Source organism: Thermoanaerobacter siderophilus SR4 (assembly GCF_000262445.1).
In the GTDB taxonomy this organism is placed as follows: Bacteria; Bacillota; Thermoanaerobacteria; order Thermoanaerobacterales; family Thermoanaerobacteraceae; genus Thermoanaerobacter; species Thermoanaerobacter ethanolicus.
In genome coordinates this window covers 1,092,144-1,207,486 of record NZ_CM001486.1, presented here as the reverse complement: position 1 = coordinate 1,207,486, position 115,343 = coordinate 1,092,144, and the positions used below count along the sequence as shown (strand labels likewise).

Here is a 115,343-nt window from a genome sequence, read left to right as displayed (position 1 = left end):
TGAATAACATTGTAAATCCGATGATAGGAATTATAGAAAAAGTAAATGCTTTAAAAGGAACAGAGTCAATACAGCAGAAAATAATAGATATTATGCAGGACAAGAAAGACGGAAAAGAGGAATTTGTTTCAAAGGAAGACTTTAATGATGCAATAGTGTTTGACAATGTTAGTTTTTCTTATGATAGCAGAAAAGAACCAGTTTTAAAGAATGTATCTTTTACAGTAAAAAGAGGAGAAAAATGTGCAATTATTGGTCCAAGTGGCAGCGGAAAATCTACAATACTAAAACTTCTTTTGAAATACTATAACAATTTTGAGGGTAAAATCTTAATTGACGGTATAGATATAAGGAAGATAATAACAGAAGATTTGTACAATAATTTAATATCTGTAATACATCAAAATGTGTTTATGTTTGATACTAGTATAAAAAACAATATAACTCTTTTTAAAGAGTATGATGAAAAAATTATAGAGAGAGCAATTTCTCTCTCTGGTTTAAAGGAATTTATAGAGAAACTACCTGAAAAAGAAAACACTGAAGTAGGAGAGAAAGGAAGCAATTTATCAGGTGGAGAAAGGCAGAGAATAAGTATTGCGAGGGCACTAATTAAGGGCACACCTATTTTGGTTTCAGATGAACCTACTTCTTCACTGGATAAAAAGACAGCCTCCAGCATAGAAGATTCTATTTTAAGCATAGAAGGTTTGACAGCATTGGTAATTACTCATAATACTTCTGAAGAGGTGTTGAGAAAATATGACAAGATAATTTTTGTAGAGGATGGAGAAGTAATAAAAATAGGTACTTTTGATGAGATTTTCACACCTGCGAGTGTAGTTTTATCAGTGGTAAGCTAGTTTAAATAACCCCTTTTATGTGGGCTTATTTTTTTATGCGCATATCCATTTTTTTACATCCAACCCCGATTTAAATCGGGTTAAAATTGTTTTCTTTATTTTTTATAATATAGGAAATAGAATAAGTAAAAAAGAAAATTTAGAAGAAAATAAAATGTGTGTTTTGAAATTTAATGGGGGATATACTATCTTTACATATTTGAAGGTTTCTATTCGACAAAGATGGCCAATATTTCTCTTTATTTTGGGTGTAGGATATGCTGGATTACAAAGGCTAACAGAAGTTGTTACTATCAAAGTAAACGCTCCATGAGAGGTGTATTTTTTTAATCCATTTTTCATGAGTAAAAAAACAATGAAACCAAGTATTAACACCCAAACTAATAAAATAAACAATCCTTTATTTACTATTTCAATGTCAAAATTAGCATCACATATAAGCTTTGACGGGATGTATGTCATATAAGGGAAAGGTATAATACAATTAACACGTAAAACAATGGAATATCCAGGGAAAGAATTGGTATATTGGCTGATGAAATTATCAAGTAATTTCCCTATTGATAAAGAGAGTAGAGTTGATAGAATAAAATCATAAGATTCATGAAACTATCCATTTAATGGGGGTAATGATAAATGAAAATGGAAGACTTACTAAAAATAGAAAGTGAAGAAGAGAGAATTTCAGCTCTTTATGAAATCTTTGATGAAGATTTCAGGTTATCTTCAAAAGCTTCAAGAATTGAATTTTTAACTACAGTAAGACAAATTGAAAAATATTTGAAACCGGGAATGAAAATTTTAGACTTAGGAGCAGGCACTGGAGAATATTCTTTGTATTTTGCAGAAAAGGGTTATCAAGTGACTGCGGTAGATTTGGTTGAAAAACATGTAAAACGTATTAAAGAAAAGAAAAAGCCATATATGAAACTTGACATATTTCAAGGTAATGCTTTAGATCTTTCTAGATTCGAAAATAATAGCTATGATATTGTGTTATGTCTTGGCCCATTGTATCATTTAGAAGATATAGGGAATCGATTGAAATGTATAGAGGAAGTAAAACGGGTATGTAAAGATGATGGAATGATGCTTTTTGCGTTTATTAATAATGATATGGTTATTGTTACAGAAACCATGTGTTATCAACCTGATTATTTAAGGAAAGGTAATTATGACCGCAAGACTTTTAAGGTAAGAGATTTTCCTTTTGTATTTATAACAGTCCAACAAGCAAGAGAATTACTTAAAAACTCCGGATTGACAATTGTGGCTGAAATTGCAACCGATGGTTTAAGTGAATTATTAGCGGATAAAATAAACAACATGGATGATGAGAGTTATCAATTGTGGCTTAATTTCCATTTTTATTATAGCGAAAAGCCAGAGTTTTTCGGAGCAAGTAATCATTTATTATTTGTTGCACAAAAATGTAAATAAGAAAACAAAACTAAATACAAAAAAAGGAAATCAATGCAGAATCAATTCGGGTTGATTTTATTTTTTGAGGGGGTATCATATAATTACCAAAAATTAAAGGGGGGTATTTTTTTGAGTACACATTTGTTGGATAGAAAGGATGTTGATGAAAGGCTGACTTGGGATTTGTCGGGTATTTTCAAGACAGAAGAAGAGTATGAAGCGACAGTTAAAAAAACGGAAGAGCTTACAAAAGAGCTTGAAGAAGAATTTAAAGGTAAGCTCACAACTCCGGAAAATATTAATAAGTGCCTGGACAAGTTAAGAAGTATAGCAGAGCTTCTTACACTGGCAGGTAGCTATGCTTATCTAGCTGTGGCAGTTGACCAGACCAATACAGAAAATCTTCAGAGGCAGATGAAGTTTAGAAATGTCGCATCAAATATTGAGAGCCGCATAAGTTTTGTGGAATCTGAGATTATACAGCAGGAAGAAGAGGTGATAAATAAAGCGATAGAAGGGTCGAAGGAAAATGCAAATTATCTGAAAGAAATTTTAAGGAAGAAAAACATGCCCTTCATCCCGAAGTTGAAAGGGCTTTGTCTGCTTTATCTCCTGTTTTAGAAATTTTTGAAGATATTTACAATATGGCAAAATTGGCAGATATGGATTTTGGAACTTTTAAGGTTGAAGACAAGGAATACCCTTTGAGCTTTTCACTATTTGAGACTAAATGGGAGTATGAGAAAGATGCGAAAGTCAGAAGAGCTGCCTTTGAAGCTTTTTACAGAAAATTAAAGGAATATCAGCACACTATAGCAGCTGTTTACCAGGCACAGGTGCAGAAAGAGAAGATTATAGCCACTTTGAGGGGGTTTGATTCTGTCATTGATAGCTTGCTTTTCCCTCAGAAAGTGGAAAGGGATATGTACGAGAGGCAGATTGACCTTATAATGGAAAATCTTGCACCTCATATAAGAAAATTTGCTAAACTTCTTCAAAGAATACACGGGTTAGATGAGATGACTTTTGCCGATTTGAAGCTGGAAGTAGACCCTGATTTTGAGCCAGAAGTGACAATTGAAGAGGCAAAAAGGTACATAGAAGAGGGGCTTTCAGTTTTCGGCGAAGATTACAGGGAGATGATAAGAAGAGCTTTTAGCGAGAGATGGATAGATTTTGCGGAAAATAGAGGAAAGGCTACAGGTGCTTTTTGTGCCACACCTTACGGTGCTCACCCGTACGTTTTGATAAACTGGGCGGATAAAATGAGAGAAGTGTTTGTCCTAGCGCATGAGCTGGGGCATGCTTGGCATTTTTACTTGGCACATCAGCATCAAAATATTTTTGATTCAAGGCCATCCCTTTACTTTATAGAAGCGCCATCCACAATGAATGAGCTTCTCATGGCTAATTATTTGATGCAGAAAAATAGCAATGATAAGAGAATGAAGAGATGGGTGCTCTCTACTTTGATTTCCAGGACATATTACCACAATTTTGTGACGCACCTTTTAGAAGCAGCTTATCAAAGAGAAGTGTACAGGATAATTGATGAGGGAGGGTCTGTTACTGCTCCCACTTTGAATAAGATTAAAAGAGAAGTTCTGGAAAAGTTCTGGGGAGATGCTGTTAAAATAAACGAAGGAGCAGAACTCACTTGGATGAGACAGCCTCATTATTATATGGGACTTTACCCTTACACTTACAGTGCAGGGCTTACTATAGCCACCCAAGTGAACAAGAGATATTTAGAGGAAGGGCAAAAGGCATTGGAAGATTGGAAAGAGGTATTAAAAGCTGGCGGTACAAAGACACCAGTAGAACTGGCGAAAATGGCGGGAGTAGATATAACAACAGAAAAGCCGTTATTGGATACAATCCAGTATATTGGCAGTATAATAGATGAGATAATTAAATTAACAGAGGAATTAGAAAAATAAATTTACAAAACTTGACATTTTCGCTGATACTCAGCTTTGAGTATCAGTTTTTTTATAAATTGTAGACAATAAAATTTAAATTGGTTAAAATAGAAGTACAAAAAATAGGTAGTAGGAAAGGCGTGGATGAGATGGAGAAGGAAACAATGGAGAGGTATCAAGCATGGTTAAATGACCCTTCAATTTCAGAGAAGGATAAAGAAGTTTTAAGGAAAATGAATGAATCTGAAATACAGGATGCTTTTTTTAAAGACCTGGAATTTGGCACAGCAGGTATGCGGGGTGTTATAGGGCTTGGAGCAAATAGGATGAATTTTTACACTGTAGGTAGAGCAACACAAGCTTTTGCTAATTACATAAATAAGACGGTACGAGGAGAAAAAAGTGTTGCTATTTCTTATGATACAAGGAATTTTTCTAAGGATTTTGCAATTGAATCGGCAGAAATTCTTGCTGCAAATGGCATAAAGGTGTATTTGTTTGACGACTTTAGACCAACTCCTCTTTTGTCATTTGCTGTTAGGTATTTAAAGACAACAGCAGGTATAATGATTACTGCAAGTCATAATCCTCTAGAGTACAATGGTTACAAGGTATATTGGTCAAATGGAGCGCAGGTGATACCGCCTCATGATGAGGGGATTATAAAAGAATATGAGGGAATAAAATCTTTTGGTGAAATAAAGAGGATACCTTTTGAAAAGGCAAAGAAAAAAGGGCTTGTTGTAATGGTGGGTCAGGAAATTGATTTGGCATATTTTGAAAGAGCACTTTCTTATTCTTTTGGAATTTCTTCAAAAGATTTAAATATTGTCTATACACCGCTTCACGGAACAGGCATAAAGATAGTGCCACCACTGCTTGAGAAAGTGGGTTTTGATATTTACATTCAAAAAGAGCAGCAAGTACCTGATGGAAATTTTCCTACAGTAAATTATCCTAATCCCGAATTTGATGACGCCTTTAAGTTAGCTTTAGATGATGCGAAAAGGCTTGATGCAGATATAGTTGTAGCTTCTGACCCTGACGCAGACAGGATGGGAGTATTAGTGAAGCATAAGGGAGATTATGTGAGAATAGATGGCAATCAAATGGGGATACTTTTTTTGAATTTCTTGTTGGAGATGTATTCAAAAAAGGGCATGCCTAAAAATCCAGCAGTTATAGAGTCCATTGTTTCTTCAAAGTTGTTTGCTAAAATTGCAAAGGCTCATGGGGTTGAGGTTTCTGAAGTGTTGACTGGATTTAAGTGGATTTGCAATGAGGCTGACAGATTGAGAGCAGAAGGCAAGACAGTGTTTTTTGCTTATGAGGAAAGCTATGGATACAATATAGGTGATTTTGTTTACGATAAAGATTCTGGGACTCCAATAATGGTGACTTGTGAAATGGCAGCTTATTACAAGCAAAAGGGCATGACTTTGGTGGACGCTTTAGAAGAGATTTATAAAAAATACGGGTATTATCTTGAAGGGCAGCTTTCTCCTGTGTATGAAGGGGGAGCAGGAGTAGAAAAGATAAAGAGAATAATGAAAAGGTTGAGGGAAAATCCTATTGAAAATCTTGCGGGACATAAACTGACAGGGATGATAGATTATTTAAAAGGATATGGACAAATTCCGCCTTCAGATGTTTTGAGAATGGAGTTTGGAGATAAGCTTTTGGTCTATGCAAGGCCTTCAGGGACAGAGCCAAAAGTGAAGTTTTACTTTATGGTTATGAATATGGAAACTTTTGAAGAAGCTAAATCTCTATTAGAAAAGGCAAAAGAAGAGTTTACAAAAGTTTTAGGTTTAGAAGATTAGTTATTTCAAAGGAGACCACAATAAGTGGTTTCCTTTTTATATTGATTTATTTTGTATGAATGTGTAAAATTGTTACAGAATGTTAAGAAGAGGGCAGTGGATATGAAAGGAAAAACGGTGACTAAAATTTTAGTTTTTGTTTTTCTCATAATGGCAATAATTGCTATTCCATTGAAGGCAGTAAATCTGGGGATTTCGGAAACTCTTTTAAAGGAATTTATTGTGGAAGAAAAGCCACAAAGCCTTCCTCAAGAAGATGATCATAAGGAAGATAATTATACAAAAATAGTCATAAGTGCAGTAGGGGATTGCGTTTTAGGTTCAGATGAGTCTTATGGGAAATATGGCACTTTTGATGAAGAATTTAAAAAACATAATTATGACTATGGATATTTTTTTGAAAATGTAAAGAGTGTATTAGAAAAGGATGATTTGACCATTGCCAATTTAGAGACAACTCTTACTAATGCAACCAAGCGGGCTGAAAAGGAGTATGCTTTTAAAGGGGACCCTTCCTATGCCAAGATTTTGAAAGAAGGAAGCATTGAAGTTGTGAATTTGGCTAATAATCACACTTTTGATTATTTGAAAGAAGGCTTTGAAGACACTGTAAAAGCCTTAAAGAAAGAAGGAATTGGGTATTTTGGATATGGGTATCAGTATATTATGACTGTAAAAGGGATAAAAATTGGAATATTAGGGTATACAGGTTTTGACAATAGCAAATGGACTAAAAATCAAATTAAAAAAGATATTGAGAAGTTGAGGCCCAGTGTAGATATTTTGATTGTCAGTTTTCACTGGGGGGAAGAAAATAGATACTATCCAAATAAGATTCAAAGGGATTTAGGGCATTTTGTAATAGATGAAGGGGCAGACTTAGTAATTGGTCATCATCCCCATGTGTTACAGGGAATAGAGAAGTATAAAGATAGGTATATTGCATATTCTCTTGGGAATTTTTCTTTCGGAGGTAATAGAAATCCAAAAGATAAAGATTCTATAATTTTACAACAAATTTTTCTTTTTAATGACAAAAGAGAAATAGCAAAAGTAGAGATGAACATAATACCTGTTTCTATTTCTTCACAAAAAGATAGGAATGACTATAAACCGGTTATTTTAGAAGGAGAAGAAAAAGAGAGGGTATTAAAAAAATTAAAATGTTATCAAAGTGGGTAAATTAAACTTCAAGAAGCTTTTGGTTTGAAAAAATAAGCAGGTAAGAGTATAATGGAAATATGGACATAAGTGCAAAAAAGGAGGAGAAAAAATGGCCAAGCGTTATGTAATTGTTGGTGGCGATGCTGCTGGAATGAGTGCAGCTTCTCAAATTAGAAGACAGGACCCTGAAGGAGAAGTTCTTGTCTTTGAAAAAGAGGGGGTCATTTCTTATGCTCAATGTGGCCTTCCCTACTGGATAGGGGGAGTAGTAGCTGAAAGGAAAAAGCTTATTGCGCGAACAGCTGAAGAGTTTTACACTCGCTATAATATCGATGTAAAGCTTTATCATGAGGTTACACAGATTATACCTCAAAAGAAGCAGATTCGCGTATATCGCCGGGAAGAAAAAGATGAAATTACAGTGCCTTATGATGTGCTTTTAATTGGGACAGGAAGTGCAGCGATTGTACCGCCATGGGAAGGTAGAAATTTGCCTGGAGTTTTTACTTTGAAGACAATGGGAGATGCAGAAAAGCTCTTGTCTTGGCTTGAAACTCATACTCCTAATAAAGCAGTGGTAATTGGTGGGGGATATATTGGTTTAGAAACAGCAGAAGCCTTACATAATAGAGGTTTCAAAGTAACTGTTTTAGATCTAGCACCCCAACTTATACCAACTTTTGATTCAGTTATTGCTGAAATTGCACAGGATGTTCTTAAAAGGCATGGGGTAGAAATTCATTTAAATGAAGAAGTTGTGGGGTTAGAAGGAGATGAAAAAGGCGTACGGGCTGTTGTGACAAAAAATGATTCTTTCCCAGCCGATTTAGTCATTATTTCTATAGGAGTTCGCCCAGTTAGTGAGCTTGCCAGAGGAGCTGGTATAGAGTTAGGCCCTCGAAATGCGATTCTTGTAAATGAACGCCTACAAACAAATATTCCAGATATTTTTGCCGCGGGGGATTGCGCTACTCATTTTCATCGCATAAAAAATGCGCCAGATTATGTGCCATTAGGGACAACGGCTAATAAACAAGGGCGAATTGCTGGAATTAACATGGCGGGCGGAGATGCAAAATTTGCAGGTATTGTCGGTACAGCGATTGTGAAGGTTTTTGATAGGACGATTGCAAGAAGCGGTTTAGGGGAAAGGGAATGCCAAGCTTTAGGTCTTCCATATCAGACTGTTTCTATTAAGGCAAGACCTATAAGTCATTATTATCCCTGGGAAGATGAAGTTTTGACTATTCGTCTCCACTTTAATAAAGACAACCGCAAGCTTTTAGGAGGACAAATTGCAGGAGGTGCTGGGGTAGACAAGCGAATTGATGTTCTTGCTACAGCGCTTTTCCATGGTATGACAATTGATGACCTTCAGGCCTTGGACCTTGCCTATGCACCTCCATATAACTCAGTGTGGGATCCTCTCCAACAAGCAGCGACAGTAGCACAAAGAGAAAAATAACGATCAAAAAGGTCTTACCTATATTCATGGTAGGACCTTTTTATATGTTTTAAAAATCTCGACTTAACCAGGCATTTGGAATTAAGCTATTTAACAAAATTGCCTCTTGGAGCTTTTATTTTTCTATTAAATATTCCCTTCTTAGTTTTTGGTTATAAACAAATAGGTAAGAGTTTTGTAATTTCTACTTTTTTTGCTGTTACGATTCTTTCTATATGGGTCACTTTTTTAGAGAAACTCCCTTCTCTTACAAGTGATACTTTGCTGGCTTCTGTTTTTGGAGGTATCATTTTGGGAATTGGAGTAGGGCTTGTAATAAGGTATGGAGGTTCAATGGATGGAACAGAAATTGTGGCAGTGGTAATTTCAGAATGGAGTGGTTTTTTTGTAGGAGAAATTGTATTATTTTTTAATATTTTTATTCTTGGAAGTGCTGGAATAGTTTTTACTTGGGATAGAGCCATGTATTCTCTCATCACTTATTTTATTGCTTTTAAGGTTATTGATTTGACTATAGAAGGTTTAGATGAAGCGAAAGCTGTTATGATAGTTACAGAGAAAGCAGATGAGATTGCAGAAACTATAATAGCCCGTTTAGGACGAAGTGTTACGCTTTGGGAAGGGAAGGGTGGTTATACTAAAGGAACAAAAGTTAGCCGTTTGGAGATTGCTAAGTTAAAAATGATTGTGAAGGAACATGACGAAAGAGCCTTTGTTACCATACATGATGTCTACGATGTTTTAGGAGGTAAATTGCAAAAGAGGTCGATTCATTAATACTGTACACATCTTATTTTTCTGAAAAGTGATTAGACGTCTGACAAATAACAAAAAATTGTGATATAATATAAAATTGGTTAAAGTAAATAATAAAAATACCGATAAAAATAAAGTGAGGTGTTAATGTGAAAGAGACATTGTTAGCATTAGTTACTGGAATGATTGTAGGATTAATTTTTTCATCTTTAAAATTGCCACTCCCTGCTCCGAATGTATTACCAGGAATAGCTGGCATTATAGGAATTTACCTTGGGGGAGTATTGTTTGAATACATCCTTAAATTGATTGGTAGGTGAAGTCTTAAAGTAGCAGGGTGGTGGAGTGAAAACATAATCTATAAAAGGGGGGAACACATATGAGAAGCATATTTTGGCGACTCATTATTTCATTTCTTATAGTAGCAGCCATACCGGTGGGGGCTATTTATTATTTTGCGGTTGACGATAAAGTAATGCATCTCTTTGTTACAGTAGCAAGTGTTAGTTTTGCTTTGTCATTAATTTTATCAGTAATTATTTCATTAAATATTACAAGACCTATTAAAAAATTAATTGAAGAACTTAAAAAAGCACAAGAAGGAGATTTTACAGCTAAGGTAGATTTAAAGAGAAAAGATGAGATTGGTACATTAATAACGACTTTTAATACGATGATGGAAAATGTTAGAGCAATTTTACAAGATGTCTCTACTTTTGCTCAAAACACTAAAGATACGGCAAATGCTCTTTTTAAATCTATTGAACAAGGGAATATGACTTTTGAACAAATTTCTAAGGCAGTGGAAGAGATTGCAAATGGAGCTTCTGAACAAGCAAAAGATACTTCTAATGCAGCCGATATGGTGCAGAATATTGGGAATAGTATTGATGATTCCGCTAAATTTTTCAAAGCCGTAGAAGAGTCTACTATAAATGCTGATAAACTTAGTCAAAATGGCATGCACACAGTAAATTCTTTAAAAGAAAAAACTGATGTTACAAAAGAGTCAATTGACGAAGTTGTTAGTGCGATAAATGAGTTGCAAGCAAATTCTCATCATATTGAAAAGATTATAGAGGTGATAACGGGAATTGCAGACCAGACCAATTTGCTTGCCTTAAATGCTGCTATTGAGGCAGCAAGAGCCGGCGAGGCTGGTCGTGGATTTGCAGTTGTTGCAGAAGAAGTTCGAAATTTAGCAGAGCAATCGAGACAAGCTGCCAGTGAAATAGCCAAGATTATAAGCGAAATAGAGCAAAAAACAGACAAGACAGTTGAAAAAGCAAATGTGGTAAAGGAAATTGCGGAAGACCAAGCGCATCAAGTGGAAACTACATATGCTGCCTTTAATGAGATCAAGAGTTCAATAGATACTATTACTGAAAATATACATATGTTGAATAATGCGATGATGGAACTTGCAAGGTATAAAGATGAAATAATAGGATCTATAGCAAATATTACAGCAGTGTCAGAAGAGACTGCTGCATCCACTGAAGAAGTTGCCGCATCTACAGAAGAGCACATGAAATTTATTGAGGAAATAAAAGAAAGTTCGGAAAATCTGCTAAAATCAGCTACACAACTAGAAAATGTATTATCGAAATTGGTTGTATCTTTATAAAAATTAATGAGTAATGAAAGACAGAGCGTAATAGCCTGTCTTTTTATTTTTATAGGAATTGTTTTGAAAAGATTTTAATAAATATAGTTGGGCGATAGCCATTATAAAATACGAACATTTAATAGAATTATTCAAATAAAATTCGCATTTTTATTGATTTGTAATTCTTTTTTTGGTAATATATATTACGGGTTTTGTAGTTTACTACATCAAAGAGAAGGGGTCATATTTTTATGAAAATATACGATGTTATTATTGTAGGAGGCGGACCTGCAGGCCTTTTTACGGCTTTAGAGCTTGTAGACAAAAATGAAAGTTTAGACATACTTTTGTTTGAAAAAGGAAAAGATATACAAAAGAGAATTTGCCCTCTTAATGCTTATGGTTCAAAGTGCCTTAATTGCAAACCTTGTTCTATTACTTCAGGCATAGGTGGTGCAGGGGCATTTAGTGATGGAAAGTTAACATTAACCTCAGAGTTTGGTGGTGTTTTAGACGAGTACATGCCGAAGTCTCAGCTTAATCATCTCATAAGTTATGTAGACAGCATATATGTAAAGTTTGGTGGGACGACAGAAGTTCATGGAACGGATAGAGCAAAGATTAGAGAAATTGAAAAGAGAGCTCAAGCAGCAGATTTAAAATTGATTCCTGCTGTTATTAAACACTTGGGGACAGATAAAAGTTTCGATATCATAAAAAATATGAGAGAATACCTTGGCGAAAAAGTGGAGATTAAAACAGAGACAATGGTAACTGAGATAATTGTAGAAAATGGGAAGGCGAAAGGTGTAGTTACAGAAAAAGGAGAAGAATATTACGGCAAATATATAGTGGTTGTGCCTGGAAGAGAAGGGGCAGAGTGGTTTAAGAAAGAAGCTGATAGACTTGGGCTAGAGACAAAGAATAATGCGGTAGATATAGGTGTGAGAGTAGAAATCCCTGCTGTTGTTATGGAGGATATTACAAAGGAGGTTTATGAATCTAAATTTATATATTATTCTAAGTCTTTTGATGACAGAGTAAGGACCTTTTGCATGAACCCTTATGGCAAGGTGGTTGTTGAAAACAATAATGGCATAAAAACTGTAAATGGGCATAGTTACAAAGATATAAAAACGGAGAATACAAATTTTGCAATACTGGTAAGTAAAGAGTTTACTCATCCTTTCAATAGGCCAATAGAATATGGTCGTTATATTGCAGAGCTTGCTAATATGTTAGGAGATGGAGTGATTGTCCAAAGGTTAGGAGATTTGTTGGCAGGAAGGCGCTCTACTCCGGAAAGGATTAAAAGAGGACTTGTAGAGCCCACTTTAAAAGATGCAACACCAGGGGATTTAAGCTTGGTGTTACCTTATAGATTTTTGCAGTCAATAATTGAGATGTTGCAAGCTTTGGACAAAGTATCTCCAGGGGTATATTCTAAACATACACTTTTATACGGTGTTGAGGTAAAGTTTTATTCCTCACGAGTAAAGCTTACTGACAAATTTGAAACGCAAATTCAAAATCTATTTGCGGCGGGAGATGGAGCAGGCATTACACGGGGACTGGCACAAGCCTCTGTATCTGGCGTTGTAGTTGCAAGAGAAATTCTAACGAGAGTTAAATAGGGAAGGAGAACAATTATGTCAACATTAGTTATAGTTGGTACCCAATGGGGAGATGAAGGGAAAGGGAAAATTACTGATTATCTTGCGGAAAAGGCAGATGTAGTCGTAAGATACCAAGGAGGAAATAATGCTGGTCATACAGTTGAAAAAGGAGGAGTGCAGTATAAACTTCATTTAATTCCCTCTGGGATATTATATCCTGATAAAATTTGTATAATAGGAAATGGAGTGGTAATTGACCCAGCTTCTTTGATTGAGGAAATAGAAAATTTAGAAAAACAAGGGGTTAGTATAGAGAATTTAAAAATAAGCGATAGAGCCCATATTGTATTTCCTTATCATATAAGACAAGACGAACTTGAAGAACTAGCAAAAGGAAAAAATGACTTGGGTACTACGAGAAAAGGCATAGGTCCTTGCTATATGGATAAGTCAGAAAGGATAGGAATAAGAGTATGCGACCTTATAAAGCCAAAGGTTTTAGAGGAAAAGCTTAAAAGAAATATAGAAAAGAAAAATAAACTTTTTAGAGATTTGTATGGTGTAGAAGGCTTTGATTTTGATGAAATGTATAAAAAATATTTAGAGTATGCTGAAAAAATAAAACCCTTTGTTACTGATACAACAGTGCTTTTATACGATTTAATTAAAAGTGGCAAAAAAGTTTTATTTGAAGGAGCACAGGGGACACTTCTTGATTTAGATTTGGGTACCTATCCTTATGTTACTGCGTCTCATCCCATAGCAGGAGGAGTGACAGTAGGAGCAGGAATAGGACCTACAATGATTGATGAAGTAATAGGTGTAGTAAAAGCATATACTACAAGGGTTGGTAAAGGGCCTTTTCCCACAGAGCTTTTTGATGAAAATGGAGATTTCTTAAGAGAAAAAGGTCATGAATATGGGACTACTACAGGAAGACCGAGACGATGTGGTTGGCTGGATGCTGTTATTCTTAAATACTCTGTAAGAGTGTCTGGTATAACTCATTTTGCTCTTACCAAATTAGATACTTTGACAGGGCTTAAAAAAATAAAAATATGCACAGGTTATAGATTTAAGGGAGAAATAATAACAGATTTTCCTGCAAGCCTTGAGGATTTGGCTCAATGTGAACCTGTATATGAAGAATTTGACGGGTGGGAAGAAGATATACAAGGAGCAAAAACTTTTGACGACTTACCTTATAATGCTCAAAAATATATAAAAAGAATTGAAGAATTGATAGGTATTAAAGCAGCAATAATCTCTGTAGGACCTGAAAGAAATCAGACTATTGTTTTAAGGGATTTTTGATAAAGTGATTAAGGCTCTTTTACAAAAAATTTTATAAAAAAGCTTGACATATACTGTTGCTCTAAGTATAATATATAAATGTCAGGACAATTGGATAGCTAATAAAGGTGCTGGCGTAGCTCAATAGGCAGAGCAGCTGACTTGTAATCAGCAGGTTGAAGGTTCAAGTCCTTTCGCCAGCTCCATTTTTTTTGTCAAAAAGTCAAGGTTTTTAAGTACCTTGCTTTTTTATTTTAGTGTTGGTGACAACAAAATGACAACATCTTATCTTTACCGTTTATAAATAACTTACTTAGTTTTTCAGCTGCTTCTTTCTGCATTTCGGGAAGTACATGCGAATAATGTATTAAGAGTCATTTTTACGTCTGAATGCCCAAGACCTTTGCCAGTTCATGAAGAAAAACGTACTTTTATATTTATTTTCTCTTCATATTTTCTTCAAAAGTAAGTTTTAAAATAAAGGTAAAGCAAGTTAACAATTTTTCGATAAATAGAAAGGAGTTGAAAAGTATGTGTCTTATATTAATCTTGGCAATTGGCTTTTATTTGTACAAAACAGGTGACCTGCAAAGAATGATTAATAATTTACATGAAAACAAAAATTACCAAACAAACGAAGCAAAAAGAATACTCGATATACGCTTGGCTAAAGGCGAAATTACAGAAGAAGAATATAATAAATTAAAAAGTATTTTGTAAAATTTAAATATTTAGAGAGGAGGAGAAAACAATGTTTGGAGGATATATACCGGGTGGTTTAGGTCATTGTTTTGGAGGATATTATCCGTACGGTTATGGAACTTGGTTCGGTGGTGGACTTACCAATATATTGTTCTTAATTTTAATAGGTGTAGTAATTTACTTGCTAGTAAAACAGATTAGAAATGTTAACTTTTTTAAAAAACACGATACAGATCCTAATAATGAAGCATTAGAAATTGCCAAGTTAAGATACGTTCGAGGTGAAATTACTTCAGACGAATATACAGAAATAGTAAAAATGTTAAAAAAATAAGCTAAATAATTTGACATTATTTTTGCTTACATTGCTCCTATTGACATTTTATGACCTTAAAAGACGAGACCTTTACATAATATGTTTTATATATTATGTAAAGGTCCTAATTTATTTAGGTTGTTTGTCAAAAGTTAGGGTAAAGTATGTCCGTGTTAAGATTTTGTATGTAAGTTTTTAAAATATTTTAATTTGAATTGGCTTACCATCGGTTACATACTTTGCTTGTTCAGTTGTGGAATACATTTTATTTATATAAAATCATTACTTATATGAGAAAACGGTAGAGTTTTAGACTCTTTACCAGCTTAATAAATGAAAATTAATGGTATTATATTTCCTTTAAGTTAGATTGCTTCGAGTAACTTTCGCTTTCCCCCTTTCTTTGTATTTCTTTCGGAAATGCTACAAGAGGCCGTTTTAGACCTTAGCGTCGCAGAAAACGGCGTCTTTGAGATGGTACAGTTTCTATCTTCTACGCATACTCTAAAAGGCTAAGAGAAATAAACGAAGAAGAAGTTTACCAGGTAGAAAATGAAATCAGTTTATGAGAGCAGTAGCTTTCGCTTATACATTAATTAATTCAAATTGCCAGTAACAAATATTAACATATTTTGGCGGTAATGCTCTTAAAAAGCGAAAAAAATTTTTAATCAGGCTGTAATAATTTGAGAAAAAATATTTTTATGCCCTTAAAAAATACCATCATAATTGAAAATCTTTGGAGATCTAATTTGAGAATTAACAATGCATTATATCCCTTCTTTCTCTAGACAAGGTTTCAGTACATTGATGATCTGTTTCACATCATCAACTACCCGGATGTTTCTTTTATTTTCCATCTTACTATCGCCACAATTTAATGCTATTATAGATATTACCTTGCTTATTCTATTTTTTTAATATCTCCTACTGTTTATTACAAGAGATTGTGATGGTTGAGATTAAATTGTGCTTGACTACAGCTTTTGTATCGCAAATAGGTATATATTCACATAAAATTACGTATTAGGTGGTTTCTTTCGAATTATTCATAAACATTTTACCTACAATCAATATATAAGCACTATACGCAATGACCTGCATTAAAGACGGAGTGCTTTCGTATCCAATAAACGCGTGCAGTAACTTACCTAACAAACTTTCATCTGGAATTAACCATTCTAGGCTCCATACTTTTTCAATTATTGGAGGTATTATTCCTAATTCTCCTAATGCATGAATTGCATGAGATGTCAAACCTGCTGCAATGAATATCAAAAGCCAGCCAGTTATCATAAAGAATTTCCTTAAATTCAATTTTATTGTTGTTTTGTATAATAATACAGATATTATTGCAGCTATAAATAACCCCGTAAATGATCCTAATAATAAACCTTCACCTTTTAAGGCGGTTAAGAATAGTGCCGTTTCTATCCCTTCTCTTATCACTGTTACAAATGCTAATATCGTTATGCCCCATACCTGATTATTTGACAAAGCTTCATCAACCTTTGCTTGAAGCTCACCTTTGATGTTCTTGCTCTGCTTTTGCATCCAGACAACCATATATGAAAGGATAATAATGGCTATCGCTGCAACAACTATTTCAAATAATTCAGCACTTTCGCCTTCAAAACTAATTTTTAAAGCCTGGAATATAAACGAAATAACAACACTCAAAACTATAGCACCAATAGCACCTAGCCATACGTGTTTAAAGTACTTTTTTTGGTTGATTTTTGTAAGGTATCCTAATAGTATACCTATGACTAAAAAAGCCTCGAGTCCTTCGCGGATTGTAATTAATATACCTGCTAACATAAAAACCCTCCTTATATGATTATGATAATCATTATCAATTTTATTTTAGACTATGCATATTCATTTTGTCAACTTTTTTATATTATATTTGTTGTGGTGTTAGTATATTATTGTAGACACTTTAACTCGAACAGGATAAAATAAAAATATAAAGAGAGGAAGTGTCTACAAAATGCCAAGAGGACAAAGAAAATATAATGATGAAGTATAATCTTTACGGCTGGGGGTGGAAGAAGGAAATTCAGCATTGGAGATAGATCAAGATTTTCAAACATAGAAGAATAGAAATAATTCGATAAATAAGGGAGGAAATCCTACATAAAAGATAAGAAATTTAGGAATGATAATAAAAAGTACATCCTAGGAATGGCTTAAATGAAGGCTTTTAAATTATGCACAAGCCAACGTATAATTAACTAAGGAGTGGATAAATAATGATTAAGAAAATTGTGCCATATTTAGTGTTTGAAGGAAATGCAGAAGAAGCATTAAACTTCTACAGCGATGTATTTGGCGGAGAAAAATCTAATGTTATAAGATATGGAGATTCACAGATGCCAGCTAAGGAAGAATATAAGGATAAAATATTGCATGCAAGACTTGAACATAAATCATTTATTTTATATTTATCTGACACATTCCAGGGACAGAAGGTTGAAAAAGGAACTAATGTATCTTTAACACTTGAGTTTGATACAGAAGATGCTATTGATAAGGCTTATACTGCCTTATCAGAGGGTGGTAAGATACATATGGAGCTTCAAAAAACTTTTTGGAATGCTAAATATGCGAAAGTTACTGATAAGTTTGGAATAACTTGGGATTTAAATTACCAATATTGATTGTGGGCTCTTTGTCAAGAGTTGGGGTGGGTATTTTTCTGAATGCCTACCCTTTAGTTTTAAACTGAAGCATATAATCGTCGTGACATCTTGCAGAAATTTTGTGATATAATTTATATGCTTTTATTCTTATGCTCCTTTTATAGCAGGCATTTAGAATAAGTTCACTATTTTTTATGAATGATTTTTTATCCACCTCACCACTTTGTAATTTTTCATTTTCGCTTTGCTCAAAACAAAAATTAGCCTTATGAAATCAGGGTCTTTTGGCTTCGTTCATTCGAAAAAAGAATTAATTATTTTTTAAAGAGGCGATAATAATGCCTAAAGAAAATGAAATTTGTGTTGTAGATAGTAGTCTATTGAAGATTTGGCAAAGGACTTATTTAAAGATGAATAAAGATGGATAAATGTTAAAAAAGTGAATAATTTGAAGGAGAGATTTTAGGCATGTACAAGAAGAGATTACTGTTGCCCTTTATATTAATACTATTTGCATTTATATTGACAGGCTGTACAATATTTGACAATACATCTACTCATGAAGTTCAACAACTTTTACAGGATGAGGGGACAAAAAGCCAGCAAGAAACTGTTAAAAAATCCGAAACAGATAGTTTAACAATAAATTATATAGACGTAGGACAAGGAGACAGTATATTTGTACAAACTCCATCAGGCAAAACGATATTAATAGATGCAGGAACGCCTGAAATGGGCAGTAAAGTTGTAAATTACATAAAAAGCCGCGGAATCAATAAAATTGATATACTTATCGGAACTCACCCTCATAATGACCACATAGGTGGTATAGTAGAAGTTATAAAAACCTTCAAAATAGTAAAGTTTTATATGCCTAAAGTAACGACGACAACAAGGACATTTGAAGAAGTTCTAAAGGCAGCAAAATCAAAAGGACTTTCGATAAATGTTGCAAAAGCAGGAGTAGTAATTGACCTTGGAGATGGCATAATTGCAAAAATGCTTGCGCCAAATAGTTCCCATTACGAGGACTTAAATAATTATAGTGCAGTAGTAAAAATTACGTATGGTAATACCTCTTTTTTGTTTACAGGAGATGCTGGTGAACAATCTGAAAAGGAAATGCTAAGTGAAGGATATAATTTAAAAGCTGACGTATTAAAAATTGGACATCATGGCAGTTCTTCAGCTTCTACGTGGGCATTTTTAAAGGCAGTACATCCTAAATATGCTGTTATATCTTGCGGTAAATACAATGACTATGGTCATCCCCACAAAGAAACAATGAAAAAGCTTAGGTCATTAGGAATAATAGTATATAGAACAGATGAATGTGGGACTGTAATTGCAGTAAGTGATGGCAAAACTATAAATTTTAATGTAGAGCCGGGTGATTATTTGTCGGGAAGTGAGATTAAAAGATAAATTTAGGACGGGCATATCCCTGTAAGATGGAAGAAAAATGGCATAAAAATAATTAATAGCAAAATCAGACTATCATTGTCCACACAAACAAAGCAATATTTAAAAGAAAAGTACGGTATTGAGTCCAAATATCTATGGATAGATTTACCGAAAAATCTATCGCTCAATACTGTACAGGAAATTGAAATTGTTCCAAAAACTTTGTATGGACATACTACATATTTTGTTCATATCGTTTATAAAAAAGATATACCAGAAGTCGAACCTGCAGATAAAAAAATGATGGGAATAGATTTTGGAATAAAGAATTTTGCAGCAATAGTTATAGAAGAAAATCCAGAAACATTTATTATTGATGGCGGTTATCTTATCTCAAGATTAAGATTATTAGCCAAGGAAAAAGCGAGAATCCAATCTGTAATTTCAAAACAAGGATACAAAACATCGTATAAGCTTCACAATTTAATAATCAAAGAGAAGAACTTTGTAAAAGACTACATACATAAAGTTTCAAGGTATATAATAGAACTGGCGAGGCAGAACGGAGTAAGCAAAATAATAATAGGTGGAATGAGTGACGGAATAAGAGATATGGATATAGGACATAAGAATAACGAGAAACTGCACAAAATACCATTTGGTAGATTGTTTGATATGATAAAATACAAAGCTAGAGAATATGGGATAGAGGCAAAAAAAGTAGAAGAAGCATATACTTCTCAAACATGTTCTGTATGCGGTATAGTGGAGAAGAATAATCGCATATACAGAGGATTATATGTTTGCAGTAGGTGTAGGACAGTAATGAATGCAGATATAAACGGTGCAGTGAACATATTAAAGAGAGTAACCCTGAATCCGAGATTGGATAGGGGTAGAGGGTTTGGCAACCCCAAGCGAATAAGGGTAGCATAGACTATCAATCTTCGCTTAAAGAACCTCTCCACTTTAGTGGAGAGAGTGTGTCAGTTTAATACATTGCATTTATAAAGTGATATGATATAATAAAAGCATTGAAACCAGTTGAAATAAGTTTTTAGGAGGATTATTATGGCTACAGTAAAACCCTTTAAGGCAATAAGGCCTGCACCAGGATTGGCAAATAAAATAGTGTCCTTGCCTTATGACGTCGTAAATACCGAAGAAGCGAGGAATTTGGCGAAAGATAATCCTTATTCATTTCTTCATGTGGATAGAGCAGAAATAGATTTAGCTCCTTCTATAAATCCTTACGATGAAATAGTTTATGAAAAAGCGAGAGAAAATTTTGATAGAATGCTTAAAAAAGGGCTGTTAATAAAAGATAATGAGGAGAACTATTATATCTATAGAGAAATAATGAATGGCAGGAGTCAAGTGGGATTGGTAGCGACTGTTTCGATTGATGAGTATTTAGAAGGAATAATTAAAAAGCATGAGCTTACTCTGCCGGAGAAAGAACAGGATAGAATAAATCACATGGATTACTGTGATGCTCACACCAGTCCAGTTTTTTTAACGTACAAAGCCAATCAAGAGCTTAAAAAGTTGTTAAATAGCTGGATGGGGAGCAAAGATCCTATATATGATTTTACATCAGAGGATGAAATAAGACATACAGTATGGATTATAGATGACAAATCTTTAATAAATAAAATTACTTCTGTTTTTAAGGAAATAGACTACCTTTACATTGCAGATGGACATCATCGGGCTGCTGCTTCTGTAAAAGTAGGCTTAAAGAGGCGAGAACAAAATCCTGATTATAAAGGAGATGAGGAGTTTAACTATTTTTTAGCAGTGTTAGTGCCCCATGATGAAGTTTTTATCATGCCATATAATAGGGTGGTAAAGGATTTAAACGGCTATTCCGAAAGTGAATTTATCGAAAAAATAGAAGAGAAATTTGAAGTAGAGAAATGTAATGAAGGCCAGCCTTTCAATCCTTCGCAAAAGCACACTTTTGGCATGTATCTATCAGGAAATTGGTACAAACTTACTGCCAAAGAAGGTACTTTTAACCCATCGGATCCGATAGAAAGTTTAGATGTGTCCATCTTACAAAAAAATCTTTTGGATCCTATTTTGGGAATAAAAGATCCGAGAACTGATAAAAGGATTGATTTTGTAGGCGGAATTAGAGGCTTAGAAGAATTAGAAAGAAGAGTTAAGGAAGACATGAAAGTAGCTTTTTCTATGCACCCGACAACAGTTGAAGATTTAATTGCTGTTGCCGATGCGGGAATGATAATGCCTCCTAAGTCTACCTGGTTTGAGCCTAAACTAAGAAGCGGATTATTTATTCACGAATTGAGCTAAAAGTACCTTTTCGCTTTTTTAAGGTGCTTCAGACTGTAGACAAACTTTCGTAAAGGAGATATTTTGCATAAGGAGCGACTTGTTACAAAGCGGTAACAAAACTTAGCAAGACAGAGGGTGGAGGCAGGGCCGAAGCCATGGATGGCGGAGGCGGGCACCTTAAGGCATGGATGCCGATTGTGCCCGGTACCCTGCAGGAGCCCGAAGGTCGAGCTTTAGTTTTGTCGCTTTGGAACATCGGAGCGACGATGCAAAATATCTCCTTTTGAATATTTTTTAACTTTGTCAACAAACTGAAGTACCTTTTCGCTTTTTTAAGGTGCTTTTTATTTTTTAAGTGAAAAAGTTCTATTATTTAAAAATTTGTACTAATATATATTGAAGGATAATTTAGGGGAGCTGGTTGTATGAAAATAAAACAAAAAGCACTATTGGGTTTAGCTATAATTGTAATTATCGGTTTAGTGCTTTATCTTTTGCCTGAAGAGAGTCAACTTACATCTTACACAATTGAAGCAAAATATGATGACCAAAATAAAATAATTTATGCTACTCAAACAGTAAAATATATAAATACTAATGATATTCCTTTAAAAGAAATATACTTTCATTTATATCCAAATGCTTTCAAGACACAAGAGAATTTGCCTTTTACGAAGGGAGAGCTCCCTTTTGCCTATCCTGATGGTTTTCAACCGGGATTTATAGAGATTGAAAAAGTTACTTTTGATAAAGACATTCCAGCTACTTACGAATTGGAAGAACCTAATGAGGAAATTTTAAAAATAAATTTGCCTAAAGAATTAAAAAAAGGAGAAACAATAGAAATCAATATGACCTACAAAGTACAAATTCCACCTTGTAGAAGTAGATTTGGCTATGGGAACAATACCGTACAGATAGGAAATTGGTATCCTATACTCTCTGTATATGATAAAAATGGCTGGAATAATGATCCGTACTACATTTTTGGAGATCCTTTTTATAGTAATATAGCAAATTACAAAGTAAAATTGTCAGTACCTAAAAACATGATAGTTGCTTCCACTGGAGAAATAAAAGAAGAGAAAAACTATGGAGATTCCAAAGAATTAGTTATTGAAGCACAAAAAGTAAGGGATTTTGCTATGGTGTTAAGTACGAAATTTAAGATAGCAGAGCAACAGGTAGATGGCATAAAAGTTAAATCCTATTATTTTACGGAAGGATATGGAGACAAAGCTCTTAAATTTGCTGTAGATGCAATTAAGTTTTACAATGATTATATTGGCAAGTATCCTTATAAACAATATTCTGTTGTACAGACTGATTTTTACATGGGAGGCATGGAATATCCTAATCTTGTAATGATATCAAAAGATTTGTACACAAAAGCTAATTTGTTTCATTTAGAATATGTAATTGCTCACGAGACTGCTCATCAGTGGTGGTATGGTGCTGTGGGAAACAACCAAATAAAAGAATCTTGGCTTGATGAGGGATTGACGGAGTACACTACAATTATGTATATAGAAAGGTATTACGGTAAGGCAACAGCTGATGAGATTTATAGGCTTGTTATAGAGGGGGAATTTAATAAATTTCTAAATACCAATTCAGATATTTCTTTTGCTAAGACTTTGGCAGATTTTAAAGAGTGGAAGGAATACACTAATATAGCTTATAACAAAGGAGCAATGGTATTTTATAATCTGAGGAATCTGGTAGGTGACGAAGAATTCAAAAAAGTGCTTCAAAATTATTACGATAAATACAAATATAAAATTGCCACTACGCAAGACTTAATTGACGTAGTGGACAGTGTGACAGGCAAAGATACAGGCGGATTTTTCCAAGAGTGGTTCTATTAAATTATCATTTTTCGTTTTAGTCTTATATCTTCACCGTAGAAATTAAGCAATTTAAAATGGCCGAATATTCGTGAATAAATTCTTTCGGGATAAATTGCCATTATTTCCGATAGAGGTAAATTTGTAGAAATAATAAATTTTTTACCAAGCAACAATCTTGTATTTAAAATATTAAAAAATTCCTGCAAACTAAAAGCAGTTATAGATTCTGTTCCCAAATCGTCGATTATAAGGAGGTCACATTCTTTTAACAATTCCAAATATTCATTATAACTACTGCCATCAGCATTAAGCTTGTTTATTCTCAAACCTTCAATTAAATCTGGCGCTGTTCGATATATCACACTTTTACCTCTATCTAATAATTCCTTTGCTATACAATTAGCAAGGAATGTTTTACCAAGACCCGAGTCTCCATAGAAAAAAAGACTTTCAGCGGTAGTATCAAAATTTTTTATAAAATTAAGAGAAAACTCTACAATATTTTTCATGTTGCTTCTTGGGGAAGGCTTATCTCCATAGGGTTTGTCTGAATAATATTCGAAATTAAAATTAGAGAAATTTTCTTTTTTAAGTATTTCGGCTATACTTGATTGTTTATAATAAATATTTATAAGCTTTTGGTCAAAACATTTACATCGCTTTCCATTTACATATCCTGTATCTTTGCATATGTTGCATTCGTATTTAGGTTCTAGATAATCTTCAGGGTATCCATTAGATTCTAAGAGATAAGCCTTCTTCTTTTTTAATTTATTTAACCTCTCTTTTAAAAGATTTAAAAGTTCTCTTCCCTTTTCAGGTTCTTTAAAAATTGATTGAGTTATTTCGATTCCTACGTTCTTAATCTCTTCCTCAATTTTTTCAAGTTCAGGAATTTTTTTATAAAGTTTGTTTTTACGGTAAAGGGCTTCTTGCAAAGCCTTATCTCTTTTCATTTCATATTCTTTAAGGATTTCATGGATGATGTTTTCATTCATTTAATTCACCCCTTGAATGGGCTAAAAGCTTTTTCTCCAAATCTTCTATGTCGTAACTTCTCTGAGAGTAGCTGTTGAAGTAGTTTTTAGGAGCTTTAAAACCCGAGGTAACAGGAGTTTTTTTCTTTGTAGAGGACTTTTTATTTTCTAAATCTTCTACTGTTCTTATACCTTCATTAAACCAGTTGATTAGTATTTTATTTATATAAGGGAAACTGGGTTCATTCAATTTAAGAGTACATTCGTTGCAGGCTTTTATTATCACATCTACATCAAAACCTAAATCGTCCATCCAGCGGTCCATCATCTCTTTGTGGGATTCCATTAATTCATCCTCTTTAAGGCCTAAAGCATTTAAAATCTTTCTATAATTTTGCCATCTTTTGTTTTCTGCTTTTAAATATTCTTCTACATCTAATGCGGTTTTAAGACCTGCGTCATGCCAGGCTATTGCTACCTTTTCCATATATCTTAAAGAAGTTTTGTTTTTAGAAGCGCAATAACTTACTAACATCGTTATTATTTCCAAGGAAAAGCCGTATTCATCTATCCAGCTTAAATATGTTTCCATTTCTGTGGGGGTTAAAGGCCTTCCCAAAGTCAATTCAATTGCTTCAAACATTTGTTTTACTTGAGGGTCCTGTAAGGACACGCTGTGATTTGAGGTTGGTTGTGGAATAACCGGGAGATATTCAACTATGTATTCACCATCTATGTATTTTAATTTAACTAAGCCTGATTTTTCCCAATACTTCAAAGCTCTGTCAATTTCTATATCTGACATAAATAATTTATCTGCTAAAGTTTTCAAAGGTATTTCATTACCATAATAGCAATATTTCAATCCCAAAATATATACTTTGACATATTCGCCTGGGGCATCCAACATGAAATGATTTATAAAATAATTGCTGATGGGAGTACTTCCCCAATCGTCATTTTCGTTTAAAAATCTAAAAACGCTCATCCTCCCCACCTCGAATATATTATAACACAGCGAAATAGCCTCTTCAATTGAAAAGAATTTAACATAATTATCGGAATATTTGAGTATATTGTTAAATTAAATAAGTATATATAGGAATATTAGTTTGAAGTATAACATACAATATAGAAAGATGCTAAAAATTTCATTAATTAAAATTTGGTTTTACAAAAAAGTATGGTATAATTAAAAAAGATTAACAGAAGAAAGGAGAATACTATGGGGAAGGTGGGGGATAAAAGCTATAAGTTTTTTCTTGGTTTATTAAAGACTTACAAGAACAATATTATAGCTTTTGTGGTAGCACTGTCCATAGGTCTTTCTTTTATTGTATATGAAGAAGGATTTGCCTACAAGATAACAGTAGATGGTGAAACTATTGGAATTACCAAGAATATAGATGAGGTAAAAAGTTTTATAGAAGAATTACATAAAAAAGAAAAGCAAAAGACAGGAACGGATATAGTTTTAAATCAGCAAATAAAATTTGAAAGGGTAAGAGTATCAAATAAAGAGTTGACAGATGTACATAAAATTTATGCTAATTTGGAAAATGCTATGAGTTTTAGCTGCAAAGCTGCTGCCATAATAGTAGATGGCAAGTTTGTGACTGCGTTAAAAAATGAAGAAGAGGCAAATAAGGTTCTTGAAATGTTAAAGAATAAATACGCAAAGGATTCTGATAGAACATATTTTAAAGAGGATGTCAAAATTGAAGAAAAGTACATACCTCCAAAATATTTAGTAAGCTTTGAGGAAGCGTTAAAAATATTGCAACAACCTGTAAAAAAAGCTGTTACATACACTGTAAAAGAAAACGATAGTTTGTGGTCTATTGCAAGAGACCACGACATGTACATTGATGATATTTTAAAATTAAATCCTGGCCTTACAGAAAATTTAAAACCAGGACAAATAATATATTTATCTTCTGCTGTACCTAATGTAACGGTTGTTACTGAAAAGAGAATAGTTTACAAAGAGGAAATACCTTTTGAGACAAAATATACTCAAGATGACAAACTGTATACCAATCAGTCTAAAGTGTTGGTAAAAGGTAAAAAAGGCTTAAAAGAGGTAACTGCTGTTGTTGTAAGTTACAATGGCATTGAGGTTTCAAAAAAAATAAAGAACGAAAATGTCCTTGAAAATCCTATCAACAAAATAGTTGCCGTAGGTTCAAAAAGAATATCTTATGTTGCTACAGGGTCTTTTAATTATCCTGCGAGAGGTACTATCACTTCAAGATTTGGACAAAGATGGGGGAGACTTCACACAGGAGTTGATATAGCGGCACCACAAGGTTCTCCTATTTATGCTGCAGATGGAGGTACTGTTATATTTTCAGGTTGGGAAAGTGGCTATGGATATTTAGTGAAAATTGACCATCACAATGGTTATGTTACTTATTATGGACATGCTAGTAAACTCCTTGTTAAAAAAGGCGATAAAGTGGCGAAAGGACAAAAAATTGCTTTGGTAGGTTCGACAGGTCGTGCAACAGGGTCTCATCTCCACTTTGAAGTTAGAAAAAATGGCGTTCCAGTTAATCCTTTATCATATTTAAATAGATGAAATTGTGACAAGCCCTATGGAGGGCTTTTTATTTTTGTAGGGTTGCTACAAGTATTTATGAATGTTATAATACAGTTGTAATTATATTTGTCAAAAAAACCTGTATCGCTTCATACATATAAAAGCCTCTACATATAAATTACATACGGGGTTTTAAATGTATGTGAGGTGATACAGGATGAAAAAGAAAATTATTGTTTTTGCTATTGCACTTATTTTGTTCATTTCTCTTTATTATGCTAACAAAATTATGGTGGCTTCCTATCCTTATGTGAGAGAAATAAAAGAAAATAGTTTAACAGATAATGTAAAAGATTACAAAACAACACAAAGCGAGCACTTTATAGTGCGATATACCATGCCAGATGAAAAATACGTTTCTCTTGTTTTAGAAATTGCAGAAAAACATTATGATAGTGTTACTAAAGATTTAGATTACAAACCACCTGGTAAAACCGTCATTATAATGTACCATGACCCTGAAAAAATGAACACAGATTTTTCACTTGCAAAAGGGGATACTGCGATGGGGCTTTATTTAAATGGAGTCATAAGCATAGTATCACCTGAATTGTGGATTAGTCCTACAGAAGACCTAGAAAAAGTTTTTGAGCATGATGGACCGATTGTACACGAATTTGCCCACCTTATTGTAGATGATATTGCAAAAGGCAATTACCCTGTGTGGTTCACAGAAGGTATAGCCCTTCTGGAAGAATATCGAGAAAACGGTTTTGTCTGGGGTGAAGGCGTAGCAACTGATAAGCCATATTCTCTTAAAGAGTTGACTTATAACTTTAACCAATTAGATGAGACATTGGCCTATAAAAGGTCTTTTGAAATAGTAAAAGCCATAAGTGATAAATATGGGATGCAAAGCATAAGAGATATTTTAAAATATTTGGGGAGAGGGTTAAGTTTAAGTGAGAGTTTTTATAAAGTTACAGGACAAGATTTAGAGAAATTTATAGATTCAGTGAAATAAAGCAAGGAGAGTGTTGCTCTTCTTGCTTTAACCCTATAAAAAGACAAGGGGGAAGTAAAATGAGTTACAGAATACTGATAGTTGATGATGAGAAGCCTATAGTTGAGATAATCAAATACAATCTGGAAAAAGAGGGATACATAACTTATGAAGCTTATGATGGGGAAGAGGCTTTAAAAATAGCAAAAGAGCAAAATCCAGATTTGATAATACTTGATGTGATGTTGCCTAAATTAGACGGTTTTTCAGTACTAAGGACTCTAAGGCAATCGATGACTATACCTATTTTGATGTTGACGGCTAAAGAGGAAGAAGTAGACAAAGTATTGGGACTGGAATTGGGAGCTGATGACTACATAACGAAACCTTTTTCTATAAGAGAACTCATAGCACGAGTAAAAGCTAATTTAAGGAGAATTAGTTTAAATGGAAACGAGTCTGGGAATATCATTTACGTAAAAATTTAAAAATTGACATGTCGAAATATAAAGTAGAAAAAAACAATAAAGAGATAGAACTTACCTCCAGAGAATTTGAACTTTTGAGATTTCTCATTTTAAACAAGGGGCTTATTTTTTCACGCGAAATGCTATTGGAAAAGGTATGGGGTTATGAATATCTGGGTGATATTAGAACAGTAGATGTCACCATAAGAAGACTGAGAGAAAAAATTGAAGATGACCCCAGTAACCCCAAGCTTATTCACACAAAAAGAGGGGTTGGTTACTATTTTAGCGATGAGAAGCAGATTTAAAAGCATTCAATGGAAAATAATTCTCATATATACTTTGTTAATACTTGTAGCAATGGAAATCATATGGGTATATCTTTATAAATCTCTTGAAAATTACCACATGAATAACTTTGACAATTACCTTGAAGCGCAAGCACGAGGTATTTCTTTTACCCTTAAAGACAACATGGATGCAAAAAGCTTAAAAAATGTGATAAATATGTACATGGGTCCTAATTCAAACGTAAAGTATGTGTATATTTTGGATAATAAAGGAAATATTTTAGCTAGTTCAACTGGGGATAGGGGTAAAATGATGACTCCTGCTATTGTCAAAGCCCTATCAGGAGAAATCGGAAGTGAAGTGACTGATGATTATAATTCTACTGGAAAAATAAAAAGCTTTGCCATGCCAGTTTATAATAGCGATGGTAAAATAAATGGAGTTGTGTATATTAGCGGTTCTTTAAATGGAATATATGAGACTTTATGGGATGTCAATTTGATTCTTTCGAGTGCTACTCTTTTTGCTGTTGGAATTACTATGGTGCTTGGATATATTTTGTCCAAGACTATAACTGACCCCATCAAAGAAGTGACAAAATATGCTCAAAAGATGGCAGAAGGTAATTTTGATGTGACGATAAAGATAAAATCTAATGATGAAATAGGAAAATTAGGTGAAATGTTTAATTTTTTATCTTTGCGGTTAAAACAGACTTTAAATGATATTCAAGGTGAAAAAAACAAAATAGAAGCTATTATACAATTTATGACCGATGGTGTTGTGGCAACAGATGCAAAAGGCAACATAATCCACTATAATGAGGCTGCCGAGAAAATGTTAAATGTGAAGCTGGAATTAGGAATGCCAATAGAGGGAATACTAAATTTAGAAAAAGAAGATGCAGTAGCGACAATGAATTGCGGAAACAAGGTTTTAACAGTTAACATAGCTCCGCTAAAAAGCAATCAACAAATAGAAGGATATGTTTATGTACTTCACGATATCACGGAGCAACACAAATTGGATGCCATGAGGAAGGAGTTTGTGGCAAATGTCTCTCATGAACTTAGAACTCCTCTTGCCACCATAAAAAGCTATGTTGAAACTCTTCTTTACAGCGACGTAGATGCTGAATATTTAAAGAGATTTTTAAAAATAATAGATTCAGAAACTGACAGAATGACACGTCTTGTAAAAGATTTACTTCTTTTATCTAAAATGGATTCTGAAGACAAAAACCTCAAATTTGAGCATAAAAATTTAAATGAAGTAATAATTGACGTAATAAATAGACTTTCTATTGAAGCTCATAAAAAAATCAGAAACTTATCGTCGACCTTCAAGAAGTACCAAGGCATGTGTATATTGACAAAGATAAAATGGAACAAGTTATAGTGAACCTAGTAACCAATGCTATAAAATACACTCCAGAAAACGGAATGATAAAAGTTATGACAGAATACGATGAAAATTTTGCAACCTTCATTGTGGAAGACAACGGTATAGGAATTCCTAAAGAAGACCTGCCTCGAATCTTTGAAAGGTTTTACAGAGTAGATAAAGCCAGATCCAGAGAGCTTGGAGGTACAGGTTTGGGGCTTTCTATTGTAAAACAAATTGTAGAACTTCACAAAGGAGAAGTAAACATAGAAAGCGAAGTAGGAAAAGGCACTATAGTGAGGGTTAAACTGCCATACCAGTAAATTCGTAATAATAATTTAATATTACTGTAACAATATTGTAATAATAGTACTGTATAATAAAACCATAAAGGAGAAGGAGGGATATCCTTGAAAAAAATAGTTGCTTTATTTGTAGCAGTGATGATGTTTATGGCTCTTTTTATGTCATATGGATATGCAGATGACCTCATAAAAGTTAAAACTAATATAAACGATGTAAAAACGGACAACAAATATTTTATAATTTCTGGGAGTGGACAACCTAATACTACTGTAGAGCTTATCTTAAACGATAATTTAAGCGACAAATGGGTAATTGGCGATACAATGCTTTTCGCAAAATTATTGACTTTAAGCTATGGAGATAATTATATAGTAATAAAAGCTTATAAAGACGACCAATTGCAAATAATAAAAGGCCATGTGATACTTACAAAAAAGGATGGGATTTTGCAAATAACAATTACTGCCATTGAGGATATAATAAAATCTCTTTTAAAATAGAGGTCTTGAAGGATGAGGGAGAAGATTAAGTCACTGCTATTGTTTTTTCTTGTTTTAACTAGCGTGTATTTAACTTATAAACTGTGGATATCCTTTCCGCAAAATGAATTATCATTTATTAATAAAAAGTCCACAAATACAAAGGTGGACATTTTTCGTATAATAAGGCCAGAATACACTTTTGTGGGTTTGCAAGGAAAAGTGTACTTAGTATCAGATGGTAATCTTTCCTTTTCTTTATGGAAAAAAACAACGGATTTTATTAGTTCAAATAAAGAAGAAAAAATAAATGTAGTCGATGAGAATAGTTGGGAAAACGCACAAAAAGGTACGTTTATGCGGTTTTTAATGGGAAAAAGTGCAAATGGTGACTTGTTAAAAGATATTTTTAGCAACAGAGATAGCTGGTCTAGAAAAATAAATAGCAATGTATATGTAAAAGAGATTATCGTTAACATAGACAAAAATCAAATTTTTTGTGAAGGATGCAGCCAATAAAAAATTTTATAGTTTCAATTATTCAGAGATGGAGGATTTAAAAAACATTATAAAGAATTTCCCTAAAGATGAGGTCAGTGTGTGTGAATCTGTTTATGAGGAAGGCAATGCATATTTTGAAAAAAACGTGTACATACCTTCTCTAACGTTTTCGATAAAAAAAATATATAGTAAAGAAACAAATTTTGAATCTGACCCCCATTTTCTAGAAAAATTTTTTACGAATATCTCTGTTGTAAGAAAAATTACCGAGAATAACGGATGTACTGTTTATACCGACGGTTTAAAAAGTCTGCGCTTATATCAAAATGGGTATATAGAATTTTATGACACTGTTTCTGAAGCTTCTCCCACTGATAAAATTTTTGCACTGAGAAAATCTGTCGTCTTTTTGGAGGAAATAGGGATAAAAGTTGACGATATTTATCTGATGGATTTCAAAGAAGAAAAAGGGGAATATAATTTTTATTTTAATTATATATTTGATTATCCCCTTCGAATTTTGCAAAAAGAAATGCTGGATTTTCCAATCGAAATAAATATTTCAAATGGCAATATTAAATATGCACGAGTTTTGTATTTAGATTTGATGAGTAATGGAAGTTATTTAATTTCTCATGCAAAATTGAAGCAACCTCTTGCAATGGGATTAAAAGAGATAAACTGGCGAGAACCGCTTTCTGATTTAAAAATAGGTTATGCGTATTATGAGGGACAATTTATCCCTGTTTGGATTGGAGAAAGTAACAATAAAGTGTTTTTTATAAACATATTTAATGGAAAGTTGATTTACAATGGGGTATAAATTATGAACTGGTCTAAAGCAAAGACAGTGCTGATAATCACCTTTGCGATTTTGAATGTTCTTTTATATCTAACTATTGCTAAAATTAATAAACCGCAACCCCAGCTTTTATCAAGGCAAGATTTGTATTCAATAGAGGAAGTCTTATTGCAAAACAACATAATTTTGAAAACTACAATTCCGCAAGAGACAGAGCGAATGCCTCTTGTTAAGGTAACGAGAGAAATATTTGATGAAAGTTTTATTTTAGAAAATTTTATTAAAAGTCAAAAATATGAAAAATACAAAGAAAATAGATATACAATTTTTAAATTTGAAGATAAAACTATCAAAGTAGATGGCATTAGTTTTTATTATTTTGAAAAGAACGATAAATTTAAAGATATGTCTTCTTCTCAAAAGGAAGAGTATGTACAGAATTTTATAAATAATTATCATTTTAAAGAAATAAATGTACAAGTTGAAAAAATTTCTCAAGGTAAAGAGGTAAAGATAAAGTATTTTCAAACCTATAAGGATTACTTCATAGATGGCGGATGGATGGAAGGGAAAATAGATGACAAAAGCTTTGAATTTTCAAAGTCTTGGTTTGGTTCTGTTGTGATGGAAAAGGCGAAAAAAGAGGTGATAAATGCGGCTTATGCTCTTTTGAAGCTTGTGGAGATAAAGACGGATGCAAAACCTATGGTTGTAAAAGAAATAAAATTAGGCTATTATTTTAACTGGAGCAGTGCTACTAAAGGAGAAGCAGTACCTGTTTGGAGGATAACTACTCAGGATGGCAACAGATATTACATAAACGCTTATACGGGAAATTTTGAGGAAGGTAAATAATACCACCTTCTTCTTCTTTTTTTAACCCTTAAATACTTGTAAAATATTTTAAATTGTATTAAAGTATATATTGTGATACTGTTTAAGTTTAATTTATTTTATTGATTTGAAGGGAAGATTGAAGAATGGAAAAGTTTATAATAAAAGGAGGAAAGCCCCTTAAAGGAAGTATACAGATAAGTGGCGCTAAAAACTCTGCTGTTGCAATCCTTCCCGCAGCCCTATTGGCTGATACTCCGAGTGTGATAGATAATTTGCCTGATATAAAAGATATAGAATTATTAGTCCAGATGATACGCCATCTGGGAGGAAAAGTAGAAAAGAAAAAACACGAAGTAGTAATTGCCCCTGAAGGGCTTAATTCCTTTTACCCCCCTCGAGATTTAGCAAGCCAGATGAGGGCTTCTTATTATCTTATAGGTGCACTTTTAAGTAGATTTAATGAGGCAGTAATAGCTATGCCAGGTGGGTGCAATATTGGTGTAAGACCTATTGATCAGCATATTAAAGGGTTTGAAGCTTTAGGCGCGGAGACTACTATAGAACATGGACTTATAAGGATTAAAGCTGATAAATTAGTAGGGAATCATATATATTTTGATGTGGCGAGTGTAGGTGCTACTATAAATTTGATGTTGGCAGCAGTTAAAGCTGAAGGGGTAACGATATTAGAAAACTGTGCAAAAGAGCCCCATGTAGTTGATGTAGCAAACTTTTTAAATGCCATGGGAGCGAATATCAAAGGTGCTGGTACAGATACTATTAAGATAACAGGCGTAGACAAGCTTCACGGATGTCACTATACTATTATTCCTGACCAAATAGAAGCAGGAACTTACATGGTGGCAGCTGCCGCAACTAAAGGTGATGTGTATATAAAAGGAGTAATTCCAAATCACTTAGAAGCAATTGTTGCAAAACTTGCAGAAATGGGCGTCATTGTTGAAGAATACGATGATGTGATAAGAGTAAGAAGAGAAGGACCTTTAAAACATGTTGATATAAAAACTTTACCTTATCCTGGCTTTCCAACAGATATGCAACAGCCCTTTGCGGTGCTTTTGGCTTTGGCTGATGGCATAAGTGTCATTACTGAAAATATATATGAAAATAGATTTAAATATTTAAATGAGTTAAAGAAAATGGGAGCGAAAGTAAGAGTAGAAGGAAGGACTGCAATAATTGAAGGCGTAGAGAAATTGACAGGTGCACCTCTTTATGCGACAGACTTAAGAGCAGGTGCAGCGATGGTTATAGCAGGGCTTGCTGCTGAGGGTACGACAGAGGTTATGGAGGTTTATCATATAGATAGAGGTTATGAAGCGATGGAAGTAAAGCTTCAACAACTAGGAGCTGATGTAGTAAGGGTAAAAGAGTAAAAAAGCTATAAAATTTTGAGTATAATGTGCTGCATAATATCTCATCCTATTTAGTGAGGTGATATTATGCAGCGTCAATTGAAGAGTTTTTTTGCTGTTGCAATTATAGTTTCTTTGGTTACCTCTTTAGTATTTGTATATATTGCACCAAAATATTTATGGGGTAAGGTTATTCCTATACCTTATCCTCCTTCTTCAGGAATAAAAACAGAAGTAGTGATACCAACAAAAGAATCTCCTACAATAGCGGAAGTAGTGGCAAAAAAGGATACTCCTGCTGTTGTGGGAATTACTACTGTAGAATTTCAAAGAGAGTATTATTTTATAGAAAAAGCTGTAGAAGGTGTAGGTTCAGGTTTTATTGTTAATCCAAATGGCTATATTATAACAAATAATCATGTAGCTAATGAAAAATCCAAAAATATAAAGGTATATTTAAGTAATGGCAGTATACTTCCGGGTAAAGTTTTATGGACTGACCCTGTTTTAGACCTTTCTATCTTAAAAATTGATGCAAAAGATTTACCAATTATACCTTTGGGAGATTCTGACAAGATATCGGTAGGGCAAACCGCAATAGCAATTGGAAATCCTTTAGGTCTTAGGTTTCAAAGGACGGTTACTTCTGGAATAATAAGCGCTTTAAATAGAAGCCTTCCCATTACTGAGGATGGAAAACCGCGAATCATGGAAGACTTGATACAGACAGATGCTTCTATAAATCCAGGGAATAGCGGAGGGCCTTTAGTGGATTCTCAAGGCTATGCAATTGGAATAAATACTGCGAAGGTAACAACTGCTGAAGGATTGGGCTTTGCTATACCTATAAACATTGTAAAGCCTATACTTAAGAAAGTGATAGAAACGGGTACATTTAAAGCACCTTATATTGGCATAGTTGCGTATGATAAAGAAATTGCCAGTTACATTTCCGCAGATGTTTATATATATGAGGGGATATATGTGGCAGATATTGACCCTAAAGGTCCTGCTTATAAAGCTGGCATTAGAAAAGGCTATATTATTTTGGAGATAGATGAAAGACCTGTAAATACTATGACAAGTTTAAAATGTATTATTTATGAAAAAAATCCAGGTGACAAAATAAAAGTTAAGTACCAAACCGTATCGGGAAAGACAGGATATACTACTATAACTCTCGGAGAATAGGAGAGGTTTTATGTTTGTTGTGTGTGAAAAGCATTTAGAGGATGCCATTGAAGAATTTGTCGAAGTGTACGAACAACCACCGGATATTTACAAATTGGATGAAGTTTCTTTTACTGATTGGCTGGTACCTCATAAATGTGATTTTTGCGATGAGCCACCTAAATATCTTGTAGTTTAAAAATGAGGGACTTAATAATGAAGATATATATAATAGCTGTTGGAAAAATAAAGGAGAACTATATAAGCGATGGAATAGTTTTTTATTTAAAAAAATTGCGCCCTTATTGTGAAATAGAAATTAAAGAAGTAGAAGAAGAAAAAGCTCCTCAAAATTTAAGTGAAAAAGAAAAAAAGGAGATTTTGCGTAAAGAAGGAGAAAGAGTTCTTTCTAAAATAAAAAAGGGAAGCTTTGTTGTTTCTCTTGCTATAGAAGGAAAAGAAATAGACTCATATAAATTTTCCCAATTTATAAAGGCGACTTTTCAATCTGGTTATAGAGAAATGACCTTTGTAATAGGTGGATCGTTGGGCTTGTGGGAAAATATAAAGAAACAATCTCATTTAAATCTTTCTTTTTCTAAAATGACTTTTCCTCACCAGCTTATGAGACTTATACTTTTAGAGCAGATTTATTTAGCTTTTAGTGGAGAAAATCACTTGTGATAAGGTTCATTGTTTAAAATTTTATATGCCCTATATAACTGTTCAAAGAAAATAGTAGAAGTCAAACCTAAACTCATTTTCATGCTACTTATGCTTATGGTCTCATTACAATGAATTTCTTCATTTCCTATGATTATTAATATATCTGTTATTCCAGTAAGTTCAAACTCTTTTATTTTTTCTGCCAATTCCTCTGAAGATAAGGATTTACCTGCAGGTGATATTACTATTTTGTAATATTTATCCGTTTCTTGAAGAGGTAATTTTTGAGAATTTTTGTAGCTTGAAAAAGTGATATTGCAAAATCGGCTCAGCCTCTTTTGATATTCTTTTATTGCATCAGAATAAAACTTTTCTATTTTATTACCTGTAGCATAGACTTTGTAATTCATACAATCACTTCTCTTTTATTTGTTGATAGTAAATATTATAAAGTGATAAAATTATATTGTCAAAAATATTTGAAAATATGTTTTTCATTTGATACAATATACAAAAATAAGATGATGGAGGTATTATCGTGTCTGTACTTGATGTTTTGCAAGAAAGAGGATATATTCAGCAAATGACTCATGAAGAGGAAATACGAGAGCTTTTAGAAAAAGAAAAATTACTTTTTACATAGGCTTTGATCCTACTGCTGATAGCTTACATGTGGGACATTTTCTTCAAATTATGGTGATGTCTCACATGCAAAAAGCAGGCCACAGGCCTATTGTGTTAATAGGCGGTGGCACAGCGATGGTAGGAGACCCAAGCGGCAGGACTGATATGAGAAAGATGTTGACTAAAGAGGAAATAGATAGAAATGCTGAAGCTTTTAAAAAGCAGATGCAAAGACTCATTGATTTTTCGAATGGCAAAGCCATCATGGCAAATAATGCTGACTGGCTTTTAAACTTAAACTATATTGAATTTTTAAGAGATATAGGGGTTCATTTTTCTGTAAATAGAATGCTTACAGCGGAATGCTTTAAGTCCCGATTAGAAAGAGGCCTTTCCTTTTTGGAATTTAACTACATGCTGATGCAGGCTTATGATTTTCTTGAATTAAATAGAAGATACAATTGTGTAATGCAAATGGGCGGAGACGATCAATGGTCTAATATTATTGCTGGTATAGAGCTTATACGAAAAAAAGAAGGTAAACAGGCTTATGGTATGACATTTACTTTACTTACCACCAGTGAAGGGAAGAAAATGGGAAAAACAGAAAAGGGAGCAGTGTGGCTTGATCCTAATAAAACTTCTCCTTATGAATTCTATCAATACTGGAGAAATATAGCTGATGCGGATGTGGAAAAGGCCCTGGCACTTCTCACTTTCCTGCCTATGGATGAAGTGAGAAGATTAGGGGCATTAAAAGATAAAGAGATAAACGAGGCGAAAAAAATATTGGCATATGAGGTCACGAAACTTATACACGGAGAGGAAGAGGCTATAAAAGCCCAAAAGGCGGCAGAGGCTTTATTTGAAAGCGGTGGAGATTTAGATAATGTGCCTTCTGTTACTGTCTCTTCTGATGTTTTAGGTAAAAAAATTTTAGATGTGCTTTTTGAAGCAAAGATAATACCTTCAAAGAGTGAGGGTAGAAGGCTCATTCAACAAGGTGGACTGTATATAAACAATGAAAAAGTTGAAAGTATTGATGAATATATAAAAGATGATATGATAAAAGATAATAGCATTTTAATAAGAAAGGGCAAAAAAGAGTATCACAGGCTTGTCATTAAAGAATAAAGGGGGAGCTTTTTGTGTCAAGTGAAGAATTATTAAACCTTGTATTAGAAAGACTTAACAGTATTGACACAGGGCTTGAGAATTTAGAAAACCGCATTGACAGGTTAGAAGTTAAATTTACTGAGTTTGAAAAAAGGATAGACAAATTAGAACAAAGAATGGACAATTTTGAGCAAAGGATGTATAAGTTAGAGCAAAGAATGGATAATTTCGAACAGAAGATGGGTAGTTTTGAGCGAAAGTTGGGAAATTTTGAAGTAAGGCTGGATAATTTCGAGATAAAGATGGATAACTTTGAAAAAAGGTTAGATAAAGTTGAGCAAAGAATAGATAAAATTGAAAGTGTTGTTACAAGCACCTTTGAACAAGTAGCTAGAAATACAGAATCTTTGACTGAGATAAACTTCCAATTTAAGCGGATTGACAAGAAATTTGAGGCTTTAAATAACCATATATTAGAAAGAGAAGCAGATGTGAGGCTTTTATTAGAAAAAGTGGGGTTATAAAAATTTGTGTCAAGAGAGTTCTCTTGACACAAATTTTATATGTTCTTGAAAGAGGTGCTAAGATGGTCTTTATCGCAACCGCTTTATATATTGAGGCAAAACCTCTAATTGAATATTTTGGCTTAAAAAAAGATGTAGAAAATCGATATTTTCAAGTTTTTAAAAATGAAGAAATAACGTTGGTAGTAACAGGAGTGGGCAAAATAAATAGCAGTATAGCTGTTTCTCATGCGGCAACTCGATATTTGTGGGTTCCACAAAGCTTTATAATAAACCTTGGTGTATGTGGTTCGAAAGATATTGATGAAAAAATAGGGAACATATACCTTATTAACAAAATTGTAGACAATGAAACTCAGAAAAATTATATACCTGATATCTTGGTAAATCATCCTTTTGAAGAAAGCGATATAGAGACTTTTAACTATATAGTAAAAGATAAAGGTTTGATGACAGCAAGACTTTGTGATATGGAAGCCAGCGGTTTTTATCAAGCAGCTTCTAAATTTTTTGAAACCCACAGAATTTATATTTTAAAAATTGTTTCTGATAGGACAGATTTCGAGGATGTGTCTAAAAATAAAATTTATGAGTTAATAAAAAACAAGTTAAAGGAAATAGATGAATTTATTAAAATATTGAAAAATAATTTTAAAACCAGGGAAATATTTTCCTTTTATGAAAAAGAAATTATAAATTTTTTTTCACAAAAGCTAAAACTTACGGTAAGTCAAAGGCAAATTTTTTATAAAGCTTGTCTACATTATAAGGTTAGAAAAAGTGAAGGTATAGATTTTTTAGAAAACTTTTATGATGTACAGGTAAATAATAAAGAAGAAAGGAAGAAGGCCTTTGAAAAAATTCTCTCACATTTACGTTGAGAAGGAGGTACTTCCTAATCCTATAACGCAAAATATTTTAAAGAAATTTCCTAAAAGTAAAGTAGTGCTTATTGACAGATATAGTGAGGTTTTCAATAGACCTAATCAAAACTACCTTATACAAAAAGAAAGACAAAATCTTATATTGGCCCAAAAAAGATATGATTTTATATATAAAGGTTCTAAGCTTTGTGAAGACTTTGGAAATATCAATTTTTACCATACATCAAATATATTCAATTGTATTTATGATTGTGATTATTGCTATTTACAGGGTATGTACCCTTCAGGACATCTTGTTATTTTTGTGAATATTGAGGACTATTTTAAAGAAATAGATAAACTTACACAAGACCAGAAGGTCTATTTAAGCATATCCTATGAGACGGATTTACTTGCTTTAGAATACCTTACAGGCTTTACTAAACAGTGGATTGAATATGCCAAAGGGAATAAAAACCTTGTAATAGAAATACGAACAAAAAGCGCCAATTTTTCTTCCGTAGAATTTATCGACATACCTTCTAATGTAATTTTCGCATGGACATTGTTGCCACAACCGGTAATCGATAAATATGAAAAACTAACACCTTCTCTCAGTAAAAGAATAGAAAGCATAAAAAGGGCCATATCAAAGGGTTTAAAAGTTAGAATTTCTATTGAACCAGTGATGTATATAGAAGGATTTGAAAAAATATATAAAAATTTTGTGGAATATGTTTTTTCAAAAATACCTAAAGAAGGTATACAAGATGTCAATATTGGAGCTTTTAGAATGGTAAAGGAGCAAGCTAAAAAAATAGAAAAATTAAAAGAATATTCTCCAATATTTTGCTATGATACGGTTTTGAAAGATGGAATATTTACCTATAAAGAGGCAGAATATTTTGAGGAATTTGTTTATAGAGAAGTAATAAAATATATTGAAAAGGAAAAAGTGTATGTATTAAACAAACTCCCCTCTAACTAAGGGGAGTTTTTATCTGTCATTCTAAGAGCAGAGAGGCTCTTACTTAATTCAATAAGGAGGATTGTTAAAAATATCTTGATTTTTAAAATAGTTTTCCTTATAATATAAATTGTGACCCAATACTTATGGGGGGTAGCCGTAGTTTATAACGGTTTGTAATAAAAAGGAATTGCAATTTTGCTTATATAAATTTTTGATTTTGGATAACATAAATATTTAAAGAGGTGATTTGATGTTAGAGTTTATAAAGGATACTCAGCACTTTGAAGAAGTAAAAAATAAAGAAGAATTTTTTATGCTAATGTTTTATTCTAATTCTTCACAAAAGAGTCTTGAAGCTTTAGAGGTCATGAAGAAATTCAGTGAAGACAATCCTAAAGTGCCCGTTTATGTAGTAAATGCTTCTGAGATAAGAGATATTCATCCACAATATGGAATCAAAGTAGTGCCTTCAGTGATACTTTTCAAGGATAAAGAGCCCTGGCAGTTTGTATTTGGACTTCAAAGCAAAGAATATTATGAAAAACTTTTAGTTGTCGCTCCTTCAAAAGCTTCTGATGGGAAAGGTCAAAAGGCCCACAGAGTGACTGTTTACACCACTCCCTCTTGCCCCTGGTGCAATGCTACAAAGGCATATTTAAGACAACACAACATACCTTTTAGAGAAGTAGACGTGAGCAAAAATCCAAGTGCGGCAGCAGAATTAGTAAGGCGGAGCGGCCAAAGAGGTGTGCCTCAGACGGATATTGATGGCACAATTGTAGTAGGGTTTGATAAAGCTAAGCTTAATAGATTGCTGGGAATTACTGAACAATAAGTTTTTGTTCTTGTACCTTTTCTTATAAGTGAGGTATAATAAATAATGTAATAATGTGCGGTAAAAAATAATAAAAGAAAGGAGAAGGAGTTATGACAAAAATACAACCTATAAATGGCCATGCACTTATTAAATTGGAAAAAGAGCCTGAAGAGAAAAAGATAGGCGGAGTAATAATTCCCAAGACTGCTGAAGAAAAATTAAATCAGGGAGTAATTGAAGCTCTTGCAGCTGGTGCCTCCGATGAGCTTGCTGTAGGGGATAGGGTTATATATAAAGAGTTTTCAGGTACGAAGATAAAACACGAGGGAGAGGAATATCTCATAATTCCAGTAGATGACATACTGGCTAAGTTTGTGGAAGTTGACGAAATATAAGAAGTCGGGGAAATTGAAGTCCCGACTTCTTATATTTTTATAGATAATTATTGACATATGTTTATTAAATGAAAATAATTATCAATTTTGTGTCTTTTTCTATTGATTTGGTTGTTTAGGTGGTGTATAATAGTATTGCTTGAGTATTCCTATTAAAATAGTCGGAATTAAAAAGGAGTTGTAAAAGATGAGGGAAACATTGTTAGAAATAAAGGATTTGCATGTAGAAGTTGAGGACAAATATATCCTTAAAGGGCTTAATTTAACAATAAAAAAAGGAGAAATACATGCAATTATGGGACCCAATGGTGGTGGTAAAAGCACGTTGTGCAATTCCATCATGGGGAATCCTAAATATAAAGTGACTTCAGGGCAGATTTTATTTGAAGGAGAAGATATAACAAATCTAAAAGTCAATGAAAGGGCAAAAAAGGGCATCTTTTTGTCTTTTCAGTACCCTGAAGAAATACCCGGAATAACAGTGGATAATTTTATAAGGACCTCTGTTAATATTGTAACAGGCCAAAATATGTCGATGCTTCAATTTGCAAAAGACATGAAAAACACATTAGAGCTTTTAGACATGAAATCCGAGTACAGAAGTAGGTATTTAAATGTAGGTTTTTCCGGAGGAGAAAAGAAAAAAACTGAGATACTCCAGATGGCTTTTCTGAAGCCTAAACTTGTAATGCTTGACGAAATTGACTCCGGGCTTGACATAGATGCCTTAAAAGTTGTGGCAGAAGCGGTCAAAAAGCTAAAGAATGAAGAGATGTCTATCTTAATAGTCACCCACTACAACAGGATATTGGATTACCTTGAGCCGGATGTAATATCTGTTTTAATGGATGGAAAGATTGTAAAAAGCGGTGACAGGGACCTTGCAAAGATTCTTGAAGAAAAGGGTTATGACTTTGTGAGAAATGGCGTGTAACCCATAGGAGGCGAAAATAATGAAAAAACCAGATATAAAGGAAATAGATTTTAGCATATACGACGTCAAAGACAACGTAAAGTATGAGTATCAGACAGGTAAAGGACTTTCTAAAGAAGTTGTTTTAGAAATATCTGAGCAAAAGAATGAACCTTCCTGGATGAGGGATTTTCGATTAAAAGCTTTGGAGATATATCAAAAAATGCCTATGCCCACATGGGGTGTTGATTTAAGTCAACTTGACATAGATTCTATTATTGCCTATATACGCCCAAGTGCAAAAATGCAAAGGTCGTGGGATGAAGTTCCAGAAGAGATAAGGCGTACTTTTGAAAGGTTGGGGATTCCTGAGGCGGAAAGAAAAGCATTGGCGGGAGTAGGTGCTCAATACGACTCTGAAGTTGTATATCACAATATTAAAGAAAGCCTTACTCAACAAGGTGTCATATTTGAGGACATGGACACTGCAATAAAAAAATATCCTGACATAATAAAAGAGTACTTTATGACAAAAAACGTGACGCCTTATGACCACAAATTTGCAGCCCTTCACGCTGCAATATGGAGCGGAGGCACATTTGTTTATGTTCCAGAAGGGGTCAAAGTGGAGGTTCCACTTCAGGCTTATTTTAGAATGAATGCACCAGGAAGCGGACAGTTTGAGCACACTCTCATAATTGCTGACAAAGGCAGTGAAGTACATTTTATAGAAGGCTGTTCTGCACCACAGTATTCTGTTTCAAACTTACATGCAGGTTGCGTAGAACTTTTTGTAAATGAAGGGGCTCGCATAATTTATTCTACTATAGAAAACTGGAGTAAAAATACCTATAATCTAAATACAAAAAGGGCAATTGTTGAAAAAGACGGCATTATAGAGTGGATATCCGGCTCTTTTGGAAGCCACAAGACAATGCTTTATCCTGCTTCTATATTAAAAGGAGAAGGAGCAAAGGCGGAATACACCGGTGTGACTTTTGCTGCAAAAGGGCAGCATTTAGATACCGGTTCAAAAATGATACACTTAGCTCCTCATACTTCTTCAAAGGTTTTAGCAAAGAGTATATCAAAAGATGGTGGAATATCAAGCTATAGAGGACTTCTCAAAATAGGACCTAATGCGGAAGGTGCAAAGGCTTCTGTCCAGTGTGAAGGCTTGATGTTGGACGATATTTCAAGGTCTGATACAATGCCAGTAATAGAAATAGAAAATGACAATGTGGACATTGGTCATGAGGCAAAAGTGGGAAGAATAAGCGATGAACAGATATTTTACCTCATGTCCAGAGGTTTAAGCGAAGACGATGCAAGGGCTATGATTGTAAGAGGTTTTGTTGAGCCTATAGCTAAAGCTTTGCCATTGGAATATGCAGTGGAGATGAATAGGCTCATTAAACTTGAGCTGGAAGGCGCAATAGGATAGGAGTGAAAATATGTGGAAGAGAGTTAGTATGGAGGAAATACAACAGCCTTCTTATAAAGAATACACTTCAGCAGTAATAAAAGATTTGTCTCATGATACAGTAAAAATAAAAGAGACAAAGAAATTAGCTAGATTGCCGACAGAGATATCGGCTTTAAGGGATAAAGCTTTTGGCATAGAAGGCAAATTTATAAATATGGTAAAAGATTTTTACAATGCAGGTTTTCACATTGAGATTTCTCAAAACAGTAATGTTGAAAAACCTATAGTGATTGATTATATAACAAATGAACAAAATGACACATTGATTGATTATAACATAATTGAAGCGGAAGCTAATTCGCAAGTTACAATCGTTTTTGACTATAATTCAGGTACAAAAGGCTTTCACAATGGCATAACGCAGGTGATTGCAAAAGAAGGTTCTACTGTAAATATAGTAAAAATACAAAGATTGGGAGACGAATTCAACGACTTTGACAATAACCTTGTAATTGTAGGGAAAAATGCTATGGTCAACTGGTCAAATGTTGTGATAGGCTCGAAAGTAAGCGCTTTTGATGTGGCGGTATATCTTGATGAGGTAGGAGGTACCTTTACTTCCAAATCCATTTTTTTAGGTGTGGATAGTCAAAAATATGACATGGCTTATAATGTATACCACCAAGCTCCTAAAACTACCAGCAGTGTGGACTTAAAAGGAGCCTTAAAAGGAAGTGCAAAGGCTACCTTTATAGGAAATATTGACATTAAAAAAGGTGCAAAAAAGGCAAAAGCTGAAGAAAATGAAACAGTACTTTTATTAGACAAAACTGTAAAATCCGTTGCAATTCCTGCTCTTTACTGCGGAGAAGATGATGTACAGGCAAACCACTCAGCCAGTGCAGGGCAAATAGATGAAGACAAACTCTATTATGTGATGAGCAGAGGCTTTAGTTTAGAAGAGGCAAGGCTTTTAATGGTTCAAGCCATATTAAATCCTGTTATAGACTTGATTCCTTATGACCCTGTAAGAGAAATCATCATAAAGGGTCATATAGGAAGGAGGATTATAAAGTGAAAAATATCGATATTGAAAGAATAAAAAAAGACTTTCCTATATTGAGTGTTAAGCCCCATGGAAAAAGGCTTGTATATCTTGACAATGCCGCTACAACACAAAAGCCAATTGAAGTAATAAAGGCTATGGATAAATATTATGAAGAGCTAAATGCCAATGTGTACAGAAGCCCCCATTATTTAAGTGTACTTTCAACACAAGCCTATGAAGAGGCAAGAGAAAGGGTAAAAAATTTATAAACGCCAAAAAAGAAGAGTCTATAGTTTTCACAAGAAATACAACAGAGTCTATAAACTTTATAGCCTACACTTGGGGTATGAAGCATATAAACGAAGGAGACGAAATACTACTTACCATAGCTGAACACCACAGCAATATACTCCCATGGCAGATGGTAGCAGAAGCTAAAGGGGCAAAGCTTAAATATGTCTATCTTGATGAAAATTTTAGGCTTTCTATGAAAGACTTTAAAGAAAAAATGTCTGACAAAGTAAAATTGGTTGCTGCGCAACACATGTCGAATGTTTTGGGAATAATAAATCCTGTGGAGGAGATTACACATATTGCCCACAAATACGGGGCAAAAGTATTAATAGATGGAGCACAAAGTGTACCTCATATGCCTGTTGATGTACAAAAGATAGATTGTGACTTTTTTGCCTTCTCTGGTCACAAGATGTTAGGACCTATGGGGATTGGGGTTTTATATATAAAAGAAGATTTACTTAAAGAGGTACCGCCATTTTTAAGAGGAGGAGAAATGATAGACGAGGTTTACGAGGACTATTCCACATTTGCACCTTCCCCTCTTAAATTTGAAGCAGGTACTCCTAATATAGAGGGAGCGTATGTGCTTATTTCTGCCATAGATTATATAGAAAAAATTGGGCTTACCAATATATATAAACACGAAGGCGAGCTTTTGGAGTATGGTCTTCAAAAAATGAAAGAATTAGACTTTGTAAAATTGTATGGCCCCAAAGACGCGAAGGAAAGAGGAGGAATAATTTCCTTCAATGTAGAAGGAGTTCATCCTCACGATGTTGCTACAATTCTCGATGAAGAAGGAGTTGCTGTAAGAAGTGGGCATCACTGTTGCCAGCCCTTAATGAGATACTTAGGCGTTCCTGCAACTGTAAGAGCAAGCTTTTATCTCTACAACGATTTTGAGGATATTGATGCCCTTGTGGAAGGACTAAAAAAAGTCAGGAAGTGGTTTAAATGAGCGATTTAAATCAGCTTTATTCTGAAGTTATAATGGAACACTATGAAAACTCTCCTCACAGAAGAGAGCTTAATGATGCTACTCACAAAGAAAGGGGGCACAATCCTCTTTGCGGTGACGACATTACCATTTATCTAAAAATGAATGGTGACATTATAGAAGACGCATCTTTTACAGGTCATGGATGTGCTATAAGCCAAGCTTCAACCTCTATGATGATAGACCTTATAAAAGGGAAAGACAAAAAAGAGGCCTTAAGGCTTGTTCAAGAATTTATAGACATGATACACAAAAAAGATATAAATTTAGATGAATTAGGTGATGCACAGGTATTGCAGGGAGTATCTGACTTTCCTGCCCGCGTAAAATGTGCTTTACTTGCGTGGAAAACGCTTCAGGAAATTTTGTAAGTCTATAAAATAACGCCACGAGGGCGTTCACCTTCGTGGCGTTATTGAATTTTTCAAGACATTCCACATTTCATCTTTTACAAGTCCTAATCTCCAAATGGCTATTCCATCAAGTCCAAATCTTTTTGCAAGACCAATTTTCACTGCAAAGCTTTCCTGTGTTTCATTTGGTATTGAAATACCAAGCAAAAGTTTTTCTTTTGGGACATTTTTAGTTGCTTGTTCAATTGCTTGGATTACAAGTTCTTCTGGCTCAGGCTTTGTACCATAGTCGTAAGCCATGACAATTATTTTATCTGCAATTTCTCCGAGAGTTTTGTAATCATATCCTTTATATACACTATTTGGGGCATGGAGAGTTAATGTTATTGATTTTGAGGCATCAAGGCGATTTCTAAGCAGTTTAACAAACTCTGTAAATTTTTGCTGGGTTTGTACGAGGTCTTCTTTACTCTCATTAAGACCAAGTCCTTCGAAATCAAGATTTACACTATCATAAGTTTTTGCTTCTTCAGCGATTGAGGAAATGGCTTTTTCTATGGCTTCTTTAGATGACAGCAAATTAGAGACAGTATTGTCACCATCAGTAACATGAATAACCATTTCAGATTTCAATTCGAATTGGGATATTACATCTAGTACTTTTTCCCATCCATCAGGTCTTTGCCAACCAGTTCGACTTTTTGTCAAGAGATTGCCATTACTGTCTAAACTATACCAACCAAATGCGATGGAACTAAAATAGCCGGTATTGCCAGAAGTATATTCGGGATAACTTTTACCAAACAAATTTGTCCAACTGCTTGTTTGGCTATCTCCCAAAGCATAAAAGCCTGTTACAAACATTTCTTTTGGTGGCGATGTTATTTTTACTGTATAAGTATTTTCATTCCAATCAACATCGCAATTAAAAGCTTCACTAAAAAATCTAAGTGGTATTAAGGTCCTTTGATTTATCATTTGTGGTGATACTCTGAGAGTAATTGGCACATTGTCTTTTATCGCTGTTTTATTACCAATTTGAAGTTTCACATTTGTTTTGTTATCAGTTGCTATAACTGTTTGTGTTGAGACTTCCCAATTTACAGAAATATTTAAAGCTTCGGCAATAGCCCTAAATGGGACTAATGTTGTGCCATCTTTAAGTACAGGTGCTACATCAAAAGTTACTGGATATCCATCCAAAAGAACTGTAATTTCTTGCTTTTCTTGAGCATTTGCAACCTGTAAATTAAAAATGGTAACTATTAAAAAGGTAGATATAAAGGACAAAACTAATTTCTTTTTGAATGTTTCCATATTTCCCCCCCTCCCATGGTATCATTATACATTAAAATTAAAGGGATTTAAAGTCGATTTTTGAATTTTTAGAGTTTTTATATTTTCTTTACTGATTTTATAAAACTTTATTAGAAGTGCAAAAAACGATTATTACACAGGAATTAAAAATTTTTAAAAATTAAGAAGGAAAAATAGGGATTAATGTAGAATTATATACATGTAAAACCAATACATCCATATCTTCACTGGAATAAATTTATGAGGTGTTATTATGAGAATTACTTTGGAATTTGTGGGAGGAAAAAATTTAGTATTGCCAATTCATTATAATTATGTAGTTCAAGGCTTTTTGTATGACCTCATGGGGGACAGTGATTTTGCAGCTTTTTTACATAATGAAGGGTTTCAATATGAAAAAAGAAAATTTAAATTATTTACATTTTCAAGAATTGAAGGAGAGTTCAAGATTTTAACAGACTCTAAAGGGCAGAAAAAAATAAGCATAAAGCCCCCTTTTAAATTTACAGTCGCTTCTCCTTTGGATGAATTTATATTTGATATTTCTAAAAATGTGTTAAAAAAGGAATATTGCCATTTTAATGGGCAAAAATTTATTTTAAATTCACTCAATATAGACAATCCTCCCGTTTTTAAAAATAAAGCCAGGATAAAATTTATCTCCCCTGTTGTGATGTATACTACTTTAAAAGATGGTGACATAAAGTATACTTATTATTACTCACCTTGGGATGAAAAATTTTCTCCCCTTTTACTTAATAATCTGCTTAAAAAATATGAATTAGTCTATAATGTAAAAGCGAAAGATCCATACTTTAAGCTTTATCCTTTATCAGAAAAGGAAGACAGAAGATATTCAAAGATGATTAAATACAAAAATGTTTATGTGAAAGGATGGATGGGTATATACGACGTAGAAAGCAGTCCTGAATTATTAGAACTTGCTTACTATACAGGTTTGGGCGCAAAAAACTCCCAAGGATTTGGGTGTTTTGAGATAATTGAGTGAAAGAAAGGAGGGAGAGAGGATGATAACAGCAATAAAAGAGTTAGGGGAGATGGTGTTAAAAATCTCAAAACAAAACTTTGCTGGACGTACTTATAGAAAATCCAAATCAAGATGGTAGATACTCTAAAATAATTGCTATAAATTTCATTGTAAAAGAAGATGAGATTGAATATGAAGGAATTAGACTTGAAGAGTATGACGATTCAAAAATAAGTAGATACATTTTTACAGATACAGGTGGTAATGCTCCTGGATATACCCCTGCTGCAAAAATAACAGAAGTGCCAAAAACATTTAATGGCAAAATAAAAAATTGGTTTAATAAGGTGCTAAAAGACAAGTCAATAAAAATCGATGAAAAAGATAGAGCCTTTCTTGAGAGAATAAAAGACATATTAGAAGAAAAAAGTGATGAAATTATCAAAGAAGCAGAGAAAATTCGAGGAGATTTTCCCAAAAGAGAAGGATTATCTCTTATACTCAAATTTAATGTAGATGGAGAGTACAAATATATTGGAGATTTTAATGTATTTAGAGATTTGATGCTACAATTAGACAGTCAAAAGTATCAGAAAATTTATGCGGAAGATAAAGTATGTTCAATTTGCGGACAAAAGAAAGATATTGTTTTTGGTACAGTTGATACATATAAATTTTATACAATTGACAAACCAGGATATATTACAGGCGGCTTTAATGAAAAAGAATCATGGAAGAACTATCCTGTATGTGCAGAATGTAGACTTGCTTTAGAAGAAGGAAAGAGATACCTTGAAAATGAACTTACTTTTAGATTTTATGGTTTGGAGTATCAGTTAATACCTAATTTCATTATAGGAAAAGAATTTGTAAGAAAAGAAGTACGAGAAATATTTGAGAGTTCGGAAAGACTTTTGTCTCTTAAGAGAGAAGTAAAAAAGAGATTTATTGGAGATGAAGATGAGATATTAGATTACCTGGCTGATGCAGAAGATTCTATGACTGTCAATTTGTTGTTTTTAAGAAAATCAAATTCAGCAGAAAGGATATTGCTTTTAATAGAAGATGTGTTTCCTTCTCATTTAAGAGAAATTTTTAATGCGAAAGAACAAGTAGATAAAATTTTTGGCAATAGTTTTACTTTTAAAAATATAAGAAGCTTTATGTCTAAATCTGACTCAAATAAAAGGGATAATGATTTGGACGGTTATTTTCTCGATATAACTGATAGGATTTTTAGAGGAAGGCCAGTGGATTTGGGATTTTTATACAACCTTATAATGAAAAAAATAAGAGAAGAGTTTGTGAAGGATGGTTATTATAAAGCTGCAACTGCAGATGGGTTGATGACGATAGCTTTTCTTGAAAAAATGAAATTGATAAAAATGGAGGTTATCCCAATGGAGGAAAGAATATTTGATAGCTTTTTTGCCAAATATGGTCCTACTTTTGAAATGCCTTTAAAAAGAGGACTTGTTCTTTTAGGGGCTTTAACAGAACTTTTATTGAGAAAACAGTACTCAGATAGAGAAGCTAAGCCTTTCATGAAAAATTTAAAAGGATTAAAAATGGATGAAAAAGACATAAAAGGTCTTCTTCCTAAAGTGCAAAATAAACTTGAAGAATACGATTCTTTTGACAAAGGTAAAAGACTCTTAGCGAAAGAAGCTTCTAATTATCTTCTCTTAGCGGGAGATAATTGGAATATGTCTGTTGACGAAATAAATTTTTACTTTGCTTGTGGTATTAATTTAGCTGATGAATTGACAAGTATTATTTATAAAAAAGAAGGGGAGGAAAAATAAATGGAAAATGTTATTAAAAATCGTGCAGAGATTTTATTTCTCTATGATGTGAGCTTTGCAAATCCTAATGGTGACCCTGTAGACGAAAACAAGCCGCGTATAGATGAAGAAACGGGAATAAACATAGTGACAGATGTAAGACTTAAAAGGACGATAAGGGATTATCTTGCTTATTACAAAGGCAAAGAGGTGTTTATAATTGAAACAAGAAAAGATAATGGAGAACTCAGGACAAAAAAAGATAGGATAGAGGACTTTGGTACAAATGAAGACATAATAGCAAAATGCATTGATGTGAGATTATTTGGAGCTACAACTGCAGTAAAAGACAAAATGATGATTCTTACAGGTCCTGTCCAATTTAAATATGGTAAATCTCTTCACAGAATAAATTTAATGTACGTAAAGGGTACCACGGTTATGCCTTCTGGAGAAGGTAGAGAACAAGGAACTTTTACAGAAAAATACATATTGCCCTATTCGCTAATTGCTTTTTATGGGATTGTTAATGAAAATGCTGCAATAAATCAGAATATACCTTTGACAGATGAAGATGTTGATTTGATGTTAGAAGGAATGTGGAATGGTACCAAAAATTTAATGTCAGGTTCAAAAATGGGACATATGCCGAGATTATTAATAGAAGTGGTATACCAAGAGAACAACTATCAAATAGGTGAGCTTGAAAAACGCATAAAGTTTGTGCATGAGATGGAAGACGAAGAAATAAGAGATATACAAGATGGCAAACTCGATATAACAGAACTTGTGGCAGTGCTAAAACAAAACCAAGAGAAAATAAAATTGATAAAATACATTTACGATGATAGAGTTACATTTACATGTAATGGAGAAGAATGTACATTAGAGAAAGCTTTGAAAGGATTAAACATTCAAAAACTCCAATATTAAGGGGATATAGAGATGAAGACTTTAGTTTTTGATGTGTTCGGGGACTATGGACATTTCAGAAAATACTATACTACTTCTTCCCCGCTTACTTTTTCCTTTCCACCACCCCCAACTGTCAAAGGCATGTTGGGGGCGATAGCGGGGATTGACAAAAAAGAATATCTCAAAGTTTTTTCAGAGGAAAACTGCAAAGTTGCTATCAGGATATTGAACCCTATTAAAAAAATCAGAGTGGGACTGAATTTAATAAATACAAAAGGGAATTACTGGATACCTTATAAAGCTAAAAATCATGAGGCGAGAACGCAAGTGAAGACAGAATTTGTAAAAGACGCAGCGTATCGGATTTACTTTATGCATAAAGATAATGATTTATTTGAAGACATAGTGGAAAAAATAAAAAATCGCCGAAATGTGTATACTTTGTCTTTAGGGTTAAGTGAAATGATTGCTGATTATAAGTTTATAGGGGTATATGAAGCAGAAGAAATAGAAAATGCAGAAGTAGATATTTTATCAGTACTACCATTTCAATCTATTGTAGAGGACAAAATTTATTTTGAAAATGGCAAAAAATATTTTAAAGAAAAGATACCTGCAGGTATGAATGAAGATAGGGTTGTTTTAAGTTACGAAGATGTTTTATATGAAGTAAATGGACAAAGCATAAAGTGTCATGTAAAGAAATGTTGGGAGGTTAAGGGTGAACATGTCATCTTTTTCTGAATTATACTCCCATCCTGACAAATTTTTAGAAGACCATCTCATCAATACTTCTAAAATAATTAGAAGCTACTTTAACGAAAAAAAGGTGGCGATAATAGATAAAGAGACTTTCTTAAAAACAGCTACTATAATTTCTTTATGCCACGACTTTGGAAAAGCGACAAATTATTTTCAAAAGTATTTGTTTACTGAAAACGAGAAAGAGAGAAATAAATTAAAAACAATGGAAGAAACGCACCATTCTTTATTATCTGCAGTTGTAGCCTTTTATTTGGTTAAAAATGAAATAAATGCTCAGGATAGAAAGGGGATATTGTTTCCTTTTATAGCTTTTTTAATTGTTAAAAATCACCATGGAGATTTAAAAAATGTTTTTAATGAAGTTATATTAGATGATAAAGAGTTAGAAGTACTTAAAAAACAGCTTAACAGTATAGATGATGAAAAATTACAAGTATTAAATGGAAAGCTTAGAAATGCTGGCTTAAATGAAAATTTGACTAAATCAGCGATAAATGATTATATTGATAGTATTAATTCTGAATTAAGAAAAATCAAAAGAGAATTAAGAAGACTTAAAGAGGAGCAAGATGTTTCTATATACTTATTATTAAACTTTTTGTTTTCTTTACTTGTTGATGCCGATAAAACTGAAGTTGTTGTTGGAATTGACAATATAAAACGGCCGGAAATAAAGTTTGAAGAGCAGCTTGTAAAAGAGTATAAAGCATCTTTTCCAGATAAAGAAAGTAAAATTAATTTATTGAGAGAGGAAGCCTATAAAGAAGTATTAGAGAAGGATATAGATATTAAACAAAAAATAATGTCTATCAATCTTCCTACAGGCCTTGGCAAAACGTTGACTACAATTGCTTTTGCGATGAAATTATGGGACAAATTGTATAAAGAAACCGGTGTAAAATATAGAATTATTTATTCTTTGCCATTTTTAAGTATTATAGAACAAAATTCTAATGTGCTTGAAGATTTGTTAAGATATAATGGAATTCAACCAGATACAGAAATAATATTGAAACATCATCATTTGTCAGATATAAGATATACTAAAAATAATACTGAATTTGAAGATGAACAAGCCAAAATATTGATAGAAGGATGGAATTCAGAAATAATAATAACTACTTTTGTTCAATTTTTTCATACATTAGTGTCTGAAAAAAATAAAACTTTGAGGAAGTTCCACAGATTAGCGAATTCTATAATTATACTTGATGAAGTCCAATCAATACCATTTAAATATTGGCTTTTGACAAAAGAACTTTTAAAAGCGGTTGCAAATGAATTAAATTCATATATAATTTTTGTAACTGCTACTCAGCCGTTAATATTTAGAGAAGAGGAAATTTATCCATTAGTAGCCAAGACTAAATATTTTACTCAAATGGATAGAGTAGAAATTATTCCCAAATTGAGTCGAGATATTACCTTAGAAGAGCTAAGCGAAATGTTTGATTTAAATGATGGTAAAAGCTATCTTTTCATACTAAATACTATAAAATCTGCTCAACAATTTTATAATATATTAAGGGCTAAGATACCTAATGATGAAATAATTTACATGTCAACACATGTAGTACCTATGGAAAGGATGGAAAGAATAGAAAAAATAAAAGAAGGTAAGATGAGGTTTGCTGTAACGACTCAATTAGTAGAAGCAGGGGTAGATATTGATTTTGATGTTGTTGTAAGAGATATAGCACCTCTTGATTCTATTAATCAATCAGCAGGAAGGTGCAACAGGAACTGGAGAGGAAAAGGAGAAGTCTATGTTGTATCATTGATAGATGAAAAAGGTCAAAAATATTCAAAATATGTTTATGATAAAATATTACTTGGCATAACGCGTGAAATACTAAGTAAATATGATACTATAAAAGAGCAAGAACTTTTGAAGATTATAGAGAAATATTATCAAGAAGTATCAGAGAGAATGTCCTCGAATGAAGGAAGAGAGCTATTAGATGCTATATACACATTGAGGTATGATAGCGAAGATGGAAATATGTGTATTTCCAAATTTGAATTAATTGAAGATGACTATTATAAAGTAGATGCATTTATTGAATTGAATGATGAAGCTAAAGAATTGTGGCATAAGTATGTTGAGCTTAAAGACATAAAAAATCTATTTGAAAGGAGAAATATTTTTAATCGATTTAAAGCTGACTTTTATAAATATGTAATATCAATACCTGCAACAGTGGAAAATATGCCTCCTGATATTTGGGGTTTTAAGTATGTAAATTATGATAGTTTAAATGATTATTATGACAAAGAAACAGGTTTTATAACAAAAGGAGTCACAAGTATATGGTAACAAATTTGTCGTCGATCCCCAATAAGGCAAAAACACCTGGGGATAGACGACATTTTTATTTTTCTGATTTTCATAAAGTAATTGATTTTATTGGACAATATGGTATAATAAAGTCAAGGTACTTGACAGAAATTAAAAAATTGTAAGGTGTATAATGTGCTATTTATGCATGTTAGAATGCGTTTTTAGCCTACCTATAAGGAATTGAAACCGTATCCGAACCCGTTGAACGTCTATAAAGGCGTAGGGTTTTTAGCCTACCTATAAGGAATTGAAACCCATCTTGGAGTAAAAAAACGTCTTTGTCGGTTTTCTTGTTTTTAGCCTACCTATAAGGAATTGAAACTTCTTACTCTTATCTCATGTACCTTCATTTATATCTCCGTTTTTAGCCTACCTATAAGGAATTGAAACATTTCCTTCTTTGATACGACTTTTTTATCGATTTCTGCGTTTTTAGCCTACCTATAAGGAATTGAAACCGGCAAGAGTATCCGTGCTTGCAAGAGCCGTTGCTGAGTTTTTAGCCTACCTATAAGGAATTGAAACACATGGAGAAAACAGGAAATAAACATTACACAACCTGTTTTTAGCCTACCTATAAGGAATTGAAACTGGCCTTTTATCCAAAACGTTGCAACAGTCAAATAATGTTTTTAGCCTACCTATAAGGAATTGAAACTAATAAATTAAACCAATACCACCACCAAAGTAAGAGTTTTTAGCCTACCTATAAGGAATTGAAACCCAGTCTGTCATAAATGCCATATGCTTTTGCATAAACAGTTTTTAGCCTACCTATAAGGAATTGAAACTTGCCTTTCTCATAAAGCTCTGTGGCTTTGTCCGCAGTTTTTAGCCTACCTATAAGGAATTGAAACATGCTCTCTCTAATGCCTGTCTGTATCCTTTCCAATAGGTTTTTAGCCTACCTATAAGGAATTGAAACTATATAGCAGTTTCATAAATTTTTCGAATATAATTATGTTTTTAGCCTACCTATAAGGAATTGAAACCGTTATTGTAACGCGGTGAAGATAGCTATCGTACCGTTTTTAGCCTACCTATAAGGAATTGAAACAATAAATGTTTACGCATTCTTGACCTTGCTTTAATTGTTTTTAGCCTACCTATAAGGAATTGAAACTTGGCATAAGTGTATTTTCAATTTTATTATACCACGTTTTTAGCCTACCTATAAGGAATTGAAACATTCAAGGAAGTTTTACTTTGACTCATTCAACAAAAACGTTTTTAGCCTACCTATAAGGAATTGAAACTCAAAAAAGAAAATTGCAATTGAAGGTGGTGAAATAGTTTTTAGCCTACCTATAAGGAATTGAAACTTTGTTTTAATAAGTACTTTTGCTATAGCTAAATATCCGTTTTTAGCCTACCTATAAGGAATTGAAACTCAGTTCACCTGTTTTTGCATCTCTCACCTCAATTGGTTTTTAGCCTACCTATAAGGAATTGAAACCGGAAGCGGAAGAGATTACATTGATACTCAAAGACGTTTTTAGCCTACCTATAAGGAATTGAAACCAAATACAGTATCTTCTACAGGAGCAACAAATAATAGTTTTTAGCCTACCTATAAGGAATTGAAACTAGAAACATACAGAAACCTTGACAAGGAAAGTGGCGAGTTTTTAGCCTACCTATAAGGAATTGAAACAATTCCATTGTGCTGTTATGTCTTGAAACAAAGCAAGTTTTTAGCCTACCTATAAGGAATTGAAACAGAAGCAGTTAAACAAGGATTTATTAACATTGAAAAGTTTTTAGCCTACCTATAAGGAATTGAAACCCGATTGTTGACAACATTTTGTGATACCTCCTTAAGTTTTTAGCCTACCTATAAGGAATTGAAACCACGTACGACAGATATATTTGTGAGCTTACAGCAAAGGTTTTTAGCCTACCTATAAGGAATTGAAACGATATTCTCCTTTTGGTATCGGCACATCAAACCGATCCGTTTTTAGCCTACCTATAAGGAATTGAAACAGTGCATCTGGTCGCTGGGTTTGACTGGATATCCTTTGTTTTTAGCCTACCTATAAGGAATTGAAACTTTTGTTCCTGTTGCTACTATGCTTACTCATTTTGGTTGTTTTTAGCCTACCTATAAGGAATTGAAACCAGAATGGAGACTATTCACGAGAGACAGTCAAGGAACGTTTTTAGCCTACCTATAAGGAATTGAAACTTGTTTGTACCTGTGCCTTGTATAAATGCTGTATCTTGTTTTTAGCCTACCTATAAGGAATTGAAACCTCTGCATCTCTTTTGAGGCGTCAACACCTATCAGTTTTTAGCCTACCTATAAGGAATTGAAACTAAACAAGACAATAAAGAGTAAAGCGTAAATTGTGAGTTTTTAGCCTACCTATAAGGAATTGAAACATGAAGCAGGATTGTATAACTTGATTTTGTTAAGCCGGTTTTTAGCCTACCTATAAGGAATTGAAACACTTCCACGTCTCTTCTCGGATCTTTGAAGCTTGCCAGGTTTTTAGCCTACCTATAAGGAATTGAAACTAACCCTCAAAAAGTTCTTGCCCACAATATGCGCATTTGTTTTTAGCCTACCTATAAGGAATTGAAACAATTCAATGATGGTCTTTTTGATTATTTCGTATTGGGTTTTTAGCCTACCTATAAGGAATTGAAACAACAATTCAGAACAGGGATAACTTTATTGTTTATAGTTTTTAGCCTACCTATAAGGAATTGAAACCACGTACGACAGATATATTTGTGAGCTTACAGCAAAGGTTTTTAGCCTACCTATAAGGAATTGAAACCCTCCCTAAATATTTCAGTACCCTATCCAGTAAAGCTGGTTTTTAGCCTACCTATAAGGAATTGAAACAAGTTTTCATTACTTCTAATGCATCTTTAGATTTTAGTGTTTTTAGCCTACCTATAAGGAATTGAAACACGACATCCAGTGGTTATAGTAACTTAATTCGCTCAGTTTTTAGCCTACCTATAAGGAATTGAAACTGAAGTAGACGCTGACGGCAATATTGGCCCTGCAAAGTTTTTAGCCTACCTATAAGGAATTGAAACAGTGCTCTTGGGTCAATTATTTCTCTGTATTCAACGTTTTTAGCCTACCTATAAGGAATTGAAACTGGAAAGAGTGGGCAATGTCCTCTCTTTCCAGTCCTTCGTTTTTAGCCTACCTATAAGGAATTGAAACTGGTCGAATCATAACAATTGTTTCGGTACGGGTACAACGTTTTTAGCCTACCTATAAGGAATTGAAACCGCCAGCAAATGTGTTACCTTCTCTAACTGTTGAGGGTTTTTTAGCCTACCTATAAGGAATTGAAACCATAACCAGAAAGGCTTACAGGCTGGTTATGAATGCGTTTTTAGCCTACCTATAAGGAATTGAAACGAGACAAAGCGAATGTTGCAGCGCTGATAAGGTTGTTATGTTTTTAGCCTACCTATAAGGAATTGAAACCGTCCTGAACATTTGCAAAAGCTGTATAATGACAAAATGTTTTTAGCCTACCTATAAGGAATTGAAACACGACATTGTTAGAAGTCTTAAAGGAGCATAGAGAAAAGTTTTTAGCCTACCTATAAGGAATTGAAACTAGATTATATTCATAACACACCTAATGCGTTCATAAGTTTTTAGCCTACCTATCCTGAAAATAGTGTCTCTCAAAAAGGCAATAAAAAACTAAGCCCATACCGATGTAAAAATATGGGATAAATATGAAACTAAATGGATATAGCTATATAAATAAAATATAAAAAATTAAGACACTGCAGATTCGACCGTGACCTTAAGACCTAAAGACTCTAGCTTTTTTAAAGATTGACGAATAATCATATTACGCTTTTTCTCTTCATAATAAGTAGGACCTAATTCAATATATGGTTGCTTTTGCTTGAGAATATGATAAACTATAATTAAAATGCTATGTGCCACTGCAACTGCTGCACGGTTTGCTCCTCTTCGAGCAGCGATGCGGTGGTACTGACTTGAGAGATAAGTATCTTTTGCCCTTGAGGCAGCTCTGGCAGCTTCAATAAGAGAGCTTCGCAATTTTTGGTTACCTTTTCGAGTTCTTGCAGGCTTTTGTTTACCAGCACTTTCATTATGACCTGGACACAACCCTGCCCAAGAACACAAATGGGCAGCAGAGGGGAACTGTTCCATATTCGTGCCGATTTCGGCTATTATTTGTTCTGCAGTTCTTCTTCCGACTCCAGGGATTGTATCCAGCAGTGCCAGGTCTTTTTCAAAAGGGAGCATTCGATTTTTAATTTCTTCGTCTAATTTTGCTATTTCTTCATCAAGGTAATCAATATGTCTAAGCTGTATTTCCAGAAGCATCCTTTGGTGATGATTGATCAAGCCTTTTAAAGCGCGTTTTAGTTCATCCATTTTATTTTTTAGCTTGCCTTGAGAAAGCTCAGCCAGGATTTCGGGATTTTCTTCACCATTTATAATAGCCTCAAGTATAGAACGACTGGATGCCCCGTTGATATCAGAGACTACCGAAGACAGTTTGATATTAGCTCCTTCTAAAACCTTTTGTATGCGATTAAGTTCTCTTGATTTTTCTTCAATGAGGCTTTTTCTATAGCGTACAAGCTCGCGAAGTTCTCTTTGTTCACGATCTGGCACAAAGCTGCCTTGCAAAAGGCCATGTTGTAAGAGACTTGCTATCTACTCAGCATCTTTTACATCGGTTTTTCTACCAGGGACATTTTTAATATGCTTAGCATTGACGAGTAGGATTTTAATGCTCTCAAGCTCAAGTAGATTGTAAATAGGTTTCCAATAAGAGCCGGTACTTTCCATAGCAACAACAGAACAACCTTTAGCTTTAATAAATTCTTTTAATGCAATAAGGTCATCGGTCATAGTTGAAAAAGTGCGGATTTCTTTACCTTCTGGTGTTATTATACAAGCTACGACATTCTTTTTATGGACATCTAATCCGCAAACATGAGAATAAACTAAATCCATGAAAGAACCAACTCCTTTTTTAAAATTTGAACGATAGCGACTGTAAAATTGAAGAGCTGGTGCAACAACCATAAGGGGTTATTCTATCCTGCGTGCTTCCCGTAAAGGGAGCAACAATCTGTGGTGCACCTGGTCGTTGGAGTCTGTCTATGAGTCGGGCTCAAAGCACCAAGGTAAGAACGACCTTTCTTCACCAGCCGCTGTACTGATTATATCATCAAAAAAGGACATTTTCATCCTCTGCTGGTGCTGCATTTGCGGCATGGGAGTCTATAAGGAATTGAAACAAGGTAAAAACCAAAGGCAAAGAATTGACGGAGCGGGTTTTTAGCCTACCTATAAGGAATTGAAACCAGCAATCTAAACCATGGTGCACGCTTAAATGTTGTGTTTTTAGCCTACCTATAGGAATTGAATGTATAGGTATTAATTTTGCCCTGATATCTCGTTTTTGGCTTACATATAAGGAATTGAACAGTGCTTATTAAAATAGTTTTTTTAAAGAATTTGAAAATGTGTGGTATAAAGAGGAGGTTAGATCTACATGAGCGAAAAGATGAAAGCTAAACTTTATGATATTGTCAGGTTGAAAGATGGTAAAGAAGGAACTGTTATTGAAATTTATAATATTCCTGGTTTACCTAAAGGGTATGATTTGGAATTATTAGACAAAGAAGAAATTATAACAATAACCGAAGACCAAATAGAGGAAATTATATGGGAAATGCCGTAGAAAAGAAAATATATAGGTGATACTATGGAATTTGAGGTTACAGGGGCATTGATGCAAAGCTATACCATTTGTAAAAGGCAAGTTTGGCTTATGGCACATCAGATAGTGCCTGACCAAGAACATCCTTATATTGAAATAGGTAGGCTTATTGATGAAAATTCTTATCAAAGGGATAGAAAAAAGATTCATTTTGAAAATGTGGTATTAGACCTTGTGAGAATGGAAAAAGATAATATTTTAATTGGCGAGGTAAAGAAAAGTTCAAAAGCGGAAGATAGTGCTAAAATGCAACTTTTATTTTATCTCTACAAGTTAAAGCAAAGCGGAATAACTGCAAAAGGGCAACTTTTTTTTCCAGAAGAAAGGAAGAGGGAAGTAGTAGAACTTACACCAGAATTTGAAAGAGAAGTTATAAAGGCAATTGAAGAAATTAAAGATATAGTATATAAAGAAAAGCCACCTGCTTTTATAAAAATTCCATATTGTAAAAATTGTGGGTATAAGGAGTTTTGTATGTCATGAAAAAAACGATTTATATTTTTTCAGATGGGGAATTAAAAAGAAAAGATAATACTCTATTTTTTGAAGGAGAAAATGGAAGAAAATTTATACCAGTAGAAAATACTTCTGAAATAATGGTTTTTGGAGAAGTAAGCCTTAACAAAAGACTTCTTGAGTTTTTAACACAATCAGAGATTATACTTCATTTTTTCAATCATTATGGATATTATGTAGGGTCTTATTATCCAAGAGAACATTTAAACTCAGGCTATATGATATTAAGACAAGCTGAGCACTATAATGATGGAAGTAAAAGGCTTTATCTTGCTCAAAAATTTGTCGAAGGAGCTTATAAGAATATAAGGCAAGTTTTGAAATATTATTCAAATAGAGGCAAAGATTTGGAAGATGTCATTTATTCCATAGAAAAATTAGGGGAGAGCTTTGATTCAACTTCTACAATAAATGAATTAATGGCAATAGAAGGTAATATTAGGGAATATTATTATAAGGCTTTTGATGAAATAATTCAAAACCCTGATTTTAAATTTGACTTTAGAAGCAAAAGACCACCTCAAAATTTTTTGAATACATTGATAAGTTTTGGAAATTCTTTGATGTATACAACAACTTTAAGTGAAATATACAAAACCCACTTAGACCCGAGAATAGGTTTTTTGCATGCGACTAATTTTAGACGTTTTTCTTTAAATCTTGATGTTTCAGAGATTTTTAAGCCTATCATTGTAGATAGGACTATATTTACCCTGCTTAGCAAAAAAATGGTTACTAAAGAAGACTTTGAAGAAGATGCAGAAGGATTATTACTTAAAGAAAAAGGGAAAAAAGTATTTGTGCAGGAATTTGAAGATAAGCTTGCTACAACTATTAAACACAGGAATCTTTCTAACAATGTTTCTTATAGAAGACTTATAAGGTTAGAGCTGTATAAATTGGAAAAACACTTGATTGAAGAAGAACAGTACAAGCCTTTTATTGCACAATGGTAAATTTAGGTGATAAGATATGTTTTTAATTTTAGTATACGATGTGAATGAAAAAAGGGTCAATAAAGTTTTAAAGACTTGCAGAAAATACCTTCATTGGGTCCAAAATTCTGTTTTAGAAGGCGAAATATCAGAAGCCAATCTTAAAAAACTAAAAATAGAGCTTTCAAGAATAATAGACAAAGATGAGGATTCAGTTATTTTTTATATTTTACGGACTACCAAATATTCTGAAAGAGAAATCCTTGGGCTTAGAAAAGGCGGAGAAGACATAATTATATAAAATTTACATTTCAAAGCGAATAAAGACAAAAATTTAACAAAGCAGGAATTGACTATTTTATGTCGAATTTAATAATTATGAACATTATTTTAAAATACACTGCACAAAAGGAGTGATATAATGGAGCTTACAAAGCCAGTAAAAATAGGCAATTTAAATTTGAAAAATCGGGTAGTAATGGCGCCTGTTAAAACTGGTTATGCTACATCAGAGGGACAGGTTACAGAGGAGCTAATTCAATATTATGTCAATAGAGCAAAAGGGGGAGTAGGTTTAATTGTTTTAGAATCAGCATATGTAGACCTTTCAGGGAAAGAAATTCCGCGTCAATTAGGTATTTATGATGATTCAATGGTAGAGGGGCTTCGCCACCTTATTACCCCCATACAGGAGGCTGGTAGCAAAGTCGCAGTCTACATCAACCATGCGGGGCGGATAGCAAATCCAATGGTAACTAAATTACCCCTTATCGCACCTTCTCCAATAGCTTGTCCAACTATTGGAGTTGAACCACAAGGAATACCTCATGAGGACATAAAGAAATGGCAAAATACTTACGTAAAAGCTGCTGTCAGAGCTTATGAAGCTGGTGCAGATGCATTGGAAATTCAATTTGGACATGGTTATCTCATTCACCAGTTTTTTTCACCTCATACTAACAAAAGAGAGGATGAATATGGTGGCAGTTTTGAGAATAGAATTCGCTTTGGGATGGAAATATTAGATGAAATAAAGAAAGAGATAGGTGCTGATTTTCCAATTATTGTACGCATTAGTGCTGATGAATTTGTGCCAGGAGGTTGGGCATTAGAGGATGCGATCCGTTTGGCTAAAGCATTAGAAGATAAAGGTGTTGCTGCTATTGATGTTTCTTTAGGAAGTAGCTGTGAGTCTGGTGCTATTACATTGCAAACTTTGGGAACGCAAAAAGGATTGGCATGGGAATTTGCTTCAAAAATAAAAGAACAGGTCAATATTCCTGTTATCGCTGTCGGGCGAATCAATACGCCAGAATTGGCAGAAGAAATATTGGTATCAGGCAAAGCTGATTTAGTTGCTCTTGGACGTCCTTTGGTGGCTGATCCGCTATTTGTAGAAAAGGCTATCTCAGGACGCAGCAAGGAAATACGCCGTTGTGCTGCTTGTCACCAAGGCTGTTTAGATGAATTAAGAGCAGGACGCCGTTTTGGTTGTAATTTCAACCCATCAGTTGGCAAGGAGGAGGAAATCGAAATACAAAAAGCACCTCAACCTGGAAAGAAAGTATTTATCATTGGTGCTGGACTTGCAGGCTTGGAAGCAGCTTATACTGCTGCTGCAAGAGGACATAAAGTATACATTTATGAGGAAAAAGGAGAGATCGGAGGTCAAGTTTTGCCCGGTTCTGTTCCTCCTCACAAAGAAGAATTGAAAGGCATCGTGGAATACTATAAAGAGGTACTTCCAAAAGTTGGTGTCACTTTAAATCTTAATCATAAAGTTACAGCAGAAGAAATAGCAAAATGGGAGGCTGACGAAGTCGTCTTTGCGACAGGAGGACAGCCAATTGTACCACCTATTCCCGGACTTAAAGAATACGGCTTTTTGACAGCTGTGGAAGTATTAAGAGGAGAAAAACAAGCAGGCGATAAAGTTGCTATAATTGGTGGCGGCTTGATAGGCATGGAAACTGCTGATTATCTCTCAGAACAAGGCAAAAAGGTAATGGTTATTGAGCTTTTGGAGGAAGTAGCAAGAGACATGGGAGTTTTTGAGAAGATTCTCATTATGAAGCGCTTAAAAGAACGAGGTGTTGAAATTTATGTAAAAACTCGTTTAAAGGAAGTAGGAAAGGCCCTTTTGGTGGAGACACCTGAAGGGGAAAAAGAGCTGCCACTTCCCGATACTATAGTTTTAGCCGTAGGTTTAAAACCAGATCCTTCGCTTTACGAAGAGGTTAGTAAGATTTTACCACAAAAAAAGCTTCATGTTATAGGAGATGCTAAAGAAGTGAGAAAGATTGTTCACGCTATTTCTGAGGGACGTAATTTAGGTCTTTCCCTATAAGAGGGGTTATTCCCCTCTTATATTTTTAAATTATCAACTTATCCACAAATGTATGTGAATATGTTGATAATTTAATGTTGAAAGTCTTTCTGCTAGAATTATGAGGAATTTTTGAGCTATGAAAAATTTGCACACAGATCGAATGTGAATAATTACTTTTCCTTTAAAAAGAAAATTTCTTCACTTGCCTTAGAAAAATTGTTATAATTAATTGTGATAGCAAAAGAAAGGGGGATACCCGCAATGCGGGTATATTGGCTATGAAGTTTTGTTCCTTGAGGTCAGGAAGCAGTGGAAATGCTATTTACATAAATCATAAAGATGTACATATACTTGTTGATGCGGGTTTAAGCGGTAGAACAATTGAAAAAGCATTACTTAACATAGGGATAAACCCTAAAAGTCTATCTGCCATTCTTATAACTCATGAGCATAAAGATCATATTATCGGGGCCGGGGTACTTTCAAGGAGATACAATATACCTATATATGCCAATAAAGCTACATGGGAGGTAATGGAGAAAGACATAAAAGAAATTTCCGAAAAAAACAAACTCTATTTTACCACAGGAGAAGAATTTGAAATTGGGGATGTAAAAATAATGCCCTTTAAAAAGTCTCATGATGCCGTGGAACCGGTAGGTTTTTCCTTTAAATGTGGAGATAAAAAAATTTCCATTGCTACTGATTTAGGATACATGACGAGAGGTGTTGCAAATCATCTTATAGGTTCCGATATAGTACTTTTAGAAGCAAACCATGATATAGAAATGCTTATCAATGGTTCATATCCATGGCCTCTTAAAAAAAGGATTTTATCTAATTTAGGGCATCTTTCTAATGATGCTGCAGCAGACACTCTCATGAAGCTGTTTAAAATGAAAGCGATAGGGATAGCTTTTTTAGGCCATTTAAGCCAAAATAACAACAGACCAGAACTTGCCTTTGCGACTGTTACAAATGTACTTAAAAAATCAGGAGTAAAATTTGAGGTGCGTATGGCTTTAAGAAATATTGAAAGTGATTTAGTAGAAATATAAAACAGGGCCTATTTTGCGAGGCCCTGTTTTTGTATCTTTATTTTAGCTGTTGCTTTTGTTGAGCTAGTTTGCTGTGATGTCTGCCGTATGAGAAGTAAATAATCAATCCTATTATAAGCCATACTATAAGTCTTACCCATGTCTCCCATGGGAGAGATGCCATCAAAGCACCTACAAATATAATTGCCAAAAGAGGTGTCCATGGTACACCAGGTGCTCTGAATTTTCTTGGCAAGTCTGGCTGTGTATATCTTAGTACTATAACCGAAATGGATACAAGTACAAATGCCAGCATAGTTCCTATATTAACAAGTTCTGCTATAATTCCTATTGGTAAAAAGCCTGCCACTAAAGAAGTTGCTATTGCTATAAGATATATAGCCAAAGTAGGTGTTCTAAATTTTGGATGAAGCTTTGAAAAAGCAGGTGGAAGCAATCCATCACGGGACATTGCAAAAATTATTCTTGTAGAACCATATGTCATAACCAACAAAACTGTCGTAATACCTGTTAAAGCACCAATGGATACAAGGCCCCTTGCCCAGTTCAAACCTATTATGTTAAGAGCTTTAGCAACAGGTGCTGGGTCATTTAACCGGGCATACGAAACTACACCAGTGAGTATTGCAGCAACAGCTATATAAAGAATAGTGCTAATGCCGAGAGAACCCAATATTCCTATTGGTAAATCTCTTGCAGGATTTTTTGTTTCTTCAGCTGCGGTTGAGACTGCGTCAAAACCTATATAGGCGAAGAACACAATTGCTGCACCTGTAAAAACCCCTTTCCATCCATAAGGCATGAATGGATGCCAGTTTACTGGTTTTACGTGCCATACTGCAACTACTATGAAGAAAAGTACGACAAATACTTTAAATGCAACTGCTATATTATTGACAGTAGCACTTTCTCTTGTACCTATATATACAAGTGCAGCCACTAATAATAAAATGCCTATTGCCGGCAAATTTATAAGTCCTCCTGGACCTTGCCAAGCAGAATGAGCTGCCCAATCAGGAATATTTATTCCTATACTTGCAAGAAGGTTAGTAAAATAACCGGACCAGCCCAAAGCTATTGCTGGAAGTGCAAAGACGTATTCAAGTATTAAGTCCCATCCTATGATCCACGCAAAGATTTCTCCTAATGCAACATAGCTGTAGCTATAAGTTGAACCTGCAATTGGGAACATTGATGCGAATTCTGCGTATGAGATTGCAGCAAAAGCACAAGCCAAACCAGCCAACACGAAAGAAAGTATAATAGCAGGTCCCGCATGTTCTGCTGCAGCAACCCCAGTTATAACGAAAATACCAGTACCTATGATTGCGCCAATACCTAATGCAACAAGGTCAATTGCTGTTAATGATTTTTTTAGTTTGTATTGTTCGCTTTCTGTATCAGCTAATATCATTTCCAAAGTTTTCTTCCTAAAAAGTCCATTTGAATTTGTCATTAAGCTACCTCCTTATAGCAACTATTAAACAAAATTTTGTAAACAAAAACCGTATGCCCCCTTTTTCTAATATAGAAGATAATAAAAAAGTATAAAATAAAAAATTTAAGACTTTAAAGTGATAATATATTACTTTACTATTATATTAAAACAAAACAATAATATATTCAACATTCTTTTCAAAATACTGGTTAAAGAAAAAATTGCAAATTTAAAACTAATAAATTGCAAAATTGACTAAATAATTATTTTAAAAAGCGGAGAAACACGCAATTTAACAAACAATTTATGCAGTTATTAGTTAATTATAGAGCATATTTTTAGTTTCTGTCAATTGCTTTTTTGTTTAGTAAACGTAAACTGCTATTGATTTTTATAATTTAATGTGATAATATGTATTCTATATATGGAATAATGTTTATGCAACAAAAACAGTGGAGGTGAAATTCATGGGAGAAGATGGGAAACTCTATATAATAAGAGAAGAAATCCTTTCGGACTCTCTTAAAAAGACTTTAAAAGTGAAAGAATTATTAGAATCGGGCAAAGTGAAAACCATCAATGAAGCAGTAAAACAAGTAGGTATATCTCGCAGTGCTTTTTACAAGTATAGAGATTATGTTTTCCCTTTTTCTAAATTTAGCAAAGGGAAAATCATAACTTTATCTATGGTATTAGAGCATATGCCAGGAGTGCTTTCTTCTATTCTTGACGTTGTGGCAGATGCGAGGTGCAATGTTGTTACTATAAATCAAAGTATACCTTCGATGGGGGTTGCGAGCGTAACTATTTCTATTGATACCCAGTACATGGAAATGAGTTTAGAAAATTTCCTTGAGAAACTATCCAGTCAAAACGGAGTTAGGAAAATAGAAATTTTAGGAGAATAAGGGGGATATGAATGAAAATAGGACTAATGGGGCTTGGAACAGTTGGAACAGGCGTAGTTCATTTAATCAACCAAAACGGCAAAAACATTGAAAAAAAGATAGGGGAGAAAATCGAGATAAAAAAGATACTTGTGAAAGACCCCAATAAAAAGAGGACACCCCTTGCAGAAGGAAAAATAACTTTTAATGCAGATGACATTTTAGAAGATGAAGAAATAGATGTAGTAGTAGAAGTGATGGGGAAAGAACATCCCGCTCTGGATTATATTATAAAAGCCCTCAAAAGTGGTAAGCACGTCGTCACTGCCAACAAAGAAGTCATAGCAGTTCACGGCAAAGAGCTAATAAAACTTGCGACAGAAAATAAAGTTAGTCTTCTCTATGAGGCATCAGTTGGTGGTGGCATTCCCATCATCAGGCCATTAAAACAATGTCTTGCAGCAAATAAAATATACGAAATCAAAGGAATATTAAACGGAACTACAAATTATATATTGACAGAAATGAAAGAAAAAGGCCTTGATTTTGAAGAAGCCTTAAAGGATGCTCAGCAAAAAGGTTATGCAGAAGCAGATCCGACAGATGACGTGGAAGGCTTTGATGCGGCAAGAAAACTTGCCATACTATGCACTTTAGCTTTTAACAAATTCACTTTGCCTGAAAAAATTTACACAAAAGGTATAAAGTCTATTTCTAAATCTGACATAAAATATGCAGAAGAATTGGGGTACAATGTAAAACTCATAGCTTATGCAAAAATTGACGAAAAAGAGCGATTAGAAGCATGGGTACATCCTGTCATGATAAAAAAAGACAATCCTTTAAGCGGCGTAAATGGAGTCTTTAACGCTATTTTAGTTGATGGAAATGCAGTAGGGGAAGTTATGTTTTATGGGCAAGGTGCAGGTATGATGCCTACTGCCAGTGCAGTTGTTGCGGACATAATGGATGTAAAAAACCATATTGTAATTCAAAATGGGTGCGAAGATGCAGACCTTCTTCCTATTGTGGATACTGTATCCAAATATTATATAAGGCTCATAGCCTTTGATAAACCTGGCGTAATGAGCAAAATTACTGGTATATTAGGAGACAAAGGAATAAGTCTTTTGTCGGTAGTACAAAAAGGGGTTTTAGGGGATACTGCGGAGATTGTTTTGATCACTCATATCGCGAATACAGGGAAAGTATTTGAAGCCCTGGAAGAAATACAAAATCTGAGGGAAGTAGAAAGTATAGAAAGTGTCATAAGAGTAGAGGGGGAATAGTCAATGGGGTGGGAAGGCCTAATAAAAGCTTATAGAGAGTTTATGCCTAAAATAAAAGAGGAAAACATAGTTACATTAAAAGAAGGCAATACACCAATTTATGAGGCTGTAAATCTTCAAAAACTTTTTCCAGGCATAAAAATATATCTGAAATACGAAGGGTTAAACCCAACAGGCTCTTTTAAGGACAGGGGTATGACTGTAGCAGTGTCGCAGGCAAAAGAAGAGGGTTCTAATGCAGTTGTGTGCGCTTCAACAGGGAATACTTCCGCTTCTGCCGCCGCCTATGCAGCAAAGGCAGGGCTCAAGAGCATTGTACTTATACCTGGCGGCAAAATTGCTTTAGGAAAGCTTGCTCAAGCGATTGCTTATGGTGCTAAGGTTATTGCTATAGATGGAAACTTTGATGATGCTTTGAGGTTAGTTAGAGAGATTTCAAAAAAATTTCCCATAACGCTGGTGAATTCTATAAATCCTTATAGGTTAGAAGGACAAAAGACAGCTTCTTTTGAAATATGTGACGAACTTAAAGATGCTCCTTCCTATGTTGCGCTTCCTGTGGGGAATGCAGGGAATATAACAGCTTATTGGATGGGCTTTAAAGAATATTATAATGCGGGGAAAATAAATAAACTTCCTAAAATGTTAGGTTTTCAGGCAGCTGGGGCTGCACCTATAGTTGAAAACAGAGTAATTGAAAACCCTGAGACTATTGCAACAGCGATACGAATAGGTAACCCTGCCAGCTGGGAAAAGGCTGTCGCTGCGAGAGATGAGTCGGGTGGACTCATTGACAAAGTTACAGATGAAGAAATACTGGAGGCTTATGCGCTCTTAGCCAAGAAGGAAGGTATTTTTGCAGAGCCTGCTTCAGCAGCTTCTATTGCAGGGGTTATTAAGAAATACAAGGAAGGATTTTTTAAAGAAGGAGAATCTGTTGTTTGTGTTTTAACGGGAAATGGATTAAAGGATCCAGATACTGCTGTTAAATTAGGTGGAGAGATAAAAACGATAGAGGCGAATCTAAAAGCATTGGAGGAAGTTTTATATGGAGAGTGACATGGTAAAAGTGAGAATTCCCGCTTCTTCAGCAAATTTGGGACCGGGCTTTGACTGCATAGGAGTGGCACTAAATTTGTATACAGAAATTTCTATGGGATTTATAGAAGAAGGGCTCTTGATAGAGGTTTCAGGAGATGACTATAAAGAAATAGAAACAACTGAGGATAATCTCGTCTATAAAGCAGCTAAAAAAGTTTTTGAAAAAACTGAGACACAATATGAGGGATTAAAAATAGAGATAAGAAATGGTATTCCCATAGGCAGTGGTCTTGGAAGTAGTGCGGCGGCGATAATTGGTGGGATGTTAGCAGCAAATGAACTTGCAGGGGGTATTTTAACCCATGAGGAAATTTTAAACCTTGCAGCTTCCATGGAAGGACACGCCGATAATGTAGGTCCTGCTCTAAATGGTGGATTAAATATAACTGTTTTTGACGGGGTAAGTACTTATTATGTAAAAAAAGAATTAGAAAATGATTTAAAATTTATCACTTTTACTCCAAAAAAAGTTTTAAAGACGGAAATAGCAAGGAGTATATTGCCCCAAAAAGTAGATTTTAAAGATGCTGTATTCAATACAGGTAGGTCTTCTCTTTTGACAGCTGCTTTGTTTAGTGGAAGGTACGATTTGTTAAAGATTGCCTCTCAAGATATGCTCCATCAAAAATACCGCTCTAAACTTATACCTGAAATGTATGCCTGTTTTGAAAAAGCTTTAGAAGCAGGTGCTTATTCTGCTTTTTTAAGTGGAGCAGGTCCTACAATTATGGCTATTTGCTCGGAAGATAAGGTAGATACAGTAGTAGAAGGAGTAGGAAGTGTGTATACTAGCATGGAGATAGATTATAGAGTATATAAACTCCATTGTGAAAATAACGGTGCTCAAGTTTCAAAGGTTTCTCTATCAGTATAGGGAAACCTTTGAAACTTTATTATGTGATAAATTTTTATGATTAACCAATGTGATATAATTAAACTGTAGTAGCGAAGAAATTATAACTTAATTAGAAATGGAGGTATATATTGTGAAAAGATTTTTGACGCTAATTTTGACATTTTTAATTGCTGCAAGTCTTGCTTTTACTGTTCCAGTACATGTTTTTGCTGAATCTTCAACGCAAACCACGACAGATCAACAACTATATGATAACCTTGCAGACATTGGTTCCATTATGAAGTATATAACAGATAATTACATTGGAGATGTGACGTACGATCAACTCAAAGAAGCAGCTTTAAAAGGAATTTTTTCAAGCCTTGATGAATATAGTACATATTTTACAAAAGAAGAGTTTAAAGATTTTACCAAAAATACTTCAGGAACTTTCAGTGGGACAGGAATGGTCTTGACTGAAAAGGACGGAAAAATTGTTGTAACTTCCGTTTTAGAAGGTTCGCCTGCTGAAAAAGCTGGAATCAAAAGTGGTTATGTTATAAAAGCAGTAAATGACAAAAGCGTTGAGGGAATGAATATAAACGACGTAGTAAATATGATAATTGGAGAAGAAGGCACAAAAGTAAAGGTCACTTTTGACGTAGGAGGTTCTATAAAAGAATTTGAGCTTACGAGACAAATAATTCGTGTTAATCCAGTTTCCTATAAAATAATCGATGGAGTTGGGTATATAAAAATAGGAGAATTTAATGAAAATACCACATCTAATATAGCAAATGCCCTCACGTATATGGATAATAACGGCATAAATAAAATCGTCCTTGATTTAAGAGATAATCCCGGTGGACTCCTTACAGAGGCGGTAAGCGTTGCAAACTTTTTTGTTCCAAAAGGAGCTGTATTGACTGTAGAGACAAAAAATGGAGAAAATGAAATATATTATTCTTATCTCAATAATCCTAAGTATAAATTAGCAGTTTTAATTAACGGCAATACTGCTTCTGCAGCTGAAATATTAGCAGGGGCTATACAGGATACCAAAGCGGGTATATTAGTGGGAGAAAAATCTTTTGGAAAAGGGACTGTCCAATCAGTAGTGCCACTGCCGGATGGAAGTGGTTTTAAGCTTACAATTGCAAGGTATAAACTCCCTTCAGGCAGATATATTGACAAACAAGGCTTGAAACCAGATATATATGTGGTAAATACTCAATATACTCCTTCATTTAAATTTAATGGCACATTGAAGGTAGGTTCCAGAGGAAATGATGTGAAAATTTTACAGAAGAATTTAAATATATTGAAGTTTAATGCGGGCCCAGAAGATGGTATTTTTGGACCTAAAACGGCGAACGCTGTAAAAGAACTGCAAAAGAAAGCGGGATTAACTCCGACAGGGGTTTTTGATAAAAACACTTATGATGCATTGGTTAAACTGCTTGAAGAATTAAACAATAAGGATATTCAATTAGATAAGGCAATAGAAGTGCTAAAGAAAATGTAACAAGCTACATGCTTTGCATGTAGCTTTCTTAATTTTATAAAATGAATAATTTCTTGCAAAGAGTGTGTTTTATAAATAAAAAATTTTATTTTTCCAGAGAAGGAAAAATGTAATTTATGTAGAATAATATTGAATATGAAATTTATGCAACATTAAATAGTAATCATACAAATAGCCAAGCAAGAGATATACAAAGGATTAGTATATTATATTTTAAATAAAATGTCTCAAATTCAACAATAATTACAAATTTTATTTATAATTATTAAACATATGCTATCTAAGGGTTTATTCCCTTGGATTATAGATATTTCATAAAATGGGGGGATGAAGGGGAGAAAATTGTATCTTTTTGTTGAAACATAAGGAAGATGAAAAACAAGGGGGTTAAGATTTTATGGGCAAAAGGTTTTTAGTTTTTCTGATTGCATTTACATTGGTATTTAGTGCTTTTAGCTCTTTTGGTTATTCTCAGCAAATGCCATCATCAGATAACCCAAAACTTACTTTAGATTCGCTAAAAATCGATTATAATCTTGTAAAACAGATTGCTAAAGATAATTTTAAAGAAACTGCTAAACCCTATCAAAGCAAGTCAAAAGTTGTGGAACAATTTGGAGAAGAGATGCAAAATTTAAGGGATGGTTCCAAGCAAGAGATTGAAAAATATAATCCTGATGAAACTGTACGAGTTATTGTGGAATTAGAAAAGGATAGTCTTGCTTCTTTTGCATTAAAGTCTAACAAGACTCTCAAAACTTTGACGCAAAATGAAAAAACGACTGTTTTAAACAAAATTACTCAAGAACAAACTCAATTAAAAAGCGTATTGAGCAAAAATTTCAATTTTAAACCAAGACATACATATAAAACCGTTTTGAATGGCATAAGTGGCGAGGTAAAAGTTAAAGACATAGAAAAATTAAAACATTGCCTGGAGTAAAAGATGTAAGAATTGTAAATGAGTATTTCCTTGACATGACAACAGCAATCTATTCAACAAATGCACCAACCGTGTGGAATGACTTGGGATATAAAGGTGAAGGAATGGTTGTTGCAATAGTAGATACAGGAATAGATTATAGGCACCAAGATATGAAAATAACAGATAGTTCCAAAGCAAAATTGACTCAAGCAAAAGTACAGGAAATAGCAAATACAACAGGTCTTCCTTATAAATATTTTACAGATAAAGTACCTGTTGGTTGGAACTGGGCAGACAACAATGATCAAATTATAGATATTGGGGCCACGCAATCAATGCACGGGCAACACGTTGCAGGTATAGTTGCAGCAAATGGTAATATTAAAGGGGTTGCACCTGAGGCACAGCTTATAGCTGAAAAGGTATTTTCAAACAATCCTAATTTTGCATCTGCTTTTTCGGACGATATAGTAGCAGGTATTGACCATGCCGTTGCATTTGGTGCAGATGTTATAAACATGAGCTTAGGTTCAACAGCAGGTTTCGTTCGCCCTGATGACCCTGAGCACCTGGCGATAAAAAATGCTGTTGACAATGGCGTAATAGTTGTCGTTTCAGCTGGTAACTCCAGTTATTCGACGAGCGCAGAATTTTATCCATATGCAATGGATCCAGATATAGGAACTGTCGGCTCGCCTGGATTGTGGCTTGATGCTATTCAAGTGGCTGCTTCTATAAATCCTGGACTTACAGGAAAAAGCTTTTCTGTAAATCCTGCTCCACAAGATTTTGACAGAGTAGTATATTCTGTAGGAAGTCCTACAGACCATGACCCTATTGACCCTGCAGATGTCTTGAAAGGAGAGTATGAGGTAGTATACTGCGGATTAGGTAGACCCGAGGATTTTCAAGGTAAAGATGTAGTAGGTAAAGTTGCCCTTATTTCAAGAGGTTCTATTACATTTAACGCAAAGACGATAAATGCACAAAATGCTGGTGCTGTAGCTGCAGTAATTTTCAATAATACTACAGGAACAATTTCAATGGCATTAGGAGAAGGTACGAAAATTCCTTCTGTGTCTATTTTAAGAGATGCAGGTCTTGCAATTAAAGCTTTGTTAGATCAAGGGCAAAAAGTCACAGTAAAATTTGATGGTGCTATAGGAACAAATAAATTAGGAGTTCCTCCGGGAGACAATGTAACAGATTTTTCATCCTGGGGTGTTACACCAAGCTTTGACTTTAAACCGGAAATAATGGCACCTGGCGGCGGAATATATTCAACACTTAATAAAGATTCTTACGGTTTGATGAGCGGTACATCTATGTCATCACCTCATGTGGCAGGTGCAATGGCGTTAATTGCTGAAGCTCTTAAAGATAAAGTATCTAAAGGTGAATTAACTTTCAAAGATGGCAGAGACTTTGTTGAAATGGCTAAAATAATGGCTATGAATACAGCCAAAGTTATAATTGATACAAACGACAATGCTGCTCTTTATACAGGTAAAATCTTAAGAAGTCCTAAGCCTTATTCACCGAGACAACAAGGGGCAGGTATGATTCAAATAGATAAGGCAATCAAGACACCTGTGACAATTACAGATGCAAATGGAAAAGCAGGTATTGCCCTTGGCAGTATTGGAAATAGTGCAACCTTTACCTTGACTCTTAAAAATCATAGCAACAGTGATGTTACGTATACCTTAAAGGACGAGTATGGAGTTTTGACAGATTATGTTCTGTGGGGATTTAACTTTGCTGAAACAACAACCCTTACAGGGGCGACAGTTAAATTTGATAAAGATACTGTGACAGTGCCTGCGAACGGACAAGCGACTGTCAATGTTACATTGATAATTCCTCAAAATGCTCCACAAAATATTTTTGCGGAAGGATTTTTAAGCTTTATTCCAGAAGATAGCAATCTTCCCAAACTAAGCGTACCTTATACAGCTTTTTATGGAAGTTGGGATGAACCAAGAATTATAGATTCACCTCTTTGGGAAGATGACACTTATTATGGACTTACAGGTATGGCAGGAGTTATAACCAATGAATTATATTTCTTAGGGAACCTTGGGAGCGAGACGCCTGATCCATCTACAATTGCCATATCTCCTAATAACGATGGTGTATTTGACTATGTACAGCCAGTGCTATCTTTCTTAAGAAATGCAAGAGGATTAAAAGTAAGCGTTGTAGACAGCAATGGAAATGTAATAAGAGAAATATCCCAAGAGGAATATTTAAGAAAGAACGTAGCAGAGACATCCAAAGCTCAGATTTCTGATTCTTGGATATGGGACGGCAAAGCATTTAACCCTGCGACAGGAGAATTTGAAGCAGTTCCTGATGGACAATATTATATGCGCTTTGAATCTAAGATAGATTATCCGAATGCTAGAACCCAAGTTCTTCAAATGCCTGTTAAAGTCGATACAATATTGCCTGAAGTTATGATAAATGATGGCTATGTCGATCAATATGGATATTTAAACGAAAATTACATTTCAAACGGAAAAGCAATAATTGAATGGACAGCTACTGATAAAGAAGGTTCAGGTATAGATTATTATGTTCTCTTTACAGGAAAGATTGACCCTGTGACATATAACGTAGCAAATATTGAAGCAAAAGTCTTACCAAATGATGTGACTTCAGCAGAAGTCCCTCTTCCAAACCGCTATACATTTATTGCTGTACTTGGTGTAGACTATGCAGGAAATATTTCTGATATAATGGGTGTAAATAATAGCTGTATTGCATTTAACCCAGAAATAAAAGACAATTTTGGACCTGTAATTACTGTAAAAGAACCTCAAGTAGCACAAATATTCAATACAAGAGATATTGTTGTTTCAGGAACCATAGAAGATGAGACGACATTTATGGGTGAACTCTATATTAACGGTAAACTAGTACCAGTTGATGAGAACAATAATTTCACAACCACAATATATTTTGATAGCGATGGAAAGAAAGAAATAAAATTCTTTGCAGCTGATCTTGACTATAATCCAGATGACCCATCAACATATGAACACAAGACAGAATTTGCAATACCCATTTATATAGATACTACAACACCCGAAATTACTTTAAATGTAGATAATTTCAAAGGCTTTATTTCACCTGAAGGAGTAAGCCTTACAGTAGCAGGCAATGTGTATGATACAGGATTTGGATACAAACTGTTTATCAATGGCAACAATATACTTAACAAAGAAGCTGATGATTACACAACATTTAATGATAACTTTATTGCCAGAGTACCTCTTAACGTGGGAAATAATATCATTTCGATAAGTGCAGTAGATGTGGCAACAAATAAAGCCGAAGCTACAGTAGCTGCAAATGTATATACTTCAGATACACAAAATTACGCTACAATAACCTATAATGGAACACAAAAGACAATACAACTTGAAAAAGTCATGCTTAACTCACTTAATGCTAATCCAAATCCACTTTATATACCGGTTGGGGGAACAGGCAAAATAACCGTTAATGCAATATATACAGACGGTACAACAAAAGATATAACAGATAAAGCAGTGTTTGAATCTGTATATGGGGATATTGCCAAAGTAGAGGGTAATGGAATTGTAGTTGGAATGAATCCAGGTGAAACTACAATAACTGCAACATATGATAATAAATCTGTTGATATAAAAGTTGTAGTTTCAGAAGCTGTACCAGTGGGGATAAGAGTAGAGCCATCAGAGATAGAAGTACCAGCAGGCCGAACAGAAAGCCTAAAAGTTTATAATATCCTTTCTAATGGTAAAGAGGAAGATGTTACAAACTATGCTAAATATACCGTGATAGATCCAAATATTGCACAGTACAATATGGGTGTTATTAAAGGGATTTCAAAAGGTACTACTGTATTAGTAGTAGAGTATTTAAAAGGGCACTCTGAAGTACCAATTACAGTAACAGACCCAGTTCTTGAAAATATACAAGTTCAACCTTCTTCTGTTGAAATAAAAGTGGGACAAACTACACAAATAGAAGTTACAGCAAACTATTCTGATGGTACAACAAAAGATGTGACAAAAGATGCTACCTATACATCCAAAGATTCAAGTATTGTTACAGTAAACCAAGGGCTTGTTAAAGGGGTTAAAGCAGGCAGTACCACAATTGAAATAAGTTATGGCGACAAAACTGCATCTGTCAATGTTACAGTAAAAGAAGTACCTTCTTCTGGCGGAGGCGTAGGTATTACACCTATTATACCCCCAGTGACTCCACCTGCAAGCACTGAAGAAACAGCAAAGCCAACTCAAGAAGTATCACAAGGCAAAGTAGTTGTAGAAAATAACACAACAACACTTACAGTAGACGAAAACAAAGTGGCAAAAGACATAAAAGACACTTCAAAGAAAGAAATACAATTTGACTTAACAAATATAGGAACTACACCTCAAAAAGCATTAGAAATACCTGTAACTGTACTTAATTTAATAGCAGAGAACAACAAAAACGTAGTAGTAAAATCAGACGAAGTAGCTCTTCAATTTGATGCAAAAACTTTGGGAGTATCACAAGAAGCAATTGACCTCATAAACAAAGCAGGAACAATAAAACTTAACATACACAACAAAGGCAAAATAACCGCATCATCTTTCGAGCCAATAACAAGCGCCTATGACATAACAATAAAAGCAGGAGACAAAGACATAAAAATAGGGTCACCAGTAAAAATGACATTTAACATAAAAGGTGGAAAAGACATAAGAAAAATAGGAGTATACTACTTAAACGAGAAGACAAATCAATGGGAATACGTAGGAGGAAAAATTGACAAAGGAACAAACACAATAACCTTTGAAGCCAAACACTTCTCAACCTATGGAGTCTTTGAATACAACAAAGAATTCAAAGACGTAACAAAAGACAATTGGGCATATGACGTAGTAAATGTCCTTGCATCAAGGCACATAATAAAAGGAGTAGACAGTGAAACATTTGTACCGAACGCAAAAATAACAAGAGCAGAATTTGCAGCATTAATGATAAGGGCATTAGGAATAGAAGAAGAGCCATACAAAGGAGAATTCAATGACGTAAGAGAAGGAACATGGTATGCTAACGCAATAGAAGCAGCATACAAAGCAGGGATAATGTTAGGAGACGGCAAGAATATGAGGCCGGATGACCCAATAACAAGAGAAGAGATGACAGCAGTAATAATGAGGGTATACGGAAAGCTTGCAGAGTACAAAGAGGACAGTATAGGGAATACCACTTTCAGTGATAACAACAAGATAAGCGAATGGGCAAAGAATGTAGTAGCGAATGCAGTAAAACTTGGAATAGTAAGAGGATATGAAGATAACACTTTCAAGCCAAAAGACAACGCTACAAGAGCAGAGGCAGCAGCTATGCTTTACAGAATTTTAGAGAAAACAGGAAATATATAAGATGGAGCTAAAGAAAAATGCGCCCTAACGGGCGCTTTCTTTTTATTTTATTATTATGGATAATTTTTAATAATTCTTACCTTTCGTGATAATATATTTTTTCATTTTTGCTTATCAGTAATCGATATTTTTTTAACAATGTCCACTTTGCGTGGACAAATGTATTTTTTGCTATTGCATTTTTTACTTTATTGATTTATCATATTAAATATATATCTAGTAACAGGGAGTGATAAGATGAAAGAGATGATATTGATGACACCGGGGCCTACAATGGTACCGGAAGAGGTAAAAAAAGTTGCTGGTGCACAGCCATTACACCATAGAACGGAAGAATTTTATGAATTATTTTCTAATCTCAATAAAAATTTAAAAGAAATATTTAAAACTAAAAATGAAGTTATAACTTTGACCTCTTCAGGAACAGGTGGAATGGAAGCTGTCATTGCGAATCTTTTTTCCACCGGTGATAAAGTATTAGTAGCCAGTATAGGTTACTTTGGAGAAAGGTTTTATGATATAGCAAAAGCTTATGGCCTTGATGCAGAACTTCAAGACTTTGGCTGGGGAAACGCCGTAGACCTTAACGTATTAGAAGACAAATTAAGAAATGGTAATTACAAAGCCCTTTTAGTCACTCACAATGAAACTTCTACAGGAGTTACAAATAATGTAAAAGAAATTGCAAAAATTGCTAATAGGTACGGCGTGGTAGTCATCGTTGATGCTGTAAGTTCTTTAGGTGGTATACCACTTGAAATGGACGAATGGGGTATTGATGCAGTAATAACCTGTTCTCAAAAATGCCTTATGTCGCCTCCTGGACTTAGCTTTGTTGCTTTAAGTGAAAGAGCATGGAAAATGGCTGAAACTTCTAATCTTCCAAAATATTATTTTAACTTAAAAAAAGCGAAAGAAGGCGTTTTAAGGCCCAACCCCGATACTCCTGCTACTCCTGCTGTTTCCATAATAATGGCTGTAGCAAAAGCGACAAATATGCTTTTAGAAATGGGACTGGATAATGTATACAAAAGGCAAGCCGACTATGGAAAAAGAGTGAGAGAATACGTAAAGAGCCTAGGATTAGAGCTACTGCCGGAAGAAAACACAGCTTCTGATTTAATAACTGCCATAAAAGTTCCTGAAAAATACAAAGCATCAGAAATTATAAACTATATGAAAGAAAAACATGGGGTATTGATAACAGGAGGACAAGGACCTTTAAAAGGGAAAATTATAAGAATAGGTCATATGGGTTATGTTACAGAAAAAATGCTTACTAAAACCCTTGAGGCGTTGAAAGACGCAATAGAGGGATAAAGGAGGGATAAATTTTGAAGATAATTGTCACAGAAAAAATATCAGAAAGTGGGATTGAGTATCTTAAAAAACACGCTGAAGTAGATGTGAAAACTAATATCTCAAGAGAAGAGCTTTTAGAAATTATTAAAAATTATGATGCTATTATTGTTAGAAGTGCTACAAAAGTAGATAGAGAACTCATCGAAAAAGGTGAGAAGTTAAAGGTAATAGGTCGTGCGGGAAATGGCGTTGACAACATTGATCTACAAGCAGCTACTGAAAAAGGAATCCTTGTTGTAAATACTCCTGCTGGAAATATCGTTGCTGCCGCGGAATTGACCATTGGTCTTATGCTGGCTATAGCCAGAAATATACCACAGGCATATCATGCTGGCCTTAATGGAGACTTTAGAAGGGATAAATTCAAAGGCGTTGAATTGAACGGAAAAACTGTAGGCATAATAGGTTTGGGTCGAATCGGTTCCCTTGTTGCTGCAAGGTTGGCAGCATTCAACATGAGAGTAATTGCTTACGACCCTTATATGCCTGATAGCCGTTTTGAAAAATACGGTGTGGAAAAAGTTACTTTAGATGAATTGCTTCAGCAATCAGACTTTATAACAATTCACCTCCCAAAAACGGAAGAGACCAAAAAGATGCTCAGCGAAGAAGAATTCAAAAAAATGAAAAAGGGAGTTAGAATTGTGAACTGTGCAAGAGGTGGAATTATTGACGAAAAAGCACTATACAATGCCATAAAAGAGGGTATTGTGGCAGCAGCAGGATTGGATGTTCTTGAAGTAGAGCCCAAATATAATGTAGAACGACAAGATTTTAACAATCCTCTTCTTGAACTGCCAAATGTTGTTTTTACTCTTCACATTGGAGCTTCAACTTATGAAGCGCAAGAAAACATAGGTATATCCATTGCGCAAGAAGTAATTTCGGCTTTAAACGGCAATTTGTACGGAAACATAGTAAATTTACCGGGGGTAAAATCCGATGAATTTTCACAGCTTAAACCTTATATGAAATTGGCTGAAGCCATGGGAGCACTTTATTATCAAATAAATGATACTCCTGTTAGATTAGTTGAAGTGATATACAGAGGAGAGATTTCTAGAACTGATACAGACATTGTTACGCTCTATGCCATTAAAGGCTTTTTAAAGCCTGTATTGGAGGAGGATGTAAGTGTTGTAAATGCTAGATTAAGGGCAAAAGAAATGGGAATAGAAGTTGTAGAGGGTAAAATCGAAGAAATAAACCACTATTCAAGCCTTATTATTCTCAAAATTACAGACACCAATGGCAAAACGACACAATTTGCAGGAACCACATACGGAGAAGAAGTGAGGATTGTAGAGTATATGGGACATAAAGTGAATTTTGAACCTACGGAGTATATGCTATTTGTCAAGAATAAAGACGTGCCAGGGGTTATAGGTCACATAGGAAATGTATTAGGGGACTTTGGCATAAACATTTCTACCATGCAAGTAAGCCCCAATAAAAATGATGGAACAGCATTAATGATTGTAAGTACAGACAAAGAAATCCCTGATGAAGCAGTAGAGTCTCTAAATAAATTAAATAGCATAATAAAAGCAAGAGCGGTTAAAGGATTGATATAGAGATATGGATTGTTGTCAGAATATTATAAAGATATAAATAAATGAAAAAAGGAGCAAGGTCTTTCTTGCTCCTTTTAAATATTATAGGGTAGTTTTTTTCTCCCTTCAAAATAATAAAGAGTATTTATCCCGTATGATTTTACATAAGCATAAGCTTTGTCAAAATCTCTTGCCACATCGTAAGGATTATGGGCATCAGAATTTACTACAATAGGTATATTATATTTCTTGATCATTCCCATTATTTCTTTTGAAGGGTATATTTCCCCAACAGGCTTTCTAAAGCCTGCAGTAGAAACTTCAATTACTATACCTGTTTTAGAGATTTCCTCAATATTCCGATTTATCTTATCAAAAGTATAAGGCTTTGCCCTAAATCCAAAAATTTTCACAAGGTCAATATGTCCTATAATATCGAACAGACTTGTTTTAGCCATTTTTTCAATTATATTAAAATACTCAAGATAAACCTCATCAATATCACGCCTTTTCCATTCTTCTATAGATTCTTCAAGGTCTATTCCCCAATCTTCAATCCAATGAACAGACCCTATAACATAATCCCATGGATAAGGTTCAAGAAATTCTTTCAATTCTTTTTCTTTTCCGGGGAAGTAGTCTGCCTCTATACCTAATTTTACAGGTAGTCCCATTACTTTTGCTTCCTTTATCAATTCAACATAATTAGAAATGCTTTGGTCCATGTAACTTTTTATCCATTCTCCTCTGAAACCGTCACTTTTATAAGTGCTATATCCTTCTTTAAATCTATGTCCGTGTTCAGAAATGCCAATCTCAACTAGACCTTTACTTAAACCAGAATCTATAAACTTCTTAAGCCATTCTATAGTATAAGGGCCGTTTTCTATGTGGACGTGATAATCTGCAGCCATATTTTTCCTCCTTTTCAATAAGATAAAGCTTTAAGATTTTAATATCTTACAACATTATAATATTTTGCAAAAACTAATGCAATTTGTGTTATAATAATTTAAAGTGATTGATTTAATTTGTGAGGTGAGATGCTTTATCCTCTTTACAATCACTTTAAAATCCTATATAATAAATAAGTATTTATTTTTACGAGGTGCTTTTTTATGAACTGGCGGGATGACAAAAATTTAAAAAATTTATTTAAACTTAAAGGGATACGAGTCTCTATTTTTCCAAAATAGAGATTTTTTTATGGGTTATAAACCATTAAAAATTAATCATAAAAAACGATAATACACTTAAGAGGTGAGATAATGGCGAAATATATTTTTGTAACAGGAGGAGTTGTATCCTCTCTTGGTAAAGGCATAACTGCTGCATCATTGGGAAGGCTTTTAAAAAGTCGCGGCATATCAGTTGCTATTCAAAAATTTGACCCTTATATAAACGTAGATCCCGGCACAATGAGTCCATACCAACATGGTGAAGTTTTTGTTACAGAAGATGGGGCGGAGACAGACTTAGACCTTGGCCATTATGAGAGGTTTATAGACATTAACCTTACCAAAAATAGCAATGTAACTGCAGGTAAAGTGTATTGGTCTGTCATCACAAAAGAGAGAAAAGGGGATTATCTTGGTGCCACAGTGCAAGTGATACCTCACATAACGAACGAAATTAAAGAAAGAGTATACAGAGTTGCAAAAGAAAAAAATGTGGACGTAGTAATAACAGAAATTGGCGGAACAGTAGGAGACATAGAAAGCCTTCCTTTCCTTGAAGCTATAAGACAAGTAGCAATTGAACAAAGTAAAGACAATGTTATGTTTATCCACGTCACATTAGTACCTCATCTTGGTAATACAGGGGAATTAAAAACAAAACCTACTCAACATAGCGTTAAAGAATTAAGGTCAATAGGTATTCAACCGGATATGATTGTATGCAGAACAGAACTTTCTCTAACGCAGGACTTAAAAGAAAAAATCGCTCTTTTTTGCAATGTAGATGTAGAAGCGGTTATAGAGAATAGAGATGTAGAATCAATTTATGAAGTACCATTGGAATTCGAAAAGCAAAAAGTAGATGAATATGTGCTAAGAAGATTAAATTTGCCCCTTGGCCAATCGGATTTAAAAGAGTGGAGAGAATACGTGGAAAGAGAAAAGAACCCCACAATACAGGTAGAAGTAGCTTTGGTGGGAAAATACGTTGACCTTCATGATGCTTATATAAGCGTTGTAGAAGCTTTAAAGCATGCGGGAGTTTATCATAGAGCTGCTGTGAATATAAGGTGGGTAAATGCTGAGCATGTAAATGATGAGACAGTGGAAAAACTTTTAAAGGGAGCAGACGGTATATTAGTGCCGGGAGGATTTGGTGATAGAGGCATTGAAGGCAAAATAAGGGCTATCCAGTATGCAAGGGAGAACAAAATTCCTTACCTTGGATTGTGCCTTGGGATGCAGTGTGCTGTAATAGAATTTGCTAGAAATGTAGCAGGACTAAAAGGAGCTAATTCTACAGAGTTTGACCCGGATACTTCCCATCCTGTAATAGACCTCATGCCTGAACAAAAAGACATAGATGAAAAAGGCGGTACAATGAGATTGGGAGTGTATCCTTGTAAAGTAATTGAAGGGACAAAAGCTTATGAAGCCTATAAAGACGAATTAATTTATGAAAGACATAGACATAGGTACGAATTCAATAACCAATACCGGGAGCTTTTAACCTCAAAAGGCCTTGTACTTTCAGGTCTTTCTCCTGATGAGAGGCTGGTTGAAATGATAGAATTAAAAGACCATCCTTATTTTGTGGCATCCCAATTCCACCCAGAATTCAAGTCAAGACCTTTAAAACCTCATCCATTGTTTAGAGATTTTATAGGAGCAATGTTGAAAAAGAAAGAATAAGGGCTGGTGAATATCCAGCCCTTTATATCCAAAACAAAAAATAGAGGTTATAAAAGAAGACCCAAAAGATAATATTTTCTTAGAGTGTGCTTTAGAAGGAAGTTGTGACTTCATAGTCACAGGTGACAATCATTTGCTTCAACTTAAAGAGTATAAAAATATTAAAATAGTAAAAGCAGAAGAATTTGTAACCATATTGTAATCCTTTTGCAATATAACTGTAACATAAGTGTATTACAATAAATCCAATAAAAAGTAGAGAAACAAAAGAGGAGGGGACCAATGGGAAGAAAGGGAAAGTATCTGTTCATTTTTTTATTAATTTTTCTAATTTACAGTGGAACATTTGCATATGCGGCTGAAACTTATAACATCGACGGAAAAAACATCTCCTACAATTACCCACCTATAAATATCCTCATAGACGGGGTAAAACAAAATCCGAATATGAAGCCCCTCATGATTGACAATCATGTATTTGTGCCAGTAAGGTTTATTTCAGAAAAAATGGGGGCGCAAATAGGTTATGACAGCACTAAAGTGTGGATTACTTACAATGGAGATAAAATCGTCCTCTATTTTTACAAAGACACTGCCTATGTAAATGACAAGCCTGTAAAACTTGACTCATCTGTTAAACTTGTAAACTATGGCTATACATATGTCCCATTGCGATTTATAAGTGAAGCTTTCAAAAATAACGTCAATTGGGACGAAAATACAAACACTGTGTATATAGACAGTAAAACAGGGACAGACACGCAAATTGCTTCTGCAAAATTGAGTGATCAAAGTTCAAATACTACTCAGACTTCCCAATCTAATTTAAACAATACTTCCACAAATCAAAATACACAAGATACCTCTGTCAAACCGTATACTGTAGATAGTATAGGATTTACTAATATGAATGATGCAAGAAGTGTAATTATTTTAACTCAAGATTCTAACTATAACATTTCAAAATCGCCAAATAAGGACGCAATTTTTGTAGATCTAAACAATGCAGTTTTAAAAAATGGAGTATATGGATTTGCCCTTGATGATAAAGTTGTAAAAGGTGTTATTCCGACACAGCTTATTCCTAACACGGTGAGAGTAATTATTACCTTGAATAGTGATGCGGATTATTCTGTAGCACAACAGGATGGTAAATTGATAGTTAACATACAACCGATTATTACAACTCTACCTTCCTCTTTAATGGTAAACGCTGATGTAGTAAATATACGGACAGGCCCAGGTACACAGTATGACATTATAACGCAGGTCAATAACGGGGACATATTAAGTGTAATTGACAAATCAGGCGATTGGTATAAAGTCAAACTTCAAAACGGAGTAGTAGGCTGGATTGCAGGATGGCTTACAATTGCATATAACAATCCTAATCAAATAGCGAGTGATACTTCTGATAATCTTTCCGATAGAAGGACGCTGACAGCTGGTGGCAGTCAATCTTCAAGAGGAAATATCGGTCAAGCTCTTACGTCTTTACCATATGCAGGAAAAGGAGTATGGTACAGTATATATTCTACGATGCCTACTGCAAATGATTTAAGCCGTTTTGTAAATGCCAGAGTAACTCATATTTACCTTGAAGTTGCTACATCAAAAGCGGGATTTCCAGACAAATGGAAAAAATGGCTGGATGACTTACTTCCTGCAGCTCACAGAGCCGGAATAAAGGTCATAGCATGGCTGTACACAGACTTGAAAGACACCACATATGATGCATCTTTGACGGCTCAAGTTGCCAACTATGTTACCCCAAATGGTTATCGCGTAGATGGGATTGCTGCAGATATAGAAGAATTGCCCCAAAAAGATCCAGTTACAGCAGCAAAAATGGTAGAAGACTATGCAACACAAACTTTAAAAAATTTACCTGCAGGAATGCCTTTTATCGCGATCACCTATCCGCCCCAATACAGGCCCAACTACCCTTATGCTACAATGGCAAAGTATTTTGATGCAATTGCTTTAATGGACTACTGGCACGTATCAAGCGCAAACTACACTTATGATGATGCAAAAAATTTTGTATCTGATTCCATTAAAAAAGTACAATTTTTAGCAGGAAATATCGTCAACATAGAAGTTATTTTGCACGGTTATGATGATGGCTATGGACTTCCCTCTGTAGATGAATTAAAGGGAGCTCTTGATGCTTCAAAAGATGCAGTTGGATATTCAATATATACTTGGAATACACTAAATGATGAATTAAAAGACGTATTTGCTAATTATTAAAAATGAAGGAGTGGCTTTTTCGCTACTCCTTCACTATTTTATCTAATAGTACTGCTGCTTCTTCTCGTGTCAAAGGCTTTTTAGGATAAATGTATATTTTACCATCTTTATTTGTACCAGCTATTAAATTATTCTCATAAGCTTTTTTAATGAAATCATATGCCCATGATGAAATGTCATTTTTGTCTGCAGGATCAAAAATAGCAAAATCAACATTCTCTTTTGGCTCATAAAATTTCATAAGAACGCTAATGGCTTCTTCTCGCGTTATGGGATTATGAGGTTTAAAAGTGTTATCCTCGTATCCTTTCATAATTCCATTATTTACTATATTTGCAATAGGTTTATAGTACCATGCATTTTGAGAAACATCTTTGAAGGAAATTTCTTGCTGCAATACCGGTTTATCTTTTAAAAATGCTCTATCTATCAAAGAAGCGAATTCTGCTCTAGATATAATTTTGTTTGGCCTAAAAGATCCGTCTTCATATCCTGCAAAAATCCCTTTTATTACCGAACTAAGTATATTCTTTTCAGACCACATATTTTTAATATCCCAAAAAGGAATAAACCCTGTATCCCTACTTAACTTGTTTATTTTTTCAACAATGTCTTGACCTGTATCGGAATCCCTCACAGTAATTCGTTTTAACTTCATAATATTATCGCCATAATAATTTACTCCTTCTTTAATGCCAAATGCCATTTCAAAACCTACTTTTTTTGCTATCTCGTCGCTTATTTTATTTCCCGAACCAAAAGGATATGCTAAACATATAGGCGCTTTACCTATTTTTTCTTTAATTATTTCTCGTGAGCGCAAGAAATCTAGATAAAGCCTTTCTTTATACTGTTCCATTGTTTCAAGATGTCCATCAATGATTACAGGTCCCATTACCATTGGGATTTTCTTAAAATCATTTGACCTGTAACCGTGGAGGTCATATGTGTGACTCTCAATCTCTATTACTCCGCTGTCTGCCATTTCTTTTGCTTGTTGCCACGTAAAATGCGGTATAACAACTTCGGGTTTTTGCTTGTTTACTTCATCTGGCACATAACTTACTATAATATTTATTTCAGCTTTCATTCCTAATTTTTTAAGTATAGGATATGCATACGTGTAATTGCTTAAATATCCGTCATCAAAAGTTATTACAATAGGTTTTGGTGGCAAAGGCTTGTTGTACAGTACAAAATCTCTGAGCTGTTCTAAAGTTATAGTGTGATATCCTGCCGCTTTAAGGTAAAGCATTTGCTTTTCAAATCTTTCTGGGTCGATTATCACACCACCATACTTTTTAGAATCAAATGTACCTTCTTTTTGAAGGTGATGGTACATTAAAACAGGCACAAATGGCTTTTTAGATTGTGCCTTTGAATGTAGCACTGGAATTGATACAGCAAGTACAATTGTTACCATGATTGTAAGGATGATTAACGCTTTTTTGCTCATGTTTTCCAACCTCTCACACAAATTTATCATAGATATATCACATAATTATCACAAATATGTTACAAAAAAGTTAACAAAACATTAAATTTTTTATAAAAGAAATATTTGTAATTCTAAGCCAAGTTTTCTTTTTATGTAATTATAAGGAGTGTGAAGCACTTAGAAGAATCCCGAAGCCCAAAAAAAGATTAATAATAAAATGAAAATTCCCTTTTGTTATGGTATAATTTATACAAAAAGACAAGCAGGAGAAGGATATGTTTAAAAAAGCTTTGTGGTTTGTACTGACTTTATGTATATTTTCCTTGCCAGCTTCTACTTACAATGAAAAATTTACAATGCCAAAAGACGACATAATTTTTATTCCTCTTGACAGCCGGCCTGTAAATACCCAAAATGTAAGCCTTCTGACAAATATGTGGGGGAAAAACTTGATTTTGCCTCCACAAAATGTACTTGATGACTACACAAAGCCGGGAAACTTTGAAGGGCTTAATGAATGGCTTAATGAGGTTATTCCTAGAAGTAACGTTTATGCTGTAGTAATATCACTGCAACAGTATTTGAATGGAGGCCTTATAGCATCCCGTGATATCAAAAACTATAAAGATTATGAAGAAAGACTTTCGCTCCTTTATAAATTTTTGACAGAGAATGAAAACAAAAATATAATCATATTTTCAATAATACCTCGCCTTACGCCTACACAATTTTCCGACTACCAGTATGTAAAATACAGTGACAGACTAAAAGAATTTTCAGAGTTATCTGATAAAGTTGACCTTTTTAACCAAGAAAAGGATAAAACCAGGCTTGAAAAAATAAAAAAAGCATACCACCTGATGTGCTTACTAAGTACATTGAACTTTTTGAGTTAAATAAAGGAATAAATGAGAAGCTCATTGATTGGACAAAAGAAGGATATATAAAAACATTAGTAATAGGCATTGACGACACACAGAAGTTTAGCATGTCAAATATGGTGGCGCGAAAACTTGAACACTATGCGAAAGCACAGCAAGTATCCGATAATGTGTATGTACTCCATGGTGCTGACGAAATAGGTATGGAGATAACGGCAAGGCTTGCAAATGAGTACTACAAGCAAATTCCTCGTTTTAATGTCGTTTATGACGTAAAAGACCCTGATAAAGTTATTTTGCCTTATGAAGGAGCAGACCTTAAGAAAATTGTGGAAGAAAAAATTAATTTTATAGGAGGAAAAACCGATTTAAGTGGCCAATGTATATTATATGTCCATACACATGAAAATTTAGGAATAAAAAACGACATACAAAAATATAAAAATAAAGGACAAATTTTCGGAATAGCAGATGTTGCGTATGTTAATATGGCGGACAAAAAGCTAATCAACGTGCTCTTTGACTTAAATCCCTTAAGCTTTCTCTATGCGGGCTGGAATACTCCCAGCAACGCAATAGGGACAGTTATATCTGAAATGTCTTTAAAAATGGTCCTTGACAAAAGCATACTTCCTTCTTACAAAGAAGAAGATGCTATAAAAAGTTTTATAGCTTTCTCCTTTATACGTTATGCGGATGACTTTGCCTATCAAGCTGATGTAAGAAATAAAATGTACAAATGGGCAGAGTCAAACCACATGGCAAAAGATAACATAGACAAAAAAACTGCAGATAAAGAACTTTCAATAAAAATGAAACCACTTATTAATACAATAAAGGGAAAATATGTTGGAGAAATAGTAAAGGCGGGAAATAGTTCTGTTGGCATAAAAGATATAGAAGTGAAAGTGAGATACCCTTGGAACAGAATGTTTGAAATAGAAGTTTTACCTAAAATAATATTACAACAGGGTTCGTAATGTTAAATTAATATTACAGAAATATTACAAATTGGTAACATTTATTGACTCGCTAAATACCTGATGCTATAATATAATCAGGTTGTTTATCCAAAACATACTACATACTCTAAGATGTACTTACATAGGTAAAAAATTTTTGAAAGGCATTATGCCTTTCAAAACAAAAAAATATAAAAATTAAAATACAAATACAAGGAGGAGGATTGACTGTATGAAGAACCTCAAAAAGTTAATAGCAGTGGTTCTCACGTTCGCATTGGTGTTCAGTGCGATGGCAGTAGGTTTTGCTGCAACGACACCGTTCACCGATGTGAAAGATGATGCACCTTATGCATCAGCAGTGGCTCGTCTGTATGCTCTAAACATTACAAACGGTAATACAGACGGCACATATGGCGTAGATCAGCCAGTTACAAGAGCTATGATGACTGTTTTCGTAAACAGATTATCAGGCTACAGAAATTTAGCTGAAATGGCTAAAAATGATGCACCAGCTTTCAAAGATGTTCCAAAGAATTACTGGGCAATTGGTGACATCAACTTGGCAGCAAAACTTGGCCTTACACATGGTGTAGGCAATGGCATGTTTGCTCCAGAAGAAAAAGTAACATATGCACAAGCTCTTGGCTTCATGCTCAATGCCCTTGGCTATAAGAATCTCTCATGGCCATATGGTGTTGTTGCTCAAGCACAAAAACTCGGTCTGACAGAGGGTATAAATCTTGGCTTCAATGATGTGATAAACCGTGGTGATCTTGCAATTGTAATGAACAGGGCTTTAGATTGTACTGTTGTAAGTTATGATGCAAACGGGAACATTGTAGTAGATCCTAATACAGGATTGCCAAAGGGACAAACATTGTTGGCATCAGGTTTAACATATCTTGGATATACCCAAACAACAGGTGTAGTTACAAATGTAACTGCAGCACAGGCTACAATTACGCCTACAACTGGAAATGCTGTGACAGTAAATGTTGGTTCTGTTGACTTTAAGTCATTGATAGGACAAAATGTAACGGTCTATGTGAAAAACGGTACTGCACTTATAGCGGTTCCAACTGGCAATACAATAATCACAACAACACAAATCACTAATGATACAGTAGCGGGAACGATATATTATGTTGCATCTGACAATACAGTAAAAACAATACCTGTAGCAGATAATAATAATGTAGTGATATACAATGGCCAAACTCTTACGACAAAGCTTTCTGATTCTACTACATTGGGATATGTAAAAGGTTCATCAGCAACCTTAATTGACAATAACAATGATGGCAAGGTTGAATATATCATTGCAACTAAATATACTGCTCCCGAAAAGATTAGATTTATTGACGCAACAAATAAGGTAGTATATGCTAATGGCACATATAATTTAGGAGCTGCGAATGTAACTTACACAATTACTAAGAATGGAAAAGCAGCAACATTTGCTGATTTAGCAGTTGGAGATGTGATTCAAGTAGCAGCATCACCCGATGGAACAATCTATCAGATACTTGCATCAAGTAACACAGTGACAGGCAAAGTAGTAGAAGTAAAACCATTAACCAATACTATTAAATTAGATAATGGCGTAGAATATGGATTTGCTTCAGGTGCACCTGTGTCTTACAGTAACTTTACGGCAGGTAATACTTACACATTGTATCTTGACAGCAATGGCAAGATATATGATGCGAAAGTAGTTACAGCAACATATGCTGCTAATTATGCGTATGTAGTAAATAAAGGTAAAGTAACAGATGCATTTGGCAATGCAACATACAAATTCCAAATTGTCAAGCCGGATGGAACCACAGCAGTATATGATTTAGTAGATAATGTAACAGCTTATAATGGAACAACTGTATCTACTAATGTTTACAACGATATTTGGTCAGTTACTACAGTACCAGCACCAATCACATATGATGTAAATGCTAATGGTCAGTTTACAAATGTATCGCCAGTAACATTGCCTGTTTCTGGTAGTGCTAGTGTAGATCAAACGAACAAGACTCTTACTATTGGAACAACCACATACTATGTAACAGACAGTACAGTAATTTATCAAGTATATAATGGTACTGTAAAACCGATTAAATTTGCTGATATAGGAACAGGTAACAAAGCAGTTAAACTTTCCACAACAGGTTCATTCAACCAAGTACAATATCTGCAAGTGAATGATGCAATAGCTCCAATAACAACTGGAACAGTTGGTGTATACGAAGGATATGCATTAGTTGCTGGTGGATACAAACTTTATGTAAATGTGAATGGAACAGATACTGCTTATACAGTATTAACTAGTGCACCACCTACAACAGCTCCATTTGCATATGGGGATATCATTACCTTTGGTGTAGATTCTAATGGAAATGCAACGAATCCTGCAAAAGTTGATGTAACAAGATTAGTAAATGGTGAAGTATATGCAATTAGCAATACATTCATCAATATTGGAGGAACTGTAAAACCATTAGATCCAGCGGTTAAGGTATTTAAACTTGTGAAAGATACAAGTGGTAACGTAACGGGTGTGACAACAGCAAGCTTTGGTGAAATAGTACCGCAACAAACTGGTACTGATGCTAATGGTAATACAATTGTATATGTACATGGCTCAAATGTTAATGCATATGTTGATGCAACAACTGGCAAAGTAACCATAATAGTTATTCAGTAATTTAAACCATAAAGAGTCCTCCTCCTTGGGGGACTCTTTTATTTTCTCTCAAACAGGCATTGCCTGTTTTATTTTTTACCTATTGACAGAACAAAAAAGATAATATATAATCAAAATTGAGCAAAATCAATCACATTTGAGCGGGATAATATTGAATGGATGTGAATGAATATGAGTATATCTGATAGGATGTTTGGTGAGGAGAGACGCTTAAAGATTGCAGAAATTATAAGTAAGGATAAAAGTATCAGTGTTTCTGAGCTTAGTAAACTTTTTAATGTTTCTGAATCTACAATAAGAAGAGATTTGCATGTACTGGAGGAAAAGGGTTTCATACAGAGGACTCACGGTGGCGCAATATTGAATGTTGGCACTCATTATGAGCCTACATTTTTTGAAAAAGAAGATGTAGAACTTGAGGCAAAAAGGAAAATAGGTAAAATTGCTGCATCAATGATAGAAGAAGGAGATTCTATAATTTTAGATGCTGGTACGACTACTCTTGAAATTGCGCGAAATCTTAAAAATATGAAACTTACTGTTGTTACAAATTCACCTCTTATTGCGATAGAACTTTCAAGACACGAGGATATTGAGCTTATTATAACAGGAGGCATACAGAGGTGGAGGACTAAGGCTTTAGTTGGTCCTATTGCTGAAATGGTAATAAGACAGTTTAAAGTGGATAAGGCTTTTATAGGCACAAATGCTATATCTTTTGAGGATGGGCTTATGACTCCAGACTTAATTGAAGCCAATACTAAAAAGGCGATGTGTGATGTGGCAAGTGAAGTTTATATAGTAGCAGATCACACTAAATTTGGGAAAAAATCTTTTGTCAAATTTGCAGATATAAAAGACATTACGGCAATAATAACAGATGATGAGGTTGATTATGAGATAGTGAGAAAATATGAACAGGCAAATATAGATATAGTAAGCTTTGGAAAGGATGAAAATAATGATAACAACAGTAACGGCGAATCCAGCGATTGACAGGACAATAATTGTTGAGGATTTGAAACTTGGTTATGTAAATAGGGTAATTCGATCAAGAGTAGATGCTGGGGGAAAAGGTATAAATGTCGCCAAAAACCTTAAAAATTTTGGAGATGATGTTATTGCTCTTGGCTTTATAGGACCGAATGCTAAATATATAATCGATTGTTTAGAAAATGAAGGCATAAAAACTGACTTTGTGAAAATAAAAAATGAGACGAGGACAAATATAAAGATTTCTGATATTTCAAGGATGGAAGTTACTGATTTGAATGAATATGGCCCTCATGTAAGCGAAGAAGAAATAGAGCTACTTAAAAAAAGTATATTTAAATATGCTAAAGAGTCAAAAGTGCTTGTGCTTTCAGGAAGTTTACCACAAGGAGTGCCAAAGACTTTTTACAAAGACATAATTAGAGAAGTAAAAAGCGGTGATTTAAAAATAATTCTTGATGCTGACAAAGAAGCGCTTTTATACGGCATAGAAGAAAAGCCTTACATGATAAAACCTAATGTGCAAGAGTTAGAAGATGCAGTAGGCAAAAAGCTTGAAAGTTTAGAAGAGGTTATTGAAGAAGGGAAAAAGCTGAAGGATTCAGGCATAGAAATAGTTGCGATTTCTATGGGAGGCCGCGGCAGTGTTGTGATAACAAAGGAAGGGATATATAGGGTAATGCCTGTAAAAGTTGAAGTAAAAGGGACAGTTGGGGCAGGAGATGCGTTTGTTGCAGGCTTTGCTCATGGAATATACAAAGGACTTCCCATTGAGGAGACAATAAAAATAGCAGCAGCTTTATCTACATCAGTTGTTATGAAAGAAGGCACAAGAGCAGGTACCCTTGATGAGGTAAATATATTAAAGGATAAGATTGAAATAGAAAGGATAGAAAGGTGAGGGAAATGGAAATAAAAGATGTATTGAACGAAAAAATGATGGTTTTTGATCTAAAGGCAAAGGACAAAAATGGAGTATTGGAAGAGTTAGTAAGTGTTTTAAAAGAAAATGGAGTTGTAGATGATGAAGAAGGCTTTTTAGAAGTGGTGAAAAAAAGAGAAGAAGAGTTTTCTACAGGTATAGGTTATGGGGTTGCAATACCTCATGGCAAAAGCAGTCTTGTGAAAAAGCCAGCAATAGTATTTGGAAAGTCTCGCCAAGGAATAGACTATAACTCAATGGATGGCAAACCTGCCCATTTATTTTTCTTAATTGCTGTGCCAGACAACTCTGATGAGCTACATCTTAAAGTTTTGGCTGAGCTTTCAAGGTCTTTAATGCATAAGGAGGTGAGAGAGGAGTTAGAAAAAGCGTCGACACCTGAGGAAGTCATAAACGCTTTTAATAAGTAAATTTTTAAGAGAGGGGATTAATTATGAAAAAGGTAGTTGCTGTTACAGCCTGCCCTACAGGTATTGCTCATACCTATATGGCGGCGGAAAATCTTCAGATGGCAGCCAAAGAAATGGGAGTAGACATAAAGGTAGAGACTCAAGGGTCAATAGGTGCAGAAAACCAGCTTACTGAAGAAGATATAAAAGCTGCTGATGCTGTCATAATAGCAGCTGCAACGAAAGTTGATAAATCAAGATTTGCCGGTAAACCTGTACTTGAGGTACCAGTTGAAGATGCTATAAAGGATGCAAAAGGGCTTATTGAAAAGGCTCTTAAGATGGAAAAGCCAAAAGATTATGTAGAAAAAGTAGAGGAGATTCATAAAGAAAGGTCAGCGCAAAGGACAGGTGCCTACAAACACCTTATGACAGGTGTTTCCTACATGATACCTTTTGTAGTTGCAGGTGGTATTTTAATTGCACTTTCCTTTTTCTGGGGATATAAAGCCTTTGAGGTAGAAGGAACTCTTCCTTGGGCTTTGATGAAAATTGGCGGTGGTTCAGCTTTTGCATTGATGGTGCCGATTTTGTCAGGCTATATAGCATTTTCTATTGCAGATAGGCCTGGTCTTGTTCCCGGTATGGTAGGCGGTATGCTGGCAGTATCCACTGGGGCAGGATTTTTAGGCGGTATCATTTCAGGATTTTTGGCAGGATATACGATAGTTTATCTGAAAAGGTTAATAAAGCTTCCTAAAACATTAGAAGGTTTAATGCCAATACTCATATTGCCGGTATTATCGACTTTAATAGTAGGACTTTTAATGATATATGTAATTGGTTCTCCAATGAAAGCCATAATGACATCTTTGACTGGCTGGCTTACTGGGATGAGTTCTACAAATGCAGTGATTTTTGGAGCAATATTAGGACTTATGATGGCTTTTGATATGGGTGGTCCTGTAAACAAGACAGCTTATACTTTTGCAACAGGTCTTTTAGCATCAAATGTTTTTGCTCCAATGGCAGCGGTCATGGCAGCTGGTATGACACCTCCACTTGGACTTGCACTTGCAACTGCTCTTTTCAAGAATAGATTTACAAAGGAAGAGATAGAAGCGGGTAAAGCGGCATGGGTTTTGGGAGCTTCCTTTATAACAGAAGGTGCTATACCATTTGCGGCAGCAGACCCCTTCAGGGTAATACCTTCAATAATGGTGGGCTCTGCTGTGACAGGTGCTCTTTCAATGCTTTTCCACATTGAATTAAGAGCTCCTCATGGAGGAATATTTGTAATACCGATAGCTGTGTCAAATCCTCTTCTTTACATTGGAGTAATAGCAGTTGGTACAGTAGTTACTGCATTAATGGTAGCGCTTCTTAAGAAAAAAGTAGAATAAAAAAGGAAGGCTGTTGCCTTCCACTTTTTTTATTTGCTAAAAGGATTTTGCACCTTTACTTTGCCAGAGTACTGACCTGAATTTAGGTCTCTATACAAATCCTCTCTGCTCCAGGTAAGTTCGCCTTCCGTACCCAAGTTAAAACCTTTTTCTAATATACTTATATGGCGTGACTTGGCTTTCTCATATGAATTTTCTTTTCTTACGATTTCCTCAAGAGTTTCTGTTAAAAGGCCAGATACTGATGTTTGTCTAGCTATAGCTATATGTTTTATCTTTTGTAATAAATCCTTAGGCAAAGATAATGTGATATTTTGCATCTCAATTTTTTGCTTACCTTTGTTCATATTATTCTATATCTATTTTTCTTCCCTTTGGCTTACTTGGATGCAGTTTTGGCATTGTGATTTTGAGGATGCCATTTTCAAATTTAGCAGTAGTTCTTTCAGGGTCTACTTCTGCTGGTAGTTCTATTCTTCTGGCAAAACTTCCGTAATATCTTTCTCTCATGTAATAATTTTTATCTTCTCTTTCTTCGTCTACTGTGGTTTGCCCTTTTATTTCCAGTATATTGTCATAAACATTTATTTCAATGTCTTTTTTGTCAACGCCGGGTAGTTCAGCTGTTGCCACTATTTCTGTTTCAGATTCGGTGATGTCCACTCTTGGCCGAGAAAATAGACCTGAAATAGATGGGAAATTCACATCAAAAATGCTTGGCAAATTTCTAATATTGAAATCAAAGGGCCAATCCCACCAGTCGCGTCCTCGCCTCATAAGGCTCATTTACATCACCTCCATATTTTTCTATTATTTATTATATCACATTGATTGAAATTTTCAATTATTAGGTTTCACAAAATCCTCACATTTAATTCTTACTTTTTTATTCTTTTTATGTTAAAATCTATAAGGGTGAAATTGACGATGTAAAAAAGGAAGTGGTTGGATGCGGCCAGATGAAAAAGATGTAAGTAAGTTGTACTTTTTTGTCATGTTACTTCTCATAACAGTGGGATATTTGGTGCAAAAGGCTTCTTTATATATAGGTATACTAATCACAGAATTTTTTCTTGTTTTACTGCCTGTTATTCTTTACCTTCTTTTTAAAAGATATGATGTAAAATATGTTTTAAGGTTAAATCCTATAAAGGGTGATCAAGCTTTTTTAGTGATAATAATAGCTGCTTTAGGTTGGATAGTATCAGGTTTTTTTGCACTTTTAACAAATTACTTTCTATCTAAATTAGGTAAAATTCCGGTTATGCCAATACCTGCAGCTTCCAATACACAAGAACTTTTTATGCAAATTCTAATATTTGGAGCTGTAGCTGCCTGCTGTGAAGAAATATTTATGCGTGGACTTGTTATGAGAAGTTTTGAAATGAGAGGTTCTATAAAGAGTATTTTTATAACCGCTATATTCTTTGCAATGCTTCATTTAAATGTGCAAAACTTTCTAAGTATTCTTTTTCTTGGAAGCTTATTGGGATATGTAGTATATAGGACTAATTCTATATTTGCAGGAATGATTGTTCATTTTACGAATAATACTATTTCTGTATTGTTATCCTATTTTATAGCACAACAAAACTTAGGAAAAGCAACTCCATTACAACAGGTAGATATTCCATTTATTGTTGTCATTGGTTATGGGATTTTTGCATTATTTGCTGCTATTCTTTTGTATGTGCTATTAAGATATTTGAAGAAAGTAACTGACCCATATGTTATCCGCGGTACTACAAAGTTAAAAGAAGACTTATATATTTTCTTGCATTGGCCTGTACTTTTATCAGTGTTAGTATTTTTGTATAGAATTACTGAACAGATATTAAAAATAGCTGGGGTTATATAAAGAATGCTTAAAAGAAAATGAAAACTGTTGACGTAAATAAAAGAATAGGATAGAATAATAAATAGAAGAAATGCAATCGGTTTCATTTTAAAGGTGGTGATATACATGAATGTAACGATTAAAGATGTGGCAAAGAAGGCAAATGTTGCTCCTTCTACTGTATCGAGGGTTATTGCTGATAATCCACGTATAAGTAAAGAGACAAAAGAAAGAGTTTGGAAGGCGATGGAGGAATTGGGGTATTATCCAAATGCCATTGCCAGAAGCCTTGCAAGTAAGGTGACAAATACTTTGGGACTTATAATGCCTCGCTCCACAGAAGAAGCTTTTTCAAATCCTTTTTTCCCTGAAGTTATGAGGGGCATAAGTGTTGTTGCCCATAGAGAAAAGTATGATTTGCTTTTGTCGACATCTGGAAATCAAGAAGAGGAAAAAGAAGCGGTTATAAATATGGTAAAAGGCAAACGAGTAGATGGAATAATTCTTTTATCTTCTCGTACAACCGATGAGCTTATACCTTGGCTAAGAGATGAAAAATTTCCTTTTGTAGTAATAGGTAAACCTCTTGATGCTAAAGGTGTATATTGGGTTGACAATGACAATATAGGGGCTTCTAAGCTTGCTACTAATTACCTTATTAAACATGGGCATAGAGAAATTGCTTTTATAAGTGGTTCATTGGAATATGTAGTGAGTTTAGATAGGTTAGATGGTTATAAACTTGCCCTTGAGGAAAATGGAATACCTTTTAAGAGAGAGTTGGTGGAACAAGACGAGTTTTCAGAAGACGGTGGATACAGGGCGATGATGAGAATATTAGAAAGAGAAAAACCTACTGCAGTTGTGGTTACTGATGATGTTATGGCATTTGGTGTTATAAGGGCTGCAATAGATAAAGGATATAGAGTTCCTGAGGATATATCAATAGTAGGGTTTAACAACATTCCCTTGTCAGCTTTTGCAAACCCACCCCTTACGACAATAGATATTTCTACATTTGATTTGGGGATTAAGTCTGCAGAACTTTTGATTGCAAGGTTAAAGCAAAAGGATGTAGACACAGACCACATCATTGTGCCTGTAAAGCTTGTGGAGAGGAAATCTTGTGTTGCAAGATAAAAAGCTGTAGGGCTTTATATTCCTACAGCTTTTTCATGGCCTTTTAAAAACATTTCTCCTACTTCATAGATATTTCCTGCTCCAACTGTTAATACTAAATCGCCTGCTTTTGCATTTTTATTTAAATACTCAACTATAGAGTCAAAATCTTTTAAGTACAAAACATCCTTTCCTCTTTGGGAGATTAGTTCCACTAAATCTTTAGAAGAAACAATTCCTGTGTCTTTTTCTCTTGCGGCGTATATGTCAGCTATTATTATTTTATCTGCATTGTCAAAGGACTCTGCAAAATCATTAAGCAAAGATTTAGTTCTTGAGTAAGTATGTGGCTGGAATATACAAATAATTCTTTTATGAGGATAATTTTTTGCTGTTTCTAAAGTTGCTTTAATTTCAGCAGGGTGATGAGCATAGTCATCCACAATTGTTATGCCATCAACTATTCCTTTTACTTCGAATCTTCTATGAGTGCCTTTGAACTCAGTTAAATAATGGGAAGCTTTTTTTATGTCGATTCCTACAAGGTGACTTACTGCCATAGCAGCTAAGGCGTTGTAAACATTGTGTTTTCCGGGTATTGATAATTTAAAATTGCCCATATATTTTTCTTTATAATAAACGTCAAAAATCGCACAGCCTTTGTCATCAAAACTTATGTTTTTTGCTTTCCAATCACTATCTTGGTAAATGCCGTAGGTCACAATGTTTTTATTTAACCCATTTACAACATACATGGTGTTTGCATCATCTTTGCATGCTACCACAAATCCATCTGGTGGAACTAAATTAGCAAATTGCCTAAAAGACTGTTTTATGTTGTCAATATTTTTGAAGTAATCTAAGTGGTCTGAATCGACATTTAGTATAACAGCTATGTAAGGATAAAACTTTAGAAAACTATCTGTATATTCACAAGCTTCTGTGACAAAATATTCACTGTTTCCAACTCTCACATTTCCTCCTATTACATCTACTTCTCCTCCTACTAAAACTGTTGGATCGAACCCTGCACCATCCAATATCACAGAGATTAAAGAGGTAGTAGTAGTTTTGCCATGACTTCCTGCAACAGCAATCCCCCATTTGTATTTTTTCATAATGAGACCTAAAAGGGTAGCTCTATCTATAATAGGTATATTTAATTTCTTAGCTTTTTGATATTCAGGATTATCTTCATGGATAGCAGCTGTATACACTACTAAATCGGCACCTATGACACTATTTTCGTTGTGAGGTATTGTTATAACTGCTCCTTCTTGTCTTAACCTTTCGATTATATGAGAATTTTTTATATCTGAACCTGTTACTATATGGCCGTTATTCAAAAGTATATGAGCTAAACCGCTCATACTTATACCGCCAATTCCTATAAAATGCACTCTTTTAAAGTTTTCAAGATTTATATCCATAGTTTACGCTCCTCTCAGTTCCTATTGTTATTATTGCCTTTTCATGGTTAAAATATGATTAAAGCTTGTCAAAAGCAACTATATTTATAAAAAAATTATATCACATGTTGCAGAAAAGTGAACTTTTAAATATAATTTTGGTATAAAAGTTTGTATGTGCGGAGGTTATTTTTTATGGATAAGTACAAACGGTATGAACGATTGGCAGCAATCGTTAAGATATTTAGTGAAAATCCTAATACACTAATAAATTTGGAGTATTTTATGAATTTTTTTGGTATAGCTAAATCTACTGCCTCGGAAGATATCGATATTTTAAAGAATGTAATAGAAAAATTTAGTTTTGGTAAATTAATTACGCTGCCTGGAGCTGGTGGCGGAGTAAAATACATTCCTATAGCTAATATTAAAAGTTATTTGCCTTTTGTACAAGAAATAAAGGAAAAATTAAAGGATCCGTCGAGAATAATTCCCGGAGGTTTTTTGTACACTGCCGATTTGATTTATTCTCCCAATATTGTAACAAAAATTGGTGAAATTTTAGTATTTCCTTTTTTGGATAAAAACGTTGACGCGATTGTTACTGTGGAGACCAAGGGTATACCTATTGCCTTGATGTGCGCAAGGACGCTTAATGTTCCCCTTGTAATAATTAGAAAAGATAGCAGAGTTACAGAAGGTTCTTTTGTTTCTATTAATTATATTTCTGGGTCTCAAAGACACATACGTTCTATGTCTTTGGCTAGAAGGTCTTTGCAAAAAGGTTCTAGAGTATTGTTGATAGATGACTTTATGAAAGCAGGCGGAACGATTAGAGGTATGATGGAACTTATGGAGGAATTTGATGCTGAAGTAGCTGGCGCAGGAGTTATGATTTCGACGGAAAAACCGGAGAATAAGCTGGTGGATAATTACATTTCAGTTTTTGTGTTAAAAAATATGGAGGAGGAGAAAAATATAATTGACATTGAAATAAGCGACTGGATATTGAAGGATTAAAGAGAATAAAAAATTTTTTTAAAAATTTTTCGGAATTTTTGTTTTTCCTGAAGGAAATTTTGATTTTATGGCGAATATTTATTAGTGTAAGAGCAGTTCCACAAACGCAAACTTTGGGTTAAGCTTCAGGAAGGTGGTGAGCTTATGGAGATTACAGACGTAAGGGTGAGAAAAATTAATGAAGAAGGCAAAATGAAGGCTGTAGTTTCTGTAACCTTTGACAATGAGTTTGTGGTTCACGATATAAAGGTTATAGAGGGCCAAAATGGGTTGTTTATTGCTATGCCAAGTCGAAAGACTCCCGAAGGGGAGTTTAAAGATATTGCTCACCCTATAAATTCAGACACAAGAAATAGATTACAAAGCGCTATTTTAAAAGAATATGAAAAAGCAAAAGAACAAGAAGCTGCACATAAGGAATAAAAAGGAGCTGGTCTCCTTTTTATTTTTTTGTTGAACTTTGTTGCAATTATAGTTAAAATAGTATAGGGTATGAAAATTAAATTTAGTATAGAGGGTGTGGAAAATTGGAAGGGCTAGTGACGCTTATTTTAGCAGCGGGGCTTGGAAAAAGGATGAAATCTAAGCATCCAAAGGTGGTTCATAAAGTCTGTGGTAAACCGATGATAGAATGGGTAGTAGATGCGGTAGAAGAGATAGGCAGTAAAGAAGTAATTGTAGTAGTCGGCCACAAAGCAGAAGAGGTAAAGGAAGTTTTAAAAGAAAGAGTCAAGTATGCTTATCAAGAAGTGCAGTTAGGCACAGGTCATGCTGTGATGATGGCAGAAGACTTACTCCCTGAGGAAGGCAATGTGCTGATTTTGACAGGAGATACACCTCTTATTACCTCCAATACCTTAAAAGAATTAATAAATTTTCATATTAAAGAGCGCAACAGTGTTACAATTTTGTCTTCAGTATTAGAGGACCCTACAGGTTATGGGAGGATAATAAGGGATGAAAGTGGAAACGTTATAAAGATTGTGGAAGATAAAGATGCATCGGAAGAAGAAAAAAGCATCCATGAGATAAATTCTGCCATGTACGTTATGGATATAGCCAAACTAAAAAAAGCGCTAAGAATGATAACAAATATTAACGCACAGGGTGAATATTATCTGACGGATGCTGTGGAAATTATAAGAGATATGGATGGAAAAATTGGCGCTTTTACTGTACCTTCAGAGGAGATAACGGGAGTAAATTCAAGGGTGCAGCTTTTTGAAGCAGAGAAAATAATGAGAAAGCGGATTAATTATCGTCATATGGAAAACGGAGTAACAATAGTGGACCCTGATACCACTTATATAGGAGCTGAAGTGGAGATTGGAGCTGATACTGTAATATTGCCTGGTTGTGTTATAGAAGGGAAAACGAAAATAGGAAGTGATTGTGAGATAGGGCCTAATTGCAGGATTGTAGATTCGGAAATCGGAGATGGATGTAGTGTCACGTATTCGGTAATACTCTCTTCAAAAATAGAAAATAATGTTAAAATAGGACCTTTTGCCCACATAAGACCAGAAACTGTGATACAGAGTAATGTCAAAATAGGGGACTTTGTGGAGATAAAGAAGTCAATAATTGACGAAGGAAGTAAAGTTCCTCATCTTACGTATGTGGGAGACGCGGAAGTTGGTAAAAATGTCAATATGGGATGTGGCTCTATTACAGTTAATTATGATGGTAAACAAAAATACAAGACAGTGATAGGAGATAATGTTTTCGTGGGGTGTAATGTAAATCTTGTAGCGCCAGTAAAGATTGGAAATAATGCTTATATTGCTGCTGGTTCAACTATAACAGAGGATGTTCCTGAAGGAGCACTTGCCATAGCTAGAAGTAGGCAAACTAATAAAGAGGGCTGGGTACAGGAAAGAATAAAAAAAGGGAGGCTTTAAATTAAATGGCGAGATATACTAATTCTCTAAAAATTTTTTCAGGAAATTCAAATCCTAAGTTAGCCAGTGAAATAGCAGAGCATCTTGGACTCAAGCTTTGCGATTCAGAAGTAGGGACTTTTAGTGATGGTGAGATTAGTGTAAGGATTGGAGAAAGCGTAAGAGGTGCAAGCGTTTTTGTAATACAGTCAACTTGTGCACCTGTTAACAACAACTTAATGGAATTATTGATAATGATTGATGCTTTTAAAAGGGCATCTGCGGCTGAAATCAATGCAGTTATACCTTACTATGGTTACGCAAGACAAGACAGAAAAGCAAAGGCGAGGGACCCAATTACTGCAAAGCTTGTAGCTGACCTTATAACTGCAGCAGGAGCTCATAGAGTTGTTACAATGGATCTCCATGCTCCTCAAATACAAGGCTATTTTAATATTCCTGTTGACCATTTGTTAGGAGGACCTATTCTTGCGAAATATTTTATTGACAAAGAATTGGGAGATGATGTAGTAGTTGTTTCCCCTGATCACGGCAGTGTTACAAGGGCGAGGTATTTTGCAGAAAAATTGAATGCTCCTCTTGCTATTATTGACAAAAGAAGGCCAAAGGCTAATGTGGCAGAGATAATGAATATAATAGGTGATGTAAGAGGGAAAAAGGCTATTTTGGTAGATGACCTTATTGATACTGCTGGTACTTTGGTGCAAGGTGCAGAGGCTCTTCTTGACAGTGGTGCTACTGAAGTTTATGCTTGCGCGACCCACGGAGTGCTGTCAGGTCCTGCGATTGAAAGGTTAAAAGAATCACCAATAAAAGAATTGGTTATAACAGATACAATCCCTCTTCCTGAAGAGAAAAAAATTGACAAAATTAAAGTTCGATCTGTGGCTCCTTTATTTGCAGAAGCAATTTTGAGAATCCACGAAGGCATGTCTGTCAGTAAATTGTTTGTGTAGGCACTTTATGTGCCTTTTTTATATTTTGTTTTAAATTTTATGATATAATTTAAACAAGGAAACTTGAAGTAGAGGGTGGTTTTGTGGGAGAGAATGAAAAAATTTATGTGGTGGATGATGATAAAAATATATGTGAAATAGTTTCTTTGTACCTTGAAAAAGAAGGTTTTGATGTAGAGCAGATATACGATGGGCAAAGCGCACTAAAGAAAATACAAGAAAAACCACCAAAGCTCGTCATACTTGATATAATGTTACCAGGAATTGATGGTATAGCGCTTTGCAGAGAAGTCAGAAAATTCTCAAAAGTACCTATAATAATGCTTACCGCAAAAGGGGATACACTTGATAAGGTATTGGCTTTAGAGATTGGCGCTGATGACTACATCGTAAAGCCCTTTGACGGGAAAGAATTAGTAGCAAGAGTTAAAGCGGTTTTAAGAAGATATGAACCGGAAAGTGATGAAAAACAGGCTGTTTCTTATCCAGACCTTTATGTAAGTTTGAGCGAATATAAAGTTGTTTATAAAGGGCAAAATGTGGATTTAACTCCCAAAGAGTTAGAACTTTTATATTTTTTATGTACACATCCCAACAGGGTTTTCACGAGAGACCAGCTATTAGAAAATGTATGGGGTTATGATTATATGGGAGATAGTCGTACAGTAGATGTTCATATAAAGCGGCTTAGAGAGAAAATGGGAGATGGTCCTAATTGGAAACTTACCACCGTATGGGGTGTAGGCTATAAATTTGAGGTGAACTAAATTTGAGCAAAAATAGACTCTTTAAAAAACTTTTTATAAGCAATATAATTATCATCCTTATTACTTTGTCTATCCTTTCAGGGATGTTTTATCTGATGTTTCAAAACTATTATTTTGCCGACAAAGAAAAAATAATGTTGGAAGAGGCTCAAGAAATAAATGCAATTTTAAATGAATTTGCGGTAGGTGACATAAACATAGATAAATGGAATCAAGAATTAAATGTTGTTACTAGGTTGATTAATGCTACTGTATGGATCGTAGATAAAGAAGGGCTAATTTACAGTCAATCACAGCAGCAGGGCAAAGCGTGGACAGGAGTAAGCCTCAGTAAAGAAGAAATAAAAAGCATTTTAGATGGACAATCTGTTGTAAAAAAAGGATATTTTGGTGGTAAATTTAATCAGCCTGTTTTGACAGTAGGAGTGCCTCTTGTTATAAATGGCCGTATTGAAGGGGCTATATTTATGCATGCACCTTTGACAGAAATGAATAAAACCATTATAAACATTTTTATTTTAATGCTTTTATCTGGAGGAGTAGCTCTTATAATAGGTTTTGTGCTCATTTCTTATACTTCCAGTAAAATATCTCAGCCTCTTAAAGAAATGAGCTTGGCTGTTCAGCAGGTAGCGAAGGGGAATTTTTCAGCAAGGGTGCAACATAAAGAAGAAGATGAAATAGGGGATTTAGCTAAATCCTTTAATGTTATGGCAAAAGAATTAGAACAATTAGAAGATATGAGAAAAGATTTTGTGGCAAATGTTTCCCATGAATTGAGGTCTCCATTGACCTCTATACAAGGATATATAGATGGGATATTAGATGGTACTATTCCAAAGGAAAAAGCTTGCGATTATCTTAAAATAGTGCAAAAAGAAACAAGGAGGATGTCTCGACTCATAAATGATTTCCTTGAAATGACTAAACTTGAGTCAGGGCAATTCCCACTTAATAAGACTGAATTTGATATAAATGAACTTATAAGACTGGCCGTTATAAAGTTTGAAAAAAGGATAGTGGAAAAAGATCTAACTGTTAAAGTCGATTTTGAAGAAGACAGAAGAATAGTTATAGCTGATAAAGATAAGATAGAACAAGTTTTGACAAATCTTATAGACAATGCAATAAAATTTTCTAAAGAAAAGGGTATAATTCATATTTTTACTGAAATAAAAGATGACAAGGCATTTATTACTATAAAAGATAATGGAATAGGTATTTCTCCAGAAGACCAAGAGCATATATGGGATAGATTTTATAAAGCGGACAAATCGAGAGGGAAAGATGGAGCAGGCCTTGGACTTTATATAGTAAAGCGCATTATAAATGCTCATAATGAGGAGATATGGGTAGAAAGTGAACTCGGTAAAGGTACAGCATTTACTTTTACTTTACCGATGAAAAAATTTTAAAAAATCACAATAAAATATTTACACTTTGTTAACACTTTATTCATAAATAAAGGATATAATGATACTTGAGAGCGACAAATGCCTCTCCTTGACCTCCCTTATCATAGCGGTCCAAGTGAATACTTGGGCCGCACATTTATTTATAAAAAACAGTGCAAACAATTTTTTAATAAAAACTACTTAAAATCTTTACATCATGTTCATAATTTGTTAATAAAAAGGGGTTATAATTAAAAGCAAGAAAAACAAAAGGAGTGAGTGATTATGGATTACGGAAAAGACTTTGAAGATAAAATTGAAAAAAATGATCCGGAGAATGTAGTTCCTCCAGAAGAAAATGAAAAAGAAGAGCTATATCAAACAGAAGAATTAAATAGCGAAATATTAAAGGCAGAGGAACAAAAGCAAGAGGAATTGGAAACTACTGCACCAATTCCTAAAGTGGAATTTAGAAACAACAAAAAGAGTCTTGGGAAGATGGTAAAAAGATTTAGAAGGAAGATGGTAGCATCTTTTATTGCAGTAGCGCTAGTGGCAGCTTTAATTGGTGGAGGAGTTACAGGTGCTGTGATGAAATACTATGGAACCCAAAATGATGCATCAGCCCAGATTGTTACAAGATATTTGCCTCTAGATGCTACTTCATCAGACGAAAACGGTATTTTAAATTTGATACCTAACATATACAAAATTGTCAGCCCAGCTGTTGTAGAAATTGATACAAACGTTGCTTATACAAATGGCTATAGAACAGAATATGTCCCTAAAGGCAGTGGCTCTGGTTTTATAATAAGTTCGGATGGATATATTGTCACAAATAACCATGTAATTGACGGAGCATCAAAAATCACAGTAAAACTTTTAGATGGAAGAAGTGCTGATGCAAAACTTGTAGGAAAAGATGATAGAACAGACCTCGCAGTACTTAAAATAAACCTTCCTAATTTACCCGTTGTAAAACTGGGAGACTCTTCAAAACTCCAACCTGGGGAATTGGCAATTGCTATAGGCAATCCTCTTGGAGATTCCTTTGCAGGTACAGTCACAGCTGGTATAATAAGCGGACTTAACAGAAACCTCCAAAGTGATTATGGGCCTGTCAAACTCATACAAACAGATGCAGCTATAAATCCTGGCAACAGCGGCGGACCTCTTGTGAACAGTAAAGCAGAAGTTATAGGTATAACAAGTGTTAAGCTCACTTCAATAGGACCAAGTATTCAAGATCCTTTTGGAATGTTTGGAAGCCAAGGAACCCCTGTTGAGGGTATGGGTTTTGCAATTCCAATAAACGAAGCAAAACCTATAATTGACCAGATAATAAAACACGGCTATGTAGAAAGGCCTATGATGGGAATAGGTGCTCAGACCATTACAAAACAAGATGCAGAACAATATAACTTACATGTAGGGGTATATGTAGTTCAAGTTCAGCCAAATAGTGGAGCAGAAAAAGCTGGAATTCAACCAGGAGATGTGATAATAAAGGTTGATGGTAAAGACATTACTTCCTTTGAGGATTTGCAAGGCATATTAAATAACCACAAAGTTGGAGATGTAATAAAGGTGACAATTTGGAGGAATGGCAGAACATTTACAGTTAATGTAAAATTGCAAAGCAGCGCAAACTTTCAATAAATAAAATAAATGCCTCCCTCGCACAAAAGACTACCGGCAAGTGGCAACTTGCCGGTAGTCTTTTGTAAATGCTATAGCTTTTTTGTGTGTAATTATGTATAATTAATTTGATAAGGAAGGGTGGTTGTATGTACGTAATTTCAGGTTTAGGAAATCCTGGTAGAGAATATGAAGGAACAAGACATAATGTAGGATTTATGGTAATAGATGAATTGGCAGAAAAATTAGGGATAAATGTTACGAAATTAAAATTTAAATCCCTGGTGGGGGAAGGCTATTTTAAAGGAGAGAAAGTAATTCTTTTAAAGCCTCAAACATTTGTGAATTCAAGTGGTGAAGCTTTATACGATGCTGTAAATTTTTATAAAATTCCGCTTGAAAATGTAATTGTGATTTATGACGATAAAGACTTGGATGTGGGCAAAATAAGGATAAGAAAAAAAGGAAGTTCAGGCGGTCACAATGGAATGAAGTCTATCATATATCTTTTAAATAGCGAAGAATTTCCACGAGTTAGAATAGGAATTGGAAAACCGCAAAAGGATTTAGTAAGTCATGTATTAGGAAAGTTTGAAGAGTCAGAGAAAAAACTAATTGATGAAGCTGTTATAAAAGCAGCAGATGCGGTGATAGATATTATAGAAAATGGGATAGAACATGCTATGAGCAAATTTAACGGTTGGTAAAAAGGCAATAAAGGAGAAAAATGAATACATGTGGCTATTATCTGGAATTGGTGGTGTAATTTTAGCATATTTTCTAAATAGGATGGCAGTAACTAAATATAAGAGAAGAGCTATAATTTATCTTGTACCAGCCATTGAAGAAACTTGTAAGACAGTGGCAGGGTATTTGACTTCCTCTATTCTTTTGTCTCATTTGATATTTGGAATTGCAGAGGCAGTAAATGATTACATAAAAGCTTCCTATAAAATCAATTTAAGGGCTTCTATTTTAAGTATCTTAAGCCACAGCTTTTTTGGTATAACCTCTTACATATTAGTGATGCAAACAAATATTTTTTTGGCTATTATTGTAACTTCTTTAATACATGGCTTATGGAATAGGCTTATGTTGAGGTGATGAACATGTTTACTCGTCAAATAGAAGAATTAAAAGAGATTAAAACAATAGAAGAATTTCTACAACAGAGGAAAGGACCTATTTTGGCTTATGGGCTTACAGATTCTCAAAAAGCCCATATTGCCCATTATATAATGACTAAGTTTAACAAAAAGGTGTTAGTTATTGCTCCTGATGAGGTGGAAGCAAGAAAAATATACGAAGATTTGTATTCTTTTAATTTTGGCAATGCCTCTTTATTTCCCAAAAGAGAAGCCTTGTTTTATAAAATAGATGCTGCGAGTCAAGAAGTGGTGTCTCAGAGATTGCAGGTAATTAAAAAATTGTCAGAAGGAAGTCCCCATGCTGTAGTTACTTCTATAGACGCAGCAGTAGGTAAGCTCATACCTATGGATTTGTTTAAAAAGTATCAATTTGTTTTTAAATTAGGTGATACTGTAAATTTAGAAGAAGTTATAAAAAATTTGGTGACCATGGGGTATGAAAGGGTTCAAATGGTGGAAGGAAAAGGGCAATTTAGTGTGAGGGGAGGAATAATTGACGTTTTTTCTCCTACGGAAGAATATCCTTATAGGATTGAACTTTTTGACGATGAAATAGATTCCATAAGGACTTTTGATGTGATTACCCAAAGGTCTTTAGAAAATATTGATAAAATAAATATTTTTCCAGCTACAGAGTTTATCGCAGAGGCAGAGCACATCAAAAAGGGGATTTCGGCAGTTTCGAACTATTTAAATTCCTATTTGTCAAAAATAAAAAAATCGAAAAGTGGCATTGCAGAAAAGTTACAGCAAAAATTTGAAGAAATTATGGAGGAGATTACAGAATCTAAAAGGGTGGAAAATATTCATGAGCTTATAGATTATTTTTATGATGATGTCTATTCTATTGTTGACTATATGGGAGAAGAGGCAATTATTATTTTAGATGAAAGCAGTCGCATTAAACAAAGGGTAAATAACCTTCAAATGGAATTTAATGAAAATTTCAAGGTTTTGTTAGAAAAAGGAGAGGTTTTGCCAGAGCAAAGTAAGCTTTTTTTTGATTATGAGGAGATATTAAAAAGAGTGAAAAATAACTTTTTACTCATAATGAATACTTTAGCAAAGCCTGACAATGAACTACAGCCTCAAACAATTGTTAATTTTGTATCAAGGTCTATGCATCCTTTTCACGGCAAAATGGATATTTTAGTAGATGATTTGAAGTATTACAAAAACGCAGGATATAAAGTATTGCTTTTAAGTGGGAATCAAGAAAGAGCAAGAATTTTAAAAGATACGCTTGACAGTTTTAATATTGATACTGTAGTGATTAAAGACAGTGAATACGATATACAAAAAGGGCAAGTGGTCATATATCCTGCCTCTGTTAGCAAGGGATTTGAGTATGTGGATGCAAAATTTGCGGTTATAAGCGATGGAGAAATTTTTGGTCAGACTAAAAGGAGCAAAAAAAACTGTAAAAATTAGAAATGCCGACAAGATAAAAAGCTTTACTGAATTAGAAGTAGGGTCATATGTTGTGCATGTAAATTATGGTATAGGAAAGTATGAAGGCATAGAAAAGATAAAAGTAGATGGGATTATAAGGGATTATTTAAAAATAATTTATGCAGGGGGAGATACCCTTTTTGTACCAGTAGAACAATTAGACCTTGTGCAAAAATATGTGGGGCCTACAGACAATCCACCTAAGTTAAATAAATTAGGGGGGAGTGAATGGCTTAGAGCAAAAAGAAAAGCCAAAAAAGCAGTAGCAGACCTTGCTAAGGATTTGATACAACTTTACGCCAAAAGGCAGATGGTGAAAGGACATGCTTTTTCTCCTGATACTCCATGGCAAAAGGAGTTTGAAGAGCAATTTCCCTATGAAGAGACGGAAGACCAGTTAAGGTGTATAAAAGAAATTAAAGAGGATATGGAAAAAGACAGGCCAATGGATAGACTTCTTTGTGGAGATGTGGGATATGGTAAAACAGAAGTAGCTTTAAGGGCTGCCTTTAAAGCGGTGGCTGATGGAAAACAGGTTGCTTTTTTGTGTCCTACAACTATCTTGGCTTATCAGCATTATACTAATTTCATAGAAAGATTCAAAGAATTTCCTGTAAAGATAGAAATGCTTAGCCGTTTTAGGACTCCCAAAGAACAAGCGCAAATAATTAAAGGCCTGGCTGAAGGGACTATCGATATTATTGTTGGTACTCACAGGCTTTTACAGAATGACGTGAAATTTAAAGATTTAGGACTTTTAATTATAGACGAAGAACAGAGGTTTGGAGTTGTTCATAAAGAGAAAATAAAAAAACTTAAGGAAAATATAGACGTTTTGACATTGTCAGCAACTCCTATTCCTAGAACTTTGCACATGTCCTTGATTGGTATAAGGGATATGAGCGTATTGGAGAATCCTCCTGAAGACAGATTTCCAGTAGAAACCTATGTGATGGAATTTAATGAAGAATTAATAAAAGATGCTATTTTAAGGGAAATTGGAAGAGGGGGACAAGTCTATTTTGTTTACAATAGAGTAAATGGCATAGAAAAGATGGCTTCTTTGGTAAAAGATTTAGTTCCTGGTTGTAGAGTAGCTGTGGCTCATGGGCAAATGGAAGAAAGCCAATTAGAAAAAGTGATGATTGACTTTCTAAATGGGGAATACGATGTTTTAGTAAGTACTACAATAATTGAGACAGGGCTTGATATACCAAATGTAAATACTATTATAGTTTATGATGCGGATAAGTTAGGGCTTTCCCAATTGTATCAATTAAGAGGAAGAGTAGGTAGGTCAAATAGACTTGCTTATGCCTATTTTACCTATAGAAAGGATAAAGTTTTAAGTGAAGTGGCGGAAAAAAGGTTGGAGGCGATAAAAGAGTTTACTGAATTTGGTTCTGGATTTAAAATTGCCATGAGAGATTTGGAGATAAGAGGTGCAGGAAATCTCCTTGGAGCAGAACAACATGGTCATATTAATGCAATTGGTTATGACTTGTATTTAAAGCTTTTAGAGGAGGCTATACGGAATTTAAAAGGAGAAGCTCCCAAAGAAGAGATTACTACCACAATAGACATAAAAGTCAATGCTTATATTGACTCTTCCTATATTGAAGACGAAAATTTAAGATTGGAGATGTACAAGAAAATAGCCTCTATAGAATCTAGAGAAGATATGATAGAGATTTCAGAAGAGCTTGTAGATAGGTTTGGCGATTATCCAAAGCCTGTAGAGGCACTATTGGAAATTGCTTATTTAAAGGCTATTGCCTCTCAGCTCTATATTACTGAAATAACGGAAAAAGGAAACGTCGTTATTTTAAAGTTTAAAGATATGGAATCAGTAAATATGGAGGTTATAGAGAAGGTAATAAAAGAATATGGAGGGAATTTAATATTTTCAAGTCAAGTACAACCATATCTTACTTATAGATTCAATAAAAAAGAGACTATACAAAAGGAACTTATTGAATTAGTAGAAAAAATAAAAAGTTTGCAGTTAGTGGAGAAATGATATATAATTAAGTTATGCCTATGTAAACTTTTTAAAGTCAGGAGGATGTTATATTGAAAAGGAAAATCGCATTACTTTTATTTTTTGTTTTTATAGTATTTTTAACAGTATCCTGCTCTGCCAAAAAAGACGTTGTTGCAACTGTTAATGGTGAAAACATTACTAATGCTGAATACAAAAAAGCTTTTGACCAAGTAAAGGCTCAAATTGAAAGTAGTCCACAATATACAAAAGACATATGGAATCAGGATTATCAAGGGAAAAAGTTTTTAGATGTAGTAAAAGAAAATGTGCTTGATAGTTTGATTGCTCAAAAATTACTTGTGCAGGAAGCTCTAAAAAATAATATTACAGTTACAGATAAAGAAATAGAGGATGAGTATCAAAAAGAAAAAGAAGTTAATAAAGATATTACAAAGGAAGATGTGAAAAATTATCTTTTAATAAATAAGCTCTTTGACGAATATACAAAAGATGTAAAAGTTACAGAAGAAGAGTTAAAAAAGTATTATGAGGATAATAAAGAGCAGTTTGAAGTGGTGAAGGCTAGTCATATATTAGTGGCTGATGAAAAAACAGCAGAAGATATATACAATCGACTTATGAAAGGCGAAGATTTTACTACATTAGCAAAAGAGTATTCTATTGATACGGCTACAAAAGACCAAGGAGGAGATTTGGGAGAATTTCCTCATGGCGTTATGGTTTCCGAGTTTGACCAAGTAGTTTTCTCACTTAAGAAGGGTGAAATATCAAAACCTGTTAAGACTGATTATGGATACCATATAATAAAGTCAGAGGGTGTTGCAATAAAACCTTTTAATGAAGTAAAGGATGCGATAGAAAGCTATTTGTTAAATGATAAGAAAAATCAAGTTATTAAAGAAAAATATGATGCACTTGAGAAAGCAGCAAAAATACAAAAGTTTCCTCAAAATATAAAAGTAACAGTGGGGTAAAAAGCCGGCAGTTTAGTTGCCGGGTTTTTTTGCGAATAAATTTATGGAAAAATATAAATACTAATCTTGAGCTAAAAATTTTAGGAAATGGAGGTATTTACTTTGAAGGCTACAGGAATTGTACGCAGAATAGATGATTTAGGGAGAGTTGTTATTCCTAAAGAGATCCGAAGAACATTAAGAATCAAGGAAGGAGACCCTTTAGAAATTTTTACAGATAAAGAAGGAGAGATAATTTTAAAGAAATATTCTCCAATAAGTGAATTAAGCGATTTTGCGCAAGAGTACGCTGATAGCATATATCAATCTACAAAACACCCTGTATGCATTACAGATACAGATAATGTAATAGCTGTTTCCGGAGTTGCAAAAAAAGAATTAATTGATAAACCAATAAGTCAAGAATTAGAAAAATATTTGGAAGAAAAAAAGACGATAATGCTTGGGACTGGGAAAGATAAAGGACCGATTAAAATAGCAGATGGACAGGAATTTAACATTACATCTCAAGTTATAGTTCCTATTATTTCAAGAGGAGATACAATAGGAAGTGTGGTGATTTTTACTAAAGAAGCCGGTGAAGCAGTTACAGAAGTTGAAGCAAAAATCGCTGAAACAGCTGCTGCTTTTTTGGGTAAACAGATGGAAGAATAAGTTTATATACACATATATATACCCCTCTGCATATTATAAACTATGAATTAAGCTGCGCAGGGGGGTTAATTTATGGCTTTTCGCATTAATGATATTGTAATGAGAAAGTCTTATGGCTCTGACATTTTGTTTAGAGTCATTAATGTTATAGATAATAAAGGAGTAAGGCATTATCTTTTACACGGTTTAAACATGAGAATAATTGCAGATGCACCAGAAGATGACCTTATAGAGGCTTCTCGCGCCAAAATTGCGGAATATGATAGGCCTTATAGAGAAAAGGCAGAACACCTTTTAAAAAAAATTGCTTCTTCAAAAAGCCTTCAGGGAAAAAAAGGGATGGTACGCGCAAGTCGGCAAGAGCCTTACGGAAGACCAGGAAAAGTTCTTCACATAGACGGAGATGAGGAATATTTAAATGTATGTCTTGATGCCTATAAAAAGGTAGGTATGGAAGTCGTAGGAGTAGTGGTAAAGGAAGAAGAACAACCAGATAAAGTGTATGACCTCTTAGAAAAATATAGGCCTGATATATTAGTTCTTACAGGTCATGATAGTATAAGAAGCAACACCAGAGATTATAGCGATATAAATAACTACAGAAATTCCAAATATTTTGTGGAAGCGGTTAAAAATGCAAGGAAGTACGAACCAGCACTTGACAATTTAGTGATTTTTGCAGGAGCTTGTCAATCAAATTACGAAGCTCTTATAAAGGCGGGAGCTAATTATGCCAGCTCTCCAGAAAGGGTTTTAATACACTGCCTTGATCCAGTCTTGGTGAGTGAAAAAGTGGCTTTTTCCCATATAAATGAGCTTGTAAAAATTGAAGAATTAATAGAAAACACTATAACGGGAGCGCCAGGAATTGGAGGATTGCAGACAATGGGAAAA

The 115,343-nt window shown here is 34.3% G+C and carries 89 protein-coding genes, 1 tRNA gene, 9 pseudogenes and 1 CRISPR repeat array (2 of these 100 cut by a window edge); of the genes and pseudogenes, 87 read left to right on the top strand and 12 right to left on the bottom strand.

All coding sequences use genetic code 11. The annotated features are described in order from the left end of the window. The 15 genes and pseudogenes from THESIDRAFT1_RS05825 to THESIDRAFT1_RS05755 form a co-directional block, all read left to right on the top strand. A protein-coding gene (locus THESIDRAFT1_RS05825; protein ID WP_006569825.1) for an ABC transporter ATP-binding protein crosses the window boundary here: on the top strand, positions 1–863 show its 3' portion. The gene continues 823 nt to the left of window position 1, outside the view; only the last 863 of its 1,686 coding nucleotides appear in the window; its start codon lies off the left edge, out of view; it ends in the stop codon at positions 861–863. A 154-nt stretch (positions 864–1,017) separates the two neighbouring features. After that, on the top strand, positions 1,018–1,176 hold the full coding sequence (locus THESIDRAFT1_RS13485; protein ID WP_157632012.1) for a hypothetical protein: 159 nt from the start codon (positions 1,018–1,020) through the stop codon (positions 1,174–1,176). A 323-nt stretch (positions 1,177–1,499) separates the two neighbouring features. Beyond that, a complete protein-coding gene (locus THESIDRAFT1_RS05815; RefSeq protein ID WP_003871191.1) occupies positions 1,500–2,303 on the top strand; it encodes a class I SAM-dependent methyltransferase in 804 nt (267 codons plus the stop codon). A 111-nt stretch (positions 2,304–2,414) separates the two neighbouring features. Next, positions 2,415–4,225: pseudogene (gene pepF / locus THESIDRAFT1_RS05810) on the top strand (oligoendopeptidase F). Between the two features lie 122 nt (positions 4,226–4,347). Next, the gene (locus tag THESIDRAFT1_RS05805; protein WP_006569823.1) at positions 4,348–6,030 is read left to right on the top strand and encodes a phospho-sugar mutase; all 1,683 of its coding nucleotides are present in this window, start codon (positions 4,348–4,350) and stop codon (positions 6,028–6,030) included. A gap of 102 nt (positions 6,031–6,132) precedes the next feature. Then, positions 6,133–7,212: a CapA family protein gene (locus THESIDRAFT1_RS05800; protein WP_006569822.1), complete on the top strand. Its 1,080-nt coding sequence runs from the start codon at positions 6,133–6,135 to the stop codon at positions 7,210–7,212. Positions 7,213–7,303: 91 nt separating this feature from the next. Then, positions 7,304–8,659 (top strand): FAD-dependent oxidoreductase, encoded by a 1,356-nt coding sequence (locus tag THESIDRAFT1_RS05795; protein WP_006569821.1) that lies wholly within the window; start codon positions 7,304–7,306, stop codon positions 8,657–8,659. Between the two features lie 75 nt (positions 8,660–8,734). Beyond that, positions 8,735–9,436 carry a YitT family protein gene (locus THESIDRAFT1_RS05790; RefSeq protein ID WP_006569820.1) on the top strand — a complete coding sequence of 234 codons (702 nt, stop codon included), beginning with the start codon at positions 8,735–8,737 and terminating at the stop codon, positions 9,434–9,436. 128 nt (positions 9,437–9,564) lie between these two features. Beyond that, complete coding sequence (locus THESIDRAFT1_RS05785; protein ID WP_003871185.1) at positions 9,565–9,735, top strand: XapX domain-containing protein; 171 nt, start codon at positions 9,565–9,567, stop codon at positions 9,733–9,735. A gap of 59 nt (positions 9,736–9,794) precedes the next feature. After that, on the top strand, positions 9,795–11,042 hold the full coding sequence (locus THESIDRAFT1_RS05780; protein WP_003871184.1) for a methyl-accepting chemotaxis protein: 1,248 nt from the start codon (positions 9,795–9,797) through the stop codon (positions 11,040–11,042). Between the two features lie 233 nt (positions 11,043–11,275). After that, the gene (locus tag THESIDRAFT1_RS05775) at positions 11,276–12,658 is read left to right on the top strand and encodes an NAD(P)/FAD-dependent oxidoreductase (protein WP_003871183.1); all 1,383 of its coding nucleotides are present in this window, start codon (positions 11,276–11,278) and stop codon (positions 12,656–12,658) included. A gap of 15 nt (positions 12,659–12,673) precedes the next feature. Beyond that, positions 12,674–13,954 (top strand): adenylosuccinate synthase, encoded by a 1,281-nt coding sequence (locus tag THESIDRAFT1_RS05770; protein ID WP_003871182.1) that lies wholly within the window; start codon positions 12,674–12,676, stop codon positions 13,952–13,954. Between the two features lie 109 nt (positions 13,955–14,063). Beyond that, a tRNA-Thr gene (locus tag THESIDRAFT1_RS05765) sits at positions 14,064–14,139 on the top strand. Positions 14,140–14,464: 325 nt separating this feature from the next. Then, the gene (locus tag THESIDRAFT1_RS05760; protein ID WP_003870735.1) at positions 14,465–14,653 is read left to right on the top strand and encodes an SHOCT domain-containing protein; all 189 of its coding nucleotides are present in this window, start codon (positions 14,465–14,467) and stop codon (positions 14,651–14,653) included. A gap of 31 nt (positions 14,654–14,684) precedes the next feature. Then, positions 14,685–14,969, top strand: a complete 285-nt coding sequence (locus tag THESIDRAFT1_RS05755; protein WP_003870736.1) for an SHOCT domain-containing protein — start codon at positions 14,685–14,687, stop codon at positions 14,967–14,969. A gap of 1,008 nt (positions 14,970–15,977) precedes the next feature. Here THESIDRAFT1_RS05755 and THESIDRAFT1_RS05750 read toward each other — a convergent pair. Then, positions 15,978–16,772, bottom strand: a complete 795-nt coding sequence (locus tag THESIDRAFT1_RS05750; RefSeq protein WP_006569819.1) for an FTR1 family iron permease — start codon at positions 16,770–16,772, stop codon at positions 15,978–15,980. A gap of 434 nt (positions 16,773–17,206) precedes the next feature. Between THESIDRAFT1_RS05750 and THESIDRAFT1_RS05745 the strand changes: the two genes are divergently transcribed. The 5 genes from THESIDRAFT1_RS05745 (at position 17,207) to THESIDRAFT1_RS05725 (ending at position 23,169) form a co-directional block, all read left to right on the top strand. Next, positions 17,207–17,614: a VOC family protein gene (locus tag THESIDRAFT1_RS05745; protein WP_006569818.1), complete on the top strand. Its 408-nt coding sequence runs from the start codon at positions 17,207–17,209 to the stop codon at positions 17,612–17,614. 450 nt (positions 17,615–18,064) lie between these two features. Continuing rightward, the gene (locus THESIDRAFT1_RS05740) at positions 18,065–19,021 is read left to right on the top strand and encodes a ComEC/Rec2 family competence protein (protein ID WP_006569816.1); all 957 of its coding nucleotides are present in this window, start codon (positions 18,065–18,067) and stop codon (positions 19,019–19,021) included. A gap of 75 nt (positions 19,022–19,096) precedes the next feature. After that, on the top strand, positions 19,097–19,936 hold the full coding sequence (locus THESIDRAFT1_RS05735) for an RNA-guided endonuclease InsQ/TnpB family protein (protein WP_244262775.1): 840 nt from the start codon (positions 19,097–19,099) through the stop codon (positions 19,934–19,936). A 135-nt stretch (positions 19,937–20,071) separates the two neighbouring features. Continuing rightward, entirely contained in the window at positions 20,072–21,319 is a 1,248-nt protein-coding gene (locus tag THESIDRAFT1_RS05730; protein WP_006569815.1) for a DUF1015 domain-containing protein, read from the top strand. Positions 21,320–21,726: 407 nt separating this feature from the next. Continuing rightward, the gene (locus THESIDRAFT1_RS05725) at positions 21,727–23,169 is read left to right on the top strand and encodes a M1 family metallopeptidase (RefSeq protein ID WP_003870742.1); all 1,443 of its coding nucleotides are present in this window, start codon (positions 21,727–21,729) and stop codon (positions 23,167–23,169) included. On the opposite strand, the gene THESIDRAFT1_RS05720 is transcribed toward THESIDRAFT1_RS05725, so the two are convergent. Together THESIDRAFT1_RS05720 and THESIDRAFT1_RS05715 are read right to left on the bottom strand one after the other, a co-directional pair. Beyond that, positions 23,166–24,149, bottom strand: coding sequence for an ATP-binding protein (locus THESIDRAFT1_RS05720; RefSeq protein WP_003870743.1), 984 nt, complete (start codon positions 24,147–24,149; stop codon positions 23,166–23,168). The two genes, THESIDRAFT1_RS05725 and THESIDRAFT1_RS05720, sit on opposite strands and share 4 nt — an antisense overlap. Next, positions 24,142–25,116: a DnaD domain protein gene (locus THESIDRAFT1_RS05715; RefSeq protein WP_006569814.1), complete on the bottom strand. Its 975-nt coding sequence runs from the start codon at positions 25,114–25,116 to the stop codon at positions 24,142–24,144. Before THESIDRAFT1_RS05715 ends, THESIDRAFT1_RS05720 begins: the two co-directional genes overlap by 8 nt. 237 nt (positions 25,117–25,353) lie before the next feature. On the opposite strand from THESIDRAFT1_RS05715, the gene THESIDRAFT1_RS05710 reads away from it, so the two are divergent. The 12 genes and pseudogenes from THESIDRAFT1_RS05710 to rlmH all read left to right on the top strand — a co-directional run bounded on the left by THESIDRAFT1_RS05710 (position 25,354) and on the right by rlmH (position 35,969). After that, the gene (locus THESIDRAFT1_RS05710; RefSeq protein ID WP_006569813.1) at positions 25,354–26,709 is read left to right on the top strand and encodes a M23 family metallopeptidase; all 1,356 of its coding nucleotides are present in this window, start codon (positions 25,354–25,356) and stop codon (positions 26,707–26,709) included. Between the two features lie 178 nt (positions 26,710–26,887). Then, entirely contained in the window at positions 26,888–27,694 is an 807-nt protein-coding gene (locus THESIDRAFT1_RS05705) for a peptidase MA family metallohydrolase (RefSeq protein WP_006569812.1), read from the top strand. A 59-nt stretch (positions 27,695–27,753) separates the two neighbouring features. Continuing rightward, a pseudogene (locus tag THESIDRAFT1_RS05700) lies at positions 27,754–28,448 on the top strand (response regulator). After that, positions 28,432–30,137 (top strand): annotated as a pseudogene (locus THESIDRAFT1_RS05695) (ATP-binding protein). Before THESIDRAFT1_RS05700 ends, THESIDRAFT1_RS05695 begins: the two co-directional pseudogenes overlap by 17 nt. Positions 30,138–30,224: 87 nt before the next feature. Beyond that, a complete protein-coding gene (locus tag THESIDRAFT1_RS05690; protein ID WP_003870749.1) occupies positions 30,225–30,620 on the top strand; it encodes a hypothetical protein in 396 nt (131 codons plus the stop codon). A gap of 183 nt (positions 30,621–30,803) precedes the next feature. Next, positions 30,804–31,118 (top strand): hypothetical protein, encoded by a 315-nt coding sequence (locus THESIDRAFT1_RS14740; RefSeq protein WP_341853115.1) that lies wholly within the window; start codon positions 30,804–30,806, stop codon positions 31,116–31,118. 79 nt (positions 31,119–31,197) lie between these two features. Continuing rightward, positions 31,198–31,923, top strand: a complete 726-nt coding sequence (locus THESIDRAFT1_RS13925; protein ID WP_244262771.1) for a hypothetical protein — start codon at positions 31,198–31,200, stop codon at positions 31,921–31,923. 3 nt (positions 31,924–31,926) lie between these two features. Further along, on the top strand, positions 31,927–32,757 hold the full coding sequence (locus tag THESIDRAFT1_RS05680) for a two-component system regulatory protein YycI (RefSeq protein ID WP_006569810.1): 831 nt from the start codon (positions 31,927–31,929) through the stop codon (positions 32,755–32,757). A 125-nt stretch (positions 32,758–32,882) separates the two neighbouring features. After that, positions 32,883–34,136, top strand: a complete 1,254-nt coding sequence (locus THESIDRAFT1_RS05675) for a UDP-N-acetylglucosamine 1-carboxyvinyltransferase (RefSeq protein ID WP_003870752.1) — start codon at positions 32,883–32,885, stop codon at positions 34,134–34,136. Positions 34,137–34,202: 66 nt separating this feature from the next. After that, positions 34,203–35,306 carry a S1C family serine protease gene (locus THESIDRAFT1_RS05670; RefSeq protein ID WP_006569809.1) on the top strand — a complete coding sequence of 368 codons (1,104 nt, stop codon included), beginning with the start codon at positions 34,203–34,205 and terminating at the stop codon, positions 35,304–35,306. Between the two features lie 10 nt (positions 35,307–35,316). Beyond that, entirely contained in the window at positions 35,317–35,484 is a 168-nt protein-coding gene (locus tag THESIDRAFT1_RS12955) for a CxxH/CxxC protein (RefSeq protein ID WP_003870754.1), read from the top strand. A 17-nt stretch (positions 35,485–35,501) separates the two neighbouring features. Then, positions 35,502–35,969, top strand: coding sequence for a 23S rRNA (pseudouridine(1915)-N(3))-methyltransferase RlmH (rlmH, locus tag THESIDRAFT1_RS05665; protein WP_003870755.1), 468 nt, complete (start codon positions 35,502–35,504; stop codon positions 35,967–35,969). Here rlmH and THESIDRAFT1_RS05660 read toward each other — a convergent pair. Next, complete coding sequence (locus THESIDRAFT1_RS05660; RefSeq protein ID WP_006569808.1) at positions 35,960–36,361, bottom strand: 23S rRNA (pseudouridine(1915)-N(3))-methyltransferase RlmH; 402 nt, start codon at positions 36,359–36,361, stop codon at positions 35,960–35,962. The genes rlmH and THESIDRAFT1_RS05660 overlap by 10 nt on opposite strands. 128 nt (positions 36,362–36,489) lie before the next feature. Here THESIDRAFT1_RS05660 and tyrS point away from each other — a divergent pair. From tyrS to sufU, 11 genes and pseudogenes are all read left to right on the top strand, one after another. Further along, a pseudogene (tyrS, locus tag THESIDRAFT1_RS05655) lies at positions 36,490–37,709 on the top strand (tyrosine--tRNA ligase). A gap of 14 nt (positions 37,710–37,723) precedes the next feature. Then, a complete protein-coding gene (locus tag THESIDRAFT1_RS05650; protein WP_006569806.1) occupies positions 37,724–38,215 on the top strand; it encodes a hypothetical protein in 492 nt (163 codons plus the stop codon). Between the two features lie 62 nt (positions 38,216–38,277). Beyond that, complete coding sequence (locus THESIDRAFT1_RS05645) at positions 38,278–39,096, top strand: nucleoside phosphorylase (protein ID WP_039929209.1); 819 nt, start codon at positions 38,278–38,280, stop codon at positions 39,094–39,096. Beyond that, a complete protein-coding gene (locus THESIDRAFT1_RS05640) occupies positions 39,068–40,066 on the top strand; it encodes an SPL family radical SAM protein (protein ID WP_003870760.1) in 999 nt (332 codons plus the stop codon). The genes THESIDRAFT1_RS05645 and THESIDRAFT1_RS05640 overlap by 29 nt, the downstream gene beginning before the upstream one ends. Before the next feature lie 232 nt (positions 40,067–40,298). After that, positions 40,299–40,883: a glutaredoxin domain-containing protein gene (locus THESIDRAFT1_RS05635; protein WP_004399627.1), complete on the top strand. Its 585-nt coding sequence runs from the start codon at positions 40,299–40,301 to the stop codon at positions 40,881–40,883. 92 nt (positions 40,884–40,975) lie between these two features. Beyond that, positions 40,976–41,260 carry a co-chaperone GroES gene (locus THESIDRAFT1_RS05630; RefSeq protein ID WP_003868733.1) on the top strand — a complete coding sequence of 95 codons (285 nt, stop codon included), beginning with the start codon at positions 40,976–40,978 and terminating at the stop codon, positions 41,258–41,260. 187 nt (positions 41,261–41,447) lie between these two features. Next, positions 41,448–42,194: a Fe-S cluster assembly ATPase SufC gene (gene sufC / locus THESIDRAFT1_RS05625; protein ID WP_006569804.1), complete on the top strand. Its 747-nt coding sequence runs from the start codon at positions 41,448–41,450 to the stop codon at positions 42,192–42,194. Between the two features lie 19 nt (positions 42,195–42,213). After that, positions 42,214–43,617 (top strand): Fe-S cluster assembly protein SufB, encoded by a 1,404-nt coding sequence (gene sufB, locus THESIDRAFT1_RS05620; protein WP_003871433.1) that lies wholly within the window; start codon positions 42,214–42,216, stop codon positions 43,615–43,617. Between the two features lie 10 nt (positions 43,618–43,627). Then, complete coding sequence (gene sufD / locus THESIDRAFT1_RS05615) at positions 43,628–44,677, top strand: Fe-S cluster assembly protein SufD (protein ID WP_006569803.1); 1,050 nt, start codon at positions 43,628–43,630, stop codon at positions 44,675–44,677. Then, positions 44,674–45,902: pseudogene (locus tag THESIDRAFT1_RS05610) on the top strand (cysteine desulfurase). The gene sufD and the pseudogene THESIDRAFT1_RS05610 overlap by 4 nt, the downstream one beginning before the upstream one ends. Further along, the gene (sufU, locus tag THESIDRAFT1_RS05605) at positions 45,899–46,312 is read left to right on the top strand and encodes a Fe-S cluster assembly sulfur transfer protein SufU (protein WP_006569801.1); all 414 of its coding nucleotides are present in this window, start codon (positions 45,899–45,901) and stop codon (positions 46,310–46,312) included. Before THESIDRAFT1_RS05610 ends, sufU begins: the two are co-directional and overlap by 4 nt. Positions 46,313–46,339: 27 nt before the next feature. On the opposite strand, the gene THESIDRAFT1_RS05600 is transcribed toward sufU, so the two are convergent. After that, positions 46,340–47,611 carry a stalk domain-containing protein gene (locus THESIDRAFT1_RS05600; protein WP_006569800.1) on the bottom strand — a complete coding sequence of 424 codons (1,272 nt, stop codon included), beginning with the start codon at positions 47,609–47,611 and terminating at the stop codon, positions 46,340–46,342. A gap of 253 nt (positions 47,612–47,864) precedes the next feature. On the opposite strand from THESIDRAFT1_RS05600, the gene cas6 reads away from it, so the two are divergent. The 5 genes and pseudogenes from cas6 to THESIDRAFT1_RS05575 all read left to right on the top strand — a co-directional run bounded on the left by cas6 (position 47,865) and on the right by THESIDRAFT1_RS05575 (position 54,380). After that, complete coding sequence (gene cas6 / locus THESIDRAFT1_RS05595) at positions 47,865–48,620, top strand: CRISPR-associated endoribonuclease Cas6 (RefSeq protein WP_006569799.1); 756 nt, start codon at positions 47,865–47,867, stop codon at positions 48,618–48,620. Positions 48,621–48,639: 19 nt separating this feature from the next. Then, a pseudogene (locus THESIDRAFT1_RS05590) lies at positions 48,640–50,404 on the top strand (TIGR02556 family CRISPR-associated protein). Then, positions 50,405–51,316, top strand: a complete 912-nt coding sequence (cas7b, locus tag THESIDRAFT1_RS05585) for a type I-B CRISPR-associated protein Cas7/Csh2 (protein ID WP_006569797.1) — start codon at positions 50,405–50,407, stop codon at positions 51,314–51,316. Between the two features lie 12 nt (positions 51,317–51,328). Next, positions 51,329–52,042 (top strand): type I-B CRISPR-associated protein Cas5b, encoded by a 714-nt coding sequence (gene cas5b, locus THESIDRAFT1_RS05580; protein WP_006569796.1) that lies wholly within the window; start codon positions 51,329–51,331, stop codon positions 52,040–52,042. Then, positions 52,026–54,380: a CRISPR-associated helicase/endonuclease Cas3 gene (locus THESIDRAFT1_RS05575; protein WP_039929205.1), complete on the top strand. Its 2,355-nt coding sequence runs from the start codon at positions 52,026–52,028 to the stop codon at positions 54,378–54,380. The genes cas5b and THESIDRAFT1_RS05575 overlap by 17 nt, the downstream gene beginning before the upstream one ends. A 181-nt stretch (positions 54,381–54,561) precedes the next feature. Beyond that, positions 54,562–57,997: direct repeats of the CRISPR family, unit length 30 nt; unit sequence GTTTTTAGCCTACCTATAAGGAATTGAAAC. Between the two features lie 167 nt (positions 57,998–58,164). Here the strand turns inward: THESIDRAFT1_RS05575 and THESIDRAFT1_RS05570 are convergent. Next, positions 58,165–59,385: pseudogene (locus THESIDRAFT1_RS05570) on the bottom strand (IS110 family RNA-guided transposase). Positions 59,386–59,929: 544 nt separating this feature from the next. Here THESIDRAFT1_RS05570 and THESIDRAFT1_RS05565 point away from each other — a divergent pair. From THESIDRAFT1_RS05565 to THESIDRAFT1_RS05540, 6 genes are all read left to right on the top strand, one after another. Beyond that, the gene (locus THESIDRAFT1_RS05565) at positions 59,930–60,118 is read left to right on the top strand and encodes a hypothetical protein (protein ID WP_006569794.1); all 189 of its coding nucleotides are present in this window, start codon (positions 59,930–59,932) and stop codon (positions 60,116–60,118) included. Positions 60,119–60,142: 24 nt separating this feature from the next. Next, the gene (cas4, locus tag THESIDRAFT1_RS05560; protein ID WP_003867574.1) at positions 60,143–60,640 is read left to right on the top strand and encodes a CRISPR-associated protein Cas4; all 498 of its coding nucleotides are present in this window, start codon (positions 60,143–60,145) and stop codon (positions 60,638–60,640) included. Further along, on the top strand, positions 60,637–61,629 hold the full coding sequence (gene cas1b / locus THESIDRAFT1_RS05555; protein ID WP_006569793.1) for a type I-B CRISPR-associated endonuclease Cas1b: 993 nt from the start codon (positions 60,637–60,639) through the stop codon (positions 61,627–61,629). Before cas4 ends, cas1b begins: the two co-directional genes overlap by 4 nt. 16 nt (positions 61,630–61,645) lie before the next feature. Then, positions 61,646–61,909: a CRISPR-associated endonuclease Cas2 gene (gene cas2, locus THESIDRAFT1_RS05550; RefSeq protein WP_003871087.1), complete on the top strand. Its 264-nt coding sequence runs from the start codon at positions 61,646–61,648 to the stop codon at positions 61,907–61,909. A gap of 120 nt (positions 61,910–62,029) precedes the next feature. After that, complete coding sequence (locus THESIDRAFT1_RS05545) at positions 62,030–63,955, top strand: NAD(P)/FAD-dependent oxidoreductase (protein WP_006569792.1); 1,926 nt, start codon at positions 62,030–62,032, stop codon at positions 63,953–63,955. Positions 63,956–64,215: 260 nt separating this feature from the next. Continuing rightward, a complete protein-coding gene (locus THESIDRAFT1_RS05540; RefSeq protein WP_003871085.1) occupies positions 64,216–64,995 on the top strand; it encodes an MBL fold metallo-hydrolase in 780 nt (259 codons plus the stop codon). 37 nt (positions 64,996–65,032) lie between these two features. On the opposite strand, the gene THESIDRAFT1_RS05535 is transcribed toward THESIDRAFT1_RS05540, so the two are convergent. Continuing rightward, entirely contained in the window at positions 65,033–66,451 is a 1,419-nt protein-coding gene (locus THESIDRAFT1_RS05535; protein ID WP_004399639.1) for an amino acid permease, read from the bottom strand. A 449-nt stretch (positions 66,452–66,900) separates the two neighbouring features. On the opposite strand from THESIDRAFT1_RS05535, the gene THESIDRAFT1_RS05530 reads away from it, so the two are divergent. From THESIDRAFT1_RS05530 to serA, 9 genes are all read left to right on the top strand, one after another. Then, entirely contained in the window at positions 66,901–67,341 is a 441-nt protein-coding gene (locus THESIDRAFT1_RS05530) for an ACT domain-containing protein (protein ID WP_003871326.1), read from the top strand. Positions 67,342–67,352: 11 nt separating this feature from the next. After that, on the top strand, positions 67,353–68,609 hold the full coding sequence (locus THESIDRAFT1_RS05525) for a homoserine dehydrogenase (RefSeq protein ID WP_006569791.1): 1,257 nt from the start codon (positions 67,353–67,355) through the stop codon (positions 68,607–68,609). A 3-nt stretch (positions 68,610–68,612) separates the two neighbouring features. Beyond that, the gene (gene thrC, locus THESIDRAFT1_RS05520) at positions 68,613–69,668 is read left to right on the top strand and encodes a threonine synthase (RefSeq protein WP_006569790.1); all 1,056 of its coding nucleotides are present in this window, start codon (positions 68,613–68,615) and stop codon (positions 69,666–69,668) included. After that, on the top strand, positions 69,658–70,584 hold the full coding sequence (gene thrB / locus THESIDRAFT1_RS05515) for a homoserine kinase (protein ID WP_006569789.1): 927 nt from the start codon (positions 69,658–69,660) through the stop codon (positions 70,582–70,584). Before thrC ends, thrB begins: the two co-directional genes overlap by 11 nt. 112 nt (positions 70,585–70,696) lie before the next feature. Then, positions 70,697–72,070, top strand: a complete 1,374-nt coding sequence (locus THESIDRAFT1_RS05510) for a S41 family peptidase (protein ID WP_006569788.1) — start codon at positions 70,697–70,699, stop codon at positions 72,068–72,070. A 397-nt stretch (positions 72,071–72,467) separates the two neighbouring features. Further along, on the top strand, positions 72,468–73,013 hold the full coding sequence (locus THESIDRAFT1_RS13920) for a hypothetical protein (protein ID WP_006569787.1): 546 nt from the start codon (positions 72,468–72,470) through the stop codon (positions 73,011–73,013). Continuing rightward, positions 73,001–78,427, top strand: coding sequence for a S8 family serine peptidase (locus THESIDRAFT1_RS05500; protein WP_006569786.1), 5,427 nt, complete (start codon positions 73,001–73,003; stop codon positions 78,425–78,427). Before THESIDRAFT1_RS13920 ends, THESIDRAFT1_RS05500 begins: the two co-directional genes overlap by 13 nt. Before the next feature lie 237 nt (positions 78,428–78,664). Continuing rightward, a complete protein-coding gene (locus THESIDRAFT1_RS05495) occupies positions 78,665–79,747 on the top strand; it encodes a pyridoxal-phosphate-dependent aminotransferase family protein (protein WP_006569785.1) in 1,083 nt (360 codons plus the stop codon). A 14-nt stretch (positions 79,748–79,761) separates the two neighbouring features. Next, positions 79,762–81,363: a phosphoglycerate dehydrogenase gene (gene serA / locus THESIDRAFT1_RS05490; RefSeq protein WP_006569784.1), complete on the top strand. Its 1,602-nt coding sequence runs from the start codon at positions 79,762–79,764 to the stop codon at positions 81,361–81,363. Positions 81,364–81,437: 74 nt separating this feature from the next. Here the strand turns inward: serA and THESIDRAFT1_RS05485 are convergent, their stop codons facing one another. Next, a complete protein-coding gene (locus THESIDRAFT1_RS05485) occupies positions 81,438–82,256 on the bottom strand; it encodes a histidinol-phosphatase (protein ID WP_006569783.1) in 819 nt (272 codons plus the stop codon). 354 nt (positions 82,257–82,610) lie between these two features. Between THESIDRAFT1_RS05485 and THESIDRAFT1_RS05480 the strand changes: the two genes are divergently transcribed. The 3 genes from THESIDRAFT1_RS05480 to THESIDRAFT1_RS05475 all read left to right on the top strand — a co-directional run bounded on the left by THESIDRAFT1_RS05480 (position 82,611) and on the right by THESIDRAFT1_RS05475 (position 86,465). Further along, the gene (locus tag THESIDRAFT1_RS05480) at positions 82,611–84,212 is read left to right on the top strand and encodes a CTP synthase (RefSeq protein ID WP_006569782.1); all 1,602 of its coding nucleotides are present in this window, start codon (positions 82,611–82,613) and stop codon (positions 84,210–84,212) included. A 10-nt stretch (positions 84,213–84,222) separates the two neighbouring features. Next, positions 84,223–84,414 (top strand): PIN domain-containing protein, encoded by a 192-nt coding sequence (locus THESIDRAFT1_RS14905; RefSeq protein ID WP_425274152.1) that lies wholly within the window; start codon positions 84,223–84,225, stop codon positions 84,412–84,414. 80 nt (positions 84,415–84,494) lie between these two features. Continuing rightward, positions 84,495–86,465: a stalk domain-containing protein gene (locus tag THESIDRAFT1_RS05475; RefSeq protein ID WP_006569781.1), complete on the top strand. Its 1,971-nt coding sequence runs from the start codon at positions 84,495–84,497 to the stop codon at positions 86,463–86,465. A gap of 22 nt (positions 86,466–86,487) precedes the next feature. On the opposite strand, the gene THESIDRAFT1_RS05470 is transcribed toward THESIDRAFT1_RS05475, so the two are convergent. Further along, a complete protein-coding gene (locus THESIDRAFT1_RS05470) occupies positions 86,488–87,921 on the bottom strand; it encodes an S-layer homology domain-containing protein (RefSeq protein WP_006569780.1) in 1,434 nt (477 codons plus the stop codon). Positions 87,922–88,178: 257 nt separating this feature from the next. Here THESIDRAFT1_RS05470 and THESIDRAFT1_RS14900 point away from each other — a divergent pair. The 6 genes and pseudogenes from THESIDRAFT1_RS14900 (at position 88,179) to THESIDRAFT1_RS05440 (ending at position 96,175) form a co-directional block, all read left to right on the top strand. Further along, a pseudogene (locus tag THESIDRAFT1_RS14900) lies at positions 88,179–89,764 on the top strand (DUF4127 family protein). Between the two features lie 214 nt (positions 89,765–89,978). Next, on the top strand, positions 89,979–92,447 hold the full coding sequence (locus tag THESIDRAFT1_RS05460) for an S-layer homology domain-containing protein (protein ID WP_006569778.1): 2,469 nt from the start codon (positions 89,979–89,981) through the stop codon (positions 92,445–92,447). Positions 92,448–92,612: 165 nt separating this feature from the next. Continuing rightward, the gene (locus tag THESIDRAFT1_RS05455) at positions 92,613–93,443 is read left to right on the top strand and encodes a DeoR/GlpR family DNA-binding transcription regulator (RefSeq protein WP_006569777.1); all 831 of its coding nucleotides are present in this window, start codon (positions 92,613–92,615) and stop codon (positions 93,441–93,443) included. Then, a complete protein-coding gene (gene pfkB, locus THESIDRAFT1_RS05450) occupies positions 93,409–94,341 on the top strand; it encodes a 1-phosphofructokinase (RefSeq protein ID WP_006569776.1) in 933 nt (310 codons plus the stop codon). Before THESIDRAFT1_RS05455 ends, pfkB begins: the two co-directional genes overlap by 35 nt. A gap of 5 nt (positions 94,342–94,346) precedes the next feature. After that, the gene (locus tag THESIDRAFT1_RS05445) at positions 94,347–94,793 is read left to right on the top strand and encodes a PTS sugar transporter subunit IIA (protein WP_006569775.1); all 447 of its coding nucleotides are present in this window, start codon (positions 94,347–94,349) and stop codon (positions 94,791–94,793) included. 23 nt (positions 94,794–94,816) lie between these two features. Next, entirely contained in the window at positions 94,817–96,175 is a 1,359-nt protein-coding gene (locus THESIDRAFT1_RS05440; RefSeq protein ID WP_006569774.1) for a PTS fructose transporter subunit IIC, read from the top strand. 29 nt (positions 96,176–96,204) lie between these two features. Here THESIDRAFT1_RS05440 and THESIDRAFT1_RS05435 read toward each other — a convergent pair whose 3' ends face one another. Both THESIDRAFT1_RS05435 and THESIDRAFT1_RS05430 read right to left on the bottom strand, forming a co-directional pair. After that, positions 96,205–96,522 (bottom strand): DUF6364 family protein, encoded by a 318-nt coding sequence (locus THESIDRAFT1_RS05435; protein ID WP_006569773.1) that lies wholly within the window; start codon positions 96,520–96,522, stop codon positions 96,205–96,207. Between the two features lies 1 nt (position 96,523). Further along, the gene (locus THESIDRAFT1_RS05430; RefSeq protein WP_004399058.1) at positions 96,524–96,961 is read right to left on the bottom strand and encodes an Hsp20/alpha crystallin family protein; all 438 of its coding nucleotides are present in this window, start codon (positions 96,959–96,961) and stop codon (positions 96,524–96,526) included. A gap of 163 nt (positions 96,962–97,124) precedes the next feature. On the opposite strand from THESIDRAFT1_RS05430, the gene THESIDRAFT1_RS05425 reads away from it, so the two are divergent. Together THESIDRAFT1_RS05425 and THESIDRAFT1_RS05420 are read left to right on the top strand one after the other, a co-directional pair. After that, entirely contained in the window at positions 97,125–98,033 is a 909-nt protein-coding gene (locus THESIDRAFT1_RS05425) for a CPBP family intramembrane glutamic endopeptidase (RefSeq protein ID WP_006569772.1), read from the top strand. Positions 98,034–98,138: 105 nt separating this feature from the next. Next, positions 98,139–99,152: a LacI family DNA-binding transcriptional regulator gene (locus tag THESIDRAFT1_RS05420; RefSeq protein ID WP_006569771.1), complete on the top strand. Its 1,014-nt coding sequence runs from the start codon at positions 98,139–98,141 to the stop codon at positions 99,150–99,152. A gap of 14 nt (positions 99,153–99,166) precedes the next feature. On the opposite strand, the gene murC is transcribed toward THESIDRAFT1_RS05420, so the two are convergent. Next, positions 99,167–100,561 (bottom strand): UDP-N-acetylmuramate--L-alanine ligase, encoded by a 1,395-nt coding sequence (gene murC, locus THESIDRAFT1_RS05415; RefSeq protein ID WP_006569770.1) that lies wholly within the window; start codon positions 100,559–100,561, stop codon positions 99,167–99,169. Between the two features lie 174 nt (positions 100,562–100,735). Between murC and purR the strand changes: the two genes are divergently transcribed. The 13 genes and pseudogenes from purR to yabG all read left to right on the top strand — a co-directional run. Further along, positions 100,736–101,560, top strand: coding sequence for a pur operon repressor (purR, locus tag THESIDRAFT1_RS05410; RefSeq protein WP_006569769.1), 825 nt, complete (start codon positions 100,736–100,738; stop codon positions 101,558–101,560). Positions 101,561–101,704: 144 nt separating this feature from the next. Next, positions 101,705–101,983: a septation regulator SpoVG gene (gene spoVG / locus THESIDRAFT1_RS05405; RefSeq protein ID WP_006569768.1), complete on the top strand. Its 279-nt coding sequence runs from the start codon at positions 101,705–101,707 to the stop codon at positions 101,981–101,983. 104 nt (positions 101,984–102,087) lie between these two features. Further along, on the top strand, positions 102,088–103,461 hold the full coding sequence (gene glmU, locus THESIDRAFT1_RS05400; RefSeq protein WP_006569767.1) for a bifunctional UDP-N-acetylglucosamine diphosphorylase/glucosamine-1-phosphate N-acetyltransferase GlmU: 1,374 nt from the start codon (positions 102,088–102,090) through the stop codon (positions 103,459–103,461). Positions 103,462–103,466: 5 nt separating this feature from the next. Next, positions 103,467–104,417 carry a ribose-phosphate diphosphokinase gene (locus THESIDRAFT1_RS05395; RefSeq protein WP_003870441.1) on the top strand — a complete coding sequence of 317 codons (951 nt, stop codon included), beginning with the start codon at positions 103,467–103,469 and terminating at the stop codon, positions 104,415–104,417. An 83-nt stretch (positions 104,418–104,500) separates the two neighbouring features. Next, positions 104,501–105,184, top strand: a complete 684-nt coding sequence (locus THESIDRAFT1_RS05390) for a response regulator transcription factor (protein WP_003870440.1) — start codon at positions 104,501–104,503, stop codon at positions 105,182–105,184. Positions 105,185–105,186: 2 nt separating this feature from the next. Next, positions 105,187–106,599 (top strand): sensor histidine kinase, encoded by a 1,413-nt coding sequence (locus THESIDRAFT1_RS05385; RefSeq protein WP_003870439.1) that lies wholly within the window; start codon positions 105,187–105,189, stop codon positions 106,597–106,599. A gap of 264 nt (positions 106,600–106,863) precedes the next feature. Then, positions 106,864–108,237 carry a S1C family serine protease gene (locus THESIDRAFT1_RS05380; RefSeq protein ID WP_006569766.1) on the top strand — a complete coding sequence of 458 codons (1,374 nt, stop codon included), beginning with the start codon at positions 106,864–106,866 and terminating at the stop codon, positions 108,235–108,237. Positions 108,238–108,365: 128 nt separating this feature from the next. Continuing rightward, positions 108,366–108,923, top strand: coding sequence for an aminoacyl-tRNA hydrolase (gene pth, locus THESIDRAFT1_RS05375; RefSeq protein WP_006569765.1), 558 nt, complete (start codon positions 108,366–108,368; stop codon positions 108,921–108,923). A 28-nt stretch (positions 108,924–108,951) separates the two neighbouring features. Continuing rightward, on the top strand, positions 108,952–109,320 hold the full coding sequence (locus THESIDRAFT1_RS05370) for a hypothetical protein (protein WP_003870436.1): 369 nt from the start codon (positions 108,952–108,954) through the stop codon (positions 109,318–109,320). A gap of 5 nt (positions 109,321–109,325) precedes the next feature. Next, a pseudogene (gene mfd, locus THESIDRAFT1_RS14735) lies at positions 109,326–112,836 on the top strand (transcription-repair coupling factor). A gap of 53 nt (positions 112,837–112,889) precedes the next feature. Further along, positions 112,890–113,795 (top strand): peptidylprolyl isomerase, encoded by a 906-nt coding sequence (locus THESIDRAFT1_RS05360; protein ID WP_006569764.1) that lies wholly within the window; start codon positions 112,890–112,892, stop codon positions 113,793–113,795. Between the two features lie 102 nt (positions 113,796–113,897). After that, positions 113,898–114,449, top strand: coding sequence for a stage V sporulation protein T (gene spoVT / locus THESIDRAFT1_RS05355; protein ID WP_003870433.1), 552 nt, complete (start codon positions 113,898–113,900; stop codon positions 114,447–114,449). Positions 114,450–114,521: 72 nt separating this feature from the next. Next, positions 114,522–115,343 carry the 5' portion of a sporulation peptidase YabG gene (gene yabG / locus THESIDRAFT1_RS05350; RefSeq protein ID WP_006569763.1) on the top strand. It continues 33 nt past the right edge of the window, so the window shows 822 of its 855 coding nt (coding positions 1–822); it begins with the start codon at positions 114,522–114,524; its stop codon lies beyond the right edge, outside the window.

Bases quoted from the DNA above. Each gene is read 5' to 3' on its own strand.
- THESIDRAFT1_RS13485 (WP_157632012.1), top strand. From the start codon at position 1,018: ATGTGTGTTTTGAAATTTAATGGGGGATATACTATCTTTACATATTTG.
- THESIDRAFT1_RS05815 (WP_003871191.1), top strand. From the start codon at position 1,500: ATGAAAATGGAAGACTTACTAAAAATAGAAAGTGAAGAAGAGAGAATT.
- THESIDRAFT1_RS05800 (WP_006569822.1), top strand. From the start codon at position 6,133: ATGAAAGGAAAAACGGTGACTAAAATTTTAGTTTTTGTTTTTCTCATA.
- THESIDRAFT1_RS05795 (WP_006569821.1), top strand. From the start codon at position 7,304: ATGGCCAAGCGTTATGTAATTGTTGGTGGCGATGCTGCTGGAATGAGT.
- THESIDRAFT1_RS05780 (WP_003871184.1), top strand. From the start codon at position 9,795: ATGAGAAGCATATTTTGGCGACTCATTATTTCATTTCTTATAGTAGCA.
- THESIDRAFT1_RS05775 (WP_003871183.1), top strand. From the start codon at position 11,276: ATGAAAATATACGATGTTATTATTGTAGGAGGCGGACCTGCAGGCCTT.
- THESIDRAFT1_RS05770 (WP_003871182.1), top strand. From the start codon at position 12,674: ATGTCAACATTAGTTATAGTTGGTACCCAATGGGGAGATGAAGGGAAA.
- THESIDRAFT1_RS05760 (WP_003870735.1), top strand. From the start codon at position 14,465: ATGTGTCTTATATTAATCTTGGCAATTGGCTTTTATTTGTACAAAACA.
- THESIDRAFT1_RS05755 (WP_003870736.1), top strand. From the start codon at position 14,685: ATGTTTGGAGGATATATACCGGGTGGTTTAGGTCATTGTTTTGGAGGA.
- THESIDRAFT1_RS05750 (WP_006569819.1), bottom strand. From the start codon at position 16,772: ATGTTAGCAGGTATATTAATTACAATCCGCGAAGGACTCGAGGCTTTT.
- THESIDRAFT1_RS05745 (WP_006569818.1), top strand. From the start codon at position 17,207: ATGATTAAGAAAATTGTGCCATATTTAGTGTTTGAAGGAAATGCAGAA.
- THESIDRAFT1_RS05740 (WP_006569816.1), top strand. From the start codon at position 18,065: ATGTACAAGAAGAGATTACTGTTGCCCTTTATATTAATACTATTTGCA.
- THESIDRAFT1_RS05730 (WP_006569815.1), top strand. From the start codon at position 20,072: ATGGCTACAGTAAAACCCTTTAAGGCAATAAGGCCTGCACCAGGATTG.
- THESIDRAFT1_RS05725 (WP_003870742.1), top strand. From the start codon at position 21,727: ATGAAAATAAAACAAAAAGCACTATTGGGTTTAGCTATAATTGTAATT.
- THESIDRAFT1_RS05720 (WP_003870743.1), bottom strand. From the start codon at position 24,149: ATGAATGAAAACATCATCCATGAAATCCTTAAAGAATATGAAATGAAA.
- THESIDRAFT1_RS05715 (WP_006569814.1), bottom strand. From the start codon at position 25,116: ATGAGCGTTTTTAGATTTTTAAACGAAAATGACGATTGGGGAAGTACT.
- THESIDRAFT1_RS05710 (WP_006569813.1), top strand. From the start codon at position 25,354: ATGGGGAAGGTGGGGGATAAAAGCTATAAGTTTTTTCTTGGTTTATTA.
- THESIDRAFT1_RS05705 (WP_006569812.1), top strand. From the start codon at position 26,888: ATGAAAAAGAAAATTATTGTTTTTGCTATTGCACTTATTTTGTTCATT.
- THESIDRAFT1_RS05680 (WP_006569810.1), top strand. From the start codon at position 31,927: ATGAACTGGTCTAAAGCAAAGACAGTGCTGATAATCACCTTTGCGATT.
- THESIDRAFT1_RS05675 (WP_003870752.1), top strand. From the start codon at position 32,883: ATGGAAAAGTTTATAATAAAAGGAGGAAAGCCCCTTAAAGGAAGTATA.
- THESIDRAFT1_RS05670 (WP_006569809.1), top strand. From the start codon at position 34,203: ATGCAGCGTCAATTGAAGAGTTTTTTTGCTGTTGCAATTATAGTTTCT.
- THESIDRAFT1_RS12955 (WP_003870754.1), top strand. From the start codon at position 35,317: ATGTTTGTTGTGTGTGAAAAGCATTTAGAGGATGCCATTGAAGAATTT.
- rlmH (WP_003870755.1), top strand. From the start codon at position 35,502: ATGAAGATATATATAATAGCTGTTGGAAAAATAAAGGAGAACTATATA.
- THESIDRAFT1_RS05660 (WP_006569808.1), bottom strand. From the start codon at position 36,361: ATGAATTACAAAGTCTATGCTACAGGTAATAAAATAGAAAAGTTTTAT.
- THESIDRAFT1_RS05645 (WP_039929209.1), top strand. From the start codon at position 38,278: ATGGTCTTTATCGCAACCGCTTTATATATTGAGGCAAAACCTCTAATT.
- THESIDRAFT1_RS05635 (WP_004399627.1), top strand. From the start codon at position 40,299: ATGTTAGAGTTTATAAAGGATACTCAGCACTTTGAAGAAGTAAAAAAT.
- THESIDRAFT1_RS05630 (WP_003868733.1), top strand. From the start codon at position 40,976: ATGACAAAAATACAACCTATAAATGGCCATGCACTTATTAAATTGGAA.
- sufC (WP_006569804.1), top strand. From the start codon at position 41,448: ATGAGGGAAACATTGTTAGAAATAAAGGATTTGCATGTAGAAGTTGAG.
- sufB (WP_003871433.1), top strand. From the start codon at position 42,214: ATGAAAAAACCAGATATAAAGGAAATAGATTTTAGCATATACGACGTC.
- sufD (WP_006569803.1), top strand. From the start codon at position 43,628: ATGTGGAAGAGAGTTAGTATGGAGGAAATACAACAGCCTTCTTATAAA.
- sufU (WP_006569801.1), top strand. From the start codon at position 45,899: ATGAGCGATTTAAATCAGCTTTATTCTGAAGTTATAATGGAACACTAT.
- THESIDRAFT1_RS05600 (WP_006569800.1), bottom strand. From the start codon at position 47,611: ATGGAAACATTCAAAAAGAAATTAGTTTTGTCCTTTATATCTACCTTT.
- cas6 (WP_006569799.1), top strand. From the start codon at position 47,865: ATGAGAATTACTTTGGAATTTGTGGGAGGAAAAAATTTAGTATTGCCA.
- cas7b (WP_006569797.1), top strand. From the start codon at position 50,405: ATGGAAAATGTTATTAAAAATCGTGCAGAGATTTTATTTCTCTATGAT.
- cas5b (WP_006569796.1), top strand. From the start codon at position 51,329: ATGAAGACTTTAGTTTTTGATGTGTTCGGGGACTATGGACATTTCAGA.
- THESIDRAFT1_RS05575 (WP_039929205.1), top strand. From the start codon at position 52,026: ATGTCATCTTTTTCTGAATTATACTCCCATCCTGACAAATTTTTAGAA.
- THESIDRAFT1_RS05565 (WP_006569794.1), top strand. From the start codon at position 59,930: ATGAGCGAAAAGATGAAAGCTAAACTTTATGATATTGTCAGGTTGAAA.
- cas4 (WP_003867574.1), top strand. From the start codon at position 60,143: ATGGAATTTGAGGTTACAGGGGCATTGATGCAAAGCTATACCATTTGT.
- cas1b (WP_006569793.1), top strand. From the start codon at position 60,637: ATGAAAAAAACGATTTATATTTTTTCAGATGGGGAATTAAAAAGAAAA.
- cas2 (WP_003871087.1), top strand. From the start codon at position 61,646: ATGTTTTTAATTTTAGTATACGATGTGAATGAAAAAAGGGTCAATAAA.
- THESIDRAFT1_RS05545 (WP_006569792.1), top strand. From the start codon at position 62,030: ATGGAGCTTACAAAGCCAGTAAAAATAGGCAATTTAAATTTGAAAAAT.
- THESIDRAFT1_RS05540 (WP_003871085.1), top strand. From the start codon at position 64,216: ATGAAGTTTTGTTCCTTGAGGTCAGGAAGCAGTGGAAATGCTATTTAC.
- THESIDRAFT1_RS05535 (WP_004399639.1), bottom strand. From the start codon at position 66,451: ATGACAAATTCAAATGGACTTTTTAGGAAGAAAACTTTGGAAATGATA.
- THESIDRAFT1_RS05530 (WP_003871326.1), top strand. From the start codon at position 66,901: ATGGGAGAAGATGGGAAACTCTATATAATAAGAGAAGAAATCCTTTCG.
- THESIDRAFT1_RS05525 (WP_006569791.1), top strand. From the start codon at position 67,353: ATGAAAATAGGACTAATGGGGCTTGGAACAGTTGGAACAGGCGTAGTT.
- thrC (WP_006569790.1), top strand. From the start codon at position 68,613: ATGGGGTGGGAAGGCCTAATAAAAGCTTATAGAGAGTTTATGCCTAAA.
- thrB (WP_006569789.1), top strand. From the start codon at position 69,658: ATGGAGAGTGACATGGTAAAAGTGAGAATTCCCGCTTCTTCAGCAAAT.
- THESIDRAFT1_RS13920 (WP_006569787.1), top strand. From the start codon at position 72,468: ATGGGCAAAAGGTTTTTAGTTTTTCTGATTGCATTTACATTGGTATTT.
- THESIDRAFT1_RS05495 (WP_006569785.1), top strand. From the start codon at position 78,665: ATGAAAGAGATGATATTGATGACACCGGGGCCTACAATGGTACCGGAA.
- THESIDRAFT1_RS05485 (WP_006569783.1), bottom strand. From the start codon at position 82,256: ATGGCTGCAGATTATCACGTCCACATAGAAAACGGCCCTTATACTATA.
- THESIDRAFT1_RS05480 (WP_006569782.1), top strand. From the start codon at position 82,611: ATGGCGAAATATATTTTTGTAACAGGAGGAGTTGTATCCTCTCTTGGT.
- THESIDRAFT1_RS05475 (WP_006569781.1), top strand. From the start codon at position 84,495: ATGGGAAGAAAGGGAAAGTATCTGTTCATTTTTTTATTAATTTTTCTA.
- THESIDRAFT1_RS05470 (WP_006569780.1), bottom strand. From the start codon at position 87,921: ATGAGCAAAAAAGCGTTAATCATCCTTACAATCATGGTAACAATTGTA.
- THESIDRAFT1_RS05460 (WP_006569778.1), top strand. From the start codon at position 89,979: ATGAAGAACCTCAAAAAGTTAATAGCAGTGGTTCTCACGTTCGCATTG.
- THESIDRAFT1_RS05455 (WP_006569777.1), top strand. From the start codon at position 92,613: ATGAATATGAGTATATCTGATAGGATGTTTGGTGAGGAGAGACGCTTA.
- pfkB (WP_006569776.1), top strand. From the start codon at position 93,409: ATGATAACAACAGTAACGGCGAATCCAGCGATTGACAGGACAATAATT.
- THESIDRAFT1_RS05445 (WP_006569775.1), top strand. From the start codon at position 94,347: ATGGAAATAAAAGATGTATTGAACGAAAAAATGATGGTTTTTGATCTA.
- THESIDRAFT1_RS05440 (WP_006569774.1), top strand. From the start codon at position 94,817: ATGAAAAAGGTAGTTGCTGTTACAGCCTGCCCTACAGGTATTGCTCAT.
- THESIDRAFT1_RS05435 (WP_006569773.1), bottom strand. From the start codon at position 96,522: ATGAACAAAGGTAAGCAAAAAATTGAGATGCAAAATATCACATTATCT.
- THESIDRAFT1_RS05430 (WP_004399058.1), bottom strand. From the start codon at position 96,961: ATGAGCCTTATGAGGCGAGGACGCGACTGGTGGGATTGGCCCTTTGAT.
- THESIDRAFT1_RS05425 (WP_006569772.1), top strand. From the start codon at position 97,125: ATGCGGCCAGATGAAAAAGATGTAAGTAAGTTGTACTTTTTTGTCATG.
- THESIDRAFT1_RS05420 (WP_006569771.1), top strand. From the start codon at position 98,139: ATGAATGTAACGATTAAAGATGTGGCAAAGAAGGCAAATGTTGCTCCT.
- murC (WP_006569770.1), bottom strand. From the start codon at position 100,561: ATGGATATAAATCTTGAAAACTTTAAAAGAGTGCATTTTATAGGAATT.
- purR (WP_006569769.1), top strand. From the start codon at position 100,736: ATGGATAAGTACAAACGGTATGAACGATTGGCAGCAATCGTTAAGATA.
- spoVG (WP_006569768.1), top strand. From the start codon at position 101,705: ATGGAGATTACAGACGTAAGGGTGAGAAAAATTAATGAAGAAGGCAAA.
- THESIDRAFT1_RS05395 (WP_003870441.1), top strand. From the start codon at position 103,467: ATGGCGAGATATACTAATTCTCTAAAAATTTTTTCAGGAAATTCAAAT.
- THESIDRAFT1_RS05380 (WP_006569766.1), top strand. From the start codon at position 106,864: ATGGATTACGGAAAAGACTTTGAAGATAAAATTGAAAAAAATGATCCG.
- pth (WP_006569765.1), top strand. From the start codon at position 108,366: ATGTACGTAATTTCAGGTTTAGGAAATCCTGGTAGAGAATATGAAGGA.
- THESIDRAFT1_RS05370 (WP_003870436.1), top strand. From the start codon at position 108,952: ATGTGGCTATTATCTGGAATTGGTGGTGTAATTTTAGCATATTTTCTA.